The 107,421-nt window shown below is 55.4% G+C and carries 97 protein-coding genes and 3 pseudogenes (1 of these 100 running past the window's edge); 40 read left to right on the plus strand and 60 right to left on the minus strand.

Annotated elements, in window-relative coordinates:
• The 6 genes and pseudogenes from mtlD to AAH446_RS12650 form a co-directional block, all read left to right on the plus strand.
• Positions 1 to 175 carry the end of a mannitol-1-phosphate 5-dehydrogenase gene (mtlD, locus tag AAH446_RS12625; RefSeq protein WP_342907028.1) on the plus strand. 974 nt of this gene lie to the left of the window's left edge, so only the last 175 of its 1,149 coding nucleotides appear in the window; its start codon lies beyond the left edge, outside the window; it ends in the stop codon at positions 173 to 175.
• 89 nt (positions 176 to 264) lie between these two features.
• The gene (mtlR, locus tag AAH446_RS12630; protein ID WP_342907029.1) at positions 265 to 801 is read left to right on the plus strand and encodes a mannitol operon repressor MtlR; all 537 of its coding nucleotides are present in this window, start codon (positions 265 to 267) and stop codon (positions 799 to 801) included.
• Between the two features lie 72 nt (positions 802 to 873).
• Positions 874 to 1,236, plus strand: a complete 363-nt coding sequence (locus tag AAH446_RS12635) for a YibL family ribosome-associated protein (protein WP_342907030.1) — start codon at positions 874 to 876, stop codon at positions 1,234 to 1,236.
• A 271-nt stretch (positions 1,237 to 1,507) separates the two neighbouring features.
• A pseudogene (locus AAH446_RS12640) lies at positions 1,508 to 1,600 on the plus strand (recombinase family protein); the annotation flags it as partial.
• Between the two features lie 189 nt (positions 1,601 to 1,789).
• Positions 1,790 to 2,287, plus strand: a pseudogene (gene tssD, locus AAH446_RS12645) (type VI secretion system tube protein TssD).
• A gap of 273 nt (positions 2,288 to 2,560) precedes the next feature.
• Complete coding sequence (locus AAH446_RS12650) at positions 2,561 to 2,785, plus strand: hypothetical protein (protein WP_342907031.1); 225 nt, start codon at positions 2,561 to 2,563, stop codon at positions 2,783 to 2,785.
• A 343-nt stretch (positions 2,786 to 3,128) separates the two neighbouring features.
• On the opposite strand, the gene AAH446_RS12655 is transcribed toward AAH446_RS12650, so the two are convergent.
• From AAH446_RS12655 to fdhD, 7 genes are all read right to left on the minus strand, one after another.
• Complete coding sequence (locus AAH446_RS12655) at positions 3,129 to 3,572, minus strand: DUF943 family protein (RefSeq protein WP_342907032.1); 444 nt, start codon at positions 3,570 to 3,572, stop codon at positions 3,129 to 3,131.
• Positions 3,565 to 4,806: a PAAR domain-containing protein gene (locus tag AAH446_RS12660; RefSeq protein ID WP_342907033.1), complete on the minus strand. Its 1,242-nt coding sequence runs from the start codon at positions 4,804 to 4,806 to the stop codon at positions 3,565 to 3,567. The genes AAH446_RS12655 and AAH446_RS12660 overlap by 8 nt, the downstream gene beginning before the upstream one ends.
• A 382-nt stretch (positions 4,807 to 5,188) precedes the next feature.
• Complete coding sequence (locus tag AAH446_RS12665; protein WP_342907034.1) at positions 5,189 to 6,259, minus strand: sugar ABC transporter substrate-binding protein; 1,071 nt, start codon at positions 6,257 to 6,259, stop codon at positions 5,189 to 5,191.
• A 70-nt stretch (positions 6,260 to 6,329) separates the two neighbouring features.
• Entirely contained in the window at positions 6,330 to 7,328 is a 999-nt protein-coding gene (locus AAH446_RS12670; RefSeq protein ID WP_342907035.1) for an ABC transporter permease, read from the minus strand.
• A complete protein-coding gene (locus AAH446_RS12675; RefSeq protein ID WP_342907036.1) occupies positions 7,325 to 8,830 on the minus strand; it encodes a sugar ABC transporter ATP-binding protein in 1,506 nt (501 codons plus the stop codon). The genes AAH446_RS12670 and AAH446_RS12675 overlap by 4 nt, the downstream gene beginning before the upstream one ends.
• A gap of 383 nt (positions 8,831 to 9,213) precedes the next feature.
• Positions 9,214 to 9,831 carry a superoxide dismutase [Mn] gene (gene sodA, locus AAH446_RS12680; RefSeq protein ID WP_342907037.1) on the minus strand — a complete coding sequence of 206 codons (618 nt, stop codon included), beginning with the start codon at positions 9,829 to 9,831 and terminating at the stop codon, positions 9,214 to 9,216.
• A gap of 185 nt (positions 9,832 to 10,016) precedes the next feature.
• Entirely contained in the window at positions 10,017 to 10,838 is an 822-nt protein-coding gene (gene fdhD / locus AAH446_RS12685) for a formate dehydrogenase accessory sulfurtransferase FdhD (protein ID WP_342907038.1), read from the minus strand.
• Between the two features lie 315 nt (positions 10,839 to 11,153).
• Between fdhD and fdnG the strand changes: the two genes are divergently transcribed.
• The 5 genes from fdnG (at position 11,154) to AAH446_RS12710 (ending at position 17,383) form a co-directional block, all read left to right on the plus strand.
• Positions 11,154 to 14,204, plus strand: a complete 3,051-nt coding sequence (gene fdnG, locus AAH446_RS12690; RefSeq protein ID WP_342907133.1) for a formate dehydrogenase-N subunit alpha — start codon at positions 11,154 to 11,156, stop codon at positions 14,202 to 14,204.
• Between the two features lie 12 nt (positions 14,205 to 14,216).
• Positions 14,217 to 15,116, plus strand: a complete 900-nt coding sequence (fdxH, locus tag AAH446_RS12695; protein ID WP_342907039.1) for a formate dehydrogenase subunit beta — start codon at positions 14,217 to 14,219, stop codon at positions 15,114 to 15,116.
• Entirely contained in the window at positions 15,113 to 15,763 is a 651-nt protein-coding gene (fdoI, locus tag AAH446_RS12700) for a formate dehydrogenase cytochrome b556 subunit (protein ID WP_342907040.1), read from the plus strand. The genes fdxH and fdoI overlap by 4 nt, the downstream gene beginning before the upstream one ends.
• Complete coding sequence (fdhE, locus tag AAH446_RS12705; protein WP_342907041.1) at positions 15,763 to 16,689, plus strand: formate dehydrogenase accessory protein FdhE; 927 nt, start codon at positions 15,763 to 15,765, stop codon at positions 16,687 to 16,689. The genes fdoI and fdhE overlap by 1 nt, the downstream gene beginning before the upstream one ends.
• Positions 16,690 to 16,768: 79 nt before the next feature.
• Positions 16,769 to 17,383, plus strand: a complete 615-nt coding sequence (locus AAH446_RS12710) for a glutathione S-transferase (RefSeq protein ID WP_342907042.1) — start codon at positions 16,769 to 16,771, stop codon at positions 17,381 to 17,383.
• A gap of 121 nt (positions 17,384 to 17,504) precedes the next feature.
• Here AAH446_RS12710 and AAH446_RS12715 read toward each other — a convergent pair whose 3' ends face one another.
• The 3 genes from AAH446_RS12715 to AAH446_RS12725 are packed head-to-tail and all read right to left on the minus strand — an operon-like array spanning position 17,505 to position 18,914.
• Positions 17,505 to 17,984: an Hcp family type VI secretion system effector gene (locus AAH446_RS12715; RefSeq protein WP_342907043.1), complete on the minus strand. Its 480-nt coding sequence runs from the start codon at positions 17,982 to 17,984 to the stop codon at positions 17,505 to 17,507.
• A gap of 46 nt (positions 17,985 to 18,030) precedes the next feature.
• Positions 18,031 to 18,219, minus strand: a complete 189-nt coding sequence (locus AAH446_RS12720) for a hypothetical protein (RefSeq protein WP_342907044.1) — start codon at positions 18,217 to 18,219, stop codon at positions 18,031 to 18,033.
• A gap of 2 nt (positions 18,220 to 18,221) precedes the next feature.
• Positions 18,222 to 18,914, minus strand: a complete 693-nt coding sequence (locus AAH446_RS12725; protein WP_342907045.1) for a hypothetical protein — start codon at positions 18,912 to 18,914, stop codon at positions 18,222 to 18,224.
• A 537-nt stretch (positions 18,915 to 19,451) separates the two neighbouring features.
• Between AAH446_RS12725 and AAH446_RS12730 the strand changes: the two genes are divergently transcribed.
• Together AAH446_RS12730 and torA are read left to right on the plus strand one after the other, a co-directional pair.
• On the plus strand, positions 19,452 to 20,636 hold the full coding sequence (locus tag AAH446_RS12730) for a NapC/NirT family cytochrome c (RefSeq protein ID WP_342907046.1): 1,185 nt from the start codon (positions 19,452 to 19,454) through the stop codon (positions 20,634 to 20,636).
• The gene (gene torA / locus AAH446_RS12735; protein WP_342907047.1) at positions 20,626 to 23,103 is read left to right on the plus strand and encodes a trimethylamine-N-oxide reductase TorA; all 2,478 of its coding nucleotides are present in this window, start codon (positions 20,626 to 20,628) and stop codon (positions 23,101 to 23,103) included. Before AAH446_RS12730 ends, torA begins: the two co-directional genes overlap by 11 nt.
• Positions 23,104 to 23,195: 92 nt before the next feature.
• Here torA and AAH446_RS12740 read toward each other — a convergent pair whose 3' ends face one another.
• Positions 23,196 to 25,187: an autotransporter outer membrane beta-barrel domain-containing protein gene (locus AAH446_RS12740; RefSeq protein WP_342907048.1), complete on the minus strand. Its 1,992-nt coding sequence runs from the start codon at positions 25,185 to 25,187 to the stop codon at positions 23,196 to 23,198.
• A 141-nt stretch (positions 25,188 to 25,328) separates the two neighbouring features.
• On the opposite strand from AAH446_RS12740, the gene AAH446_RS12745 reads away from it, so the two are divergent.
• The 7 genes from AAH446_RS12745 to ghrB all read left to right on the plus strand — a co-directional run bounded on the left by AAH446_RS12745 (position 25,329) and on the right by ghrB (position 32,318).
• Positions 25,329 to 25,892, plus strand: coding sequence for a DNA-3-methyladenine glycosylase I (locus AAH446_RS12745; protein ID WP_342907134.1), 564 nt, complete (start codon positions 25,329 to 25,331; stop codon positions 25,890 to 25,892).
• A 110-nt stretch (positions 25,893 to 26,002) separates the two neighbouring features.
• Positions 26,003 to 26,662 carry an OmpA family lipoprotein gene (locus AAH446_RS12750; RefSeq protein WP_342907049.1) on the plus strand — a complete coding sequence of 220 codons (660 nt, stop codon included), beginning with the start codon at positions 26,003 to 26,005 and terminating at the stop codon, positions 26,660 to 26,662.
• 221 nt (positions 26,663 to 26,883) lie between these two features.
• The gene (locus AAH446_RS12755; RefSeq protein ID WP_342907050.1) at positions 26,884 to 27,909 is read left to right on the plus strand and encodes a LacI family DNA-binding transcriptional regulator; all 1,026 of its coding nucleotides are present in this window, start codon (positions 26,884 to 26,886) and stop codon (positions 27,907 to 27,909) included.
• Positions 27,910 to 28,177: 268 nt separating this feature from the next.
• Positions 28,178 to 28,927 carry a sugar phosphate isomerase/epimerase family protein gene (locus tag AAH446_RS12760; RefSeq protein ID WP_342907051.1) on the plus strand — a complete coding sequence of 250 codons (750 nt, stop codon included), beginning with the start codon at positions 28,178 to 28,180 and terminating at the stop codon, positions 28,925 to 28,927.
• Positions 28,928 to 28,930: 3 nt separating this feature from the next.
• A complete protein-coding gene (locus AAH446_RS12765) occupies positions 28,931 to 29,884 on the plus strand; it encodes a sugar kinase (RefSeq protein ID WP_342907052.1) in 954 nt (317 codons plus the stop codon).
• 112 nt (positions 29,885 to 29,996) lie between these two features.
• Positions 29,997 to 31,280 carry an MFS transporter gene (locus AAH446_RS12770; RefSeq protein ID WP_342907053.1) on the plus strand — a complete coding sequence of 428 codons (1,284 nt, stop codon included), beginning with the start codon at positions 29,997 to 29,999 and terminating at the stop codon, positions 31,278 to 31,280.
• 54 nt (positions 31,281 to 31,334) lie between these two features.
• Entirely contained in the window at positions 31,335 to 32,318 is a 984-nt protein-coding gene (gene ghrB / locus AAH446_RS12775; RefSeq protein ID WP_342907054.1) for a glyoxylate/hydroxypyruvate reductase GhrB, read from the plus strand.
• A 126-nt stretch (positions 32,319 to 32,444) separates the two neighbouring features.
• Here ghrB and kduD read toward each other — a convergent pair whose 3' ends face one another.
• The 4 genes from kduD to AAH446_RS12795 all read right to left on the minus strand — a co-directional run bounded on the left by kduD (position 32,445) and on the right by AAH446_RS12795 (position 35,704).
• Entirely contained in the window at positions 32,445 to 33,206 is a 762-nt protein-coding gene (gene kduD, locus AAH446_RS12780) for a 2-dehydro-3-deoxy-D-gluconate 5-dehydrogenase KduD (RefSeq protein WP_342907055.1), read from the minus strand.
• 20 nt (positions 33,207 to 33,226) lie between these two features.
• Entirely contained in the window at positions 33,227 to 34,063 is an 837-nt protein-coding gene (kduI, locus tag AAH446_RS12785) for a 5-dehydro-4-deoxy-D-glucuronate isomerase (RefSeq protein ID WP_342907056.1), read from the minus strand.
• A gap of 74 nt (positions 34,064 to 34,137) precedes the next feature.
• Positions 34,138 to 35,145: a 2-keto-3-deoxygluconate transporter gene (gene kdgT / locus AAH446_RS12790; protein ID WP_342907057.1), complete on the minus strand. Its 1,008-nt coding sequence runs from the start codon at positions 35,143 to 35,145 to the stop codon at positions 34,138 to 34,140.
• An 85-nt stretch (positions 35,146 to 35,230) separates the two neighbouring features.
• Positions 35,231 to 35,704 (minus strand): NanQ anomerase/TabA/YiaL family protein, encoded by a 474-nt coding sequence (locus AAH446_RS12795; protein WP_342907058.1) that lies wholly within the window; start codon positions 35,702 to 35,704, stop codon positions 35,231 to 35,233.
• Positions 35,705 to 36,123: 419 nt separating this feature from the next.
• On the opposite strand from AAH446_RS12795, the gene AAH446_RS12800 reads away from it, so the two are divergent.
• The gene (locus AAH446_RS12800; RefSeq protein ID WP_342907059.1) at positions 36,124 to 37,374 is read left to right on the plus strand and encodes a valine--pyruvate transaminase; all 1,251 of its coding nucleotides are present in this window, start codon (positions 36,124 to 36,126) and stop codon (positions 37,372 to 37,374) included.
• Positions 37,375 to 37,410: 36 nt separating this feature from the next.
• Here the strand turns inward: AAH446_RS12800 and ibpA are convergent, their stop codons facing one another.
• Entirely contained in the window at positions 37,411 to 37,830 is a 420-nt protein-coding gene (gene ibpA, locus AAH446_RS12805; protein ID WP_342907060.1) for a small heat shock chaperone IbpA, read from the minus strand.
• Positions 37,831 to 38,129: 299 nt separating this feature from the next.
• Between ibpA and AAH446_RS12810 the strand changes: the two genes are divergently transcribed.
• Complete coding sequence (locus AAH446_RS12810; RefSeq protein WP_342907061.1) at positions 38,130 to 38,519, plus strand: YceK/YidQ family lipoprotein; 390 nt, start codon at positions 38,130 to 38,132, stop codon at positions 38,517 to 38,519.
• On the opposite strand, the gene AAH446_RS12815 is transcribed toward AAH446_RS12810, so the two are convergent.
• From AAH446_RS12815 to yidA, 8 genes are all read right to left on the minus strand, one after another.
• Positions 38,494 to 39,765: a DUF3748 domain-containing protein gene (locus AAH446_RS12815; RefSeq protein ID WP_342907062.1), complete on the minus strand. Its 1,272-nt coding sequence runs from the start codon at positions 39,763 to 39,765 to the stop codon at positions 38,494 to 38,496. The two genes, AAH446_RS12810 and AAH446_RS12815, sit on opposite strands and share 26 nt — an antisense overlap.
• Before the next feature lie 43 nt (positions 39,766 to 39,808).
• Complete coding sequence (locus AAH446_RS12820; RefSeq protein ID WP_342907063.1) at positions 39,809 to 40,750, minus strand: 2-hydroxyacid dehydrogenase; 942 nt, start codon at positions 40,748 to 40,750, stop codon at positions 39,809 to 39,811.
• Between the two features lies 1 nt (position 40,751).
• The gene (locus AAH446_RS12825; protein WP_342907064.1) at positions 40,752 to 42,062 is read right to left on the minus strand and encodes an MFS transporter; all 1,311 of its coding nucleotides are present in this window, start codon (positions 42,060 to 42,062) and stop codon (positions 40,752 to 40,754) included.
• Between the two features lie 191 nt (positions 42,063 to 42,253).
• Positions 42,254 to 43,402 (minus strand): galactonate dehydratase, encoded by a 1,149-nt coding sequence (dgoD, locus tag AAH446_RS12830; protein ID WP_342907065.1) that lies wholly within the window; start codon positions 43,400 to 43,402, stop codon positions 42,254 to 42,256.
• A complete protein-coding gene (locus AAH446_RS12835; protein ID WP_342907066.1) occupies positions 43,399 to 44,016 on the minus strand; it encodes a 2-dehydro-3-deoxy-6-phosphogalactonate aldolase in 618 nt (205 codons plus the stop codon). Before AAH446_RS12835 ends, dgoD begins: the two co-directional genes overlap by 4 nt.
• Positions 44,000 to 44,881 carry a 2-dehydro-3-deoxygalactonokinase gene (locus AAH446_RS12840; protein WP_342907067.1) on the minus strand — a complete coding sequence of 294 codons (882 nt, stop codon included), beginning with the start codon at positions 44,879 to 44,881 and terminating at the stop codon, positions 44,000 to 44,002. The genes AAH446_RS12835 and AAH446_RS12840 overlap by 17 nt, the downstream gene beginning before the upstream one ends.
• Positions 44,878 to 45,573, minus strand: coding sequence for a FadR/GntR family transcriptional regulator (locus AAH446_RS12845; protein ID WP_342907068.1), 696 nt, complete (start codon positions 45,571 to 45,573; stop codon positions 44,878 to 44,880). The genes AAH446_RS12840 and AAH446_RS12845 overlap by 4 nt, the downstream gene beginning before the upstream one ends.
• 238 nt (positions 45,574 to 45,811) lie before the next feature.
• A complete protein-coding gene (yidA, locus tag AAH446_RS12850) occupies positions 45,812 to 46,621 on the minus strand; it encodes a sugar-phosphatase (protein WP_342907069.1) in 810 nt (269 codons plus the stop codon).
• A gap of 337 nt (positions 46,622 to 46,958) precedes the next feature.
• Here yidA and AAH446_RS12855 point away from each other — a divergent pair, with 337 nt between their 5' ends.
• On the plus strand, positions 46,959 to 47,540 hold the full coding sequence (locus AAH446_RS12855; RefSeq protein ID WP_342907070.1) for a helix-turn-helix transcriptional regulator: 582 nt from the start codon (positions 46,959 to 46,961) through the stop codon (positions 47,538 to 47,540).
• 185 nt (positions 47,541 to 47,725) lie between these two features.
• Here AAH446_RS12855 and gyrB read toward each other — a convergent pair whose 3' ends face one another.
• The 4 genes from gyrB to dnaA form a co-directional block, all read right to left on the minus strand.
• Complete coding sequence (gene gyrB / locus AAH446_RS12860) at positions 47,726 to 50,134, minus strand: DNA topoisomerase (ATP-hydrolyzing) subunit B (protein ID WP_342907071.1); 2,409 nt, start codon at positions 50,132 to 50,134, stop codon at positions 47,726 to 47,728.
• A 17-nt stretch (positions 50,135 to 50,151) separates the two neighbouring features.
• Positions 50,152 to 51,237 carry a DNA replication/repair protein RecF gene (gene recF / locus AAH446_RS12865; RefSeq protein ID WP_342907072.1) on the minus strand — a complete coding sequence of 362 codons (1,086 nt, stop codon included), beginning with the start codon at positions 51,235 to 51,237 and terminating at the stop codon, positions 50,152 to 50,154.
• A gap of 180 nt (positions 51,238 to 51,417) precedes the next feature.
• The gene (gene dnaN, locus AAH446_RS12870; RefSeq protein WP_342907073.1) at positions 51,418 to 52,518 is read right to left on the minus strand and encodes a DNA polymerase III subunit beta; all 1,101 of its coding nucleotides are present in this window, start codon (positions 52,516 to 52,518) and stop codon (positions 51,418 to 51,420) included.
• Positions 52,519 to 52,522: 4 nt separating this feature from the next.
• A complete protein-coding gene (gene dnaA, locus AAH446_RS12875; protein WP_342907074.1) occupies positions 52,523 to 53,914 on the minus strand; it encodes a chromosomal replication initiator protein DnaA in 1,392 nt (463 codons plus the stop codon).
• 601 nt (positions 53,915 to 54,515) lie between these two features.
• On the opposite strand from dnaA, the gene rpmH reads away from it, so the two are divergent.
• The 5 genes from rpmH (at position 54,516) to mnmE (ending at position 58,353) form a co-directional block, all read left to right on the plus strand.
• Positions 54,516 to 54,656, plus strand: coding sequence for a 50S ribosomal protein L34 (gene rpmH / locus AAH446_RS12880; protein WP_003849659.1), 141 nt, complete (start codon positions 54,516 to 54,518; stop codon positions 54,654 to 54,656).
• Positions 54,657 to 54,673: 17 nt separating this feature from the next.
• On the plus strand, positions 54,674 to 55,033 hold the full coding sequence (rnpA, locus tag AAH446_RS12885; protein ID WP_342907075.1) for a ribonuclease P protein component: 360 nt from the start codon (positions 54,674 to 54,676) through the stop codon (positions 55,031 to 55,033).
• Positions 54,997 to 55,254 carry a membrane protein insertion efficiency factor YidD gene (gene yidD / locus AAH446_RS12890; RefSeq protein ID WP_342907076.1) on the plus strand — a complete coding sequence of 86 codons (258 nt, stop codon included), beginning with the start codon at positions 54,997 to 54,999 and terminating at the stop codon, positions 55,252 to 55,254. The genes rnpA and yidD overlap by 37 nt, the downstream gene beginning before the upstream one ends.
• A 2-nt stretch (positions 55,255 to 55,256) precedes the next feature.
• Entirely contained in the window at positions 55,257 to 56,900 is a 1,644-nt protein-coding gene (yidC, locus tag AAH446_RS12895) for a membrane protein insertase YidC (protein WP_342907077.1), read from the plus strand.
• Positions 56,901 to 56,988: 88 nt separating this feature from the next.
• On the plus strand, positions 56,989 to 58,353 hold the full coding sequence (gene mnmE / locus AAH446_RS12900; protein ID WP_342907135.1) for a tRNA uridine-5-carboxymethylaminomethyl(34) synthesis GTPase MnmE: 1,365 nt from the start codon (positions 56,989 to 56,991) through the stop codon (positions 58,351 to 58,353).
• Positions 58,354 to 58,508: 155 nt separating this feature from the next.
• Here the strand turns inward: mnmE and AAH446_RS12905 are convergent, their stop codons facing one another.
• Complete coding sequence (locus AAH446_RS12905) at positions 58,509 to 59,516, minus strand: NAD(P)-dependent oxidoreductase (protein WP_342907078.1); 1,008 nt, start codon at positions 59,514 to 59,516, stop codon at positions 58,509 to 58,511.
• Positions 59,517 to 59,615: 99 nt separating this feature from the next.
• Between AAH446_RS12905 and AAH446_RS12910 the strand changes: the two genes are divergently transcribed.
• Both AAH446_RS12910 and AAH446_RS12915 read left to right on the plus strand, forming a co-directional pair.
• Entirely contained in the window at positions 59,616 to 60,284 is a 669-nt protein-coding gene (locus tag AAH446_RS12910; protein WP_342907079.1) for a TetR/AcrR family transcriptional regulator, read from the plus strand.
• Between the two features lie 675 nt (positions 60,285 to 60,959).
• Positions 60,960 to 61,685, plus strand: coding sequence for a 4'-phosphopantetheinyl transferase family protein (locus AAH446_RS12915; RefSeq protein WP_342907080.1), 726 nt, complete (start codon positions 60,960 to 60,962; stop codon positions 61,683 to 61,685).
• Positions 61,686 to 62,110: 425 nt separating this feature from the next.
• Here the strand turns inward: AAH446_RS12915 and AAH446_RS19775 are convergent, their stop codons facing one another.
• The 3 genes from AAH446_RS19775 to AAH446_RS12930 all read right to left on the minus strand — a co-directional run bounded on the left by AAH446_RS19775 (position 62,111) and on the right by AAH446_RS12930 (position 64,469).
• Entirely contained in the window at positions 62,111 to 62,419 is a 309-nt protein-coding gene (locus AAH446_RS19775; RefSeq protein WP_463322807.1) for a Tn3 family transposase, read from the minus strand.
• Between the two features lie 392 nt (positions 62,420 to 62,811).
• Positions 62,812 to 63,489, minus strand: coding sequence for a helix-turn-helix transcriptional regulator (locus AAH446_RS12925; RefSeq protein ID WP_342907081.1), 678 nt, complete (start codon positions 63,487 to 63,489; stop codon positions 62,812 to 62,814).
• A gap of 230 nt (positions 63,490 to 63,719) precedes the next feature.
• Positions 63,720 to 64,469: an SDR family NAD(P)-dependent oxidoreductase gene (locus tag AAH446_RS12930; protein ID WP_342907082.1), complete on the minus strand. Its 750-nt coding sequence runs from the start codon at positions 64,467 to 64,469 to the stop codon at positions 63,720 to 63,722.
• Positions 64,470 to 64,744: 275 nt separating this feature from the next.
• Here AAH446_RS12930 and AAH446_RS12935 point away from each other — a divergent pair.
• A pseudogene (locus tag AAH446_RS12935) lies at positions 64,745 to 64,935 on the plus strand (Tn3 family transposase); the annotation flags it as partial.
• Between the two features lie 548 nt (positions 64,936 to 65,483).
• On the opposite strand, the gene AAH446_RS12940 reads toward AAH446_RS12935, so the two are convergent.
• Positions 65,484 to 66,794, minus strand: a complete 1,311-nt coding sequence (locus AAH446_RS12940; RefSeq protein WP_342907083.1) for an NCS2 family permease — start codon at positions 66,792 to 66,794, stop codon at positions 65,484 to 65,486.
• A 206-nt stretch (positions 66,795 to 67,000) separates the two neighbouring features.
• Between AAH446_RS12940 and yieH the strand changes: the two genes are divergently transcribed.
• Positions 67,001 to 67,663 (plus strand): 6-phosphogluconate phosphatase, encoded by a 663-nt coding sequence (gene yieH / locus AAH446_RS12945; RefSeq protein ID WP_342907084.1) that lies wholly within the window; start codon positions 67,001 to 67,003, stop codon positions 67,661 to 67,663.
• Positions 67,664 to 67,747: 84 nt separating this feature from the next.
• Here the strand turns inward: yieH and AAH446_RS12950 are convergent, their stop codons facing one another.
• The 24 genes from AAH446_RS12950 to ravA form a co-directional block, all read right to left on the minus strand.
• On the minus strand, positions 67,748 to 68,983 hold the full coding sequence (locus AAH446_RS12950; RefSeq protein ID WP_342907085.1) for an MFS transporter: 1,236 nt from the start codon (positions 68,981 to 68,983) through the stop codon (positions 67,748 to 67,750).
• A gap of 115 nt (positions 68,984 to 69,098) precedes the next feature.
• Positions 69,099 to 69,833 (minus strand): phosphate signaling complex protein PhoU, encoded by a 735-nt coding sequence (phoU, locus tag AAH446_RS12955; protein WP_342907086.1) that lies wholly within the window; start codon positions 69,831 to 69,833, stop codon positions 69,099 to 69,101.
• Between the two features lie 20 nt (positions 69,834 to 69,853).
• Positions 69,854 to 70,624, minus strand: a complete 771-nt coding sequence (pstB, locus tag AAH446_RS12960; RefSeq protein WP_342907087.1) for a phosphate ABC transporter ATP-binding protein PstB — start codon at positions 70,622 to 70,624, stop codon at positions 69,854 to 69,856.
• Positions 70,625 to 70,667: 43 nt separating this feature from the next.
• Positions 70,668 to 71,555 carry a phosphate ABC transporter permease PstA gene (gene pstA / locus AAH446_RS12965; protein ID WP_342907088.1) on the minus strand — a complete coding sequence of 296 codons (888 nt, stop codon included), beginning with the start codon at positions 71,553 to 71,555 and terminating at the stop codon, positions 70,668 to 70,670.
• Positions 71,552 to 72,514 (minus strand): phosphate ABC transporter permease PstC, encoded by a 963-nt coding sequence (pstC, locus tag AAH446_RS12970; RefSeq protein ID WP_342907089.1) that lies wholly within the window; start codon positions 72,512 to 72,514, stop codon positions 71,552 to 71,554. Before pstC ends, pstA begins: the two co-directional genes overlap by 4 nt.
• An 83-nt stretch (positions 72,515 to 72,597) precedes the next feature.
• Entirely contained in the window at positions 72,598 to 73,638 is a 1,041-nt protein-coding gene (gene pstS, locus AAH446_RS12975; RefSeq protein ID WP_342907090.1) for a phosphate ABC transporter substrate-binding protein PstS, read from the minus strand.
• A gap of 428 nt (positions 73,639 to 74,066) precedes the next feature.
• A complete protein-coding gene (glmS, locus tag AAH446_RS12980) occupies positions 74,067 to 75,896 on the minus strand; it encodes a glutamine--fructose-6-phosphate transaminase (isomerizing) (RefSeq protein ID WP_342907091.1) in 1,830 nt (609 codons plus the stop codon).
• Between the two features lie 159 nt (positions 75,897 to 76,055).
• The gene (glmU, locus tag AAH446_RS12985; protein ID WP_342907092.1) at positions 76,056 to 77,426 is read right to left on the minus strand and encodes a bifunctional UDP-N-acetylglucosamine diphosphorylase/glucosamine-1-phosphate N-acetyltransferase GlmU; all 1,371 of its coding nucleotides are present in this window, start codon (positions 77,424 to 77,426) and stop codon (positions 76,056 to 76,058) included.
• Positions 77,427 to 77,584: 158 nt separating this feature from the next.
• Positions 77,585 to 78,004, minus strand: a complete 420-nt coding sequence (locus AAH446_RS12990; RefSeq protein ID WP_342907093.1) for a F0F1 ATP synthase subunit epsilon — start codon at positions 78,002 to 78,004, stop codon at positions 77,585 to 77,587.
• 88 nt (positions 78,005 to 78,092) lie between these two features.
• Positions 78,093 to 79,475, minus strand: coding sequence for a F0F1 ATP synthase subunit beta (atpD, locus tag AAH446_RS12995; RefSeq protein WP_342907094.1), 1,383 nt, complete (start codon positions 79,473 to 79,475; stop codon positions 78,093 to 78,095).
• A gap of 31 nt (positions 79,476 to 79,506) precedes the next feature.
• On the minus strand, positions 79,507 to 80,376 hold the full coding sequence (gene atpG, locus AAH446_RS13000) for a F0F1 ATP synthase subunit gamma (RefSeq protein WP_306209248.1): 870 nt from the start codon (positions 80,374 to 80,376) through the stop codon (positions 79,507 to 79,509).
• 54 nt (positions 80,377 to 80,430) lie between these two features.
• Positions 80,431 to 81,972, minus strand: a complete 1,542-nt coding sequence (atpA, locus tag AAH446_RS13005) for a F0F1 ATP synthase subunit alpha (protein WP_342907095.1) — start codon at positions 81,970 to 81,972, stop codon at positions 80,431 to 80,433.
• Between the two features lie 14 nt (positions 81,973 to 81,986).
• Complete coding sequence (atpH, locus tag AAH446_RS13010; RefSeq protein ID WP_342907096.1) at positions 81,987 to 82,520, minus strand: F0F1 ATP synthase subunit delta; 534 nt, start codon at positions 82,518 to 82,520, stop codon at positions 81,987 to 81,989.
• A gap of 14 nt (positions 82,521 to 82,534) precedes the next feature.
• On the minus strand, positions 82,535 to 83,005 hold the full coding sequence (gene atpF, locus AAH446_RS13015; RefSeq protein WP_024966268.1) for a F0F1 ATP synthase subunit B: 471 nt from the start codon (positions 83,003 to 83,005) through the stop codon (positions 82,535 to 82,537).
• Between the two features lie 102 nt (positions 83,006 to 83,107).
• On the minus strand, positions 83,108 to 83,347 hold the full coding sequence (gene atpE / locus AAH446_RS13020) for a F0F1 ATP synthase subunit C (RefSeq protein WP_003849523.1): 240 nt from the start codon (positions 83,345 to 83,347) through the stop codon (positions 83,108 to 83,110).
• A 50-nt stretch (positions 83,348 to 83,397) separates the two neighbouring features.
• Positions 83,398 to 84,216: a F0F1 ATP synthase subunit A gene (atpB, locus tag AAH446_RS13025; protein WP_342907097.1), complete on the minus strand. Its 819-nt coding sequence runs from the start codon at positions 84,214 to 84,216 to the stop codon at positions 83,398 to 83,400.
• A gap of 8 nt (positions 84,217 to 84,224) precedes the next feature.
• Positions 84,225 to 84,605: a F0F1 ATP synthase subunit I gene (atpI, locus tag AAH446_RS13030; protein ID WP_342907098.1), complete on the minus strand. Its 381-nt coding sequence runs from the start codon at positions 84,603 to 84,605 to the stop codon at positions 84,225 to 84,227.
• Positions 84,606 to 85,455: 850 nt separating this feature from the next.
• Positions 85,456 to 86,076 carry a 16S rRNA (guanine(527)-N(7))-methyltransferase RsmG gene (gene rsmG, locus AAH446_RS13035; RefSeq protein ID WP_342907099.1) on the minus strand — a complete coding sequence of 207 codons (621 nt, stop codon included), beginning with the start codon at positions 86,074 to 86,076 and terminating at the stop codon, positions 85,456 to 85,458.
• Between the two features lie 84 nt (positions 86,077 to 86,160).
• Complete coding sequence (mnmG, locus tag AAH446_RS13040) at positions 86,161 to 88,050, minus strand: tRNA uridine-5-carboxymethylaminomethyl(34) synthesis enzyme MnmG (RefSeq protein WP_342907100.1); 1,890 nt, start codon at positions 88,048 to 88,050, stop codon at positions 86,161 to 86,163.
• Positions 88,051 to 88,509: 459 nt separating this feature from the next.
• A complete protein-coding gene (mioC, locus tag AAH446_RS13045; RefSeq protein ID WP_342907101.1) occupies positions 88,510 to 88,953 on the minus strand; it encodes an FMN-binding protein MioC in 444 nt (147 codons plus the stop codon).
• Between the two features lie 258 nt (positions 88,954 to 89,211).
• The gene (gene asnC, locus AAH446_RS13050; RefSeq protein WP_342907102.1) at positions 89,212 to 89,673 is read right to left on the minus strand and encodes a transcriptional regulator AsnC; all 462 of its coding nucleotides are present in this window, start codon (positions 89,671 to 89,673) and stop codon (positions 89,212 to 89,214) included.
• A gap of 122 nt (positions 89,674 to 89,795) precedes the next feature.
• Entirely contained in the window at positions 89,796 to 91,889 is a 2,094-nt protein-coding gene (ovoA, locus tag AAH446_RS13055) for a 5-histidylcysteine sulfoxide synthase (protein ID WP_342907136.1), read from the minus strand.
• 125 nt (positions 91,890 to 92,014) lie between these two features.
• Positions 92,015 to 93,478: an ATPase RavA stimulator ViaA gene (gene viaA / locus AAH446_RS13060; protein WP_342907103.1), complete on the minus strand. Its 1,464-nt coding sequence runs from the start codon at positions 93,476 to 93,478 to the stop codon at positions 92,015 to 92,017.
• Positions 93,475 to 94,971 (minus strand): ATPase RavA, encoded by a 1,497-nt coding sequence (gene ravA, locus AAH446_RS13065; RefSeq protein WP_342907104.1) that lies wholly within the window; start codon positions 94,969 to 94,971, stop codon positions 93,475 to 93,477. Before ravA ends, viaA begins: the two co-directional genes overlap by 4 nt.
• Positions 94,972 to 95,226: 255 nt before the next feature.
• On the opposite strand from ravA, the gene kup reads away from it, so the two are divergent.
• Positions 95,227 to 97,095: a low affinity potassium transporter Kup gene (gene kup, locus AAH446_RS13070; protein ID WP_342907105.1), complete on the plus strand. Its 1,869-nt coding sequence runs from the start codon at positions 95,227 to 95,229 to the stop codon at positions 97,093 to 97,095.
• A 45-nt stretch (positions 97,096 to 97,140) separates the two neighbouring features.
• Here the strand turns inward: kup and qseC are convergent, their stop codons facing one another.
• Together qseC and qseB are read right to left on the minus strand one after the other, a co-directional pair.
• Complete coding sequence (gene qseC, locus AAH446_RS13075) at positions 97,141 to 98,487, minus strand: quorum sensing histidine kinase QseC (protein ID WP_342907106.1); 1,347 nt, start codon at positions 98,485 to 98,487, stop codon at positions 97,141 to 97,143.
• Positions 98,484 to 99,146 (minus strand): quorum sensing response regulator transcription factor QseB, encoded by a 663-nt coding sequence (qseB, locus tag AAH446_RS13080; protein ID WP_342907107.1) that lies wholly within the window; start codon positions 99,144 to 99,146, stop codon positions 98,484 to 98,486. The genes qseC and qseB overlap by 4 nt, the downstream gene beginning before the upstream one ends.
• A 219-nt stretch (positions 99,147 to 99,365) precedes the next feature.
• Between qseB and AAH446_RS13085 the strand changes: the two genes are divergently transcribed.
• The 7 genes from AAH446_RS13085 (at position 99,366) to rbsR (ending at position 105,828) form a co-directional block, all read left to right on the plus strand.
• Positions 99,366 to 99,764, plus strand: coding sequence for a YgiW/YdeI family stress tolerance OB fold protein (locus AAH446_RS13085; RefSeq protein ID WP_342907108.1), 399 nt, complete (start codon positions 99,366 to 99,368; stop codon positions 99,762 to 99,764).
• A gap of 257 nt (positions 99,765 to 100,021) precedes the next feature.
• Entirely contained in the window at positions 100,022 to 100,441 is a 420-nt protein-coding gene (gene rbsD, locus AAH446_RS13090; protein WP_342907109.1) for a D-ribose pyranase, read from the plus strand.
• A 6-nt stretch (positions 100,442 to 100,447) separates the two neighbouring features.
• Positions 100,448 to 101,956, plus strand: a complete 1,509-nt coding sequence (gene rbsA, locus AAH446_RS13095; RefSeq protein WP_342907110.1) for a ribose ABC transporter ATP-binding protein RbsA — start codon at positions 100,448 to 100,450, stop codon at positions 101,954 to 101,956.
• On the plus strand, positions 101,956 to 102,924 hold the full coding sequence (gene rbsC / locus AAH446_RS13100) for a ribose ABC transporter permease (protein ID WP_342907137.1): 969 nt from the start codon (positions 101,956 to 101,958) through the stop codon (positions 102,922 to 102,924). Before rbsA ends, rbsC begins: the two co-directional genes overlap by 1 nt.
• A 24-nt stretch (positions 102,925 to 102,948) precedes the next feature.
• Positions 102,949 to 103,830 carry a ribose ABC transporter substrate-binding protein RbsB gene (gene rbsB, locus AAH446_RS13105; protein ID WP_463322808.1) on the plus strand — a complete coding sequence of 294 codons (882 nt, stop codon included), beginning with the start codon at positions 102,949 to 102,951 and terminating at the stop codon, positions 103,828 to 103,830.
• A 63-nt stretch (positions 103,831 to 103,893) separates the two neighbouring features.
• Positions 103,894 to 104,823 (plus strand): ribokinase, encoded by a 930-nt coding sequence (gene rbsK, locus AAH446_RS13110; protein WP_342907111.1) that lies wholly within the window; start codon positions 103,894 to 103,896, stop codon positions 104,821 to 104,823.
• 3 nt (positions 104,824 to 104,826) lie between these two features.
• Entirely contained in the window at positions 104,827 to 105,828 is a 1,002-nt protein-coding gene (gene rbsR / locus AAH446_RS13115; RefSeq protein WP_463322809.1) for a ribose operon transcriptional repressor RbsR, read from the plus strand.
• On the opposite strand, the gene mdtD is transcribed toward rbsR, so the two are convergent.
• The gene (mdtD, locus tag AAH446_RS13120) at positions 105,825 to 107,228 is read right to left on the minus strand and encodes a multidrug transporter subunit MdtD (RefSeq protein WP_342907112.1); all 1,404 of its coding nucleotides are present in this window, start codon (positions 107,226 to 107,228) and stop codon (positions 105,825 to 105,827) included. The two genes, rbsR and mdtD, sit on opposite strands and share 4 nt — an antisense overlap.
• Between the last annotated feature and the right edge of the window lie 193 nt (positions 107,229 to 107,421).

Below are 107,421 nucleotides of genomic sequence, written 5' to 3' on the forward strand. Positions count from 1 at the left end.
GACCGGCATCGCCGCCGCGATGCGTTACCACAGCGATGAGGATCGGCAGGCGCAGGAGCTGGCTGAGCTGCTCTCCCGCCTCGGCGCGCAGGCGACCCTGGCACAGGTTTCCGGTCTGGATGCCGACAGTGAGGTCATCGCTGACGTGGTGAAGGCCTGGAATGCTATGGCATAATGCAGCCGCTTCCGACGTCAACGGATGAGCGGACAGGGCACGGCAACGCCGTGCCCATAAAGGCGGCGTGCCGTCTGGCAAAGAATGATATGCAGGCTCTCATGGAAAAACCACAGGCTTTTGAGAATCGGGTGCTGGAGCGCCTGAATGCCGGTCGTACGGTCAGAAGCTTCCTGATCGCCGCGGTCGAGCTGCTGAGCGAAGCGGTCAATATGCTGGTGATCCAGGTGTTTCGCAAGGATGACTATGCCGTGAAATATGCGGTTGAGCCTCTGCTGCTGGGCGACGGTCCGCTGGGTGAACTCTCGGTGCGGCTGAAGCTGATTTACGGGCTGGGCGTCATCAGCCGCAGTGAGTATGAGGACGCCGAACTCCTGATGGCGCTGCGCGAAGCGCTGAACGACGACGGCACCGAATACCGCTTTACCGACGATGCGCTGCTGGGGCCGTTTGGCGAGCTGCACTGCGTCGCTGCACTGCCGCCGCTTCCCGACCTTTCCGTTGAGGATGCCGAACTGCGCGCCATGCTCCAGCAGCGTTATCAGCAGGTGGTGCGATCAACAATGGTGCTTTCACTGACCGAGCTGATTTCCCGCATCAGCCTCAAGCAGGCTTTCAAAAAGTAGCCAATGCCCTTTCCCTCTTCACGTCGCTTTCGTGTATCCTTGCGGCAATGAATCACTTCACGGTTATTATCTATGAAAGAACAAGTCCAGGCAGAAATCAGAACCCTCAGCGATAAGCTGGATGCCCTGACGCACAAAGAGCCGCTGCTGCTGGAATCCGGCGATGCGGAAAAACTTGGCGAATTGCTGAAAGAGAAAGACAAGCTCATTGCTGAGATCGAACGCCTGCGCGGCGTGCGCGAAGAGAAGCTGAGCAAAGAAGCGCAGAAGCTGAAGCAGCTGCCGTTCAGCCGCGCCATCACCAAAAAAGAGCAGGCTAATCTGGGCGCGCTGAAAAAAAGCGTGCGCGGTATTGTGGTGGTGCACCCGATGACCGCGCTGGGCCGTGAAATGGGCCTGAACGAAATGACCGGCTTCGCTAAAGCGGCATTTTAACGCGCCGTTCTTCTGCGCAAGGGTACGGCTTTCGCACCCTTGCGCGGCTTTATTTTCCGCCAGCCGGAAACTGAAGCCGCTTTCCCTCTCCCGACTCTCCTCACGCTAAGAGCACCTCACAAGATCCGTGCTGTACGGCTTTGCGCCACCAGTCATGCCCACAGCCAAAACGATAAAGCCCGCGCTGGCGCTAAGGTATCTCCATGGATCAGCGCTAATAAATCAGCATCCTACTCCGCCAGGTTCTGGCGAGATGATTAATGATGGGCTCTACCGTCAGGTTAAAAAACTGAGCATCCGGGAAACAGCAGATGCGACAGGCTACAGCGCCTCCCCTATACGCCAAACTCAGGCGCCTGTTCGTTCGACTGAGCATCAAACCCCAACATTCCACACCATCAGAACCCAAACAGAACGGCCTGACGCTGGTCGCTCTGCCTCCGTCGCGTACCCACTACGGGGCATCAGATACCCTTTTGCCTGAGCGGTTGATTTTTCATCAATACAGCCATAATATCCACACTCCATGAAAGGAATTAAGAGGGGTTAGGTAATGGCTATACCTGTTTATCTCTGGCTTACCAACGATGCAGGAAACCTTGTAAAGGGAGCAGTAGATGTACACGGACGTGAAGGAAGCATAGAAGTAACTGCGCTGGCTCACTGCGTATCACTCCCAACAGACAATCTCTCCGGCAAGATAAGAGCTACCCGTGAAAATGTGCCATTTGTATTCACAAAGGCTGTGGATCCCTCAAGTCCTTATCTTTATCAATTTGCCTGTGCGGGAAAACAATTAAAATCAGCCGAATTAAAATTCTATCGCATTAATCACGCCGGACATGAAGAATAATATTTTAATATTTTTCTGGAAAATGCCCGAATTACTTCTGTCGTACCGTGGATGGAGGATGTGAAAGATATGGATTATGCGCATTACGATCACAAAGAATTGATCGAAATGTCGTATGAAAAAATCATCTGGAAATATCTGGAAGGGAATATTTTTCATTCTGATAGCTGGGAAACCGGCAGCGAAATGCCTGAATAACATGCGTGACACGATTGATGAAATCAGGCAAGAAGCGGTTAAAACACCAAAGCAGTAACCTAAAAAAGCCCTGCTGGGCTTTTTCCATTTGTGTCTGTTGGCTATCCGGATTAGACATGACATCCGGTTGTATTAACTTTCTTAGTTTCATTGTAAGTGTGAACGCAAACGAATAACCATAAAAATAGTAAGCCTTCATGTTGAAACGTAGTTCTATAATCCCATGTAAGAGTTACTGCACACAGTTGTGCAGTGACATGGAGAAAAACAGAAATGACAAAGAAACATGCTTACATAGAACATCGACCAAAAACTTCAAGTAAACACACCGCAACTGAGCATCATGTAGTGATTGTTGATAACAACGAAGTGAAAAAAACGAATACTCAAAAAGAAGCTGCAGATTGGGCTATTCAGATGGATTTCGTTGTACATGTTGCACGTGAGCGCCATCTTCAAGATCGCGACACACCGGCTCACTGGCGTAGTTATCCTTAAGGAAATTTTATGTTCTGCAATATAAAACCGGGCCCAAAACCTAAACGTGAAGATGGTCAGGATGACAGACGACGTCATGTTGACCCACCGAACAAAGAAAAACATCCGACACTGCCAGTGCACAATCCAAAGTGAATGGTATTTAAAAGCCCTGCGGGGCTTTTTTTACGCCTGTGACCCGTCCTGAATAGCGTTGACACGTTTTCGACTTAAATCTGGAGAATGTGATAATGGCTGAGTTTAAACGTACACAACGGGACTATCCTTTGTCTTTTAAAATCGCTGTTGTTAAGCAGATTGGAAAAGACAAAATAACCGACAAACAGGCTCAAATACAGATCCCTCAGCCAAACCTGGACCAAAAAAAACCAGAATAGAAATCATACCTAAGCCCCGTGTTTTTACTGTCGCTTATGCTCATTAGAGGAGCTTTATCAATGCACCTTGCTTCAGCGATCATATCGTCGAAACACAGAACATCTTCGGTATAAAACATCAAAGTATCGCCATAAGGCTCAGTACGGTAACCACTGCCAAAGTCTTGGATATACACGTCATAGAATTTATATCCCTCATAGACTTTGTACTTAGGCACGCCATATTTAGCTTTGATCATTCCTTTATTGGCTTCCCACCAGGCTATCTGACGACTTTTTAAATATGGAAAATGCCTGACTAAGACCGTATTACCATCATGAACCGCCACAATCTCAACGGGGGTCAGATACTGCCACAACATATACCCACAAGCCGCCGCCACAACACCCGCTATAAGTCGCTTATTCACCCCGCCTCCCGCTGATTTCCACGGTCACATTCATCTCTGTGATAAACGGCTTATATCCGTACAGATCCCAGCGCTGGAGAGCAAACCATAGTCGGAAAATACGAAATTCACGGTATACAGGGTTCAGCACATCATCATCATCGAGGCCAAAGTGATCCTGAATGCGGTAATGCACTTTTGCTCGATAGCTGTCACCGTTCACCTCCAGTGATTCCAGCGAGATATGTGTAGACCAGGTATCATGGACGGTAATAACCAGACCATTCGTGTTATCTATCAAGCCATTAAATTTCGGTAACACCACACCAAGATTCTTAATATCCTCTTTAAATGACGCCTCAAAGGCTAACGGGATAAATCCATAGTCATAATCTATCGTCTTGTTAAGTGTTTTTTTGATACTCAACAGTGAGCTTTTCTCTGAATGGTCATTCAGGATTTGCTCTTTCAGTGCCTGGTCCAGCAACGGGCTGCTGTACGGCGTGCCGGTGTTCTCCTGCATATGGTCAATCATCGCGGTGATGATGTTTTTATACGGGCCATGGAAGGAGAACAGCTTCGCCAGTTCCCGGAACTCATCAAACATCATGCATGCGCTTTCATCCCGGCTGACGGGGGGCATCTGCTGCTCAAGATCCTGCATGGCATAAGGTGAATACAGGGTTCCTGTTGCCGGTTCAGGTTTGCGTTTCAGCGTCCACGGGTTCACTCTGGCGGATACATTATCCACGTCGATGTGCACCGCATTACGCAGCGCCAGAACATCTATATCGCCATGATGCATGTCCCTGGCCTGATAGTCATCCATCTGGTTTTGGGTCTGGTAAATCAGCGCCGGGATGGGCATGGGCTCAAGCCCTTTCTCCTTAGCCTCACTCAGTTTTTTTTTACGGGCTGTCTCCTGCCGTTCAGCCACTCGCCCGGCATTGCAGGTGCTTTCGTAGGTGTGGGAAAACACGCCCGGAACGAACCTGGCGTGGCACGGGCAGGAACTGAAGCTGTCCAGTGAACCCGCCCACTCTTTCAGGGCACCGCCTACTTGATAGGTGTCGCCCATTCCGCCACAGACCCGGAACCGCCCTTCGTGTTTCCCGCAGGTCACCGGGTCGCCGACCCGGACCTGCTGGCGGACAATCCCGCCGATTTCGTAGGTGTCATCGGACGCGCCAGAAAGAATGCGCCCGCCGCAGGTGGTTTTATCCAGGTGATAGAGAAAAAAGCCCTCGGCTGGCATGTTAAATCCTTCTGATTCATCTGGTTAATATTCCGCCGATGATACGCCTTCCACATGTGGCCTCAAACACAACCGGCTACGGAATATGTCCGAAAAGCATCAGCGTCCCCGGATTTACCAGAACATATGTTGTCGGCACCGCCAGAACAAAACTGACGGCGTTTCCGGTGTCTCCTGAGTAAAAGAGCGACCTTAAAATCCGGAAAGGCATCGGAAACGCACCTGATAAATTTTACCCGGCTGCATAGCTATGCGGCCGGGTGAATGGCAGCCAGTGTTAAAAAATAGCAGTGTAAGCCCTGTTTCTGGCACTTTGGCGCTGATTTATGGGGATTCCTCAGCGCGCTGGCGGGCTTTATAACGTAGCTTTTTTCAGACGCCGTTACTTTTTCGCATATTTCTCATGCAGCGTGGCGAACCATGGCGCAACAAAGTCGGGCGACTCTCCCCAGCCGGGGATGATTTTATTCAGGCTGGCGACGTTGACCGCGCCCGCCTGGCTCGCCAGCTGCGCCTGAGAGATCGCCGAAGCCTTAAACTGATAGGTGGCAGGCGTGGCTTCCCCGCCAATTTTATTGGCGACCAGACGCATATTGATCGCGCCGATCAGCTTGCTGTCCACCGCCACGGTCTGTTTCCAGGGGCTCTCTTTCTGATGCATCAGCTGCAAATCCTGGTTGGAAACGTCGATGCTGTAGAGCTTGATTTCGGTACGGCCATTTTCCTCCAACGCTTTGTAAGCGCCCTGCGCAAAGGCATCCCACGATGCCCAGATCGCATCAATTTTGCCTTTCGGGTATTTCGCCAGGATCGCGCCAATTTTATTGGCCGTATCGCCCTGCACATCCGATGAGACTGCCCCTACCGACTCCAGCTGATGAATGCCTGGGTTAGCCTTCAGCACCTTTTCGTACACCACCTGGCGGCGCTCCATCGCCGGGAAACCGGCCACCCACAGCTTAACGATATTCGCCTTGCCGTTAGTGTCTTTCAGCAGCTGGTCGAGAGAGAGCTGCGCCAGAGAGGCATCATCCTGCGCCGTCACGGTAACGCCTTCAACAGACTGATTCACCGGCGTATCGAAGACGGCGACCTTGATGCCCGCCGCGGCGATGCGCTTCACCAGATCGGTGGAGTAAGGATCTTTGCCATGCGAAAGGATAATCCCGTCATATTTCTGACTGATCGCCTGGCTCACAAAATCCTGAAAGCGGGCATCGTCGCCGTTGCTCAGAAAGGTGCTGATCTTAAAGCCCAGCTTGCGGCCTTCCTGGATCGCGCCCGCCACAAACTGCGTGGTGTTGTCGTCCGATCCCAGATTGCGGATCACCGCGATGCGCACCGGGCCATCGTGATCCGCGATAGCCGCCGGAACGGCAGCAGCGGCGTCAGCAAAGGCCGGTACGGCGAAGAGCAGGCTGATAGCCAGCAGCGATGGTGTCATTTTTTTCATTGTTATGGTTACCCTGTCAACGTAGTAAGCGGCTCGCGCCGGTTGTCTGTACGGTTTTCTGGTCTGGGCCTTACCGGCGCTGGATATAGGTGATCGCCAGCGCCAGCGCCAGTACCAGGCCTTTAATGATATCCATGGCGTAATAGGGAACGGAGAGCATGACCAGTCCGTTTTGCAGTACTCCAAGAATGATCGCGCCCAGCAGCGTACCCAGCGCATTGGGTTTTCCTGCGCCGGCCAGCGAAAGCCCGATCCAGGCTGCCGCCACGGCATCCATCAGGTAGCCGCCGCCGGCGTTGACCTGGGAAGAGCCGATGCGGGAGGCGAGCAGTATGCCGCCCAGCCCGGCCAGCAGAGAGGCGAGCACATAGGCCAGCACGCGATAGCGGTTAGTGCGGATACCCGAGAGACGGGCCGCCTCCGGATTGCCGCCGATGGCGTACATACGGCGGCCATGTTTGGTCAGCGACAGCCCAAGCTGCGCCACCAGCGTGACCACCAGCATGATAATGACGATGGTCGGCACCTGGCCCAGCAGAGAGAAGCCCGCCGGGATCGCGCCTTCTGCCATATCTCCGCTCGGCAGCACCATATTTTGCGTGATCGAGCCGCCGTAGCTGTAGGTCATCGCCACGCCCTGCACCACAAACAGGCTGGCTAATGTGGCGAGCATGTCGGGAATTTTCAGGATAACGATCAGAAAAGCGTTGAAAAGCCCGACCAGTGTGCAGAGCAGCAGCGTAATCACAATCGCCTGAGTGGAGCCGAAGCCGTACCAGACGAACAGTGAGATCACCAGCGAGTTTGCCAGCGAAGCCGTCGAGCCGACCGAGAGATCGAACCCGCCCACCGTCAGCGAAATCGAGACGCCCACGGCAATGACCGTAACGATGGCGATAGAGCGCAGGATGTTAAGGATGTTGTTGGGATCGAGGAAACTGTCAGACGCCAGGCCGAACGCGGCAATCAGCGCCACTACCGTCAGCAACATCCCCCATTTATAGAGAAATTCAAACAGCTGGTGGCGCGCGGAAGGCGCCCCCTTCAGGGAAAGTTCTTTGCTGCTCACGCAGGGGTTCCTCCGGTGGAATAAAGTAAAAGCGTTTCTTCATCAACGTGCCGGGCGGCCATTTCCGCCACGATGCGCCCGTCCCAGAGCACACAAATGCGATCGCACAGGCCGACCAGTTCGGCAAATTCGCCGGAGGCGTAGATCACCCCTTTTCCCTGACGCGCCAGCCCGTCGATCAGGACAAACAGATCGGTTTTTGCCTTGATATCGACGCCTTTGGTCGGCTCATCAAAAATGAGCACGTCGGCATCGTTGCGCAGCCATTTGCCAATGGCGACCTTCTGCTGGTTCCCCCCCGACAGACGACGCAGCGTCTGCTGAGGACCGGTGGTACGTACGCCCAGCTTCTGAATAACATGCTCGGCCCAGCGCCAGGCCTGACGGTGGCCAAACAGGCTCCAGCGGGAAAAGCTGTTGTCCGCCGTCACGCTGAGGTTCATCGCCACCGACTCATCGATAAAGATGCCCTCTTTGCGGCGCTCCTCAGGGATCAGCGCCATGCGTTTTTCAACCGACGCGTGCGGCGAAGCCGGTTTCCACGCCTTACCGTGCAGCTCACCGCGCGCAATCTGGCTGGGGCTGGCGCCAAACAGCGCCTTGCACAGCTCCGTCTTTCCCGCTCCGGCCAGTCCGGCGATGCCGAGGATTTCACCTTTGTGCAGCGTTAATGAGATATTTTGCAGCAGGTGCTCATCATACAGCCCCTCCACCTCAAGCAGCTTTTCACTGCTGAAAGGCGGGCGGCGCGGCGGATAGATATCATCAAGCTGATGCCCCAGCATCTTCTCGACAATCTGTTCGCCGCTGAGCTGCGCCATCGGGCCGGTTTCAATCAGGCAGCCATCACGCAGTACCGTCAGCTGGTCGCAGATCTCCCGCAGTTCATGAATGCGGTGTGAGATAAATACCACGCCGATACCGCTGCGTTGCAGGCGGCGTACCACGGTAAACAGACGTTCGCTTTCGTGCTGATCCAGCGGCGCGGTCGGCTCATCCAGCACCAGAAAACGGCAATGGTGAGAGAGGGCGCGGGCCAGCAAGATCTGCTGTTTTTCCGCCAGCGAACACTGTTCGATGCGGCGACGCACGTCCAGCGTGACGTCCAGCTGTGCCAGTAGCGCCCTCGCCTGCTGACGCATTTCGCCCCAGCGGCAGATCTGACCGCCCTCCGCCAGACGATCGAGCATGATGTTTTCCGCCACGCTTAACCCTGGCACCAGCGCCACATCCACCTCCTGCTGTACCAGATGAATGCCAAGCCGCTTTACATCTCTGGGGGAGCGAATGGCGACCGGCTGGTCATCAAGCAGGATCTCGCCGCTGTAGTGATCGTACGCGCCAGAAAGCACCGCCATCAGCGTTGATTTACCCGCGCCGTTCGCGCCGGTCAGCGCATGAACTGAGCCACCCTCAAGGCGAAAATCCACGCCATTAAGCGCGGTAAAACCGCCAAAAGCGATGGAGATTTGACGCATGTCGAGGCGATTGATCGCGGTCATGGGTGAAACTCTCTGAACGGTGAAGGGCCGTATTGCCGCATTTATCAGCCGTCGGGACGGCGGACAACGAACGAAAGGCTATAAGCTACCACAGAACGACATTAGCCATCCAGACATCCAGACACTTAAGCGGTTATCGCTGCCTTGAAGACGCTACCCAGCAGAAACACCGGGAAGAAACAAAACGGACAGCATTTCATAGGGGTTGACGGGGAATAAGCCATGATAAAGCGGAGGGCGTGGCGTGGCAGCGAGTGGCACAACGGTGAGCGCGCGGCTAAGACAACAGCACAGAGAAAGCGCGCCAACTTGCGGCCTTGCGCTTCAGGCATAAAAAAACCGGCGAAATATCGCCGGCTTAGCATCGTGATATCACGCGGGGTTTATTTCGCTGCGGAGAAAAGCTCTGCTGCTTTATCCCAGTTAACCACTTCCCAGAACGCTTTGATGTAGTCAGGGCGTTTGTTCTGGTATTTCAGGTAGTAAGCGTGTTCCCACACGTCCAGGCCGATAATTGGCGTACCGGATGCGCCGGAGATCGCCTCGCCCATCAGCGGGCTGTCCTGGTTCGCGGTAGAGACCACGGCCAGCTTGTCGCCTTTTTTGACCAGCCACGCCCAGCCTGAGCCGAAACGGGTTGCCGCCGCTTTTTCAAATTCTGCCTTGAACGCGTCAACGCTGCCGAAATCTTTCTCGATAGCCGCTTTCAGATCGCCGCTCAGGGTGGTGCCGGTTTTCAGGCCTTCCCAGAAGAAGCTGTGGTTAGAGTGACCACCGGCGTTATTGCGCAGCACGGTTTTTTTGTCAGCAGGAACCTGATCCAGTTTAGCGATCAGCTCATCAACCGGCAGGTCGGCGAACTCGGTGCCTTCCAGCGCAGCGTTAGCGTTGTTGACGTAGGTCTGGTGGTGTTTGGTGTGATGGATTTCCATCGTCTGCTTGTCGAAATGGGGTTCCAGTGCGTCATATGCGTAAGGCAGGGATGGTAGTGAATAACTCATGTTCATCATCTCCATTTAATGTTGGGCGGCGCAATCTGTTAGCGCCACGTAAGCAGTCGGATCATTATAGTTAAATAAACGATCCGGAAAAGGGTTATCAATGCCCCGACCTTTATAAGGTTTTATTACAGACCCGCAGGGAAAAGGCAAAATGCTTTTTACCCGTGGGATGATGACTCAATGATTTACGAGGAGATCAGCCGCTGAGGATGCGTGTAAACCGTGGCGCGACCGGGTTTGCTGAACCCGACTAAAGTCAGATTACTGCGTCGGGCCACCTCGACCGCCAGCTGCGTGGCGGCGGAGACGGCAAACAGGATTTCCACGCCGCACATGGCGGATTTCTGCACCATCTCATAGCTCGCCCGGCTGGAGACCAGTACCGCGCCCTGCTGCCAGCCAGGCTGACCGCTTCTCAGGCCCAGCAGTTTATCCAGCGCCACATGCCGGCCCACATCCTCGCAGCCGCCAGCCAGCGTACCTTCAGGCGTTATCCATGCCGCGGCATGGGTGCAGCCGGTCATCTGCCCCACCGGCTGAAAGCTTTTTAACTGGTTAAGGGCAATATCCAGCGTTGCCAGATCGAAGGTCTGGGTAAAGGGCAGCGGCGCAATTGGCTTGCCGATTTCAGCAAGCTGCTCAACGCCGCAGACGCCGCAGCCGGTACGGCCGGCCATGGCGCGTCGCTGCTCCTTCAGGCCCATAAAGCGGCGGCTGGAAAGCTCCACCTGCACCTCAATGCCGCCGCAGGAGGGCTGAATGTCGATCCCGTAAATATCGGCTGGCGAAGCGATGATTCCTTCAGAGAGTGAAAAACCGATGGCAAACGCCTCCAGATCTTTCGGCGTCGCCATCATCACCACGTGGGAAATGCCGTTATAGACCAGGGCTATCGGCACCTCTTCCGCCAGCCAGTCATCCTGAAGTTCGTCCAGCGCCCCCCGCTGCGTCACCTGCGCCCGGCTTAACCCCTGGATTATCTCTCTGTTTTCATCACCGCTTTTCATTATTTGTAACCATCCGTTCACACCGCGCCGGGAAAATCTCAGATCGCTTTAACCCGGCCTGAATACATTGCCGCAATTCTGAACCTCTGTCCGGCTCACCGCAAAAGAAATTGTCCCTGCTCAGGCGTCGTCCGTTTTGCGCTGCTGCGGCACGCCGCTGCCGTTATGTAACGTCATGTCCGTTAAAGGCTACTCCGAAGTGGTTAAATTGTTAAAAAGTTGATGACTAAATCCCTGTTTATTGATGGCTGTCAAATCTGAGCGGCGGCAGGCTGCTATTTTGCGCGGTTCCAGGAACGGAATGTGAGCAAAACAATGCAAATGAACAGACGTGGTTTTTTTAAGATCTGTGCAGGCGGCATGGCCGGAACTTCTCTGGCCTTACTGGGTTTTACCCCCCTGACTGCTTCAGCATCGACCCGTGAATATAAATTATTACGCAGCAAAGAGACCCGCAATAACTGTACCTACTGCTCTGTCGGCTGCGGCATGTTGATTTACAGCCTCGGCGACGGCGCAAAAAATGTGACCTCCTCAATTTACCATATCGAAGGCGACCCGGACCATCCAGTGAGCCGGGGCTCCCTCTGCCCGAAAGGCGCAGGCGTGCTCGATTTTATCCACAGTGAGCAGCGGCTGAAGTATCCGGAATACCGCGCGCCCGGCTCGGATAAATGGCAGCGCATCAGCTGGGATGAGGCTTTTACCCGCATCGCCCGCCTGATGAAAGATGACCGCGATGCTCACTTTCAGCAGAAAAACGCCCAGGGCACTACGGTCAACCGCTGGTTAACGACCGGGATGCTCTGCTCCTCGGCGGCCAGCAACGAAACCGGCCTGCTCGATCAGAAATTTGCCCGCGCGCTGGGAATGCTGGCGCTCGAAAACCAGGCGAGACTCTGCCATGGCTCTACCGTGGCGGGTCTGGCACCCAGCTTTGGCCGCGGGGCGATGACCAATAACTGGACCGACATTAAAAACGCCAATGTGATCCTGATAATGGGCAGCAACCCGGCGGAAGCGCATCCGGTGGGCTTTAAGTGGGTAATGGAGGCGAAAAAGCACAACCGGGCAAAAATCCTGGTGGTCGATCCGCGCTTTAACCGCTCAGCCTCTACGGCGGATTTCTATGCGCCGATCCGTGCCGGCAGCGATGCCGCTTTTCTGATGGGCATAGTGAATTACCTGCTGGAACACGACCGTGTGCAGCATGAATATGTGAAGGCATACACCAACGCCACGCTGATCGTCGGCGAAGGGTACAGTTTCAGCGAAGGTCTGTTCAGCGGCTACGATAAGGAAACGCGCGCCTACGATAAAACAGGCTGGCAATATGAACGGGACGAACAGGGCTATGCGCGACGCGACGAAACGCTGATCCATCCCCGCTGCGTCTGGAATTTACTCAAGTCGCACGCCAGCCGCTATACGCCAGAGATGGTCAGCCGGATTTGCGGCACCGCGAAAGATGACTTCCTGAACGTTTGTCAGCACCTTGCTTCTACCAGCACGCCCGACCGGACAACATCTATTCTCTATGCGCTGGGCTGGACGCATCACACGAACGGCGCGCAGATTATCCGCACCGCCGCTATCGTACAGTTGCTTCTGGGTAACATCGGCATGATCGGTGGTGGCATCAATGCGCTGCGCGGTCACTCAAACGTGCAGGGCTTTACCGATCTGGGGCTGCTGTCGCAGAGCCTGCCGGGCTATCTGTCGCTGCCTTCAGAAAAGCAGACCACTCTTGAGACCTGGCTGCAACAGACCACGCCCGCCATGCTGCTGCCTGATCAGGTGAACTACTGGCAGAACACTTCTAAGTTTGCCGTCAGCCTGCTGAAAAGCTTCTATGGCGATAATGCGCAGAAGGAGAACAGCTGGGGCTTTGACTGGTTGCCCAAGTGGGACAAAATGTACGATTGTCTGACTCAGGCGGAAATGATGGTTGAGGGGAAATTTAACGGTTACCTCATCCAGGGTTTCAACCCGCTTGCCGCCTTCCCCGACAAGAATAAAGCGTTCCGCGCGTTTTCAAAACTGAAGTATATGGTGGTGATCGATCCGCTTAGTACTGAAACCGCCAGCTTCTGGCAGAATCATGGCGAATTCAACGATGTTGATCCGGCTACGATCCAGACCGAAGTATTCCGACTTCCTTCTTCCTGCTTCGCCGAAGAGGAAGGCTCGGTCGCCAACTCCGCCCGCTGTTTACAGTGGCACTGGGCCGCCGCCACGCCGCCCGGCGAGGCGATGCACGATGGTAAAATCCTGGGAAGCCTCTTCCTGCGCCTGCGCGAACTTTACCGTCAGGAAGGCGGCACCGCTCCGGAACCTTTACTGGCGATGCAGTGGAATTACAGCGATCCCGGCTCACCCGCGCCGGAAGAGGTCGCCCGCGAGAATAACGGCAGCGCGCTGACCGATATCTTTGACGAACAGGGCAAACTCCTGCTGAAAAAAGGCGAGCAGCTCAGCTCTTTCGCCCAGCTTCGCGATGATGGCAGCACCGCCAGCGCCTGCTGGATTTATGCCGGCAGCTGGACGGCGGCGGGTAACCAGATGGCGCGTCGTGATAATGCCGATCCGTCAGGATTAGGGGCGATCAATAACTGGGCGTGGGCCTGGCCGCTCAACCGCCGCATTATGTATAACCGCGCCTCCGCCGATCCGCAGGGCAAAGCCTGGGACGCGAAGCGCAAGCTGATTGAGTGGAACGGTCAGCGCTGGGAAGGGATCGACGTCCCCGATTATCCTGTGACCACGCCGCCGGAGAAACAGGTTGGCCCGTTTATTATGCTGCCTGACGGGCTGGGCCATCTTTACGTGCCGGACAAAATGGCCGATGGGCCTTTCCCGGAACATTACGAGCCTTCCGAAAGCCCGACTGGCACGAACCCGCTGCATCCGGAAACGGTCTACAGCCCGGCGGCGCGACTCTACAAGCGCGATGCTGCCGCCCTGGGCCGTGCCGACGATTTTCCGTATGTCGCTACCACTTACTCCATTACCGAGCTGTTCCGTCACTGGACCAAGCACGCCCTGCTGAACGCGATTGCCCAGCCGGAGCAGTTTGTCGAGATCGGCAGTCAGCTGGCCGAAGAGAAAGGCATTCAGGCAGGTGACAGCGTGAAGGTCAGCTCACAGCGTGGCTATATCAAAGCGAAGGCGGTGGTCACCAGGCGGCTGAAACGCCTCACCATTGATGGCAAAGCGGTGGATACCATCGGCATCCCCTGCCACTGGGGATTTGAAGGCGCAGCGCGTAAAGGCTTCCTGGCCAATACCCTCTCCCCGTCGGTAGGGGATGCCAATGCGCAGACGCCGGAGTTCAAGGCGTTTCTGGTTAACCTGGAAAAGGTGTAACGGAGAGCGATTATGACTTATCAATCACAAGACATTATCCGTCGCTCCGCGACAAACGGCTTCACGCCCGCCCCTCAGGCGCGGAACCATCAGCAGGAGGTGGCGAAGCTTATCGACGTGACCACCTGCATCGGCTGCAAAGGCTGCCAGGTGGCCTGTTCGGAGTGGAACGACATCAGGGATGAGGTGGGACACAACGTCGGGGTTTACGACAATCCGATCGATCTGACCGCTAAGTCCTGGACGGTAATGCGTTTCTCAGAGGTGGAAGAGAATGGCAGGCTGGAATGGCTTATCCGTAAGGATGGCTGTATGCACTGTGCCGACCCGGGCTGCCTGAAGGCCTGTCCGGCGGAGGGCGCTATCATCCAGTACGCCAACGGCATCGTCGATTTTCAGTCTGAGCACTGCATCGGCTGCGGCTACTGCATCGCGGGCTGTCCCTTCAACGTTCCCCGACTCAGCAAAGAGGATAACCGCGCCTACAAATGTACGCTCTGCGTGGATCGCGTTCGCGTCGGTCAGGAACCGGCCTGCGTTAAAACCTGCCCCACCGGCGCCATTCACTTTGGCAGCAAGGAGGATATGAAGCAGCTGGCGGCAGAACGCATTGGCGAACTGAAAAGCCGGGGTTATGACCATGCGGGGCTGTACGATCCGCAGGGCGTTGGCGGCACACACGTTATGTACGTTCTGCATCATGCGGACAAACCACAGCTCTATCACGGCCTGCCGGAAGATCCGGCTATCAGTCCGGCGGTGACCTTCTGGAAAGGGATCTGGAAACCGCTGGCCGCGGTGGGCTTTGCCGCGACCTTCGCCGCCAGCCTGTTCCATTACGTTGGGGTCGGGCCAAACCGCGTGGATGAGGAAGAGGAAAATGCGCAGCACGGAAAGGAGGAAGAGAAATGAAAAAGGGCGATCGTATTCAACGCTACAGCGCGCCTGAGCGCATCAACCACTGGATTGTGGCACTCTGCTTTACGTTTGCCGCCCTCAGCGGGCTGGGGTTTTTCTTCCCTTCACTGAACTGGCTGATGAACGTGCTGGGCACGCCGCAGCTGGCCCGCCTGCTTCATCCTTTCGTGGGCGTGGTCATGTTCGTCGCCTTTCTGCGGATGTTTTTCCGCTACTGGCAGCACAACCTGCCAGACCGCGAGGATCTCATCTGGGCAAAGAATATCCATAAAATTGCCCTGAACGAGGAAGTAGGCGACACCGGGCGCTATAATTTCGGACAGAAGTGCGTATTCTGGGCTGCTATCTTCAGCTTAGTGCTGTTGCTGGCTAGCGGCATTGTTATCTGGCGCCCCTGGTTTGCCGATGCTTTTGCCATCCCGGTTATTCGTTTTGCGCTGGTTGTGCACTCCGTTTCGGCGGTGGCCTTAATCATTGTCATCATGGTCCACATCTACGCAGCGCTGTGGGTGAAAGGAACCATTACCGCGATGGTGGAGGGCTGGGTGCCGGCCGCGTGGGCGAAAAAGCACCATCCGCGCTGGTATCGTGCCGTTCGCGAACAGCAGAGCCGCCCGACACAACAGGAAAAACGCCCCTGATGAGTATTCGCATAATCCCGCAGGAACAGCTGGAGAAAAGCGACAAAACAACGGCGGAGATGATTCCGCCGTTACTTTTCCCCAGACTGAAAAATTTATACAGTCGCCGCGCCGCCAGGCTGCGGCAGCTGGCCGACAAAAACCCGTTGGGTGACTACCTGCGCTTTGCCGCCGTGGTCGCCAGCGCCCAGGAGATCGTGCTCTACGATCACCCGTTGCAGATGGATCTCTACGCCCGTCTGGTGGAAACCGCCCGCCTCGGCAAGCCTCCGCTCGATATTCATACGCTACCGCGCGATCCGCACTGGCAGCGGCTACTGCACTCCCTGATAGCTGAAATGAAGCCGGAGATGTCCGGACAGGCGCTGGCGGTGCTGGAGAATCTGGAGAAGGCCTCGGCACCGGAGCTGGAGGCGATGGCAGAAGCGCTGTTTAACAACGACTTTGCCCAGGTCAGCAGCGATAAATCGCCCTTTATCTGGGCTGCGCTCTCGGTTTACTGGGCGCAAATGGCGGCGCTGATCCCCGGCAAGGCCCGCGCTGAATATGGCGAACAGCGTCAGTTCTGCCCGGTTTGCGGCAGCGTGCCGGTTTCCAGCGTGATCCACATGGGGATGGAGAATGGCGGCTTACGCTATCTGCACTGTAACCTGTGTGAAAGCGAGTGGCACGTCGTGCGGGCAAAGTGCAGTAACTGTGAACAGACCCGGGATTTACACTACTGGTCGCTGGATAGCGAAACCTCCCCCATCAAGGCGGAAAGCTGCGGCGACTGCGGCACCTACCTGAAAATGTTCTATCAGGAGAAGGACCCGGCGGTGGAGCCGGTCGCTGACGACCTGGCTTCGCTGGTGCTGGATGCCCGCATGGAGCAGGAGGGATTTTCCCGCAGCAGCCTGAATCCTTTCCTGTTTCCGGGCGAATAAACCCGTAACATGGCGGAGGCACTCCGCCTTACACGATTGCAGCAGGCCGGCGCTACCGGCCTGCAGGGGAGAAAGTGGCATGAAATTAGTCGGCAGCTATACCAGTCCCTTCGTACGTAAAATCTCGGTGATCCTGCTCGAAAAGGGCCAGGCGTTCGAGTTCATCAACGAATCGCCCTGGACCCACGACAGCCAGGTTCCCCACCATAACCCGCTGGGTAAAATCCCGGCGCTGGTGATGCCAGACGGCACCTGGTATGAATCCCATATCATTGCCGCCAGGCTTGAACTGGAGAACTGGGCGCCCGCCCTTCTACCGGAGGATAAGCTGACCGCGCTGAAAGTGCTTCAGCTTGAGGCGCTGGCTGACGGCATCGGCGACGCCGCTGTGATCCTGGTGCGTGAAAGCATGCGTCCGCCGGAGCTGCAGATGGAAGAGCAGATTATTCGCCAGCGCGAGAAAATTTTGCGCGGGCTGGACGCGCTGGAAAAAGAGGCGGCGCAGGGAACGGTGCTGAACAGCGACACCCTTAACCTGGCCGATATCGCCACCGCCTGCCTGATCGGCTTCCTGAACTTTCGTCGCGTCGTACCAAACTGGTGCGTGGAACGTCCGGCGCTGGTCAGGCTGGCGGAAAAGATGTTTGCCCGTGAAAGTTTTGCCCGGACCATGCCCCCGCAGCCTGAGTCCTGACCTCCGGCGATGAATGGCCGCTCCCCGCCTGTGGGCGGCCTGTCTGATTCACGTCTGTGACTCACCCTTTCCCGGCACTGACGGAAGGTTCAGAGGCTTTTGCCGCCGGTCAGAAAAGGCGTTATCCCGTCGCGCGATCGTTCCACGTATCGCGGTAGATAACGTTCCCTTCCGTGTACTTCCAGACGATCGCCTCATAACGCATTTCCAGCGTTTCCAGATGCGTGCTGCTCAAACCGCTGGGGGCAAGGTAGGGCGAAACCGTGGTGATTTTGACGTTTTCCAGCATGATATTGAAATATTCAGCCTCAATACCGGATTCAAGGATGCGATACATTTTGATCGTGGCCTTTTTCATTGTGCGACCTTCGCAAACGGCGCGATACAGAACGGGCGAGGTCTGGTCGAATTCTTTCACGATAACGACAGGACGGTGAATACGCGTGCCTGTGAGTTTCCCCCAGTTAGGGTCAACGGGAATGGTTACGCCGTGGGAAAAGGATTTTAATTCGACAGAACCTGAACGTAGCGGCATTAAGCAACCGCCAATAACCGGCGAGCCGTTTTCATCTTCAAGCCATAAATGTGCGGGTGTTGACATGGTATTTCCTTATAAATGAATTCCAGACAATATCAAGTGCAGACAGTTACCATTTCACGTAGCGACCAAAAATAACCAGCATGAATACGAGAAATACAGGCACAGGCCATAAAGGGCCATCAGGAAAAATTTGTACCAGGACGACTGCGAATAAAAGCGTTAGTAATGCGGGGCCGTACATCGAAAATAATGATTTGAACACTCTCTTAAAAAATCGTTTGATCAAATTTATCATGGTTATCGAATCATCCTGGCGATGATGTCTGCAATATCCCTCTCCGATGCCCACCCGGCTTTAAACGCCCTGGCCCGCTCAAACAGTGGCTCTACCAGGAAGTACATCATTTCCAGCTCTTGAGCGTATAACGCAGAGTAGTAAGCCGGGTAGGTGAAGTTAAGGCGATGTGCACTATCTGCCGCTTTCTGAACGACGCCATAGATGCCAGCCGTCGCGATTCCCCTTGAAGCCCATCCGCCTGCCAGTGCGCTGATTTCAAGATTCAGATTCATGCCGAGTGCAACGGACGATGCTGCTGCTAAAGTGAATCCAGCATTTGTGAGGTAGTTTGCGGCAATATGGATATTCACAGCCATAAGCATTTGTTTAATTTGCTCTATTTGATCGGATGTCTTGTATTTGAATATTTTTTCGAAATAAGTTTTAAGCATTTCAAACACAATATCTTCATGTCTTAAAACATGGTAAATGCTTTTAGCGAATCGAATGTCTTCGCTTTTTTGCTGCTGGCAAACGTCCTGATATTCATCGGTAAAGCAGGAGGTGTAATACAGCGCGCGTTTTGCACCTGCTTCTATTATAGAAATTTGATCCGATACGGCCTCTCCGACGCCCAACAAGGCGTGGTCGAGCTTTAGCGCGAGGATATTATTGGACTGGAAATAAGTTATGACTTCCCTGCTGTAGTACATAGCGGCTCCGTGCTAATGACTATTCCTTCACTCTCATCATATCTTCGTAACCTCAAACATAAAAGGCACATAATCCTGTTATTTTTCTAAATTTTAAAATTGATCGCATCATATTTACCCCCTTCCAGCACGAGCGCATAGTTAATTATCCGATACGTTAAAAGCAGGCATCGTAACTACTGGAAATATTTTGTATGCGTAACAGACAAAGCTCCTTTTACTCTTCATATTACGTCAGTTCCACGCGGCGTTTAACGTCTTCGCTTTAATAAACGCAGTAACTCGATTAGCGTAAATCTGTATGTGGAATATCCAGACGATAAAACTCATCTGAATATATCCTCAGCGTGCCTTTCCGCTCCACTAAGCGTTGCCCTCCCTTAGAACACTTGCCCGTCCGACGCGCTTCGCCTTTTTACTCCTTTGGTAGCAGCTATCACCCCCATATTGATTAACCACAAAAAAACCTTTCGCATTGTGTGGGATAAGGGGGTGCATTTTATAAGAAGAATGAAAAACGGGATTACAGGAGCAGTTATGGACTCACTTAAAAAAGGGGGCCGGTTCAGGTGGCTCCGGGGATGGCGCGGGATAGCACTGATATTACTGGGCATGACAATCGCTCTGCTTGTCGTGGCGGGTAGCGTTACCGCCCTGCATAAAACCAGTGACACCGCCTTCTGCGTCTCCTGCCACAGCATGGAAAGGCCAATGGCGGAGTATCAGGGCAGTATTCACTATCAGAATCATGCCGGTATCCGTGCCGAATGCGCAGACTGCCACATTCCCGGCCAGCCTCTTGACTACCTGGCAACCAAAATTGGCGCAGTAAAGGATATTTACGGCGAAGTTACCGGCAAAATCGCCACTGAAGAGCAATATAACGCGCACAAGCTGGCGATGGCGGAATCGGTCTGGAAAGGTATGAAGGCCAACGACTCGGCCACCTGCCGAAGCTGCCACAGCTTTGACGCGATGGATATTCTGGCCCAGCAGCCGGAAGCCCGTAAGGCCCATCCCGTCGCCATCAAGGCGGGTGATACCTGCATTGACTGCCACCGCGGCGTTGCGCATATCCTGCCGGATATGCGTGAGCATAACGCCTCCGGGGCCAGCCAGCTGGCGACAATTGCCGCGGCCACCAACGCCACCTCTGGCACGCTTTACGCGACCCACACTCAGTCTTTTACGCTGGGCACTGCGGCGGATGCGGCCGGCGGCACGCTGTTTCCCGCAACCGGGATCGCCATTCTTAACCACCAGCAGGAGAAGCTTGAAGCCCGCCTGGAGGGCTGGCAGCAGGATGGCGTACCGACCTTCATCTATGGGGCGCCCGGAAAGCGAATTATCAGCGCGATCCTGAGCGAGGAGGCCATCAGCCATATCCAGACGCTGGCGACGCAAACGGACAGCCAGACCGGCACGGTCTGGCACAAGGTTTCGCTTCAAATCTGGCTGCCCTCCGGCTCGCTGATTGCCGATCGCGAGAAAATCTGGCAGTACGCTTCCGGTCTGATGACCGCAAACTGCACCGGCTGCCACGGGCTGACCGCGCTTGATCACTTTACGGCTAATCAGTGGACGGGAGTGATGAAAGGGATGGCGCCACGCACCTCGCTTGATAAAGAACAGCTCCGCGTGCTGACGCAGTACGTCCAGCATCACGCCAGCGATATGACCTCTGGCCTCCCCGCTTCAGAAGGAAATGAAGATGAAAAATAGCGCCTTCTCAGCGCTGTCGCGCCGTCGTTTTTTACAGGCAGGGAGTGCCCTGCTGGCCGCCAGCACGCTCGATCTGCTTTATGCCAAATCGGCGATCGCCCAGGCCGTCAGCCAGGCGATGCCGCTCTTCAGTGCGCTCCGCCCGGCCCGGAGGGGGATCCTTACTGCGGCACACTGGGGCGCTTTTGAGGCCATTGTTGAACAGGGGCGCATGGTTGCCGTTCAGCCGGTGGCGGACGATCCTGCCCCTAATGAGCTGATTGAAATGGCGCCGTGGCAGGTTCATGCCGCTAACCGCATCCGCTATCCCATGGTGCGCAAAAGCTGGCTGGAGAACGGGCCTGGCAGCCGCACTGAGCTTCGCGGACGCGATGAGTGGATCAGGGTCAGCTGGGATGACGCGATCAAACTGGTCAGTCAGCAGATCGCGCGTTTACAGGCCGACTTCGGCCCAGCCTCAATTTATGCCGGCTCTTATGGCTGGAAGAGTACCGGCATGCTGCATAACTGCCGGGCGCTGCTGGGAAGGCTGATGAACCTGACCGGCGGCTACCTCAGCTACAGCGGCGACTACTCCACCGGTGCGGCGCAGGTCATCATGTCGCATGTGATGGGCTCCATGGAGGTTTACGAACAGCAAACCACCTGGCCTGACGTGATCGCTCATACCGAACTGGTGATTTTATGGGGATGTAATCCCCACACCACGCTTAAAAATAGCTGGAACGTGCCCGATCACGTTGGTCTGGCGGGCTTCGCGGCGCTGGCGGAAAAAGGAACGCGCGTTATCACTATCGACCCGGTCTGTAACCCGGGTGCAAAAGCACTCAAGGCTGAATGGATTGCGCCGAAAGCCTATACGGATGCCGCGATGATCCTGGGGATCGCCCACACCCTGTTGACCGAGAAGCTGCACGACGAAGCCTTTCTGAAGCGCTATACCACCGGCTTCGATAAGTTCCGCGATTACCTGCTCGGGAAAGATGACGGCACGGCGAAAACCGCCGACTGGGCCAGCGCGGTGTGCGGCGTGGAGGCGGAAACGCTGCGCAAACTTGCGCGCGATATGGCCGGGCAGAGGACGATGATTATGGCCGGCTGGGGGTTGCAGCGTCAGCACCACGGCGAGCAGCCGCACTGGCTGCTGGTGACGCTCGCCGCCATGATTGGGCAGATTGGGCTGCCGGGCGGCGGGTTTGGCTTCAGCTATCACTACTCCTCCGGCGGCAGTCCGGCGGCCCGGGGCGGGATCCTGTCCGGGATCAGCGCGGGAGAAGCGCCAGCGAACGCGCCTCAGCCGATCCCGGTGGCGCGCATTGCCGAGTGCCTGGCGAATCCTGGCAAAACCATCGCCTTTAACGGCAGGGAGATAACCTACCCTGACGTAAAAATGGTCTATGTGGCGGGCGGAAACCCGTTCCACCATCATCAGGACACCAATAATCTCCTCAAGGCCTGGCAACATCCTGAAACCATCGTCGTACAGGAGCCTTACTGGACCGCCACCGCGAAACACGCAGATATCGTCCTGCCCTGCACCACCAGCTATGAGCGGAACGATATGGATATGGGCGGCGACTATTCGCAGCGCTACGTTTTTCCCATGCATCAGTGCGTTGCGCCGCAGCATGAGGCACGCAACGATTATGATATTTTCCTGGCGATCGCGACCCGGCTGGGTGTGGCGCAGGGCTTCTCAGAGGGCCGGGATGAGATGCTGTGGCTGAAGTCGCTGTATGACAATATGAAATTGCAGGCCAGGCACGCTGGCATCCCTCTGCCCCCGTTCGATAAATTCTGGCAGTCCAATAACTACATCCGCTTCCCGGTGCCGCCAGAGAATCGTGACTGGGTACGCTTTGCCGATTTTCGTGCCGATCCGCTGCTGAATTCGCTGGGCACACCGAGCGGTAAAATTGAGATATTTTCGCAGCACGTGGCGAAGATGCATTATCAGGACTGTCCCGGCCTGCCGGGATGGTTGCCGCCCGTGGAGTGGCACGGCAGCGAAATTGCGAAAAAATACCCGCTTTCACTGAACACCGCGCATCCGGTTAACCGCCTGCATTCCCAGCTGGATAACACCCCGTTGCGGAAGAAATACGCGGTCAGCGATCGTGAGGCTATTTTAATTAACTCGCGTGATGCTGAGGCCAGAGGTATTCGCTCAGGCGATCTGGTCAGGGCCTTTAACGATCGGGGACAGATCCTGGTGGGCGCGGTGGTCACTGAGGATATCCGGCCCGGCGTGGTGCGCATCAGCGAAGGCGCATGGTACGACCCCTCCGACCCCGCCCAGCCCGGCACGCTGTGCAAAAATGGCAACGTTAACTGCCTGACCTTTGATATCGGCTCTTCGCAGCTGGCGCAGGGAAACTGTGGTCATATGGCTCAGCTCGATATTGAACGATACCGGGGAGAGGCACCGGCGAACAGCGCGCATGCCGTTCCGCCCGGCGCGGCCTGAACCCGCCGGGTAAACGCTCACGGTGTGCGTTGACGGCGGCATGGAAATGGAAAATGACGTTCATGCCGCCGGTTTTGCCTGACTAACGCCGGTCAGAACTGCGCGCTGATGCCCAGGTTATACATGAACTGCTCCCCGGAACTCAGACCGCCGGTTTGTGAGGCTGACGCAAAGGCCGCCACCGACTCTCCGAGGGGAACATGCGCGCCAACCGAGACGTTCATCCAGTCACTGTCCTGTCCGGCCACCTCCCGCGTGAAGGAGGTCTGCGTGGATTTCAGCCCGCCTCCTGCCCGCCAGACGTTATCACCAAACTGGTGGTTATAGCTGACTTCCGCCCAGGGGTTGACCCAGCCGAACCGGGAATCCACCCGCCAGCCCGCTGTACCAATCTGGGAATGGGCATTCTGATCGTCAAAGCGCATCGCGGTACTGCTGCTGCCCTGCTCCTGATAACCCTTTACCGAGCTGTAATCCAGCGCATACTGCACCACCGGCCCCGTTGTTAACCGCGACCCAAGCGGAATATCCCAGCCCGCAGCCATACGGCCGCCCACCTGAGTGCCTTCCGTGTCGCCATTCTCGGTACGGGTCGCCGGGCCCAGCACCACGCTGCGCCTGATGTCGTCATAGTTAACCGAGGCGAACTGGACGTCGGCGTTGATCCAGCCGTGATCGAAAATCGTCAGTTCGCTGTAGGCTGAGGCCAGCCAGCCGCGCATTTTATAGTCGTAGCGCGGCGTGGGATGCTGGCTGTCGTCAGAGCCGGAAATCAGCGCGCCCACCAGCCAGTCGTCGGTGAGCTGGTAATCCACGCCCAGCGTCAGATTGTGGGTGGTGGCGTTGCCCTCGCCCGCCGCCAGGTTATCCGCATAGTCATAGTGCTGCCCGGCGTAGCCTCCGTAAACGCTGAGCGAGCCCTGAGGGTTATCCCCATGGCGCTGCTGCTGGAGGCGGCTGTCGAGCGTCGCTCTCGCATCCCGCGACATCGCCAGCGTGGCCTGATTCAGCGCCACCGCCTGCGCGGGCGCGTCCAGCACTGACTGGATATAGTCGGCAATCAGCAAATGCGTCGCGGGCCCTGGATGCAGCCGATCGGCAAACAGATAGTCCTGACTGCTGGAGAAGCCGGGCATCGCCGAGGTGCAGTCGGCGGCAGAAACGCCGGGAGGACAAGCCATGCCCGCCGTGTTCGTCAGCCCGTAGCGGGCCGGATCGCTTAACACCTCGCTGAACAGCCCGTTGACGTCCACGCGCACGATATTGCCGCGGAGCTGCGCCAGCCCGTTTTCCTCCTGCTGGTTATAGCGATCGGTCAGCGCCGCCGCCTGCTCGCTGAGCACCTGCCAGGCCTGATAAAGCTGTGCAGTTGCCACCTGCCGCAGCGCTTCCACGCTGGTGAGTTCGCCCGCAGCGGCGTACAGCGCTTCACGGATAGCGCTGTTCCTGGCCTCTGGCGTGAACGTAGTCTGCCCGCTCAGGGACCGGAACGCGGCGGCCAGCGCCGGAGTGGCAACCGGCGCCAGCCCAATCTGTATTACCGCCTCAAGCAGCGCTGGCGTCGCCCCCACGTTCGGTACAGTCGGCACAATGACCGTATTCGCGCCCGCCGACAGCAGCGCCCTGACCTGGCTGGCGGCGGCAAAAGCGCTGCCGCTCACTATCCGATCCGCGTTCAGCGGATTAAGCGCGGCGGCGGCCAGATCGTTACCGCCAATCCAGTGGATATAAAGCCCGTCGGCCTCGGCCTTTCCGCCGTTCGCCCTGAGCCAGGCGGCAACCTGATCGGCACTGTTATCGACAGGATTAAGCTGCGGAACGGCCACCGCATTCCCCGCCGCATAATTGGTGCCGCCAGCCTCTGACGGGCGAAGCGACTGATTGATTCTGGCGGCCAGCACCTCGTCGTAAAGCGGATTCCTGTTACTATCCCAGGTGTAGCGGCCGTTATTGCCGCTGTCGCTCAGGCTGTCGCCAAATACGTAGAGTCGCTCCCAGCCAGCGGCGGGGGCGACGGCACAAAGCGAGCAGGCGATCCACGCCGCCCCAAAGGCCACACGGCGCGTTATGCGTTTCTTTGACATGGAGAACTCCGGAAAAGAGCGCAAGTAAGACTTAATATTTGTATTGTTAATTTCAGCAACAGATTAACTATTGCCTGGCCGGAGATAACGTCAAGCGCCACCCGGTGGTTTTTTACACAAATTTGATGGAGATACATTATGGTGCAGCGCTGCGGCTGGGTAACGCAGGATCCAATCTATCTGGCTTATCATGATGAAGAGTGGGGCGTTCCGGTCACTGATACTCGTACGCTTTTTGAAATGCTCTGCCTGGAAGGCCAGATGGCAGGGCTGTCATGGCTCACGGTGCTGAAGAAGCGGGAAAACTATCGTCGCGCCTTTCATCAGTTTGATCCGCAGACTGTGGCGAAAATGGGCGAGACCGACGTGGAGCGACTGATGCTGGACAGCGGTATTATTCGCCACCGGGGGAAAATCGCCGCCGTTATTGCCAATGCGCAGGCACTGCTGGCGATGGAGGCCGGGGGTGAGTCCTTCAGCGCCTTTCTCTGGGCATTTGTCGACCATACGCCCCAGCGCCACCGCTTTGCGGATTACCGGACCGCGCCGACCTTCAGCCCCGTTTCCGACGCCCTTTCAAAGGCGCTGAAGAAGCGCGGTTTTAAATTTGTTGGTACGACCACCTGTTACTCATTTATGCAGGCATGCGGTCTGATTATTGACCATACGACCGGCTGTTTTTGCCATGCTGACAATATAAAGTAGCTTATCTTTACAATTTCAGACTTTTAGAACGTTATTTCCTCACAATGCACGGGCATAATTCACCTTTATGCGGCATGTATGCCCACTGTTTTATTTGAGAGAAATAACCCATGAAAATGAGCTCCGTTGCCCTCGCTCTGGTTCTGAGCGGTACTGTTGCCCTGGCAGGCTGTACGACTAATCCTTACACTGGCGAACGTGAAGCTGGAAAATCTGGCATCGGTGCAGGCCTTGGCGCCGCGCTGGGCGCTGGCGTTGGCGTGCTTTCCTCCTCGAAAAAAGATCGCGGTAAAGGCGCGCTGATTGGCGCCGCGGCTGGTGCTGCGCTCGGCGGCAGTGCGGGCTATTATATGGACGTTCAGGAAGCGAAGCTGCGCGATAAAATGCGCGGGACCGGCGTCAGCGTTACCCGTCAGGGCGATAACATCATTCTGAATATGCCAAGCAATGTGACCTTCGACAGCAGCAGCAGCACGCTCAAGGCTGCCGGCGCGAACACGCTGACCGGCGTGGCCATGGTCCTGAAAGAGTATCCGAAAACCGCGGTGAATATCACCGGCTATACCGACAGCACCGGGACGCGCCAGCTGAATATGAATCTCTCCCAGCAGCGTGCCGACAGCGTGGGCAGCGCGCTGATCGCCCAGGGCGTCGCCGCTAACCGCATCCGTACCGGCGGCATGGGCCCGGATAATCCGATTGCCACTAACAGCACGGAAGCCGGTAAAGCGCAGAACCGCCGCGTGGAAATTACCCTCAGCCCGCTGTAACCTGCTTTTCTGCCGGGTCACCTGCTGGCCCGGCAGCCTCTCTCCGCCCGCTTAGCTTGTTAACTGCCTGCCAGATAGTCGCCCGGGTAAGAGAGATGGGCGCGACGCCACTTATGTTTTATGATGACCCCCTCCGGTTCCTGAATCCGGGTTACGCTCAGAAACAGGACCAGCGATAGCTGAGGCTACGCTTTCTCTTCCGTTAATGTTCAAGGATCGCTATGAACCGCAAGGCCACACGCGCCACCATCAGCGATGTCGCTAAAGCTGCAAACACCGGGAAAACCAGCGTATCGCGCTTTCTGAACGGTGAGCAGCACGTCCTTTCCGCAAGCCTCAGGCAGCGGATTGAGACGGCCATTGCCGAGCTGGACTATCGCCCCAGCCAGATGGCGCGGGGGCTGAAGCGTGGCCGCACCCGGCTGATAGGGCTGATTATCGCCGATATCACTAATCCCTATTCGGTTGAAGTGATGAGCGGTATTGAGGCTGCCTGCCGGGCCAGGGGCTTTACCCTGCTGATGTGCAATACCAATAACGAAGTGGATCAGGAGCAGCATTATCTGAATCTGCTGAGCAGTTATCAGGTCGAGGGGATCGTGGTGAACGCGGTCGGCATGCGTGAAGAGGCGCTGAGCCATCTCCAGCAGTCGCTGCTGCCGATGGTGCTGATTGATCGTAAAATTCCTGACTTCAGCTGTGACGTCGTGGGGCTGAATAACCGGGAAGCGGCCGTTCAGGTGACGCAGCACCTTATTGAGCAGGCGTTTCACGCCATCCTGTTTGTGACCGAACCGCTGGGGCTGGTGAATACGCGTCATGAAAGACTGGACGCCTTTTACTCCATTATGGCGCAGCACCCCGGACATGTGGCGGAGCAGGCTGAAGTGGCGATTAACGATCCGGCCAGGCTTGATGCGGTTTTAAAAGATTACGTGCAGCGCAATGCCGGCCAGCGCTGCGCGGTTCTGGTGGTTAACGGCGCACTGACGCTACAGGTGGCGCGTTCACTGCGGCGTCTGGGGCTGAGCTGGGGAGGCGATCTCGGCCTACTGGGCTTTGACGAACTCGCCTGGTCAGAACTGGCGGGCGTTGGCATCACCACGCTGAAACAGCCCACCTGGCAAATTGGTTATTCTGCGCTGGAACAGGTCATTAAACGCATTGAGGGTGACGACACGCCGCCCCAGGAACAGGTCTATTCCGGCGAGCTGATCGTCAGAAAATCGACGATATTTGGGCAGTAGGGAGAATAGCGCAGGCCTGCGTAACGGCTGTTCCCGGCCTGACAAGAAGCGGGCCACCCTTACACGTTATATCCTTTCACAATCATTCTTCCCGCACTTCACCACCCTTTTAAGCCCGTCTGGCCGCCATCATTTTTCAGAACTCCCCTTGCCACTAATTGTTTACATCGTGAGCGCGATCATAAAACCAGACTCTGCTCCTTTGCTTTGGAACCGGTTCCATCTACCGTTTTTAGCACGCAGTGGCGGGTAACGCCGGGAGAAGCAGATGAAAAGAGATGTGATTGTGGTAACGGCGGCCTATGGTCGCGATCGGATTAAGGCCCTGGGCGGCCAGCAGGCCGTTGTGCCGGTGATCGCCGCTGCCGGTGCTGAAGGGGTGGAAATACGCCGTGAGCTGTTCAGCGATGAGGAGTTGCAAAGCCTCTCCGGGCTGGGCCAGGCCATCACCGCCGCAAATCTGGTGGCGTACTACTCCGTACCGGAAGCCTTGTTTAACGAGCAGGGCCTGGTCAACCCGGCGCTGTCGCGCCATCTGGCAGAAGCGACGCAACTCAACGCCCAGCGTCTAAAATATGCGTTGGGTAACTATCGTCGCGGCTTCGATTTCACCAGCCTGCGTAACAGTCTGGCTTCCCACGCCGTTCAACTCGTGGTGGAAAACGACCAGACGGCGTCAGGCAGGCTGTCCGTGATGAAGGCCTATCTTGAGGAAGGTGGCGAAGCGCAGAGCGGCTGCGGCGTGACCTTCGATATGGGTAACTGGCTCTGGGTGGGTGATAACCCTCTCGATGCCGCTGAACAACTTAGCCCTGCCGTCAGCTATATCCACGTTAAGGCCGCTGTGTCACAGGGTGACAGCTGGCGGGCCGTCGCGCTGGATGAGGCTGACAGCCTGTGGCGTGAAACCTTAGATCTTCTTCCCCCGGACGTGCCGCGCGGCATTGAGTTTCCGCTGGAAGGTGACGATCTGGTCGCTGTCACACGCCATTACGTTGACCTGTTGCGGGAGGAGTAAACCATGACCATCAAGGAAAACGGAACGCTGGATGCGGTCACGATTGGCGAGGCGATGGCGATGTTTGTCGCCAGCGAGACGGGCGATCTTGCCGCCGCCGAACACTTTGTTAAACGCATCGCCGGTGCCGAGCTGAACGTCGCTATCGGTCTCGCCAGGCTCGGCCTGAAGGTGGGTTGGGTCAGCCGCGTGGGAGACGATTCGTTTGGCCGCTTTACCTGCCAGCAGCTGGAAAAAGAGGGCGTCGATCATCAGCAGGTGATCGTGGATGACCGTTACCCGACCGGCTTTCAGCTCAAGTCGAAGGTGGAAGATGGTTCCGATCCGCTGGTGGAGTATTTCCGCAAAGGATCGGCAGCCAGCCATCTGTCGCCCGACGATTTTAACCGCGACTATTTCGGCACGGCCAGACACCTTCATCTGAGCGGCGTCTCAGCGGCGATCTCCGCTTCTTCGCTGGCGCTGTCAAAGCACGCGGCGCAGGAAATGAAGCAGATGGGAAAAAGCATCTCTTTCGATCCCAATCTGCGCCCGGTGCTCTGGCCCAGCGAGCGCGAGATGGCGAAGCAGCTCAATTTACTGGCGGGCTATGCCGACTGGGTGCTGCCCGGCATCAGCGAGGGAAAAATCCTGACCGGCTACGACCAGCCGGAGGCCATTGCTGATTTCTACCTGGATAAGGGCGTGAAAGCCGTCATCATAAAAACGGGCTGCGACGGCGCCTGGTACAAGACATCCGGCGGTGAGAAGGGCCAGGTTGCGGCGATCAAAACCGAGAATGTGGTCGATACCGTTGGCGCTGGCGACGGCTTTGCTGTTGGCGTGATCAGTGCGCTACTGGAAGGCAAAACGCTGCCGCAGGCGATTAAGCGCGGCAACAAAATTGGCTCACTGGCCATTCAGGTCATCGGCGACAGCGAAGGGCTTCCGACGCGCGCTGAGCTGGGCGATGAATAAAAGCGATCTCAACACGTACCCTTAAAATAAACCTCACTGCGCGTGAGGCGCCTCGCTGTTACAGCCGGGTGCTCAGCGCAGCCTGCGGTGCCCTCAAAACAGAGGATCGACTATGAAAAAGCATACAATCGCGCCAAAACGCTGGTGGTACATCATGCCCATCGTGTTTATCACTTACAGCCTGGCGTATCTGGACAGGGCGAATTTCAGCTTCGCCTCGGCGGCCGGAATCAATGAAGATTTGGGGATCACCAGAGGCATGTCCTCGCTGTTGGGCGCCCTGTTCTTTCTTGGCTACTTCTTTTTTCAGATCCCCGGCGCGATTTACGCCGAACGCCGCAGCGTTAAAAAACTGGTATTTGTCTGTCTGATCCTCTGGGGGATATGCGCCTCGCTGACCGGCATGGTTTCCAACATCCCGATGCTGGCCGCGATCCGCTTCGTACTCGGCGTGGTCGAAGCTGCCGTGATGCCGGCGATGCTGATCTACATCAGCAACTGGTTTACCAAATCCGAACGCTCGCGGGCGAACACCTTCCTGATCCTCGGTAATCCGGTGACAGTATTGTGGATGTCAGTTGTCTCGGGCTACCTGATCGAGGCCTACGGCTGGCGTGAAATGTTTATCATCGAAGGGTTCCCGGCGGTGATCTGGGCGGTAGCCTGGTGGTTCCTGGTGCAGGATAAGCCGTCCCAGGCCAAATGGCTCAGCAATCAGGAGAAAGCGGACCTGCAGGCGCAGCTACAGAAAGAGCAAGAAGGCATTAAAGCCGTACGTAACTATGGCGAGGCCTTTAAATCCCGCAATGTGATCCTGCTGTGTATGCAATATTTCACCTGGAGCATCGGGGTCTACGGCTTCGTGCTCTGGCTGCCCTCTATTCTGCGTAACGGGATGGAGATGGGTATGGTGCAGGCGGGCTGGCTCTCTGCGGTGCCTTATCTGGCGGCTACCATCGCTATGCTCGTGGTCTCCTGGGCTTCCGATAAGCTCCAGAATCGCAAACTCTTTGTCTGGCCGCTGCTGCTGGTAGGCGCGCTGGCCTTCCTGGGTTCCTGGCTGGTGGGCGCCGATAATTTCTGGCTTTCGTTCACCCTGCTGGTGATTGCCGGTGCAGCCATGTACGCGCCATATGGTCCGTTCTTCGCCATCATCCCGGAAATGCTGCCCCGCAATGTGGCCGGCGGCGCGATGGCGTTAATCAACTCGATGGGGGCGCTGGGTTCATTCCTCGGCTCATGGGTGGTAGGTTATCTGAACGGTGCCACCGGCAGCCCTTCCGCTTCCTATATTTTTATGGCCGCCTCGCTGCTGATTTCCGTCTGCCTGACGCTGATCGTCAAGCCGGCCGATAACAAACAGCCTCCGGTGCCGCATGGCGCTAAGCACGCCTGACTTTGCATAAACGGGCCAGCGGGCCCGTTTCCTCATTTTCAAAGGGAGAGATGAATGAAACCCTCAGTAGTGCTCTATAAGTCGTTACCGGACGATCTCCGCTCAACGCTGGATGACCATTTTAACGTGACGGAAATTGCCGGGCTGTCGCCGGAAACGGTCGCTCAGCATGCCGACGCCTTCCGTCAGGCGGAAGGGATCCTCGGCTCCGGTGGCAAAGTGGATGCGGAGTTTCTGGAAAAAGCGCCAAACTTGCGCGCGGCCTCCACCGTTTCCGTCGGCTACGATAACTTTGACGTGGAGGCGCTGAACGCGCGCGGCGTGGTGCTGATGCATACGCCAACCGTTCTGACCGAAACGGTGGCCGATACCATGATGGCGCTGGTGCTTTCATCCGCCCGGCGCGTGGTTGAAGTGGCCGGACGCGTGAAGCAGGGGGAATGGCAGGGCAGCATTGGCCCCGACTGGTTCGGTATTGACGTCCACCATAAAAAGCTGGGGATCCTCGGCATGGGCCGCATCGGGCTGGCGCTCGCCCAGCGTGCGCATCTCGGCTTCAGCATGCCCATTCTCTATAACGCCCGTAAGCATCATGATGAGGCGGAAGAGCGTTTTGACGCGCAGTATTGCGATCTGGATACGCTGCTCAGAGAGTCAGATTTTCTCTGCATCAGCCTGCCGCTGACCGAACAGACCCACCACATGATCGGTCGTGAGCAGCTGGCGAAAATGAAGCCCAGCGCGGTGCTGATAAATGCCGGACGCGGGCCGGTGATCGATGAGCAGGCGCTGATTGAGGCGCTTAACGACGGAACGATTTATGCGGCAGGCCTCGACGTTTTCGAGCAGGAGCCGTTACCGGTCGATTCACCGCTGCTGGGCATGGCGAATGTCGTGGCACTTCCGCATATTGGCTCCGCCACGCATGAAACCCGCTACGGTATGGCAAAAGATGCGGTGGATAACCTGATTGCGGCCCTGACCGGCAAGATTGAGAAAAACTGCGTCAACCCGCAGATAGCGAAGTCGCAGCGCTGACCGATCCATAAAAAAGCCACGGGGTGACAAAGCACCCCGTTATAGGATCCACTTTATCGCCCCGTGGCTTAATCCTGCCTGGGCCCGCAACTGATGCGGGCTCAGGCTTTTTCGTTTATGGCCGGGCTAGCGCGCCAGCCAGCCGCCATCCACCGCCAGCGTATAGCCATTGATGTAATCTGCGGCGGGCGAAGCCAGAAAGACCGCCGGGCCTTTCAGATCTTCCGGTAATCCCCAGCGCCCCGCCGGGATGCGTTCCAGGATCGCCGCGCTGCGCGCTTCATCCGCCCGTATCTGCTGGGTGTTATTGGTCGCCATATAGCCTGGCGCAATGGCGTTAACGTTAATGCCGTGCTGCGCCCATTCGTTCGCCAGCAGGCGGGTGACGCCCATCACCGCACTTTTCGAGGCGGTGTAGGAAGGGACGCGGATGCCGCCCTGATAAGAGAGCATCGAGGCAATATTGATGATTTTGCCGCCCGTTCCCTGCTTCAGAAACTGCTTTGCTACCGTCTGTGACATAAAGAAGACCGACTTGATGTTCAGGTTCATCACGTCGTCCCAGTCTTTTTCACTGAATGAAATCGCATCTTCGCGACGAATGATGCCGGCGTTATTGACCAGGATATCGATCTTGCCATATTCCGCGACGGCCCGCTCCAGCAGACCGGCAAAGCCGCTGATATCGCTCATATCGGCGGTCAGACTGAGAAAGCGGCGGCCCAGCGCGGTCACGCGCTCAATGGTGTCCGTCGGCTCAACGATGTTAATACCAACGATATCGCAGCCCGCTTCCGCCAGACCTACGGCCATTCCCTGCCCCAGCCCGGTATCACAGCCGGTCACCAGCGCGATCTTACCTTCCAAATTGAAAGCTTGTGAAATCATGGAATTCCTCCTGAAATGTCTTAGCGAAGGTCGCTGACTTTGACATGATCCATATCATCAAAGACCTGGTTTTCACCCACCATGCCCCAGATAAAGGTATAGTTTTTAGTCCCCACGCCGCAGTGAATTGACCAGCTTGGTGAAATCACCGCCTGCTCGTTATGCACCAGCAGATGGCGGGTTTCCTGCGGCTGGCCCATCATATGGAATACGGCCGTTTCGTCATCCATATTGAAGTAGAAGTAAACTTCCATGCGCCGATCGTGCGTATGGCACGGCATGGTGTTCCACAGATTGCCTTCTGCCAGCTCGGTCAGGCCCATCGTCAGCTGGCAGGTAGTCAGCACGTCCGGCACCAGATATTTATTAATGGTGCGCAGGTTACTGGTTTCGGCGCTGCCTAACGTCTGTGGCGAAACCTGATCCTTAGTGACCAGGGTCGTCGGATAGGTAGTGTGGGCAGGCGCGCTGTTGTAGTAGAACTTCGCCGGTTTCTGCGCATCGCTGCTGGCGAACACCACTTCTCTGGCTCCCTTACCGACATAAAGCGCTTCTTTATTCCCCACTTCATAACACTGACCATCAACGGTGATGGTGCCAGGCCCACCGATATTGATAACGCCCAGTTCACGACGCTCAAGGAAGTAGCTGACGCCGAAGGCTTTCCCCACATCGCCTGCCAGGGCAACCGTCTGGCTGACCGGCATCACACCGCCGATCACAATGCGATCGATATGGCTGTAGGTCATGGTGTAGCGGTCAGCTTCAAAAATCGTTTCGATCAGGAACTCGCGGCGCAGGCCTGCGGTATCGAGCTGTTTTGCGTGGTCGCTATGAATACTTTGACGAACTTGCATGGGATTACCTTTTGTTTATAGGCGACGGCAGAAACACGTCGCCAGGTGAACGGTTAACCGGCAGTACAGCCGCTTCAGGACGGTTTCACGTTGCCAAGAATGACAGGTTTTTCTTTTACTTCTTCAACAGGGGCGTGAGGAGAAAAACGTTTTGCCCACATTGCGGTCAGGATCGGCACCACTATAGAGGTGACAATCACCGCCGTAGCGACCAGCGCCGTTGCTGCCGGTGCCATTGGTTTGAACGCCGGTACCATTTCAGCAATCAGCACCGGGGTCGCAACCGCCGCGCCGGCTGAACTTGATGCCGCAATCCCGGCGGTACCATTGCCGCCACCGATCAGTTTATCAGCGATGATCAGCGGGATACCCGTTATCACGATAACGCTGACGCCCAGCAGGCAGCCCAGCAGGCCGGTTTCCAGAATGACATTAAGGTTGATGGTGTTGCCCAGGGCAAAGCCAAAGAACGGGATCAGTGTATGGACAGCTTTGCTGAAAAACTCGCGCAAGTCGGGGTCAAGATTACCCAGCGCAAAGCCCACCAGGAACGGCAGTATCGCGCCAAGGAAAACGTGCGGCTCAAAGGAGGCGATACCGGCCGTACCGAGGATCACCATAGTCATCAGCGGGCCAGACTCCACGGACATCAGCACAAACGCGCCCGCTTCTTCCTTGCTGCCGTACTGCTGCATCAGGGAAGCATAGAGCCCGCCGTTGGTCATATCCATCGCAGCGACCAGCGCCAGGGTTGAGAGTCCGGCGAAAAAGCCCACCTCCACGCCGTGTTCCGGGATAATCCGGGAGGCAATAGCGGCCACAATCCATGCAGTAGCAATTTTCGTGACAACCAGCGTCCCGGATTTTCGCAGCACGGTGCCGGTCGCTTTCAGCTGGATTGAGGCACCCATGCAGAGGAACCAGACCGCCAGAATCGGCACGGTGCCGGTCATCAGGCCGTTGGTGAATGAACCAAAATATTTTCCTGCGCCGGGTGACAACGTATGGACAATTGCCCCGATAAAAAGCGGAACCAGCATCATCCCACCCGGGATTTTTTCAATAGCCTGTTTGATTTTCATAATAATAATCACTCATGTTAGTTTCAGGCGCGAGCGCGTCGTGCCGAAAGCGGAATAGTTACGAATAAATAACGTTACCAGGAGGTTAATTAAGAAAATCCATTCTCACTTTTAGTACCGCTTTTTTAATTTGCTGAGGGGTGTCCTTTACCGCGCACAAGGGCCGGTGTAATTCTTTTGGGAAAAAGATGACGAAGTTACCCGGCTGAAAATGCAGAAACTGTTCATTCGGAATAGCGTTGAAGAAAGCGATATCTTTTTCTTTAAGCTGATCGTTCTCCGGCGTGGCATGGCACTGCATAAGGCCATACCCCAGCACTTCCTCTCCCTCCAGCAAAATCTGCACATCAAGATAGCGATGATGCAGCTCCGCGGGACGCTGCGCATGGGGTTCCGTCAGCGGGCGTGAGATGAGCACAAAGGCGGCGTCACCTTCAATATCATAACGGCCTTCATCCGGCTGACGCTCGATAATGCTCAGCGCCTGTCCAATCAACGATTTAAGCTGGGGTGATACTCCCTGCACCTGCTGATAATCCTGAATAGTGGAAGCAATCATCTTTTATTCCATCAATATTAAGTTTTATTTGCAGCGGGTAGCCCGCTGCGGATGGCCTATCATAGCGGAACTCAAATGCGCATAACTGTGATCCCAGTCTAAATAAAAATACTTTTGAACTCTTTTTCCCATAAAAACGAAACGATGTTTCATTTTTAATATTTCAATTTTGTTAATTGAAAGTCGCTTTGTTGTTTTTTCTGTTTCTAATAAACGGGGTTAGCGTTAATGCGGTATATTAAGCAGATTATTCCTAACTTCCGGCGGGGTCTTTATTCTCTGGCCGTCTGGCTTGTCGTCTGTTCAACGCGGTACGCCGTCATGCGTTCAGGGCGAGCCGGATGGGAGGAAGATTGCATCGCTCACGGGGTGGCGTTAAGGTGAGGTTTCACTGGCCTCAGATAAGCAGTTAACACGCTATGAACTTTTCCGCCTTCGGAGAGAAATTTACGCGCCATTCAGGTATTGCGCGCCTGATGGAAGATATGGGTGAAGGATTACGCACGCCGGGTGCCGTCATGCTGGGCGGCGGCAATCCCGCCCAGATCCCCGCCATGAATGATTACTTTGTTCAGCTTTTGCAGCAGATGCACAGCGAGGGCAAGCTGGCTGAAGCGCTCTGTAATTACGATGGGCCACGGGGTAAGACCACACTGCTGGAATCGCTCTCCGCCCTGCTGCGTGACCAGCTGGGCTGGCAGATCGGCCCGGAGAATATCGCCCTGACCAACGGCAGCCAGAGCGCGTTCTTCTATCTTTTTAACCTTTACGCGGGACGGCGGGCCGACGGCAGCAAAAAGCATGTGCTTTTTCCGCTGGCACCGGAATATCTGGGTTATGCCGACGCTGGACTGGATGAGGACCTGTTTGTCTCCGCCCGTCCAGACATTGAAATGCTCCCGGAAGGTCAGTTCAAATATCATGTCGATTTTGAGCATTTATCTGTTACCGACGATACGGGGCTGATCTGTGTATCGCGCCCGACCAACCCGACCGGCAACGTCATTACCGATGAAGAGCTGATGAAGCTGGACGTGCTGGCGCAACAGCATGATATCCCGCTGCTGATCGATAATGCCTATGGCGTTCCTTTCCCCGGCATTATCTTCAGCGAGGCGCGTCCGCTGTGGAATCCCAACATTATCCTCTGTATGAGTCTCTCCAAGCTGGGGCTGCCTGGCGCGCGCTGCGGCATTATTATTGCCGATGAGAACATTATCTCTGCCATCAGCAATATGAACGGCATTATCAGCCTGGCGCCTGGCAGTATCGGCCCGGCGATCGCCAACGAAATGATCCAGCGTGGCGACCTGCTGCGGCTGTCGCAGGAGGTGATCAGGCCGTTCTATCTGGAGCGGGTTAAACAGACCATCGCCATTATTCGCCGCTATTTGCCAGAGGATCGCTGCCTGATTCATAAGCCTGAAGGGGCGATTTTTCTCTGGCTATGGTTCAAAGACCTGCCGGTTTCAACCGAAGTGCTCTATCAGCGCCTGAAGCTTCGCGGCGTACTGATGGTGCCCGGTCACTTCTTTTTTCCCGGCCTTGAACACGAATGGCCGCATACTCATCAGTGTATGCGCATGAACTATGTGCCGGAGAGTGACGTTATTGAGAAGGGGATTGTGATTCTGGCTGAGGAAGTTGAGCGGGCGCACCGGGAAGGATAAAAAAAGGGCCGCAGATTGCGGCCCTCATTTCGCTTATTACTTGAGAATTTCAATACGGCGCGGCTTGTTCTCTTCGGGGACAATGCGCTCCAGATCAATAGAGAGCAGGCCATTTTCCAGACGCGCGTCACGCACGTTAACGTGATCGGCCAGCTGGAATTTACGCTCAAAATTGCGCTCGGCGATCCCCTGGTAAAGATAGGTGCGTTCCTGCTGCTCCTCAGGATGGGAACCGCGGACGGTAAGCAGGTTGTCATGGGCGGTGATGTCCAGTTCGTTCTGGGCAAATCCGGCCACGGCAATGGTAATCCGGTACTGGTTTTCCGCTACCAGCTCAACGTTGTACGGAGGATATCCGCCGTTGCTCTGGCCCTGGCTGGTTGATTCCAGCAGGTTGATCAGACGGTCAAAACCGATAGAAGAACGGTATAAAGGTGCGAGGTCGAAATTACGCATGTTACGACTCCTGATTATCAGCGAGATAGTTTCAAACCCTCCACAATGGACGGGTCGCCGGTCACTCCACGCTGCCCTGTCGGCGCAGGCTTTGTGAACCTGATAATAAAATGGTGACGGGCACGAAAGTTTCAAGGGACCAAAACGCAAATTTTTTAACCATTGAGCTATGAATGGCATAAACTCAGGGAAGAATTCGTTGTACCAGTGCATGAGTCGCCACAGAGTGACCGGGACCTTCCCTGCATATCAACGATCGTAATCAGGGCGGCCCCGCCGCGACTGAAGGGATGATGAATATGATTGTACTTAAGACGTGCCGTTTCGCCGGCCTGCTGGCCTGCCTTTCCGTAGCCAGCACTACCGGATGTTCCAGCCTGATGTCTCACACAGGACCCGATCAGGGCTACTATCCCGGCACACGCGCCAGCTACGAGACCGTTACCAACGCGGACAGCGGGTGGGTGATGCGTCCTCTGGCCGCCGTTGATTTACCTTTTTCCGCCGTGATGGATACGCTGCTGCTGCCCTGGGATTATTACCGTTCCGGGAGTGATAAGGCGGCCGATTCCCCGCGTGAAAGGATACTGCGCAGCGAAAAACAGAACGGAACGGCCGCCAGCCTCGCCAATGCTGCGCCGCTGCGACCCTCCCATTCACTGCCTACTGCCGTCCCGTCCCGGCAATAAAGATCTGCTGATAGCCTCCGACGTTGCGCATATAGGCCACATGCCTGCCATCAGGTGAGCAGACGACCGCCTCCGCACAGGGCGCCTCAGGCGTCCGGGCGGTCAGACGCTGCATTTTCCCGGATGGCATCCCGCACAGCATCACGCTGTTGTCCTGAACCAGCGCTACCGCATCGCCATCGGGATGCCAGCTAAAGGCTGACTGAATATCGCTCTTCACCCGCGTTATCTGCCGGGACTCTCCGCCGTTTGGCGAGATGCACCACAGCTGCACCACGCCCGCGTCATCCTTCATCAGAAAGGCGATGTCACTGCCCGGGGGCGAACTGCGCAACCAGTGACGCGGTGCAGTAGCCAGGCCGGGAAAGGCGCGGTTGTGGGTAAACGTCAGCCTGCGCTGCTTCACCCCACGTGGCGGTGCGGGCAGGCGGGTATCCGTCCCCTCCAGCGGCGTATCGCCGGCCAGCGCATAGTCCGCCATCTTTTCCGGTAAATCGACGATAAAAACTTCCGGCACCGTGGCGCCGCTGGCGGCTTTGGTATCGCCAATAAACGCCAGCGCCCAGCGCTGACGCTGGCCGTCGGGCCGCAGGTAGCCCGCCGTGCCTGTCCATCCTTCTTCGTAAGCGCGGTTAATCTCATCGCTTCCCGGCAGTGGGGCGGAGGTTGTCTGCGTGACCAGCACGCAAAAGTGGCTGCCGTCATATTCGCGGGGATGCTGCTTTGGCGGGCAGACAGGATGCAAAGGTACCGCCACGCCGACGTTGCGCAGATCTTCCTTGCTGTCCAGTTCGTGCATCACATGATCGTTGTAGGTAAAGCTCAGCCGCGAGCCATCCGGGCTGAACACATGAACATGTGAACCGCCACGCAGCGCGCCGGGCGTATAGGGAGAAGTGATATCGCAGGCATCCAGATTTTCAGCATGACCATGCTGGATAATCACCCCACGACGGTGGTGGAAATCATATTTCCAGCTGGCGTCAGGGTGCTCTGGTCCGTGAATGCAGACATAGCGCGGCGGCAGATCGGGGCTGACGGTGACCACGCCTACATGCGCGCCATCCCTGGCCTGCCAGAGAATCTCCGCTTGTCCATTCAGGTTTACCCGCTCAATGGTCAGGCTGGTAAACGAGGCGCCGGACGGACGCACATCGTAGGCCAGCCACTGGCTGTCTGCGGTCCAGACATTGATATTTGTAAGCTGATGGTTCCGGTCATCAAAAGTCAGCTGTTTTTCACTCATTGTTGCTCACCCTTAGCCTTATCTGCTGCTAAGGGTAATGCATTCAGCGGCTTTCCGGTACTGGCGTGACCAGCGGCTGGCCGGCGAAAAAGGCGTTCACGTTCTCCATCACCCGCTGCGACATCGCTTTACGCGTTGACCAGGTGGCGCTCGCCATATGGGGCGTAATGACCACGTTTGCCCGATGCTGGAGCGCTTCCGGAACCTGCGGCTCCCGGCTGAACACATCCAGACCGGCGCCGCCCAGCGTTCCCGCTTCCAGAGCCGCAATCAGCGCTTCTTCATCCACGACGCTGCCCCGTCCTACATTGATCAGGATCCCTTCACTGCCTAACGCATCCATCACCTCACGGCTAATCAGGTGCCGGTTACCGGCCGTGCCCGGCACGCAGATCAGCAGATAATCGCTTTCCTGCGCCAGCGTAAGCAGATCGGGTTGATAAGCGTAACTGACATCTGGTAACGGCGAACGGTTGCAGTAGGCAATCGACATATCAAATGCCTGGGCGCGCTTCGCTACGGCCAGCCCAATGCGCCCCAGCCCGACGATACCCAGGCGTGCCCGTGACATTTTTCGCGTCCAGGGGTAGCTACCCTGCGACCACTTTCCCTGCTGGATAAACGTCTGAGCAGCCACGATCTGCCGCGATGTCGCCAGCATCAGGCCGAGCGCCAGATCGGCGACATCTTCCGTCAGCACGTCAGGCGTGTGCGTTACCGCCACCTTTTGCCGTTGCGCTGCCGGCATATCCACGCCGTCATAGCCGACGCCGAATACCGCCACCAGCGCCAGATTGGGTAACGATGCCATAAACTCAGCCGTTACCACGGCTTCACCGTTGGTCAGCACTACCTGAAATTCACCGGCCAGCCCGGCAAAATCGTCGCCGGTCAGCGCAGCGTATTCCACCACCTCATAGCGCGCCTGGAGCGCGGCCATCAGGGGTTCAGGCAGCGTCGCCTGCTTCAGTACTTTTGGTTTCATCTCAGCTCTCCGCAGCAGGGTGAGGGGCATTTTTCAGCGGGCGCGCCGGGCGGGAGACAATGATGCCAATCACGCCGCCCACGATCAGCGCTATCGCCACAATCAGTAAGCCGTAGTGATAGCTGTTAGTGACATCTTTGATTTTGCCGAGGATTGGCGGCAGGCCCAGCCCGACAAAATTGGCGACGGTATTGATAAAGGCGATCGAGGCCGCCGCCGCTACGCCCGCCAGTTTCTCGGTGGTCACCGCCCAGAAGATGGGCGTCAGCGCAAAGTTAAAGCCCACCGTCAGCACCAGCAACAGGTAAGACACCATGAGATTACCGGCATAAATCGCCACGGCCAGACAGAGGCCGGAGAGGATCAGCGGCAGGCCAAGGTGCCAGGAACGCTCGTTGGTCCGGTCAGAGTGACGGCCATTCAGATACATAAACAGACAGGCCATCACAAAAGGAACCGCCGAGAGCAGGCCTATCGCCAGGTTACTCTGTTCGGCCGCCATGCTTTTCACAATGAGCGGCATAAATAACGTAATGCCGATAGAGCCAAACGCCTGTAAAAACCACACCAGGCTCAGCAGCAGGACGGTTTTATCCTTCAGCGCGCGCAGCCAGCCGTGATTTTTGCCAATCTCGACGCCGACGTTGTCCTGCTGGAGCCGCTGGCGCAGCCAGGACTTCTGTTCACTGCTCAGCCACGCAGCCTGTTCCGGCGTATCAGGCAGACGCCACAGGACCAGACAACCGAGGATCACCGCGGGCAATCCTTCAAGCGCAAACAGCCAGCGCCAGCCGGCCACATCCGCGATACCGTGCAGATTCAGGAGCGCACCGGAGACAGGCAGGCCAATAATGGAAGCCGCCACCGATCCCATGTAAAAGAAGGACATCGCCCGTGCGCGGTTACTTTTTGGAAACCAGCAGGAGAGGTAATAAATGATCCCCGGCGCGAAGCCCGCCTCAGCCATACCGAGCAGAAAACGCATAACGTAAAGCTGGTTTGCGCTATGCACGAAAGCCATACCGGTACTGACAATTCCCCAGGTGATCATGATGCGCGCAATCCAGCGGCGGGCACCGACTTTCGTCATGATGATATTACTGGGGATCTCAAAAAGGATATAAGAGACGTAAAACATGCCGACACCCAGGCCGTACATGCTGGCCGACAGGCCAAGATCGGCGTTCATTTGCAGCGCGGCGATAGAAATATTGGTTTTATCGAGATTCGCCACAAAATAACAAATCATGATAAACGGGATAATTTTGGCATTGAGCTGCTGGAGCGTGGAGGAGTACAGGTCAGTGTTCATGATAACAACCTCGGTAGCGCCGTCGTTGAATGCGGGCAGCAGGAAGCCAGCCCGCGACGAACAGCAGGTGTTTATGAATGTATTTTTGTTTTACTTGTGGATTAAGGGAAATGCTGGCCGGGCAGCAAGTGAGCGCTTCCCGCTGCGCTTACCTCAGTAAGTGAGTGGGATGAGCTCTGGCCCGATGCGATTTACCATTCGGCGACAGCGCCATCCGGGAAGCGCCAGAGTGGATTGCGCCAGTCTGCCGTCTGCCGGCTGCGCTCGATCACCAGCTGTTCATCGATTTCAACACCAAGACCGGGTTTGGTCAGCGGAGCGAAGTGGCCGCCTCTGATGCTGAAGTCCTCTTTATTAACGACGTAGTCCAGCAGCTCAGCGCCCTGATTGTAGTGAATGCCCATACTCTGCTCCTGAAAGACGGCGTTGCGTGAAATAAAATCCACATGCAGGCAGGAGGCCAGCGCAATCGGGCCAAGCGGGCAGTGCGGGGCCAGCGCCACGTCATAAGCTTCTGCCATCGCCGCGATTTTATGACACTCGGTGATGCCGCCCGCATGGGAAAGGTCCGGCTGAAGAATGGCAAGTCCGCCCGCTTCCAGCACGCGTTTAAACTCAAAACGGGAATACATACGCTCGCCGGCCGCAATCGGCAAATGCGTCTGGGCGGCCAGTTTCGGATAATATTCCGCCTGTTCGGCCAGTACCGGCTCTTCGATAAACAGCGGACGGTACGGCTCCAGCTCTTTAATCAGCACTTTTGCCATTGGCGCACTGACGCGACCGTGAAAATCCAGGCCAAATTCAATATCCCTGCCGAAGACTTCACGGATCTGCGCAACGGTGTTTACCGCCGCATCGATTTTCAGCGAGCTGTCGATAATGCCCATCTCCGCACAGCCGTTCAGCTTAAAGGTGTCAAAGCCAATTGCCCGCAATTTTTCTATGCCGTTAATCACTTCCGCCGGGCGATCGCCCCCTACCCAGCTGTAAGCTTTTATCGTATCGCGCACCAGGCCGCCCAGCAGCTGCCAGACCGGCACGCCCAACACCTTGCCTTTAATGTCCCACAGCGCCTGATCGATGCCCGCAATGGCGCTCATCAGAATCGGGCCGCCACGGTAAAATCCGCCGCGATACATCACCTGCCATAAATCGTTAATGCGTGCCGGATCCTGCCCCACCAGCGAGTCCGAAAGCTCATGCACTGCCGCCTCCACGCTGCGGGCCCGTCCCTCAATGACCGGTTCACCCCAGCCCGTGACCCCCTCATCGGTTTCAATTTTGAGGAACATCCAGCGCGGCGGCAGGCGATACGTTGTCAGTTTCGTGATTTTCATTGAACGGCTTCCTTCCAGGCATTAACGAATGCGCGCGCCTGCTCACGGGTGCGGGAAACGGGCTGGCCGGCGCGATAGAGATCGCTGCCAAGCCCGGCACCTGCACAGCCTGCGGCCAGGAACGCGGAGAGATTGTCAGGCGTGACCCCACCGACGGCGAACACCGGTATGTCTGCGGGCAGCACCGCTTTCAGCGCGCTGATATAACCCGGGCCAAACGCCGATGCAGGGAAAATCTTCAGCGCCTGTGCGCCCGCTTTGAGCGCGGTGAAGGCCTCAGAGGCGGTTGCGCATCCTGCCGCAACGGTCATTCCTCTGGCAACGGCATGCCGGATAACCGCCACATCAACGTTTGGCGTGACCACCAGCTTGCTGTTTATTGCAGCCAGCCGGTCAACCTGTTCCGGCTCCAGTACCGTACCGGCACCAATCAGCGCCCTGTCGCTGAACTGGGTTACCATGCTGGCGATACTGAGATGCCAGTCCGGCGAATTGAGCGGAATTTCGATGGCGTCGAAACCCTCATCAATCAGCGTGGCGACATGCGCTTCGGCTTCTTCCGGTCGAATACCGCGTAAAATGGCGATCAGCGGTAGCTTAGTATTCCAGTTCATCTGCGATGCTCCTTATTCCATGCTGGAAAGCGCTATCACCCTCCAGCAACTCTGCCGTGAGGCCAGCAAAACGCAGCGCGCTCAGATAGCGTCCCGCCAGCGAACTACCGGCAATCACCGTAAGCGGCCCGGTGTTACCTGCCAGAAATGTTTTTGTCATCAGGGCCGCCTCATGACCAATCAGCACGCCTGAAAGGAAATCGCTGACCGATTCACGGCGACGGACGCCAAGCAGGTGCGCGGCACGTATTTCGAATAAGCGGGCAAGCAGGATGCTGTCGTTTGCACCCGTTTCAAGCCCCTGTTGAAATGCCTCTTCGTCATCTTGTTGGGCGGGCAACCCCATCCCGACCAGCGAATGATTCATCAGGATATGATGGAGTTCTCCGGTCATCAGGGTACGAAAATCCACGACTATGTCGCCTTCCGCCCTGACCCACTTACAGTGGGTGCCTGGCATCACGTAATGGCCCGCTGGCGCAAGCTGGATCGCGCCCATTAGCTGGGTTTCTTCGCCACGCATGACATTATGGTTATCCGCGCGTTCAAGGCTCAACCCGGGAACTATCCAGGCTTTTCCCTCCACCCTGACCAGCCGGGAAGGGATATCCTTCAGCGAGACGGGGCAGGCGAGATAAGGCGCGTTCTGCCAGCCTGCATTACTGCCTACCATGCCCGCCATCACCACCGGCAGGTCATTGACCGGCCAGCCCTGAGTAACGCTGGCGAAAACTTCCGCCGGCGTTTTCCCCTGTAGCCTCGTTACGCCCGCTTCAGAGCGTCGCGTTTCCTGGCACTCTCCGTTGGCGTAATACCAGGCGCGCAGGTTGGTGGAACCCCAGTCGATGGCGATGTAGCTGGTCACGTAATGTCCTTCATGCGTCGGGTTGAGCTGGCGATCATCGTTAAGGCTGCCTGTTCTGCGTCATCCGGCTTCTGGTGGCGAATCGCGTCAAACAGCGCCTTATGTTCCTGTAGCGTTTGGGGCATATTTTCGTTATCCGGCATATAAGTCCGTTCAAAAATAGCCTTCTGTAGCGAACTGATCGCCACGCCAAGCTGTTGCAGCACCGGATTGTGCACCGATTCAAGCACCGCTTTGTGATACTCAATGTCTGCCTGATTAAACGCATCCCTGTTGTCATGGTTTGCGATCATGGCATTCAGCGCAGTTTCAATATTTGCCAGATCGCCCGAGGTGGCCCGCCCGGCTGACCATCGCGCAATCTGCGGCTCAACAAGGTTACGCACTTCGCTCATGGCGGCAATTAGCCCTGGATCCCCATCGTGCTTCAGCGACCACTGCAAAACGTCGCTGTCGAGAAAATTCCACTCGCTGCGCTGGGTAACAAATGCGCCGCGATAGCGCTTCATTTCCACCAGCCGCTTCGCCATCAGCGAGCGAAACACCTCGCGGATAATATTGCGGGAGGTGCTGAAATGTTCACAAAGTTCAGCTTCGGCCGGTAGCGAGGCGCCGGGCGCATATTTGCCCGATACAATCTCTTCACCAAGCGTCAGAATAAGGCGATCCGTTTTACTGAGTTCGTCTTTCATGTTGCTCCTTGCCTTCCGGGATATTCCTGCTCACTTTACCGCTGTTCCCGGGGAACCCGCACGATTTACGTCTGGAAATGCGTTCTGCTTGATGGGGATATTGTAGTACCATGATAATAGATTGTACTACAATGCAGATCACAAAACGGACAATTCAGGTTTTTGCGACATTTGCGGCTGACCGGGAAAAGGCATGATGGCAGGTAAAAAAGCCCCGGCGCGACCGGGACTGGAGGGGTTAAAGCACAAACTTCTCAATGGCATGGGCCACGCCATCTTCCATATTGGTTTTGGTAATATACTGCGCAACAGCCTGCACCGATGCTATTGCATTACCCATCGCCACGCCGGTTCCGGCATATTCCAGCATAGCGATATCGTTTTCCTGATCGCCGAGAGTCATCACCTGCTCGCGTGAGAGACCTAAGCGTTCAGCAAGCGCCTTTACGCCGGCGCCTTTGTTGACGCGCTTATCCATAATCTCCAGGTAATAAGGCGAGCTTTTCATTATGGTGTAGCGCTCGCGGGCTTCCTGCGGGAGGCGGGCGATCGCCTCATCCAGCTTCTCGGGAGAATCGATCATCATAACTTTCGGAAAGGTGGTAGCGGGGTCCATCTCTTCCACGGCGCGATAGCGAAGCGGAATACCCGTCATGGCCGATTCGTGAACCGTATATTCACTGATGTCTTTGTTCGCGGTATAGAGCAGAGATTTCGTCAGGGCCTGAAAATGGACGCCAAGCTCGCGCGCCAGTTTTTCAAAATAGAGGTAATCATCAAAGTTCAGGGCAACTTCAGCGACGCACTCACCGGTTGCCGCATGCTGAACCAGCGCACCGTTATTGGTAATGCAGTACTGCCCCTCCTGCTGTAAATCCAGCTCCATCAGGTAGTTTTTTACGCCCACAAATGGCCTTCCGGTAGCCAGCACTATTGCCACCCCCTTGTCGCGAGCGGCCTGGATAGCCTGCTTCACGCGCGGCGTGATCTCATGCTGCGGATTAAGCAAGGTCCCATCCATATCAATCGCAATCAGTTTTATTGCCATAACGTCCTCGTCAGCTAACGGATTTATGCCCATGCTAGCGCGGTTCAGCGCAAAAAGACCAGCCCGCTACGGACAATAAACCGGGCGGAAAGAGTAGCCTTAACCGCAACTTTGCGCGTAAAGTACCAACAGTTATTATCACATCAGGGAATGACACAGGCGTAGCGCATTTCCGGTAAGTTGCTTACGGATAAGACAGCTTGTTTTGCAGGTGTAGCGAAGCACTGCCAGAGAGTAATAACCCGCTGCACTGTATTCCAGCTGCTGGCAGCCGTTAGCGGACAGGATCCCACCCTCCCGGACGGGTCAGGGGAAGCAGTTTCAAGGAGGAAAAATAATGAATATTCTGATCGTCAGCAGAGATAATTTCTTTATTTCTGGCACCATCTGTCTGATTACACGCGTCTGGCCCCGCAGCAGAGATGATAACCCCGTTTTTATCATTTCTCAGCCCGATGCGTCTCCGCTCACGCCGGATCTGATTATCAGCGATGTTAACCGGTTGATGCCTGGCATTTCTCATCCCCGCCTGACCAACCGTGTTCCCCGGCGACACGTAACGGTATACCTCGCCGCACAGTGTGAGTGTGGTCCTGGCAGTATCTGCCCGCTACACAATTTCCGCATTGAAAAACACAACGCGGGAGAAGCATTGATGATGCTGTTCTGTCACCATCTTAATGGCGTATTTGTGCAAAGCCATCAACCCTGCCGGCAGGCGAAACACAGCCTCAGCAAGCAGCAGGCGATGGTGGTGAAATATACCCGTCAGGGTATGTCGCTGACCGATATCTCCCGTCTGACCCACCTGAGCGTTAAAACGATCAGCACCCACAAGCGGGCGGTCATGCGTAAGCTGGGAATGAAAAATAACAGTGAGTTTTATCAGTATGCGCTGGAGGACCCCAGGCACGTTTAGCGTGGCGGGCGGAGCCTGTAAAAAAGGCAGATCGGACGATCTGCCTGAGCGTGTTGCCAGATGCCTGTTGCCGCCATCCGGCCCGATCGTAACGCCATGAATGGCGTCATCCTGACAGCCTCCATGCCGATCGTGGCGCAGAGCGCCTGAAGGCTCTCGCCCGGCGCCCTGCGTTTTACCCGCCGTCAGATATCGATATTGGCGGCTTTCAGCGCATTTTCTTCAATGAAGGCGCGGCGTGGCTCAACCGCATCGCCCATCAGCGTGGTAAACAGCTGATCGGCGGCGATCGCGTCCTTCACCGTCACGCGCAGCATGCGGCGGCTGTCAGGATCCATGGTGGTTTCCCACAGCTGCTCCGGATTCATCTCGCCCAGCCCTTTATAGCGCTGTACGGAAAGTCCCCGGCGCGACTCTTTCACCAGCCATTCCATCGCCTGTTCAAAGCTGTCAATCGGCTGACGGCGCTCGCCGCGCTCGATAAACGCATCTTCTTCAAGCAGGCCGCGCAGTTTTTCACCCAGCGTACTGATTTTACGGTATTCACCGCCCGTCACGAACTCGTTATCCAGCGGATGATCGGTGTCCACGCCGTGGGTACGGATACGTAAAACCGGCTCGAAAATACCCAGCTCCAGGTTTTCACGTACCAGACCGCTGTAGGTGCTGCCGTGCTGTTCGTTGTCATTCAGACGCGTGACCAGGCTCTCCAGCCAGTTCTGTACCCCAGCTTCAGTAGAGAGATCGCTCAGCGTGGCATGGTAGATCAGCGCGTTCAGCAGCGCCGTTGGATAGCGGCGTTCCATACGCTTGATCATTTTGCGCGTGCTGTTGAACTCGGCCACCAGGCTCTCCAGCGGCGCGCCGCCCAGCGCAGGCGCGCTGCCGTTGGTGTGCAGCGTGGCACCGTCGAGCGCGATCGAAATCTGGTATTGGTCCATCGCTTCATCATCCTTGATGTACTGCTCCTGCTTGCCTTTCTTCACTTTATAGAGCGGCGGCTGGGCAATATAGACATGGCCACGCTCAATGATTTCCGGCATCTGACGGTAGAAGAAGGTCAGCAGCAGCGTACGGATGTGCGAGCCATCGACGTCCGCATCGGTCATGATGATAATGCTGTGATAGCGCAGCTTGTCGGGATTGTACTCGTCACGGCCAATGCCGCAGCCCAGCGCGGTGATAAGCGTTGCCACTTCCTGCGACGCCAGCATTTTGTCGAAGCGCGCCTTCTCCACGTTAAGGATCTTGCCTTTCAGCGGCAGAATAGCCTGGTTTTTACGGTTGCGGCCCTGCTTGGCTGAACCGCCCGCCGAGTCCCCTTCCACCAGGTAGATTTCAGAGAGCGCCGGGTCGCGCTCCTGGCAATCCGCCAGCTTGCCCGGCAGTCCGGCCAGATCCAGCGCGCCTTTACGACGCGTCATTTCACGGGCGCGGCGTGCCGCTTCGCGCGCGCGCGCAGCGTCAATGATTTTGCCGACAACGATTTTCGCATCGCCGGGATGCTCCAGCAGGTATTCCGCCAGCAGTTCATTCATCTGCTGCTCAACCGCTGATTTCACCTCAGAGGAGACCAGCTTATCTTTGGTCTGTGAGGAAAACTTAGGATCCGGCACCTTCACGGAGACGACGGCAATCAGGCCTTCACGCGCGTCGTCACCGGTCGCGCTGACTTTGGCTTTTTTGCTGTAGCCTTCTTTGTCCATGTAGGCGTTCAGGGTACGGGTCATCGCGGCGCGGAAGCCAGCCAGGTGCGTACCGCCGTCACGCTGCGGAATGTTGTTGGTAAAGCAGTAAATGTTTTCCTGGAACCCGTCGTTCCACTGCAGCGCGACTTCCACGCCAATGCCATCTTTCTCAGTAGAGAAATAGAACACATTCGGGTGAATAGGCGTTTTGTTTTTGTTCAGGTACTCAACGAAAGCTTTGATGCCGCCTTCATAGTGATAATGATCCTGTTTGCCGTCACGCTTGTCTTCCAGCTTGATGGAAACGCCGGAGTTCAGGAAGGAGAGCTCGCGCAGACGCTTCGCCAGAATTTCATATTCGAAATCGGTGACGTTGGTAAAGGTTTGATGGCTTGGCCAGAAGCGCACATGGGTCCCGGTCAGATCCGTTTCACCCGACACGCTCAGCGGGGCCTGTGGCACGCCGTGAACGTAAACCTGCTGGTGAACTTTGCCTTCACGACGGATGGTCAGCTCAAGCTTTTCGGACAGGGCGTTAACCACCGAGACGCCAACACCGTGCAGACCGCCGGAAACTTTATAAGAGTTATCATCAAATTTACCGCCTGCGTGCAGCACGGTCATGATCACTTCCGCAGCAGAAACGCCCTCTTCCTCGTGGATTCCGGTAGGAATACCACGTCCATCATCCTGAACGGAGACGGAGTTGTCCGCGTGAATAGTGACAAGGATATCTTTACAGTGACCGGCGAGTGCTTCGTCAATGGCGTTATCCACAACCTCGAATACCATGTGATGCAGACCGGTGCCGTCATCCGTATCGCCGATATACATACCCGGGCGCTTGCGTACCGCATCCAGCCCTTTTAGAACTTTGATACTTGAGGAGTCATAAGAATTCGACATCGACGTTTCTCGCTCATTTAATCTTCAGGTTGAACCGTTATTTTACCTTGTTCCACGTGGAACATCTTGCCCTTTTCGTCAGCCATGTCGAACACGTGCTCGGCACCAATGGCGCTGACAAAAACCTGGGCATGCGTGGCCTTCAGGCGCGACGCCAGCAGGTGGCGACGCGTCTCGTCCAGCTCGGAGGCAAAATCGTCTATCAGATACAGGCAACGTCGCCCGCTCTGTCGGGTGAGAAACTCACCCTGCGCCAGTCTCAGGGCGCACATCAGCAGCTTTAACTGGCCGCGTGACAGTAAATCTTCGACCGGCGTACCGTCGGCGCGAATGCGGAAATCGGCCTTATGCGGCCCGCTGGCGGTGTAGGTCAGCGCCCGATCGCGCTCAAACTGGCGCTCAAGCAGCTCGAAGTAATCCGTTTCTTTATCCCAGCCGCGCTGAAAGGAGAAGCTGAGCTGGAACTCCGGTAAAAACTGGGCGCAGGTGGCGCTGATATCTTCAGCAATGGCCTCGCTGTAGGCGGCCCGCCAGCGGCTAATCTGCTCGGCCAGCGGGGCCAGCTCCTGATCCCATGCCCGGATTTGCTGGTAGCGGGATACCTGGCGAAGCGCGGCGTTACGCTGCTTAAGCAGGCGGCGCAGATTGCTCCAGGCGGTAAAAAAGCCCGGCTCGTTGTGGAAACATCCCCAGTCTACGTAGGCGCGGCGATATTTCGGACCGCCGTTAAGCAGCGTAAAGCCTTCGGGCGTGATCAGCTGCATCGGCAACATCTGGGCAAGCTCGGCCACTTTGTGTCCGTCGCTGCCGTCGATGCGCACCTTGCTCTCGCCCGCCCTGTTTTTGGTGAGGCCGATAGCGGTCTCCCGCTCGCCGCCGTCAAGGCGGCCGTGCAGCACAAAGGCATCCTGTTCATGGCGGATGACGCGTCCTGCCTGAAGGCTGCGAAACGCGCGCCCGTGGCCCAGCGTATAGATAGCCTCAAGCACGCTGGTTTTTCCGCTGCCGTTCGCCCCAACCAGAAAGTTGAAGCCGGGCGCCAGCGCCAGATCCGCGTTTTCAATATTACGAAAGTCTTTGATAAGCAGGCGGGTTAAAGCCATGAATCAGTCCAGCGTGAAGGGCGGAAAGAGTTATTTCGCCTGACCCTGCGATCCAGGGCGTCAACGGCGAAGCTGGTTCGCGCACGACCAGCGCGCAGACCCTGGGAGCATACTGAAGTATGTGACCAGGGGCGAGCACTGCCCGGGCGCGAACCAGCGAGTAAGTTAGCCCGATATATTTTACAAGCGCATTGGCATCACAACATAGGCCGCCGACTGGCTTGCCGCGTCTTCAATCTGAACGCTGGAAACGGAGTCCGTCAGCAGCAGCCGCACGTTTTCACACTTCAGCGCATTGAGCACGTCCAGCACGTAGCTTACGTTAAAGCCAATTTCGAGGTCGGTGCCGCCGTAATTGACGTCAAGGATCTCTTCCGCCTCTTCCTGCTCTGGGTTATTTGCGGTGATTTTTAGCTGATTTTCGCTGATATAGAGGCGCACGCCGCGGAACTTCTCGTTAGAGAGAATGGCCGCACGGGCAAAGGCCTGCTTCAGCAGATCGCAGCCCGCATCCAGCGTTTTATCGGGGCTTTTCGGCAGCACGCGGCGGTAGTCCGGGAAGCGGCCATCCACCAGCTTGGAGGTGAAGATAAAGTCGCCGACGTGCGCGCGGATATTGTTACTGCCGATCTGCACCTGCATCGGCGTCTCGCCGCCATCCAGCAGGCGAACCAGTTCGATCACGCCTTTGCGCGGCACAATGACCGAATGGTCCGGCAGAGACTGCCCTACTGGCATGGAACAGACCGCCAGACGGTGACCATCTGTGGCCACCGTGCGCAGCTCTTCGCCTTCGGTCTCAAACAGCATCCCGTTGAGATAGTAGCGAACATCCTGATGCGCCATGGAGAACTGCGTCGCCTCAATCAGGCGTTTCATGGTGGCCTGCGGCAGGGTGAATTCAACCTCGCTCTGCCAGTCATCCAGATTGGGGAAGTCGCTGGCCGGCAGCGTGGAGAGGGAAAAACGGCTGCGTCCGGAACGCACCAGCATCCTTTCCCCGTCCAGGCTTACCGTTATTTCCGCCCCTTCGGGCAGGCCACGGCAGATATCAAAAAACTTGCGCGCCGGTACGGTGGTCGCGCCCGGCTCATGGGCCTGCGTCAGCGCGACGCGGGCGACCATTTCCATCTCTAAATCGGTACCGGTCAGCAGCAGCGTGCCTTCATTCACCTGCAGCAGCAAATTGCCGAGGATAGGTAACGTTGGCCGGCCGCCAAGAGGGCTGCTGACCTGCTGTAATGGCTTGAGTAAATGCTCGCGTTCTATAATAAATTTCATAGCGTCAGGAAGATAATGTTCTGATTAAATTGGAGAAATCTTCTTTAATATCGTGACTCTCTTCACGCAGCTGCTCGATTTTACGACAGGCATGCAGCACCGTAGTGTGGTCACGACCCCCGAAAGCATCACCGATTTCCGGCAAACTGTGGTTGGTCAGCTCCTTCGCCATCGCCATCGCCATCTGGCGCGGGCGGGCCACGGAGCGGGAGCGGCGCTTGGAAAGCAAGTCGGCCACTTTGATTTTATAGTACTCGGCCACCGTCTTCTGGATATTGTCGATGGTGACCAGCTTCTCCTGAAGCGCCAGCAGGTCGCGCAGCGCCTCGCGGACAAAGTCGATGGTGATCGCGCGCCCGGTAAAGTTGGCGTTGGCGATCACGCGGTTCAGCGCCCCTTCCAGCTCACGCACGTTAGAACGCAGGCGTTTGGCAATAAAGAACGCGACTTCGCCCGGCAGCCGGATGTCATTTTCATCCGCCTTTTTCATCAGGATCGCCACGCGCGTTTCCAGCTCAGGCGGCTCGATCGCCACCGTCAGGCCCCAGCCAAAGCGCGACTTAAGACGATCTTCCACCCCGTTGATCTCTTTCGGGTAGCGATCCGAGGTCAGAATGATCTGCTGATTGCCTTCCAGCAGCGCGTTAAAGGTATGGAAAAACTCTTCCTGCGAGCGCTCTTTATTGGCAAAGAACTGAATGTCATCGATAAGGAGCGCGTCAACCGAACGGTAATAGCGCTTAAACTCTTCAATAGCGTTGTTTTGCAGGGCCTTAACCATGTCCTGCACAAAACGCTCGGAGTGCATGTAAACCACTTTCGCATTTGGCTTGCGCGCCATAATGCCGTTGCCTACCGCGTGCAGAAGGTGCGTTTTACCCAGACCCGTCCCGCCATACAGAAAGAGAGGGTTGTAGGCGCCGCCCGGATTATCCGCAACCTGACGGGCGGCCGCACGGGCCAGCTGGTTTGATTTACCTTCCACGAAGTTATCGAAATTATGCTTGGTATTGACGTTTGAGCGGTAGGAGAGCTCTGCCGGTGCCGGCATGCTGTCCCAGCTCGGGCGCATGGGTGCCGGACGGGCACCTGCCGGCGGCGCACTGGACTGCGCGCTCGCCATGACCGGCTGACTGATCTGACGGGTGACAGGTTTACTGCCCACCTCGAAACGCAGCAGAGGCACGTCACTGCCGCAAAAATCATTCAACAACGCGTTGATATTATTGAGGTATTTATCCCTAACCCAGTCGAGCACAAAGCGATTTGGTGCATACAAGGCCAGCGTATTGTCGTTTAATTCGGCCTGCAATGGACGTATCCACATGCTGAATTCAGTGGCAGGTAGTTCGTCCTGCAAACGGGCAAGGCACTGTTGCCAAAGCGTAAGTGACACGGCGGACTCCACTCGAAAAAATTCGATAAGAAAAAAGGCGCTGAAGCGATAAATTCATCATTGTTGACGCATGCAGATGACGCACATACGAACCGCTATCCGCGGTTGCTCCGCCGCTGACTGACCCGGAGGATCGCAAGCGGAAGGGCGGATCATAGCGTAAAGCGCGGCAGAGATCTTCACTTTCTACACAGTTTTGATCCAATTTATCCACAGGCCTGCGCAGCGAGGATAAGTTTACGCTACCTGCCTTAAAAGGCATTGCGGATCCTCCGCAATGGTTAAAATTTAACGGTGCCGTCACGTTATTATCGCAACGGCACTGTAACGGGATCGGCGGAAGATCCCCAACGATCCTTGCGCTTTATTTTAGAGACCGTATAATTCTTGCCCCGGCGTGTTGCGCTCTGGCCCGAACCGGCTGGTTTTGCGGTCGAACGGGATATCCAGACGCGACTTTAGCGCGAAGTGAATTGACTCCGGACTGTACAATTATTACAATCCCGCCTCTTTATTAAAGACACACTGAGGCGTCGGTCGGTTTTCTGACCATAAAAGCGCGTCACCAAGTGAAATTTTCCAAGTTTAGGTAGAAATCGCCATGAAACGCACTTTTCAACCGTCCGTACTGAAGCGCAACCGTTCACACGGTTTCCGTGCTCGTATGGCAACAAAAAATGGTCGTCAGGTTCTGGCACGTCGTCGTGCTAAAGGCCGTTCACGTCTGACCGTTTCTAAGTAATAAAAGCTAACCGCTGAGTGGTTAAGCTCGCATTTCCCAGGGAGTTACGTTTGTTAACTCCCACTCATTTCACTTTCGTCTTCCAGCAGCCACAAAGAGCTGGCACGCCGCAAATTACTATTCTCGGCCGCCTGAACTCGCTGGGGCATCCCCGCATCGGTCTTACTGTCGCCAAAAAACACGTTAAGCGTGCGCATGAACGCAACCGGATCAAGCGATTGACCCGTGAGAGTTTTCGCCTGCGTCAACACGAACTCCCCGCAATGGATTTCGTCGTGGTGGCAAAAAAGGGCGTTGCCGATCTGGATAACCAGGCACTGGTGGAAGCGTTGGAGAAGATATGGCGTCGTCACTGTCGCCTGGCTCGCGGCTCCTGATTGCGCTGATTCGCGTCTATCAACGCGCAATCAGCCCACTCTTAGGACCCCACTGTCGTTTTCATCCAACCTGTTCTCAATACGGTATTGAGGCATTGCGCAGGTTTGGCGTGATAAAAGGCAGTTGGTTGACAATGAAACGCGTATTAAAATGCCACCCCTTAAACCCGGGTGGCGACGATCCAGTGCCGCCGAAAACCGAAGATAACAGAGAACATTAACGATGGATTCGCAACGCAATCTTTTTCTCATCGCTTTTCTGTTCGTGTCTTTTTTGATCTGGCAATCCTGGCAGACGGACCACGCTCCGCAGCCATTGCAGACCCAGACCACGCAAAACACGACAGTATCCGGTGATGCCGCCAACCAGGATGTACCTGCCAGCGGCCAGGGCAAAACGATCACCGTTAAGACTGACGTTCTGTCTTTACATATCAACACCCGCGGTGGTGATATTGAGCAGGCGCAGCTGCTGACCTACCCGGATAAGCTGGGTTCCTCACAGCCTTTCCAGCTGCTGGAAACAACCCCTGGTTTTCTGTATCAGGCACAGAGCGGCCTGACCGGCCGTAACGGCCCGGATAACCCGGCGAACGGCAGTCGTCCTCTGTTTACCACCTCTCAGGACGCTTTTGAGCTGGCTGACGGGCAGAGTGAATTACGGATCCCGCTGACCTTTACGGCGGAAAACGGCGCGACCTTCACCAAGACGTTTGTACTGAAGCGCGGTGAGTATGCGATCAACGTGGATTATCAGGTCAACAACACCACCCAGCAGCCGCTGGAAGTGGCGATGTTCGGCCAGCTGAAGCAGACTATCGATCTGCCCAAGCACCGCGATACCGGCAGCAATAACTTTGCGTTGCACACCTTCCGTGGTGCGGCTTACTCCAGCAGTGAGACCAACTACGAGAAGTACAAATTCGACACCATCAGCGAAAACGAAAACCTGAGCACCACCACCGCTAACGGTTGGGTGGCGATGCTGCAGCAATATTTTGCTACCGCATGGGTTCCACGCACCGCCGGTACGAATACGCTCTATACCAGCAATCTGGGTAACGGTATTGCGGCGGTTGGCTATAAGTCTTCACCGGTGACCATTGCTCCTGGCTCGCAGCAGAATCTGGCTGCCACGCTCTGGGTTGGCCCGGAAATTCAGGACAAGATGGCCGCAGTCGCGCCGCATCTGGACCTGACCGTCGACTATGGCTGGCTGTGGTTTATCTCTCAGCCGCTGTTTAAGCTGCTGAAGTTCCTGCACAGCTTTATCGGTAACTGGGGCTTCTCGATCATTGTTATCACCTTTATCGTTCGTGGCATCATGTACCCGCTGACCAAAGCGCAGTACACCTCCATGGCGAAAATGCGCATGCTGCAGCCTAAAATTCAGGCTATGCGTGAACGTATGGGCGATGACAAGCAGCGTATGAGCCAGGAGATGATGGCGCTCTATAAGGCAGAGAAAGTGAACCCGCTGGGTGGCTGTCTCCCGCTGGTTATCCAGATGCCTATCTTCCTTGCGCTCTATTATATGCTGATGGGCTCGGTGGAGCTGCGCCATGCGCCGTTCGCCCTCTGGATCCATGACCTGTCAGCACAGGACCCGTACTACATCCTGCCGATCCTGATGGGCATAACGATGTTCTTCATTCAGAAGATGTCGCCGACCACCGTGACCGACCCGATGCAGCAGAAGATCATGACCTTTATGCCGGTCATCTTCACGGTGTTCTTCCTGTGGTTCCCATCAGGTCTGGTGCTGTACTACATCGTCAGTAACCTGGTCACCATTATCCAGCAGCAGTTGATCTACCGCGGTCTGGAAAAGCGTGGCCTGCATAGCCGCGATAAAAAGAAAGCATAACAATCCCTCCTCCAGCCAGTATGGCGAAGGGTGTATGATAAGGCGGTCAGTTGACCGCCTTATTTTTTTGCGTAAAAGAGAGTGAATGATGAGCCATAGCGAGACTATCGTCGCCCAGGCAACGCCGCCAGGGCGTGGTGGCGTGGGTATCCTGCGTATTTCCGGTCACAAAGCCGCGGAGGTGGCGCAGGCCCTGCTTGGCAAACTGCCAAAGCCACGCTACGCCGATTATCTGCCCTTCCGTGATGCGGACGGCAGCGCGCTGGATCAGGGGATTGCCCTCTGGTTTCCTGGTCCGAACTCCTTTACCGGCGAAGATGTGCTGGAACTCCAGGGTCACGGCGGCCCGGTCATTCTTGACCTGTTGCTGAAGCGGATTGTGGCGATGCCTGGCGTACGCATCGCCCGCCCCGGCGAATTCTCCGAGCGGGCTTTTCTTAACGACAAGCTCGATCTGGCTCAGGCTGAGGCGATTGCCGATCTGATTGATGCCAGCTCCGAACAGGCGGCACGCTCCGCGCTTAACTCGCTACAGGGCGCCTTTTCCCTGCGCGTTAACAATTTAGTGGAAGCACTCACTCACCTGCGGATCTATGTGGAAGCCGCTATCGACTTTCCGGATGAGGAGATCGATTTTCTCTCCGATGGCAGAATTGAGGCGATGCTGAATCAGGTGATCGGCGATCTGGATGACGTCCGGGCGGAAGCACGTCAGGGCAGTCTGCTGCGTGAAGGGATGAAGGTGGTCATTGCCGGACGGCCTAACGCCGGAAAATCGAGCCTGCTGAATGCGCTGGCCGGGCGCGAGGCGGCGATTGTGACCGATATTGCGGGCACCACGCGCGATGTGCTGCGCGAACATATTCATATCGACGGTATGCCGCTGCATATTATCGATACCGCCGGGCTGCGTGAAGCCAGCGACGAAGTGGAACGGATCGGCATTGAACGCGCCTGGAATGAGATTGAGCAGGCTGACCGCGTGCTGTTTATGGTCGATGGCACCACCACGGGCGCCACGGAACCGGCGGACATCTGGCCGGACTTTATTGCCCGCCTGCCCGTAAAGCTGCCGATCACCGTGGTGCGCAATAAAGCGGATATTACCGGCGAGGGGCTGGGCCTTACAGAAGTAAACGGTCACTCACTTATTCGCCTTTCCGCCCGTACCGGTGAAGGGATCGAGGTGCTGCGCGATCATCTTAAGGCCAGCATGGGGTTTGCCGGGAATACGGAGGGCGGTTTTCTGGCACGGCGTCGTCATCTTCAGGCTCTGGAGTTAGCGGCTACTTACTTACAGCAGGGCAAGGCGCAGCTGCTGGGTGCCTGGGCTGGCGAATTGTTGGCAGAAGAGCTGCGTATGGCGCAGCAGAGCCTGAGTGAAATCACCGGTGAATTCACCTCAGACGATCTCTTAGGGCGCATTTTCTCCAGCTTTTGTATCGGGAAATAAACCCAGCGGGCCGCGACTGAGAAGATTAGTTATCGTGTGAATGCAAAAACCAGCGGCAAAAATAATCTCAGACCGGGCCCTGTGACGCCGGCATACAGAAGTGCCAGGTTAACCGGTGAGGTATATCCCACCGGTTATTAAGGGGCATGAGACTCTTAAGAGAGCGGCAGTTCCAGCACCTGCCCGCCCTCCTGTGCCAGCCGCGCCAGGTAGTGCGAGGCATCCAGAATCTGGTATGGGAAGTACAGGCCTGGCGCAACCGGCGGCAGGCCATCCAGCCCGACCAGTCGCTCAAGAAGCAGGGCTATTCCCATTCCTGTCAGCGGCGCAGCCCCGCCCGGATGGACTACCGCATGCCGGGTGCTAAGTGGCTGACCCTTAAGGTCCACGCCGGACATCTCCAGGATGATCTCTGTTGAAAATGTTCCGCCTTTGCGTCTGTCAGAACTGACGCCCATGCCCAGATTAAACTGGACGCTGTGCGCGCCCGTGGCCGTTGCCAGCCCGACCACATCTATCGAGGAGAAGCCGGAGGCTTCTATTTCGGTTCCATCAAGCGCTGAGAACACAGCTTTCGCATCATTACCCTCACGCCAGAGATAGACACCATCCCGGCGCGTGAGTGCCGCAGGCAGCAGGTGATTCAGATGTTCAAAATCAGCGGCAACCGCCGGACCACCGGCATCTTCTTCATCGACCAGCGCACCAATGCGGATTTCATGCACCTGGCTAAAAGAGCTGGCCAGTTCGAGCGCAGGAACCGTTGTGCCGCCGACCAGCCACTCATAACCAAGCACCACCGCCGCGGCACCCGGAGCCTGCATAAAGCTTGCGATTTCTGGGGCGATCTCGAACACGCCTGAGGAGATACTCAGATGCGGCACGCCGCGCGACTGAGCAAAGCGAAGCCCGGCAAGCGAGTGGTCCTTATAGAGCACGACCACAGCACTGATTTTTCGCTCGCCGAGACCCAGATCGGCAGAGGCCGGGTCGATCACCACCCCTTCCGCTCCTCCCATTTCTGCCGCAGCGTTCTGCGCCTTGATCAAATCACGACCTCCGATCAGCAGAGGGAGATCGGGATAGCTGGCGCGTAATGCGCGCGCAGTCTGGTGACCGATGGCGCCAGAACCGCCCAGAAGTAATACAGGATCAAATGACATAAGTGTGTTTCCTTATTGACGTGATAAGCTACCATTAGTAGGAATAGTAGCACCGCCCACAGGAAAAGCTACTTTTAGTAGGTTAAATGGAGTAGTCATATGAAAAAAAAACCTGTCCCGGAATCCGCCTCCCCCTCACGAAGATTATCGAAGGCAGAACGACGACGGCAGCTTCTCACCACCGCGCTGCTAATCGTGCGGGAGGAAAATGCGGATCGACTGACTCTGGGACACCTGGCCGAGCGCGCCGGCGTATCCAAACCTGTGGTTTACGATCATTTCGCTACCCGCTCGGCGTTGCTGATCGAGCTTTACAGATGGATCGATACCGAGCGCGTCAGGACGTTTACTGAGGCGATGACCACTTATTCAAGAAGTACGCAAGAGACCGTAGAGACGCTGGCAAGTGCCTACATCCATTGCGCGGCGGACAAGACAGACGAGTTCCACTCGGTAGGTGCAGCGCTGGCGGGAAGTGAAGAGAAGGTGGCGGTCCTCCAGGAACTTCTGGACAACTGCGTCGCGATGTTCGTATCAGTGCTTACGCCGCATGTCAGTATGTCGCCTCAGGCGCTGCTAAGATGCTGCATTGGTCTGGTCGGCGCTGGAGAAGCCCTCTCCATTGCGCTTGTCCGGGGACGGCTGGAGGAGGCTGAAGCGGTTACTGCCTTCAGGTCGCTAATCTGGGGCGCGGTGCAGTCGGGAGATAAACCGGCAAACGATGGTAGGCGGGATGAACCGGTCCGGGCTGGCGCAGACCAAAGATAATATCGCTGGCCCTGGCGTGGCAAAGCGAAAGTCATCGGCTGAAGCTACTTCCCCAAAACCCCAGCACGTAGTGATGGGGTTTTGGGGACATGGTCGCGTAGCCCAAATAAAACCCGATTTCTTCGCTTGATTCATATCAATAAAGTTTAGAATGGTTTTTCTTTCACACAGGAATACGAGGCAATAATTATACTCTTTATCATGAATGAGTGAGTTGAATGGCCAGGTTTTTATCTTACTGACTCTGACTGACCTGATACATATAGCTCAGGCCATATGTAGCCACCTGGCCACAGGTATATATACCACAGACCCTATGACCGGCAGCCTTATGCAGATAAGCCTCTTTCTGGTAAAAACACCGGCTTTATCGTTTAACTTTGAAAATTCTCAGATAAGACAAGAGAGCAGCCTGAGCTTTGTTGTCTCGCAGTACACAAGGGAAAATTAAAGATAAGCAATCATTATAATTTATTAAAAACCCAGACAGTAAACTAAACCCGCTCCTTATATCAATTGACCCCCACTTCTCTTATTTATAAATACCACCTGCCTGCCTGGGCGATACGCCATCATTCTGAAAAAACCCATATTGATGTAAAGGTGGGTGAAAGTTGCTAAGAAAATTCTTACAATAATCGGGCTAATTTCCCGACCATTATCATGGAGTGACAGATGGCCAGTCATTTTGCACGGTGGACCCTGAACCACACTCTGGTACCCGCGCGACACCTTCCCGACCCGGTGGTTAATCTCGCCAGCAGCCTGCCTGAAAAGCGCCGGGCTCGCTATCTTGCCTCACGGGTTGTACTGGCAGCGCTGATGCAGCAGATCTATGGCATAGCCGTCCTGCCTGAAATTACCATGAGCAGCAATGGACGCCCCTGCTTTGCTGACCCTGAGCTACCCGACTTCAGCATCGCCTATGCGGGCAATATTGTGGGTGTTCTGCTGGCAGACGAGGAGGGTCACGGCGGCCTGGGGATGGAGTTTGTGCGCGCTCACAGCCGGCAGGCGATTGAGCAGCTGGCCAGTGGGCTTTCCTCAGGCGAAAAGGCCTGGATTCGGGCGCAGGCCGATCCTTACGAAGCTGCCACCCAGCTCTGGGCTATCCGGCAAAGCGTGCTGAAATTATCGGATAAAGCAGACCACGGTACGCATACGCTGCGGCTGCTACCGGCATCTGGCCGTCTGCGGTCGCAGGCCTTTCCTGATACTCAGGCCATTTCTGACGTGGAAGATCTGCTGGTCTGGTCCTGCGCATTTTCTCGCGGCAGCGATCGGCTGCACCTTTGGGATTATGATGGCAGGGTGCTGGAAAGACGGTATGAACTGCTGACCGCCTCGCAGCATGTGGGACCACAAGTGCTGCGGCTGACCAGTCTGCCGCTGGAAAAATGAACATCCTTCCTGGGTATGAACCGTTTTTTGCGACCTCCCCCTGCCAGATGAATATTCCCGCTTTTCTGCACGTACTGGCCACGGCATTCCAGCGTCAGCCTGACCACGAGCCACGCTTTTGTTAAAATTAACGCTCACGTCTGGATACGATAAAGGGGCAGTCTGGAGATCTAAAATTATTGTACGTTACGGCTATTTTTTGCAATTTTTGATTTTAGCTGGCCTCAGCCGGCGAAACTTACCGGTGGCCGGTTACTTTTCCAGTTATAATCGCCAGTCAGTTTATTATGCTCCCAGCTAACCGCGACAAATGCGACAAATGCGACAGTAACTGCTCGTTGATCTGTAGCCCCTTACGCTTCAGGGCATCAACTGCTTTTTCCATATACAGGTATTCCAGAGGGAGATCGCAGCCTTCAGCTGCGTCAATCCGCTGGCGCGACAGCTCTGATTCCCGGTTTCCGGTCCTTTATTTCTCGCAGCCGGTGCATGAATACCGCACGCGCCAGCGCGTTACGGGCTTTGTCTTTATTCAGTCCTGCCTGAACCGGCCGACACAGTGCCAGATCGCCGAACCCGCCGGGCATGCACAGAGTTCGCTCTATGCGGTCAATTCTCTCAGTGCTTTGGCAAGTCCCTTCTGCCTGGGGTAGCTGGCAAGCTTTTTCAGCATCAGGGTTTCCCTGCTTTATCGACGTCGCTAATAGAGGCAGAAAAAGCGGATTACGCCTCACTGGCCTACCAGGGTGTAGCAACTTCAATACCCAGAAAAAATACTCTCAGGGGAAACCGGAGCGGTTGAGAATATAGCATTAGCCTTGCTGCATAAAAAAACGCTGAATACTATGGCATTCGAACCAGATTAGCATTCAGCGTGCAATATCATTACAGATATAAAATCAACAAAACCGAAAGATGTGTTAATAAACGACACATAATTAAAATTACAGACTCTCATAAATTATTTATTATTTTTTTATATTCCCCTGGTATTGCGTTTGCTTCGATGAAGAGACATTACTTACCTCAGTTCTTCAACATGCTCAGGGTAATATTAATAAACGGAACAATCAAACACCAAAAAATAGAAACCTATGAGTTCTCATAGGTCATGAAACTTAACACATCACATAACCATTTGAAAAGGAAAGTTTTCATGATAGCCGCGCTCAATGCAAACCTCTATAAGATTAGCTGTTGAGTCAGAGTGGAATTTTAATTTAATATTCCGTAAATAATAATCATAGTTTGCAAGTGACATATTCATGATGTCTGCAATTCTTTTCCTTCTCATCCCCTTAAGGATAAAAAACAGCACTCTGGCCTCATTAGCAGTAAGATTTACCCCCCGGTATGCGGACACTTTCAGATACTTTGATTTTCCGGTAACGTTAGAAAAATCAAAAGCGCCTTTCATAATAACAGCAGTAGCCAGCGTTCCTGCAGGATGCCCATTTTTATTATAAATAATCTCTTTGGATGTGTGCAAATAGGCCTTAACCACCCCAGGCAACGGTTCAAGGACATTATAATTTTCGCCGGATAGAATAGCACTCTCATGATTGATATAAATATCACCTCTTTCAGCCCAGGGCATATCCGAATCATTTAATCCCTGTAGCTTATAAGGGTGCACCCCTGAGAAACGGCTAAACACTGTGTTAGAGGCCACAAAGCGGTGGTTCAAATCCTTCACAAGGATAATCCCGCCCCCGGCATTGATTAAGGGGTTGTCCATATAGGATTCAATCGTTGGCGCAGGAATTTGCTCCTCACGGGTGAAAGATCGTTTTCCCTTTTCCATAAAAAAGCCCCTCCAGTGGGATTTTGTTGCTTTGTCACCTTTGTGGGTATCAGCCTCCTGCTCTACCACCGTTGTAGAAAACCTTGCAGACAACTGAAAGGCAGATCAACCCGACATCGGTTTACTCTGCCTCAATCCAGACGATGAGAGATATCGACAATGTGGATTCCACGGCGATGGTTGCTTTAAAGTCCGCTTCATGCAGCGGACTCACAGCATCAGAATTCGTTCTAACCAACCGAGTACCCGCCATCAACTGTAATAATTTGTCCTATGATGGATCGAGCGGCATCAGAAGCGAGGAATAAAGCCGTGGCGGCAATCTCCCCAGTTGTGGCTATCCGCCCGGTAGGCATTCTGCTGAGAAATTCTGCTTTCGCTTCCTCATTCCGACCCACAAAGCGATCAAACATATCAGTCTCTACAGGGCCAGGCGCAATTGCATTCACCCTGACGCCTTTAGCTGCAACTTCAAGTGCTGCAGAGCGTGTAAGCCCATTGACCGCATGTTTACTGGCAGCATATACGCTTGCTCCAGGGATCCCAACCAATCCTGCCTGGGAGGAAATATTGATTAAGCTACCGGCTCCCTGCTTGCTCATAACCGGCAAAGCATGCTTCATTACAAGCTGTGTCCCCAGGACGTTTGTATCAAATACCTGGTGAAAGTCTTCGACGGTAGTTCGATCATGTGGCGCAGGCTGGCCTTCTGTTCCCGCACTGTTAATTAATGTGTCAATCCTTCCGTATATTTGACAGGCTTTTTCTATTAAAGCGGCGACTTGCTCTTCAATCACAATATCAGCGAGTACAAAGTGGCTCTGGGAATGAATGTTTCTCAACGCCTCTTGTAGTTTTTCGCCTCTTTTGGCATTTCTACCGGAAAATATTACGTTATAACCGTTATTCGCAAACTGACGACAGCACTCTTCGCCAATTCCGGAAAGGGCTCCTGTTATTACAACTGTTTTTGCTGACATTTGGAAATCCTCAAGATAGTTTGTAAACACCTGCCTGTAGCGGATTGCTACTCATATCGTAAGTGGGGAATTACAGCTGAAAAGACTACACCCTCTTAATTATAAAAGGCAACCGGGAAAAACAGCGTTGTCATAATGTCTCATCGCTGAGGCCTGTACTGCATGAATATTCTGTCATTCATTCGCCAGTTTTAATGGTCATCCTCCCTGGTAATGCCTGGGGTATACAATATTCTGCGCCGCTCATTATTAAGCAAGGCTGGTACGGCGATTCTGCATTGCGTCGCAGAGTTCAGGCCGGACTGAACAAAGCAGCAGTCCGGAATACACTTGCCCAGGCTATCTTCATGCATCGCCCTACGAAATAAGGCTTCGCGATCTGGGAATTACTCAGATTTATCGCGCCAGCGGATTGTCATTGATTACCGTCGCGATCGCATTATGGAATAATGTATACAGAAAACGCCTGTAACTTCTAAAAAATGCTGTATCTCAATAAAAAATTATTGTCCCACCAGGAGCACATTAATTTAATGGGAATCTGTATCTGGAGAAAAAATAAAAAACCGGCTGGGGGAGAGGAATATAACAATGTCATGGCCATGGACAGTGAAAGGATGACTTGTAATCCAAACCCAGCTCTGCGCTTAGTTTTTCAAATGTTGTTTCCCATGATTGTTCATCGTTTGATGACAGTGCGCTGGCAATATCGATTACAGTTTTTTATTTCATTTTTCATTTCAAGCCACCATTACCCGGTATCTTAACGCCTGGAATTTTCCACAGCGTAGGAACTACAACTTGCTCTGTCCCACTATAATATGATGAGAAAGCAAACGTTCAGGCAAAGAAAGCCTGGTGCCCCATGGTGGGTAAGATCGAAAAACGACCAGCGACGTCTGAAGAGGCTTGAGGGAAAGAGAAGGATTGCGCATCAGAGAGGCCGTACAGCGGCTGAAGCAAGCGGGAAAGAACTTCCCGCTTCAGGAAAAGTCCGGCAGTAACCGGGAACGGTTATGCGTCGATAAAGGCGATCTTCGCCACAAACAGCAGCGCTACCACAACCACGCAGCCACTAATCTCACGCCAGCGGCCTGTGCCTGCCTTCATCACACAATAGGAGATAAAGCCCAGCGCAATCCCTTCCGTGATAGAAAAGCTGAAGGGCATCATGGCGGCAGTGACAAACGCCGGTACCGCTTCGGTCAGGTCGTCCCATTTCACGCGCGCCAGGCTTGAGGTCATCAGGACGCCGACGTAAATCAGCGCGCCTGCCGCCGCATAGGGTGGCACCATGCCCGCCAGCGGGGAAAGGAACATCACCAGCAGGAACAAAACCCCCGTAACCACGGCAACCAGACCAGTACGGCCGCCGACGGAAACGCCGGAAGAGCTCTCAATGTAGGCAGTGACGGAAGAAGTCCCGATGTAGGAGCCGGCAACGGAGCTGATGCTGTCCACATACAGCGCCTGCTTCATTCGTGGGAAAGTGCCTTTTTCATCCGCCAGCCCGGCCTTATCCGTCACGCCAATCAGCGTCCCCGAAGAGTCAAACAGGTTAACCAGCATAAAGGAGAAGATGATTCCGGCCATGCCGAGATTCAGTGAACCCGCCAGATCGACCTCTCCCACCACGGATGTGATACCTGTCGGTATGGAGAAGACCCCGCCGAACTGCACGTCACCAATCGCCAGCGCGATCAGCGTGGTCACCACAATCGATACCAGTACGGCGATATGAATATTGCGTGAAGCAAGAATCGCGATAATAAAGAAGCCCAGCGCCCCCAGCAGTACGCTGTGAGAGGAAAGATCGCCGACGGCCACCAGCGTATCTTTATTAGCTACCACGATGCCGGCATTTTTCAGGCCGATCATCGCAATCAGCAGGCCGATACCCGCAGAGATCCCCACCCGCAGGCTGACCGGAATATTGGCAATCATCCAGTAGCGCACGCGGAAGATCGTCAGCAGCAGCAGCCCGACGGCACCCCAGAAGATGGCGCCCATACCCACCTGCCAGGAAATGCCCATGGCACCAACCACCACAAAAGCGAAGAAGGCGTTCAGCCCCATCGCCGGTGCCAGCGCGACCGGCAGATTTGCGACCAGCCCCATCAGGATACTGCCGAAAGCGGCGATCAGGCAGGTAGTAACAAACACCGCCTGGGTGTTCATGCCCGCCACACCGAGAATTTGCGGGTTCACAAAGACGATGTAGACCATCGTCAGAAAAGTAGTGAAGCCCGCGACCACTTCTGTTCGGGCCGTCGTGCCGTGTTCATGCAGTTTAAAGACCCGTTGCAACAGACCAGTGTTATTCATTGTGTGTATCCAAAACGGAGAAAAGTTAACGACCGCTATCCTAACCTAAAAATTTGTTTTTGCCAGACGGCGTTATTAATTTTCGCAACCGATTGCCTGCTTTTGTCGTTCAGTCGCGACCGCTAAGGGTAATTGACATTTCCTCATCGCAATTCAGCGGTAAAGCAGTAAAGTGGGAGAACACGGCAAAAATGGAGAAGCGCTGCATGACGGTTGAATGTGTCTTTTTTGATTGTGACGGAACGCTGGTAGACAGCGAGTTGCTCTGTACCCAGGCCTATGTAAACACCTTTGCGCGGTTTGGCGCTGAGCTCTCACTTCAGGAGATGTTTGAAAAATATAAGGGCGTTAAGCTTTATGACATTATCGCCGACGTTTGCGCACGCCATCAGCTGACTGTCCCGGTCGAGGTTTTGGAACCGGCCTACCGTAAGGAAGTCGCTCGCCTGTTCGATCTTGAACTGAAGCCGATCGCCGGCGCCCGCGAGCTGCTTGACCAGATGAATGTGCCTGTTTGCGTGGTGTCCAACGGCACCGTGGGCAAAATGCAGCACTCGCTGGGTCTGACCGGTATGCTGGGCTTTTTTGATGACCGGTTGTACAGCGGCTACGATATTAACAGCTGGAAGCCGGAGCCTGAGCTGATGCACCATGCGGCCAGTCAGATGGGCGTTCCTCTTGAAAACTGCATTCTGGTCGATGATTCCGAAGCTGGCGCGAAAGCGGGTATTGCTGCGGGAATCCCGGTTTTTTACTACTGTGCCGATGCGCACAATAAGCCTCTTGAGCATCCTCTGGTGACCGTATTCGATGATATGGCCCAGTTGCCTGCGCTGTGGCGGGAAAAAGGCTGGATGCTAACCCGCTAGTCCTTTCAGCGCGGCGAAAAAGCGAAGAGAGATCGGCGGCGGCAGGTATCAAACCCTGTACCTGCCGCCGCAAAGGCTACACAGTCAGCCGATTGCGCCCAGCCGATCCTCATCACCTTCTGTTTTTGGCAGAAGAAACAGCGTGGCGAAAATATCCAGCAGGTAAATCAGCGCCAGCAGCGTAATGGCCGCCGCAAACGAGATTTTCGCAGCCAGCAGGCCAATGACCAGCGGACCGAAGCCCCCCACGCCACGCCCCAGATTAAACAGGACATTTTGCGCGGTGGCGCGGACCTGGACGGGATAGGTATCAGAAATCAGGGCGCCATAGCCGCCAATCATCCCGTTCACAAACATACCCATCAGCGCGCCGGTAAAGAGCATCACGGTGGGATCGCGTAGCTGGGCGTAAACGATCACCATCACCACCGCCCCGAACTGATAAAACAGAAAAATTTTCCAGCGGGCGAACCGATCCGCCAGCACGCCAAACAGCCAGATGCCAAAGGTCATACCGACCACCGTTACCGCCGTCCACAGGCCAGATTTGGTCAGCGAAAAACCGAAATTGGCGGAGAGGTAGCTGGGCATCCAGATCATCAGGCCGTAATAGCCGAAGTTCTGCACGGAGCAGAGGATAAAGATGCCCAGGCTGGCTTTCGCCGTTGCGGCATCATGGAAGAGCAGTTTGATCCTCGCAGTAAAAGCGAGGCGCTGCTGTTTTTCGCTCTGTCGGGTAAAGGCTTCCGGCTCACCCAGCCCCCGGCGGATAGCAAAGGAAACCAGTGCAGGCAGCAGCCCCACCAGAAACATACCGCGCCAGCCGATCACGTTCAGCAGCAGCGGCGTAATCAGTGCCGCCAGCAGCACGCCCAGCTGCCAGCCCATACCGACCCATGCCGAGGCGCGGTTGCGTTTGTTAGCAGGCCAGGACTCGGCAATCAGCGCCATACCGATCCCGAACTCGCCCCCCAGCCCCACGCCTGCCAGCGTGCGGTAGATCAGCAAATCCCAGTATCCCTGCGCGATGGCGCAAAGCCCGGTAAACACGGAAAACATCAGGATGGTGAACGTCAGCACGCGGATGCGTCCGAAACGGTCGCTGAGATGACCAAAGATAATGCCGCCGATCACCGCGCCGATCAGCGTCCAGGTCACCAGCGAACCCGCCTGAGAAGAGTCCAGCGCCAGCGAGACGCTGATGGCCGGCAGCATGAAGCCAAGAATGAGCAGATCGAAACCATCCATGGCGTAACCGCTGACGGCCGCCAGCATCGCCTTGCCCGGCGTGGCGCCCTTTTGCGGCGTCTTGAGAGTCATGCGCGTTTCCTGTCGAAAAAAAATGTGCGCCAAGTATAAATTTGCGGAGAGTCACATTCCAACGGAAAAACGCGGGCGGGAAAAAGCAGGCCGGGATCTCCCGGCCAGGCAGGGATCAGGCAGGATTACTGCCGTCCGTATCGCCGGTCAGCAGCTTATCTAACTGGTCGCCGCCAACATGGCGGAAGTCCTGACCCTTCACGAAATAGAAGATAATTTCGCAGATATTCTGGCAGCGATCGCCAATGCGCTCAATGGCGCGCGCGCAGAAGAGCGCGGTCAGCACGCTGGGAATGGTTCGCGGATCTTCCATCATATGAGTCATCAGCTGGCGCACGATGCCTTCATATTCCTGGTCGACTTTTTTATCTTCCCGGTAAATTTCAATGGCGGCGTTCAGGTCCATACGCGCAAACGCATCCAGCACGTCATGCAGCATCTGAATGGTATGGTGACCCAGAGACTCCAGGCTTACCAGCAGCGGCTGATGATGCTGCCCAAATTTTTCCAGCGCGGTGCGGCTGATTTTCTCCGCCACGTCGCCGATACGCTCCAGCTCCGAGATGGTCTTGATGATCGCCATCACCAGACGTAAATCGCTGGCGGCTGGCTGGCGCTTGGCGATGATGCGCACACAGGCTTCATCGATCGACACCTCCATCATATTGACCTTCTGGTCACCGTCGATCACCAGTTTTGCCAGTTCGCCATCCCGGTTATGCATGGCGGTAATGGCGTCGGTCAGCTGCTGTTCAACCATTCCCCCCATCGTCATCACCTGGGTACGGATATGCTCCAGCTCGGCGTTGAACTGCCCGGAGATATGTTTATTCAGATTCAGGTTATCCATGATGTTCTCTCCCGGTCAGATCAACCGTAGCGGCCAGTAATATAGTCTTCGGTCTGTTTCTGGTGCGGCTTGGTAAACAGCGTGTCAGTATCGCTGAATTCGATCAGCTCGCCCAGATACATAAAGGCCGTGTGATCGGAGCAGCGCGCGGCCTGCTGCATATTATGCGTAACGATCACGACGGTGTAATCCTGTTTCAGCTCGGTGATCAGCTCTTCAATGCGGCCGGTTGAGATTGGATCCAGCGCCGAACAAGGTTCATCCAGCAGCAACACCTCCGGGCGAATCGCAATGCCGCGGGCAATACAGAGACGCTGCTGCTGTCCGCCAGAAAGGCTGTAGCCGCTCTGGTGAAGTTTATCTTTGGTTTCGTTCCACAGCGCCGCTTTCGTCAGCGCCCACTGTACCCGCTCGTCCATATCGGCCCGGGAGAGCTTTTCAAACAGGCGCACGCCGAAGGCGATGTTGTCATAAATCGACATCGGGAACGGCGTGGGCTTCTGAAACACCATGCCAACACGGGCGCGCAGCAGGGCAATATCCTGGCTGTCGGTGAGAATATTTTCACCGTCGAGCAGAATTTCACCCTCGGCGCGCTGCTCCGGATAAAGAGAAAACATCTTATTAAACGTACGCAGCAGGGTGGACTTCCCGCAGCCCGACGGGCCGATGAACGCCGTCACCTGATTCTTGTTAATATTCAGGTTAATGTTCTTCAGCGCATGGAACTTGCCATAGTAGAAGTTCAAATCACGAACCTGAATCATATTACTGGACGTGTTGTCAGCCATTCTCGTTCTCGCTTATTCGCGCCGCCGCAGCCGCGCTTCTCAATTAATGTTTACTCTTGGCAAAAATCACGCGCGCCAGAATATTCAGCAGCAACACGCAGACGGTAATCAGCAGCACGCCCGCCCAGGCCAGGCTTTGCCATTCGGCAAACGGGCTCATGGCGAATTTGAAGATGGTTACCGGCAGGTTTGCCAGCGGCTGCATCATGTCGGTACTCCAGAACTGATTGGAGAGCGAAGTAAACAGCAGCGGGGCGGTTTCACCCGCGATACGCGCAATCGCCAGCAGCACACCCGTCAGGATGCCCGATATCGACGCTTTTAAGGTGATTGCCGAAATCATTTTCCACTGCGGCGTACCCAGCGCATAGGCCGCTTCACGCAGGCTGTCCGGCACCAGTTTCAGCATATTCTCCGTGGTCCGGATAACGATCGGGATCTGCAACAGCGCCAGCGCAACCACGCCAGCCAGTCCCGAGAAGTGCTTCATCTGGGCAACAACAATTGTGTAAACAAACAGCCCGACCACAATGGAAGGGGCGGAGAGCAGAATGTCGTTAATAAAGCGAATCACTTCGGCCAGCCAGGATTTACGGCCATACTCGGCCAGATAAATACCCGCCATGATCCCCAGAGGTGTCCCCACGGCCGTTGACCAGAGGATCAGCAGCCCGCTCCCGGCAATGGCGTTGGCAAGGCCGCCACCCGCCGTGTTCGGCGGCGGCGTGTTCTCCGTAAACAGCGACAGCGTCATACCGTCAATGCCACGGGTCACGGTAGTAAACAGGATCCAGACCAGCCAGAAGAGGCCAAAGGCCATGGTCAGCAGGGAAAGCGTCAGCGCGATACGGTTTTTGGTACGGCGCCACGCCTGCATTTTCCGGCGGGAGGCGTCCAGCTCGGCACGGGATTGCAGCTCTATCGCGGTCATGTGCGGGCTCCTTCGCTTTTCGCCAGCTTCATCACCATCAGCTTTGAGCAGGCCAGTACGATAAAGGTAATCACAAACAGGATCAGTCCCAGCTCCATCAGGGCGGCGGTATGCACACCTGATTCAGCTTCGGCAAATTCGTTAGCCAGCGCGGACGTAATACTGTTACCCGGCATAAACAGCGAAGGGCTGTCGAGCTGGTACGTGTTGCCGATGATAAAGGTGACGGCCATGGTTTCCCCCAGCGCACGCCCCAGGCCCAGCATCACCCCACCGATCACGCCGTTTTTGGTGAACGGCAGCACGATGCGCCAGATCACTTCCCAGGTGGTACAGCCGATGCCGTAAGCAGATTCTTTCATCATGACCGGCGTCTGTTCGAAGACGTCACGCATGACGGAGGCGATATAAGGAATAATCATAATCGCCAGGATAATCCCGGCAGCCAGAATACCGATACCAAACGCCGGGCCAGAGAACAGCGCACCGACGATGGGAATATTCGACATCAGGTCTCCCAGCGGAGCCTGGAACCAGGTCGCAAACAGCGGCGCGAAAACAAACAGCCCCCACATGCCGTAAACAATGCTGGGGATAGCCGCCAGCAGTTCAATCGCCACCCCAAGCGGGCGACGCAGCCAGTTGGGTGCCAGTTCAGTCAGAAACAGGGCGATACCAAAGCTGACGGGAACGGCGATAACCAGGGCGATAATGGAGGTGACGATGGTGCCGTAGATCGGTACCAGCGCACCAAATTGTTCGTTGGGCGCATCCCAGGTTTTGGTCCACAGAAAGGAGAAGCCAAACTTCTGAATGCTGGGCCATGAGGAGACGATGAGCGAGACGATAATGCCGCCGAGCAGCAACAGCACAATCAGCGCAGCCAGTTTAACCAGCGCGCCGAAAATGAGATCACCTTGCTTACCGGGAGCCTTAAAAGTCGGCTTGGTTGCAGCCATAGAATTCTCGTTGTCGAAAGTGTTAAGGCGGCACGTCGGCCGCCTCATGGCACGGAGCGAATCACTTCACTCCCGTGAACTGCTTAGTACAGCGCTTTACCGGAACTGTCTTTCACATTGGTTTTCCAGGCTGCGCGAATCTGCTCAACCACGGAGTCTGGCAGTGAAGCGTAATCCAGGCTGTTGGTGGTTTCGCCACCGTTTTTGTAAGCCCAGTCAAAGAATTCCAGCACGGCAGCGCCTTTTTCCGGGTTAGCCTGATCTTTATGCAGCAGGATGAAGGTGGTGGAGGCGATTGGCCACGCGTTATCACCTTTCTGATAAGTCAGATCCTGAGCAAAGGATTCGCTCCAGTTGGCGCCTTTAGCGGCATCGCTAAAGCTCTGCTCGCTTGGCTCAACCGCTTTGCCATCGGCATCAATCAGTTTGGTGTAGGCCAGGTTATTCTGCTTGGCGTAGGCATATTCCACATAGCCGATTGACCCGGGCAGACGCTGAACAAACGCGGCGACGCCGTCATTGCCCTTGCCGCCCAGACCGGTTGGCCAGTTAACGGTATTGCCTTTACCGACCTTGCTGCTCCAGTCGCTGCTGACCTTAGAGAGGTAGCTGGTGAAGACGAAAGAGGTGCCGGAACCGTCAGCGCGGCGTACCACGTTGATGTTGCTGTCAGGCAGTTTCACGTCCGGGTTCAGCTTAACGATGGCCGGGTCGTTCCATTTTTTGATATTGCCCAGGTAGATATCGCCCACGGTTTTGCCGTCCAGCGTCAGCTGACCTGATTTAACGCCAGGGATATTGACTGCCAGCACCACGCCACCGATCACGGTAGGGAACTGGAACAGGCCATTTTTATCCAGGTCTTCCTGTTTCATCGGCGCATCGGATGCACCAAAGTCGACGGTTTTAGCAATGATTTGCTTCACGCCGCCGGAAGAGCCGATCCCCTGATAGTTAACCTGAGCGCCTGTTGCTTTGTTGTATTCTGCTGCCCATTTGTTATAGACCGGTGCCGGGAATGTTCCACCAGCGCCCGTCAGATTGGTCGCGGCGAAGGCAGAAACGGCGCTCAATGAAAGAGTAACTGCTACACATTGAGCCAGAGTTTTTTGCATCAGAGTCATGTTCCCTCCAGGGGAGTTGAGGTCAGGCTTAGCGCCTTTTTAGTCTGAGTTATGATTGCTGCTGGAGGCAAAATAGGACAGTTTCGTGACAGTAAAATGTCTTCTATATTACAGTTTTATTACAGTGGTCAACAAATAACCAGCACTGATGCGCGGGGCCGTCATGGGCTAAAAGAGGAAGGCGGTTTGTATTCGGGTCGCCCAGCGATATACCGGATATATTATTGCCGGCATCTTTTGGGGAAAAACTTCTGCTTCAGCCTGCTCAGGCGCAGGTCACACCGCAGCGTCAGGCTTCTGAACGGATGCCAAAGATCTTATTGCGCTTTAATAAAAGCGGCGGGGAAGCATGCTGATATACAGAGGAGTTCAGTCGCTGATTAACTGCCCAGCTCAGAAAGCAGAAACGCCCCCGAAGGGGCGCTTTTTTATTCCACGGTTACTGACTTCGCCAGGTTACGCGGCTGATCGACGTCTGTGCCTTTGATCAGCGCAACGTGATAGGAGAGCAGCTGGAGCGGCACGGTATAGAAGATTGGCGCAATCACCTCTTCCACATGCGGCAGTGAAATGATCTTCATGCCTTCGCTGTCGCTAAAGCCGGCATCCTGATCGGCAAACACATAGAGCAGGCCTCCCCGCGCGCGCACTTCCTCAATATTCGACTTCAGCTTTTCCAGCAGATCGTTATTCGGCGCGACCACGATAACCGGCATATCGGCATCGATCAGCGCCAGCGGTCCGTGCTTCAGTTCACCGGCAGCATAAGCTTCAGCATGAATATAGGAGATCTCTTTCAGCTTCAGCGCGCCTTCCATCGCAATCGGATACTGATTGCCACGGCCAAGGAACAGCGCATGATGCTTGTCGGAAAACTCCTCGGCCAGCGCCTCAATCAGCGTGTCCTGCGAGAGCATCTGTTCAATGCGGCTTGGCAGCGCCTGCAATCCATGCACGATGTCATGCTCAATTTGCGCGTCCACGCCCTTCAGGCGGCCAATTTTCGCCACCAGCATCAGCAGAACGGTCAGCTGGGTGGTAAAGGCTTTCGTTGAGGCGACGCCAATCTCCGTGCCTGCTTTGGTCATCAGGGCCAGATCGGATTCACGCACCAGCGAAGAGCCCGCCACGTTACAAATAGCCAGCGAACCGAGGTAGCCCAGCTCTTTAGAAAGGCGAAGCGCAGCCAGCGTGTCCGCCGTCTCACCGGACTGGGAGAGGGTGATCAGCAGGCTGTTTTTCCGCACCGCGGATTTACGGTAACGGAACTCCGAAGCAATCTCCACGTCGCACGGCACGTTAGCGAGTGCTTCAAACCAGTAGCGCGAAACCATCCCTGAGTTGTAAGAAGTCCCGCAGGCAACAATCTGAATATGCTCAACCTGGCTCAGCAGATCGTTCGCCGTTGGCCCCAGCTCGGTCAGATCGACCTCGCCGTGACTGAAACGTCCGCTCAGGGTGTTTTTGATCGCCATCGGCTGCTCATAGATCTCTTTCTGCATATAGTGACGATAGAGGCCTTTATCACCCGCATCGTACTGTACGTTAGATTCGATCTCGCTGCGCTGCACGGTTTCACCGCTGCGATCGACAATGGTCACATCGCGGCGGGTAATTTCGGCAATATCGCCCTCTTCAAGGTAGATAAAGCGGCGGGTAACCGGCAGCAGCGCCAGCTGATCGGAAGCGATGAAGTTTTCACCCACGCCGCGACCAATCACCAGCGGACTACCGGAACGCGCAGCCACCAGCAGCGAGGGGTCGCGGCTGTCCATAATAACCATGCCATAGGCGCCGCGCAGCTGCGGGATAACCCTCAGCACCACTTCACGCAGCGTACCGCCCTGCTTCTGCTCCCAGTGAACCAGGTGAGCGACCACTTCGGTATCGGTTTCTGAGGCAAAGCGATAGCCACGGGCCTGCAGCTGCTCGCGCAGCGGCTCATGGTTTTCAATGATGCCGTTATGGACGACGATAACATGCTCAGAGATATGAGGATGCGCATTGGCTTCAGACGGCTCGCCGTGCGTTGCCCAGCGCGTATGGGCGATACCGGTGCCGCCCTCCAGTGAGGTGGTTTCCGCCGCTTCCGCCAGCTTCTGAACTTTGCCCAGCCGGCGAAGGCGGGTCACTTCTCCTTTTGCCGTCACCACAGCCAGTCCGGCTGAGTCATACCCCCGGTACTCAAGGCGGCGTAATCCTTCCAGCAGGATCTCGGCGATATCACGTTGCGCTACTGCACCTACAATTCCACACATAGTGTTTTTCCTGACGTCATGGCGCGATGGCCATTAGCTTTGCCTACCGATCTGATTAATCCGGTCTATTCCGGTACCCCGAGCCTTGTAGAGAGTGGGGTTTATTTTTGTATGACTGCCTGACTGAGGGCGGAATTGCTCCCACCCTGAAAAAATAAGTTATGACTTCTTCACCGGCCGCTGCCAGCCGGTTTTCAGGTTCTGATCTTTGCGGTTATAGACCAGGCCTTCGGCAGTGACATCCTGCATCACCGTCGTGCCAGCGGCGATGGTAACGCCCGCCGCAATGGAAACAGGCGCAACCAGCTGCGTATCCGAGCCAACAAAGACGTTATCACCAATGGTGGTTCTGGATTTGTTCACGCCGTCATAGTTGCAGGTAATAGTGCCGGCACCGATATTAACGCCAGCACCGATCTCGGCGTCACCGAGGTAGCTCAGGTGGCCCGCCTTGGAGCCTTTGCCCAGCGTGGCCTTCTTCATCTCGACGAAGTTCCCCACGTGCGCGCCTTCCGCCAGCTTACTCCCAGGACGCAGTCGGGCAAAGGGCCCTACCGTGCTGGCAGCAGCCAGCTCCGCGTCTTCCAGCACGCTGTAGGCGCTGATTTCGCAATCGTCGCCAATGATGCAGTTTTTCAGATGGCAGCCGCTGCCGATTTTAACGCGGTTACCCAGCGTCACCCGCCCTTCGATAATGACGTTTGTATCGATCACCACGTCCCGTCCATGCTTCAGCTCGCCCCGTAAATCAAAACGGGCGGGGTCATTGAGCATGACGCCGGCCAGCAGCAGCCTTTCCGCCTGCTCCGCCTGGTAGATACGCTCAAGCGTTGCCAGCTGAAGCCGGTTGTTAACGCCGTCGGTCTCCGTAGCACGGTCCGGGTGCACCGCCTCGGTGACGCGTCCTTCCTGATGCGCCAGGGCGATGATATCGGTAATGTAGTACTCACCCTGGGCATTGTTATTGGTCAGCTTGCTGAGCCAGCGCTTCATATCGGCCCCGTTAGCCATCAGGATGCCGGTATTGACCTCATTAATGGCCAGCTGCGCCGGTGAAGCATCTTTCTGTTCAACAATGCCGACAACCGAGCCGTTGCTGCGAAGAATACGTCCGTAGCCAGTTGGGTTCTCCAGCATCACGGTCAGCAGGGCGATCCCGCCTTCAGGTTTAGCGCGCTGTAGCCGCTGCAAGGTCGGTACTGAAATCAGCGGGACGTCGCCGTACAGCATCAGGATGTCTTCATCATCGGCAAAGTGCGGGGCAGCCTGCTGCATCGCGTGCCCCGTACCCAGCTGCTCCGCCTGCAAAACCCAGTTCAGGGCAGGATCGGTCAGCGTGGACTGTAAAAGGTCACCACCGTGCCCGTAGACCAGATGTACCTTTCTGGCACCGAGGCCGTTTGCGGCATCAATAACGTGTTGCACCATCGGTTTTCCGGCAAGCAAATGCAGCACCTTTGGCAGATCGGAGTACATGCGGGTTCCCTTGCCAGCAGCAAGGATCACCACACTCATCGGGCTGTTAGACATAGTCATCCTGAACATTCTGTAATTAGACGGAAGTAAAACGGTTTGGCGCCGAAATTACTACATTTTTCTCGGTCCAAAATTAGGCGCGCGGCCGCCGGAGCGCAAGCAAAAAAAAATGCCAGTCAGTTTCCTGACTGGCATTCTTGCTTAAACCTGGGCTACATCGCTTTTTTGGTCAACTCGATCACGCGCAGTTTGGCGATCGCTTTAGCCAGTTCAGCCGACGCGGTAGCAAAATCCACATCGCCGTGAGAGCTGTTCATATGCTCTTCGGCTTTGCGCTTCGCTTCAATCGCGCGGGCTTCGTCGAGGTCGGTGCCGCGAATCGCCGTATCAGCCAGCACGGTAACCGCGCCGGGCTGAACTTCCAGCAGGCCGCCGGAGAGATAGATATACTCTTCGTCACCCTGCTGCTTAACGATACGCACCATACCCGGTTTAATGGCGGTCAGCAGCGGTGCGTGTCCGGGGAAAATCCCCAGCTCGCCTTCGCTACCTGACACCTGAATTTTCTGTACCAGGCCTTCGAACATCTTCTGTTCAGCGCTGACGACGTCCAGGTGATAAGTCATAGCCATAATTAACCTCCAGAGAAACTTCCCGTAATACTTCAGGCTGCACTGGCATTTATCCTGCCGCTACAGCCCGAAATAATCCGGGATATGATTACAGTTTCTTCGCTTTTTCCACGGCTTCTTCGATAGAACCGACCATGTAGAAAGCCTGCTCAGGCATGTGGTCGAATTCACCGTCCATAATGCCTTTAAAGCCACGGATGGTATCTTTCAGCGTCACATACTTGCCTGGAGAACCGGTAAAGACTTCCGCCACGAAGAATGGCTGGGAGAGGAAGCGCTGCATTTTACGAGAGCGCGCAACCACCAGCTTGTCTTCTTCTGACAGTTCGTCCATACCCAGGATGGCGATGATGTCTTTCAGTTCCTGATAACGTTGCAGCAGTGACTGTACGCCACGCGCTACGTCGTAGTGCTCCTGACCCACAACCAGCGGATCCAGCTGACGGCTGGTGGAATCCAGCGGGTCAACGGCCGGGTAGATACCCAGAGACGCGATCTGACGGCTCAGTACCACAGTTGCATCAAGGTGAGCAAAGGTGGTGGCTGGAGATGGGTCAGTCAGGTCATCCGCAGGCACGTATACGGCCTGTACGGAGGTGATAGAACCGGTCTTGGTTGAGGTGATACGTTCCTGCAGAACACCCATCTCTTCCGCCAGCGTTGGCTGGTAGCCTACCGCTGAAGGCATACGACCCAGCAGTGCGGAAACTTCCGTACCGGCCAGGGTATAACGATAGATGTTATCGATGAACAGCAGTACGTCACGCCCTTCGTCACGGAATTTCTCAGCCATGGTCAGGCCGGTCAGCGCAACGCGCAGACGGTTTCCTGGTGGCTCGTTCATCTGGCCATAGACCAGAGAAACTTTATCGATAACGTTGGAGTCGGTCATTTCGTGGTAGAAGTCGTTACCCTCACGAGTACGCTCGCCCACACCGGCAAACACGGAGAAACCTGAGTGCTCAGCCGCAATGTTACGGATAAGCTCCATCATGTTTACGGTTTTACCTACACCCGCGCCGCCGAACAGACCGACTTTACCGCCCTTCGCAAACGGACACATCAGGTCGATTACCTTGATACCGGTTTCCAGCAGCTCCTGAGAGTTGGACTGGTCTTCGTATGAAGGTGCAGAACGGTGGATCGCCCAACGCTCTTCTTCGCCGATGTCGCCTTTCATGTCGATTGGCTCACCCAGCACGTTCATGATACGACCGAGCGTTGCAGTGCCGACCGGCACTTCAATTGGGTGCTCAAGGTCAACCACGTCCAGGTTGCGCTTCAGGCCGTCTGAAGAACCCATGGCGATGGTACGTACCACGCCGCCGCCCAGCTGCTGCTGTACTTCCAGCACCAGACGAGTATCACCATTTTTGACCTCAAGCGCGCTGTACACTTGCGGTACGGCGTCCTGAGGGAACTCGACGTCCACCACGGCGCCGATTACCTGGACAATCTTTCCAGTAGCCATCTTGAATCCTCTACCTAATCATTTAACCTGGTTAAACCGCGGAGGCCCCACCGACAATCTCGGTAAGTTCCTGGGTGATGCTGGCCTGACGAGCTTTGTTGTATACCAACTGCAACTCTTTGATCAGGTTTCCGCCGTTGTCGGTCGCTGCCTTCATCGCCACCATACGCGCGGCCTGTTCGCTGGCCAGGTTTTCGACAACACCCTGGTAAACCTGAGACTCGACGTAGCGGCGCAGCAGGGTGTCCAGCAGCGCTTTCGGGTCCGGTTCGTACAGGTAATCCCAGGTACTTTTCTTCACAACGCCTTCGTCTTCATCCGCTGGCGGTAATGGCAGCAGCTGAACGATTTGTGGAGACTGAGACATGGTGTTGATAAATTTGTTGCTGACGATAAACAGCTTGTCGAGACGGCCTTCATCATAGGCCTGCAACATCACTTTCACCGGGCCAATCAGATCGGACAGTGAAGGTTTGTCGCCCATGCCGGTGACCTGCGCCACCACGTTGCCGCCAACGGAGCTGAAGAATGAGAGACCTTTGGAACCGATAATCGCCAGATCGCTCTCAACGCCTTTATCGGACCAGCCTTTCATATCCGCCAGCAATTTTTTGAACAGGTTAATGTTCAAACCACCACAAAGCCCGCGGTCGGTAGATACGACCAGGTAGCCGACGCGCTTAACGTCACGCTCTTCCAGGTAAGGGTGCTTGTACTCCAGATTCCCTAACGCAATGTGACCAATCACTTTGCGCATGGTCTCTGCATAAGGACGGCTGGCCGCCATGCGTTCCTGCGATTTACGCATCTTGGAGGCGGCGACCATTTCCATCGCTTTGGTGATCTTCTGCGTATTCTGAACGCTTCCGATCTTACTACGTATCTCTTTTGCGCCGGCCATAAGCTTCTCCTCAAAGCCTTGCGGCCTGCCCGTTAAGGGGCAAGCCGCCAGACATTACCAGGACTGGGTTTTCTTGAACGTTTCGAGGAGGCCTTTCAGCTTCTCTTCGATATCGCCGTTGTAATTACCAGACTGGTTGATATCAGCCATCAGCTCGGCATGTTCGCGATCGGCAAAGGCCAGCAGTGCGGCTTCGAAGTCACCGATTTTCGCCAGTTCGACGTCATTCAGGTAGCCACGCTCGGCCGCGAACAGCACCAGACCCTGCTGCGCAACGGACATCGGCGCATACTGTTTCTGCTTCAGAAGCTCGGTCACTTTCTGACCGTGGCTCAGCTGTTTGCGGGTTGCTTCATCCAGATCGGAAGCGAACTGAGAGAACGCTGCCAGTTCACGATACTGCGCCAGCGCGGTACGAATACCACCGGACAGTTTCTTGATGATCTTGGTCTGAGCAGCACCACCTACACGAGATACCGAAATACCTGGGTTAACGGCCGGACGAATACCGGAGTTAAACAGGTTAGTTTCCAGGAAGATCTGACCATCAGTAATCGAGATTACGTTGGTTGGAACGAACGCGGAAACGTCACCCGCCTGGGTTTCGATAATCGGCAGCGCGGTCAGGGAGCCGGTTTTACCTTTCACTTCACCGTTGGTGAAACGCTCAACGTACTCAGCGCTTACGCGGGAAGCACGCTCCAGCAGACGGGAGTGGAGGTAGAACACGTCACCAGGGAATGCTTCACGACCCGGTGGACGGCGCAGCAGCAGAGAAACCTGACGGTATGCAACGGCCTGTTTGGACAGGTCATCATAAACGATCAGCGCATCTTCACCGCGGTCACGGAAGTATTCGCCCATTGCGCAACCGGCATACGGCGCCAGGTATTGCAGCGCAGCGGATTCGGAAGCGGTAGCCACAACAACGATGGTGTTAGCCAGCGCGTTATGCTCTTCCAGCTTACGAACCACGTTCGCGATGGTAGACGCTTTCTGACCGATAGCGACGTACACACACTTGATGCCGGAGTCGCGCTGGTTGATGATCGCATCGATCGCCATCGCGGTTTTACCGGTCTGACGGTCACCGATGATCAGCTCACGCTGGCCACGGCCGATTGGAATCATCGCATCGACTGACTTGTAGCCAGTCTGTACGGGCTGGTCAACGGACTGACGGTCGATAACGCCAGGTGCGATAACTTCGATCGGCGAGAAGCCGTCGTTGTCGATTGCGCCTTTACCGTCAATAGGTGCACCCAGAGTGTTCACCACGCGGCCCAGCAGGCCACGGCCAACCGGTACTTCAAGAATACGGCCAGTACACTTAACCTTCATGCCTTCGGCAAGGTCAGCGTAAGGACCCATCACAACAGCACCTACGGAGTCGCGCTCCAGGTTCAGTGCGATGGCAAAACGGTTGCCCGGCAGTGCGATCATCTCACCCTGCATAACATCGGCCAGGCCGTTTACGCGGATGATACCGTCACTGACGGATACGATAGTACCTTCATTGTGAGCTTCGCTCACTACATTGAACTGAGCAATGCGCTGCTTGATCAGTTCGCTGATTTCGGTGGAATTCAGTTGCATAAGCTCCAGTCCCCTTAAGACTGCAAGACGTCTGCAAGACGCTCAAGACGGCCGCGTACGCTGCCGTCAATGACCATATCACCCGCACGGATGATTACGCCTGCCATTACAGACTTATCAATTTTGCAATTCAGCTTAACTTTGCGTGACAGACGTTTTTCCATTGCGGCGCTGATTTTGGTCAGCTGTTCGTCACTCAGTGTAGTGGAAGAGATTACCTCAACATCGGCGGTCGCATCGTGTGCGGCACGCAGCTGGATAAACTGTGCCAATACAGCAGGTAGCGCTGGTAAACGTTTGTTTTCAGCCATTACCTTAATCAGGTTCTGACCGGCTTCGTCCAGTTGATCACCGCAGATAGCGATGAACCGTGCAGACAACGCTTCCGGCGCAAGCGCGCCGGAAAGAAGTTCTGCTACCTGTTCATTGCTGGCTACCTCGGTAGCGAACGCCAGCATCTGCTGCCAGCGATCGACACTTTGATGCTCAACAGCAAAGTCAAAAGCTGCTTTGGCGTAGGGGCGAGCTACAGTAGTAAATTCAGACATCAGCCCCTCCCTCCTTACAGTTCAGCGACCAGTTTATCAACGATGTCGCTGTTAGCAGCTTCATCCACGGAACGTTCAATAATTCTCTCGGCGCCGGCAACAGCCAGCATCGCGACTTGCTTACGCAACTCTTCACGTGCACGTTTGCGTTCGGCGTCAATTTCAGCCTGCGCCTGGGCGACGATCTTGTTACGTTCCTGCTCAGCCTCAGCTTTCGCTTCGTCCAGGATCTGCGAACGACGCTTATTAGCTTGTTCGATGATTACCTGAGCCTCTTCTTTCGCTTTCTTCAGCTGATCGGACGCATTACTCTGCGCGAGATCCAAATCTTTCCTGGCACGTTCAGCAGAAGCAAGGCCTTCGGCAACTTCTTTCTGGCGCTTTTCGATAGCAGCCATCAGCGGCGGCCATACGTACTTCATGCAGAACGCGACAAACAGGATGAACGCGATAGCCTGGCCGAGGATTGTTGCGTTAATGTTCACAGCACAATGCCTCTTGTTAAGTTAACTTTTTTCTGCGGCTGCCGGAGCAGTTGCAGAAGCCGTTCATCGCCAAACGTATACGCTCAGCGATGAACAATCGGTTTACGCTACAGCAAACATCACGTACAGACCCAGACCTACAGCGATCATCGGGATTGCATCCACCAGACCCATTACAACAAAGAACTGCGTACGCAGCAGAGGGATCAGATCCGGTTGACGCGCGGCGCCTTCCAGGAATTTACCTCCGAGGATGCCGATACCGATCGCAGCACCGATTGCCGCTAAGCCCATCATCACAGCGGCAGCCATGTACAGCAGATCCATATTCAGGTTTTCCATGACAGTCTCCAGTTTGTTTCAGTTAAAACGCAGTTGTGTTGAGAAAAATATCAATGTTCTTCAGATGCCATCGACAGATAGACAATCGTTAAGACCATGAAAATGAAAGCCTGCAACGAAATGATCAGGATGTGGAAAATGGCCCATGGCACATTCAGAACCCACTGTGACCACCACGGCAACAGGCCGGCAATCAGGATAAAAATCAATTCACCCGCGTACATGTTGCCGAACAGTCGCAGACCGAGAGAAACCGGTTTGGACAGCAGGCTCACACCTTCAAGGATCAGGTTGATCGGGATGAAAATGGGGTGATTGAAGGGTTGCAGAGTCAGCTCTTTAGTAAAGCCCCCAATGCCTTTCATCTTGATGCTGTAGAACAGAATCAAAATAAATACGCCAAGTGCCATTGAGAGCGTGATGTTCACGTCTGCAGAAGGCACCACACGCAACGCTGGCAGCCCAAACACATGCTCACCGATAAACGGCAGCAGGTCGATAGGCAGCAGGTCCATGAAGTTCATCAGGAAGACCCAGACGAAAATCGTCAGGGCCAGCGGTGCAATGACTTTGCTTTTGCCGTGATACATGTCGCGCACGTTGCTATCGACAAAACCGACAACCAGCTCAATCGCGGCCTGAAGCTTGCCTGGTACGCCACTGGTCGCTGATTTCGCTACTTTGCGAAACAGCACCAGGAACGCCAGTCCCAGCACCACAGAGAAAAACATGGAGTCGATATTTAATAACCAGAACGTCGCCGGAGCGTCGTGCGGATTCACTAGCTCGAAGGTACGCAGGTCGATCTGAAGATGCGTCAGATGGTGACCTATGTATTCCTGCGGCGTAGAGATTTCTCCTGCAGCCATGATGCCTCTTACCCTTTGTTGTTAATTACAGCCGGGGCGACAATTTGCACAATCACCACCGATAACCAGGCCAGTCCGAGCGGCATAAAAACCGCTTTAAACACCGCCAGCGCCATGATAAGCAGGAGAATGGTGGTCAGAACCTTCAGCACTTCACCCAGTGCGAAACTCCATGCCACGCGGCCCTTAACCGGGTCTCCTGCCTGATGGCGCCAGGCAAAAATCATAAACAATACATTTGGCAGCCAGGCTGCCATTCCACCCGCAAGCGCGGACAAGCCCCAGGTCAACTCTTTCAAGGCAAACAGCGCACCGATTACGACAAAGGTCACCAGCTGAAGAAGCAGCACGGTTCGGGCAAATTTCACTCTGTAAAGGGACACTGACATGACGCTGAAACTCTCCTGCCCCGATAGGGGTATGTCGCGTGTCGTATAAAACTGCCTTTGCTCTTTTGAGTCAAGCAGCAAAAAACGAGCAAATTATACGGTGCGCCCCTGCAATTTCAATGGATAAGTAGCGAAAAGGTGAACAATTATTTAAATTTCTTTCCGCTGCGCGCTTTTTCATATTTGTCAGGAAGGGTAAAGCACACCAAATGTCCCTTTATTGGGGGTAAAGCTTGTTCATAAAGCGTGCGGAAGATCACAATTTAGTAATGTCGGCCGACGTATAACGCTAAGAATTATCTTAGATAATATAAATAAACTCAACTATTTATGATAACTATCAGTCAGTTAATTAATATAATTTACCGAAGCGCTCTTTCCTGCAATAAAAAACGCTTATTGACTTTATGATCCACTATTTCTTTTTATCGCTGATGCATTCCGGTCACGCGATAAAGACCCTATATTTTCCACAGTAATGAATTCTTTCGGCACCCGGCGGAAATTACGTGATATTTATGATGCCGTTTTGTGAAATTAACGTTAAATGTAACAGGGAATTTCCACCGGTTTCAGCCTGCTTTTTTAACCTTAACGAAACAACCTGCCCACTAAAAATTTGTGAAGAAAGTCACTCGAAAGCCTGGTTTTCAGACAATCTCCTTCGCCTCATTCCTGCTCCCCGGCAAGCCAGATCAAAATAGTCATCTGACTTAACTAAAATCCAGTCCCGAAAAGTACTTAGTAAGTGCAGGGCCTTTCGACTATTCCATGATTTTGCCTGGCAACACAGCATAAATCCTCGCCATTATGTCTCGCTATAAGAGGAGGCCTGGAGTGACTATTGCCCTTATTTTGCTCCCTTAAGGATAACCAGATGCCGCTCGCCTTCCAGTTGAGGAACGGATAAACGTACCACCCGATCCAGGCTGAAACCCGCCGGTAAAGCAGCGATTTCCGCCTCTGGTACTACTCCTTTAAGAGCATAAAACCGCCCTTCCCCACCGGGCAGATGGTGACACCAGTTCAGCATATCATTCAGAGAAGCGAAAGCACGGCTGATTACGCCATCAAACGGCGGCTCGGCAGGCCAGTCTTCCACGCGGCTCTGTACCGGTTCAATATTGCCCAGCTTCAGCTCATGCTGTACCTGCTTCAGGAAGCGGACACGCTTGCCCAGGCTGTCCAGCAGTGTGAAATGAGCATCCGGGCGGACAATTGCCAGCGGCACGCCAGGAAGGCCAGGCCCGGTGCCGACGTCAATGAAACGGCTTCCGTGCAGATGAGGTTCAACAACGATACTGTCCATTATATGGCGAACCAGCATTTGCTCTGGCTCGCGTACGGAAGTCAGGTTATAGGCCTTGTTCCATTTATGCAGCATCTCCACGTAACCAACCAGCTGCTGTTTTTGCTGATCGGACAGGGTAATCTGGGCGGCGTTGAGCAGCGATGAGAGTTTATTTATCACTAGGCGGTCCACAAAATGAGGGTGAACGATTCACCCCGGTTTAACGCAACAGGTTTGCCGGGTGGGAAGGCCCCACCCGGTGCATCAGGCACTTTTACGCAGTAAACCCTGTTTTTTCAGATAGATCAACAGAATGGATATCGCCGCCGGGGTGATCCCGGAAATGCGCGAAGCCTGACCAATCGATCCCGGCTTATGGTCGTTCAGCTTGGCGATGGCCTCATTGGAAAGACCGCTGACCTGCTGATAATCCAGACCGGCAGGCAGAAGCGTATTCTCATTACGCAGCTGGCGATCGATCTCCTCCTGTTGACGGGCAATGTAACCTTCGTATTTTACCTGAATCTCAACCTGCTCGGCAGCCTGCGGATCGCTCAGCGCCGGGGCAAAGGTGCTTAACGTCATCAGCTGGGCATAAGTCATCTCAGGACGACGCAGCAGATCTTCCCCGCTGGCTTCTTTGGTCAGGGCGGCGCTCAGCACGCCGTTCACTTCCCCGACCTTTTCAGATTTCGGATGAACCCAGATATCCCGGAGGCGCTGGCGCTCCTGCTCAATGCTTTCCAGCTTCTCGTTAAAGCGCGCCCAGCGGGCGTCATCCACAAGACCAAGCTCACGGCCCGCTTCCGTCAGGCGCAGATCGGCATTGTCTTCACGCAGCATCAGGCGGTATTCCGCACGAGAGGTGAACATCCGGTAGGGTTCTTTGGTACCCAGCGTGCAGAGGTCATCGACCAGCACGCCCAGGTAGGCCTGATCGCGACGCGGCGCCCAGCTCTCTTTGTCCGCCGCCAGCCGCCCGGCATTGAGGCCAGCCAGCAGCCCCTGAGCAGCCGCTTCTTCATAGCCGGTAGTGCCGTTGATCTGTCCCGCAAAGAACAGCCCCTGAATAAATTTGCTTTCGAGCGTTGGCTTCAGGTCGCGGGGATCGAAGAAATCATACTCAATAGCGTAACCCGGCCGCACGATCTTCGCGTTTTCCAGACCTTTCATGGAACGCACGATCTGCATCTGTACGTCAAACGGCAGGCTGGTTGAAATACCGTTAGGGTAGATTTCATTGCTGGTCAGCCCTTCAGGCTCCAGGAAGATCTGGTGAGCGTTACGATCGGCAAACCGCATCACCTTATCTTCGATCGACGGGCAGTAGCGAGGGCCGATCCCTTCGATCACGCCGGCATACATCGGGCTGCGATCCAGATTTTCGCGGATCACCTGATGGGTCTGCTCGTTAGTGTAGGTGATGTAGCAAGGCACCTGCTGAGGATGCTGTGAAGCATTGCCCATAAACGAGAAAACCGGTGCCGGCGTGTCACCGTGCTGCGGCGCGAGCACGCTGAAATCGATGCTTCTGGCATCGATACGCGGAGGTGTTCCGGTTTTCAGGCGGCTGACGCGTAGTGGCAATTCCCGCAGACGCCGGGCAAGCGGTATGGAAGGGGGATCGCCAGCACGTCCGCCGCTGTAGTTGTCCATGCCGATATGAATTTTGCCATCGAGGAATGTTCCGACGGTCAGCACGACAGCTTTTGCCCGGAACTTGAGTCCCATCTGCGTAACTGCCCCAACGACGCGATCGTTTTCCACAATCAGATCCTCAACCGCCTGCTGGAAGATCATCAGGTTAGGCTGATTCTCCAGTACGGTACGGACTGCTTGTCGGTAAAGCACGCGATCTGCCTGAGCACGGGTTGCCCGTACTGCCGGCCCTTTGCTGGCGTTTAGTATCCTAAACTGGATACCCGCCTGGTCGATCGCATGCGCCATCAGCCCACCCAGTGCGTCCACTTCCTTAACCAGATGTCCTTTTCCGATACCACCGATCGCTGGATTACATGACATTTGTCCAAGCGTATCAATGTTATGGGTTAATAACAGGGTTTGCTGACCCATTCGGGCAGCCGCCAGCGCGGCTTCGGTACCCGCATGACCACCACCAATTACGATGACGTCAAAAGGATCTGGATAAAACATGGTACTGCACCTCGCGGTTTGGCGAATTGAGGAATTGCTGTTCGGGCCGTGGATTCTACTCAACTTTTCATCGAGTGGGAAACCTCAGGTCCCGGTACGTTATTAAAAAGAAGATCTTTTTATTTAGAGATCTCTTTACTAGATCTTCTATTAGGATCGACGATCTCTGTGGATAAGCCTTTTTTACTGATAATGATCATCAGCTTATCAGGGATCGTTTGCTGTGAAAGATCGGTGATCCTGTGGCGTATAAGCTGGGATCAAAATGGCATGTTATGCACAGGCTATGGTCGGTACTCGAGTTGTTCTTGGGATAACAACCGGTTATCACCGGGTATTGAGCTTAGTTATCCACAGTTGATCGCTAAAAAAACGCACGATTTGGGTCTTTATTTACAAAACTCCGCACGTTTTTTTGATCGCTGGGGGTCTTTTGACTGAGATCCGCAGGCAGGATCGTCAGTTCAGTAACTTTTTCCAGCTCAGGATCCACTCTTCCGCGGGATCTTCAGGGATCTCATGTTCGAGGATATCGATATCCAGACGATCGCCAAGCCGTTTTGCTCCGCAGGCGGTCAGCAGCACATCCATTTTTTCAATGGCACCGCAGAAAAGATCGTACTCACGATTACCGATACCGACTGCGCCATAGCGAACCTGACTCAAATCAGGCCGGGTTTCCGTTAACTGATCGAACAGCGGCTGTAGATTATCTGGCAGATCGCCCGCGCCATGCGTGGAGGTGACCACCAGCCAGGTACCCACCAGCGGCAGCGCTTCCAGCTCCGGCCCGTGCAGTATCTCAGCGGAGAGGCCCTCTTCTTCTAACTTCTCAGCCAGATGTTCAGCAACATACTCCGCGCTGCCTAAGGTACTGCCGGTAATAAAGGTTACATCAGCCATAGAGGGATCCCTGTCGTGCAAAGGCGGTTATTGTACGCTGTGATCAGGCTGGGATCTACCTGTGGAAAAATGGGGTTTTTATGCAGAACCTCAGGCGGGCTTGCTTCTGTTACTTCTGGCAGCGCCCGTGCCACACAGCGGTTAAAGCGGCGTATGGCCGCTATATGCAGGTCGGGTCAGGGATGACAGCGGCGCTTACAGTGCGTTTAGTCACGGAATTAAACAGGGAAACTGGCTGTGGATAATTTTGTGCACAGATCAGGGCTTGATCGTACGCATGATCGGGTTCTGGAGGGAGATCAGCGTTTCCGTTGACTGTATTTCATCAATGGTCTGGATCTTGTTGATCAATACTTGTTGAAGCGCATCTATAGAGCGGCACATCACCTTAATAAAGATGCTGTAGTGACCCGTGGTGTACCAGGCTTCCACCACTTCATCAAGCGCATCCAGTTTTGCCAGCGCGGCAGGATAATCCCGGGCGCTTTTGAGGATAATCCCGATAAAGCAGCAGACATCGTAGCCAAGCTGTCGTGGGTCCACCTCCACGCGGGTCCCTTTGATGATCCCCGCCTGCTTCATCTTCTCCACCCTGACGTGGATAGTGCCAGGGCTGACGTTAAACTGCTTGGCCAGCTCGGCATAGGCCGTACGGGCGTTCTCCATCAGGGCATTCAGGATACCGCGATCCAGGTTATCAATTTGCTGGTTATCTGCCACAGTGGCTCCAGGGTTAACGATTTAACAGAATATGGGTGATTAATGTGGGGGAAATGAAGGGAAGTGGCAATAATCTTGTGGAATAAACAACGGGCACTCGCGTGCCCGCTGGAGATCGGACACTAACGCTTACGCCAGACCGTCAGCTGGGCGACGGTGTGCTGGAATTTACGGGCCGTTTCACGGATAACAAAAGGCACATCCTGCGGCGGGGCGGCCTCTTCGAATTCGGCTGACAGAAGGCGCTGCAGGGCCTGATAAGTCGTCAGCGCTTCGCCATTCTCGCGAATGCCGCCCAGCCAGTTCTCCTTGGGCGTATACTCTTCCAGCCAGGTGTAGGGGGAAGAGAGCAGCAGAATACCGCCCGGCCGCAGCATTTTTGTTACGTCCCGCAGGAAGCGCTCAGGCAGCCGCAGGCGATCGATAAGGTTCGACGCCAGCACCAGATCATAGCGTTCCGGCTGAGGTTTTAGATTACAGGCATCACCCTGTAAAAACTGGATACGGCTCGCCTGCGCTGGCAGAAGATCGAACTCCTTCAGGCGGACCTGATGATATTCAACCAAATCGCCCTCTTCCTGAGTGACGTAACGGAAATCTTCACCCCGGGTGAGCTGGAGCGCGACGTCAATAAAGCGGGCGGAGTAATCCATACCTACCACCTCATCAAAATGGCGTGCCAGTTCAAAACTGGCTCGTCCCGTCGCACAGCCGATATCCAGCGCCCTGCCGCGTTCAGTGGTCATCCCGCAGGCAATATCCACCAGCGTTTTGGCATAGTTCTGCGTGCCGAAATAGCTGGGGCCATACTGAAAATCCAGATACTGCGACACCATGCTGTCGGTTTCATAAGGGTTGGCCTGCATCTTCTCTTTATGGCTGGAGACCACATAGCGAAAGCCGGCATGCTGGAAAAAGTGGCGGCGGAAGGCATAGCGGGCGGACTTCAGCGCCTCATTGCCGGTTGAGATCCAGCTACCGCCTTTTATCAGGGCGTGTTTTCCGTCAAAGGTAGGCGTGGAAAAATCGTCATAGAGCGGATGAACTTTAAACCCTTCCAGTCCGTTAACCGGTGTGGTTGTCCACTGCCAGACGTTGCCAATCAGATCGAAAAAATCGCCATGGGCAAAGCGATCCACCGGACAGGAGGAGGCCCACCAGGCAAGGTTTATGTTACCCGGTGCCACATCCCACTCCGGCTGATCGCCTTCGACCTGTTCGCGCAGCAGAAGCCATTCCGCTTCGCTGGGAAGCTGCACGGACTTGCCGGTACTCTCCGCCTTCCAGCGACAGAACGCGGCGGCTTCGAGCTGATTAACTTCCACCGGCCAGTCCCACGGCATCGCCACTTCTTCAGTCATCAGGCGCAGCTTCAGCTCCTCCGGCCTGTCAGCGGAACCTCGCCAGAACGTCGGCATAGTGGCGGCGGCAAAGTTACGCCAGCCGAGCCCTTCCTCATCCCACCAGCGCTTATCGTGATAGCCGCCTGCCGCGACAAATTCAAAAAATTCCGCATTGCTGGCCAGCATCTGGCTCGCTTCGAACGGGCCAACGTCCAGGCTCAGCGTACCGTATTCGTTATCCCAGCCGTAGGTGTCATCGGTTTTGCCCTGCTTCAGGCGCGCACCAGCAACGGAAAGCAGCTTGTTTGGCGGGACGGTCGAACGGTCGCGCCGCGCGTCCGGACAGACAGGCCACTGCGGTTGCGGCTTAACCCACTCTATCGGCAGCTGACGGATCAGCACGCTGGAGGTTTCCAGATGGATACGTTCGTGTTCGATCCCCATCAGGATCACCCAGGCCGGGCTGTCCCACTGGATCGGCAGCGAAAGCGGCATCTCTTTAATAAAGTTCTCGACCAGCAAACGGACGCTGCCGCGATAGTCGCGCACTGCCGCCAGGCTGGGCCACGGGTAATGGCTGTTATCGAGATCGTCCCAGCTCATCTCATCCACGCCGATTGCCATCATCGCTTCGAGATCGTCATTAACCCGCTCTGCTATCAGGCCACCAGCCATCAGCTTGTTGATATAAAACGTGGCGGTATGACCAAAGTAGAAAATAAGCGGGTGGCGTAGCGGGATCGCTTTTGTGTAATAAGCCTGTTCGTCGGTCAGACAGTCGAACAACCTTTCGTAAAGCGTCCATGTCTTAGTGAAGTAATCGAGAATTTCCTGGCGTTTTTGCTCTGCGCTGCCGCTGCTTAATAGCGGCATGCGGGTTGGTGTGGGAAGCCCTGATGTCGGAGTCTGTTTTTGTGATGTCACGTGATGTTCCCAATCTGCCTGTTGGTTAAAGCGTAAACGTGACTATAGCAAATGCCTGTTACCGCAATGAGCGATTAGCGCTGCCAGCGCCGGAGCAGACGGCTTTTCAGCCCGGTATCGAAGCGCCAGATAAGATCAAAGATGCGCATGATGCCCGGTTTTCCATGGTCGGATAGCGCAACCGCATGAAATCGCTGGTTTTGCTGCTGCTGATGCTGTTTGACGCGCTTTACCAGCTCTTCAGGCAGCCGCTGCGCGATAAAATCAGAAATGATTACCGCATCGGCTTCCTTCCAGACCGGGGTGGTGAGCTTGATCAGCACGGCATCCAGGCAGGCGGCCAGATCGGTACCGCCGCGAAAGCGCTGGCTGAGAAAACGGATAGCCTGAGCTATGCCGTCTCCCGCCGTCAGCTCATAGCTGATGACTTCGTGAGCAAACAGCATGATATGGCAGCGACGATTCTCTGCGAGCGCAACCTTTAACAGGGCGAGGCAGAACGCTTTGGCACAGCGTTCGTTGAACCCACCCATGGAGCCGGACGTATCCACGCAGACGATAAAGGGCCCCCGGGGCTGCTGGTCGTGCTGCTGGTGGGCGACAGGACGCTGCGTGATTTTTTCATGCCAGGCATCGCCCTGAAGGCGGTAAGTGAGCAGCCGCTTTTCGACCAGCCGCCGGTAAAACTCCAGCTCCAGTTCGCTGATGCCGAGCATGACCAGCTCCGGTGGCAGAAGGCGAAGAATATCGTCGCTCTGATGCAGCCCGCTGACCTCTTCCGGCACACCGGAGGGTTCCCTGACCTGATGATGGAATACCTCAAGCGGCGCCTCCTCCGCAGGAACAGCCTTAGCTTCACGGCTGCGTCCAAGCTGCTCTGCCAGCTTCATCAGCGAAGGCTGCCCGGCCAGAAAGTCGCCATACTCGACGATCAGCTGATAATCACCGCGCTGGAGAGGGGTGCGGGTGAGATCCCACAGGCGTCCTGCGGCGGCCTCATCGCTGTCGGAGAGAACCGGCGCCAGCTGCCCGCTCATCGCCATACGCTGCTGCAATTCTGCCAGCAGTTTTTCCCGCTCCTCATCCAGGAGCTGCTGATTCAGCGTCAGGGTTTGCAGCGTCAGGCTGAGACGCCAGCGCTGAAGAAAAAGCGTTTGCTGCGGCTGGCTCAGTAAATCCGCTGCCCCGGCGTGAGCGACCAGCGTGCGGGCTTTCTCTGCGAAGGGGGAAGTATGTTGCTCAAGCCAGTCGAGTAGTTCGGGCAACTGCTGGCAAAAATGCGCGTGGCTGAGCAGCTGGAAACGCTGGAAGCGGGAGAACTCCTCCGCCAGCTTCCCCGGCACGGCCGTGTTCTTCATCTGCTCCATCACACCCGCTTTCCATTTGGGCAGATCGCGCATCATGGCCTTTTTCAGGCCGGGAAACTTTTCAAAAAAAAGCGCCAGCTGCGGGCTGGCTAGCAGGGCTATAGCCAGTTCCTCGATCAGATCGTTTTCGCTGATGGCAAGGAACATGCTGAGCGTTTCAAGCGAAATCACCGCCGCGCCTGCTGCAGTCCATCAGCAACCTGCTGCAAGCTTTCCTCGATTCTGGCCAGCCAGTCGTCGCTGATAAACAGGCAGCGCTGATGCTGACTGAACACCATGCGCTGGGCGCGAAGCTGGGTTTCGACCTCGTCGAGCGCCTGGACAATCTCTTCCGGCAGACCGCTGATTTCCTGCTTCCCCGGGAGCATCAGCCGTGAGGTTTGCAGGCTGGCATCGCGCAGCGTCAGGCAGTCATTGCCGTCCACATGCAGATCCAGCGTCTGGGCAAAGCCGATACCGTTGAGCTTGCCGCGCACGTCACCCCCTTTTTGCAACCAGTGTTGTACATCATCGCGTATAACAACCACGTGGGTAACCTGCATATCATGCAGCATCAGCGGTTTTTGCAGCATCAGCGTCAGGGCATCATCCGCCAGCGTTTCTGGCAGTTCATAATGCGGCTTACGGCTGAACATGCCGCCGTGCTTTTCCAGCCTGATGGCCAGCTCAACGCTTTTCTCCTGCTGGAGGGCCAGGCGGCGCGATGCTATCTGCTGAAGTTTGATCAGCATCGGCTGCTGCTGCCATGCCTGCTGGGTAATCAGGTTTTCGATTTCACGATCGAGCATCGACATTGAGGCGAGATCGTGCCACAGGCAGTCTTTCAACAGGATAAGATCAACGGGGGCGATGGTGTTGCGTCCACTGTAGAACGCGCAGGCCTGTAACAGATGAAGCGCTTTTTTCCAGCGGCGATCGGAGATGTAGGGTGCTTCCGGATGGTTTTCCAGCTGCTGTCGCAGCAGGAAGATAAGTTCAAACACCTCATCCGGCAGCGCAACTTGGGTAATTCCTTCCTGCCAGGCGCTATACTCTTCATCAGTGATGCACAGGTTATCCGCTACCGGATTGCTGTTCTCATCCTGCTGGTGGACCAGCATGCTGCGGAAGTTTTGTTTCTCATGAACATTATCGAGCCACAGGCGGATCAGCATACGGTCGTAGAGGGCCTCCAGCCCGCTATCGGCTTCGGGCAGTTCGTTAGAGGCGGCGATCAGCAGCCGCATCGGGATTTTCTCTTCGCTGTCGCCGTTACGGAAGCGGCGTTCATTAATCGCGGTAAGCAGCGTATTTAAAATAGCCGGGCCGGCTTTCCAGATCTCATCCAGAAAGACGATTTCAGCATCGGGCAGATACCCTTTGGTCAGCCGCTGATAGCGCCCTTCATCTTTTAACGCCTGGATAGAAAGCGGGCCGAAGACCTCTTCCGGGGTGGAGAAGCGGGTCATCAGATATTCGAAGGCGCGGGCGTGCTGAAAGGCGTATTTGAGGCGGCGGGCAATCAGGCTTTTTGCAATACCGGGCGGCCCGAGTAAAAAGACGCTCTCCCCGCTCAGCGCGGCCAGCAGGCAGAGACGGATCGCATGATGCCGCTCGTAAAGGCCTTTCTCCAGCGCATTGCTGAGGCGGGCGATCCTTTCCGCGATTAAATGGGGCTGGGGCATAATAAGGTCTCTTCCTCTTCTACGGTCAGGCCAGAGGGTAACTGGCGAGCGCAAACACTACTGGCTATGATGCTTGAAAGAGTTGATTAACGTCAGCTTTTTTCGTGTCAAAGGTTGACCTGGATCCTTGTCCTCCTTCCCCCAGACTAATTAAGGGTAGGCATCAGCAATGAATCATGCATACTGTGCGCTTTTTGATGGCCAGAGAGCCGGTACGCCATTCTGTACCAGCGGCCCCCAGCAAAAGACAAATCTATGAGTTCTGATAAGAAGCAGTCGCTCGGTACGGTAACCCTGGCGGCAATCGGCGTGGTGTATGGCGATATCGGTACCAGCCCGCTTTACACCCTGCGGGAATGCCTCTCCGGGCAGTTCGGCTTCGGCGTTGAACGCGATGCGGTTTACGGTTTTCTTTCGCTAATCTTCTGGCTGCTGATTCTGGTCGTTTCTCTTAAGTACATCAGCTACGTGATGCGCGCCGACAACGCCGGAGAAGGGGGAATTCTGACCCTGATGTCGCTGGCCGGTCGCCATACGGGATCGAGAGCCACGGCAATTCTGGTGATCATGGGGCTGACAGGCGGCAGCTTCTTTTACGGCGAGGTGGTCATCACGCCGGCCGTCTCGGTACTTTCGGCCATTGAAGGGCTGGAGATCGCCGCGCCCCATCTCGACGCCTGGATCGTCCCCCTTGCGATTGCCGTTTTGACGCTGCTGTTTATTATTCAGAAACACGGCACCGGCATTGTCGGCAAGCTGTTTGCGCCGGTTATGCTGCTGTGGTTTCTGGTACTGGCAGTGCTGGGCGCCCGCAGTATCCTGGCGAATCCCGACATATTGCATGCTCTTAATCCTTACTGGGCGATGCATTTTTTCATGGAATATAAGGAAGTCTCTTTCTTTGCGCTGGGGGCTGTGGTGCTGGCGATTACGGGCGTGGAAGCGCTCTATGCGGATATGGGGCACTTCGGTAAGATCCCGATCCGTCTGGCCTGGTTTGTGGTGGTCCTGCCTTCCCTGATTCTGAACTACTTCGGGCAGGGCGCGCTGCTGCTCAGACATCCCGAAGCGATTAAAAATCCGTTCTTCCTGCTGGCCCCCGAGTGGGCGCTAATCCCGATGCTGATGCTGGCAACGCTGGCCACCGTTATCGCCTCACAGGCCGTTATTTCAGGCGTCTTTTCGCTGACCCGCCAGGCGGTTCGCCTGGGTTATCTGCCGCCGATGCGCATCGTTCACACCTCAGAAGAGGAGTCCGGTCAGATTTATATTCCGGTGGTTAACTGGCTGCTCTATCTTTCCGTGGTGGTGGTTATTATCGCCTTCCAGCACTCCAGCAACCTGGCCGCCGCCTACGGCATTGCGGTTACCGGTACGATGGTGCTGACGGCGATCCTCTGTACCACCGTGGCGATAAAAAACTGGCACTGGAACCGCTATCTGGTATTGGGGATCCTGGCGGTAATGCTGTGTATCGACGTGTCGCTGTTCTCCGCGAACCTGGTCAAAGTGTTCTCCGGCGGCTGGCTGCCGCTCTGCCTTGCGCTGATGATGTTTATCGTGATGACGACCTGGAAAAGCGAGCGCTTCCGCCTGCTGCGTCGTATGCATGAACACGGTAATTCGCTTGACGCGATGATCGTCTCGCTGGAGAAATCTCCGCCAGTTCGCGTTCCCGGTACCGCCGTTTATATGTCGCGGGCGCTTAACGTTATTCCTTTTGCAATGCTGCATAATCTGAAGCATAACAAGGTGCTGCATGAGCGCGTCGTGCTGCTGACGCTGCGTAACGAAGATGCGCCCTACGTGCATAACATCCGGCGTGTGACGATTGAGCAACTCTCGCCGACCTTCTGGCGGGTAGTGGCGAGTTACGGCTGGCGGGAGACGCCCAATATGGAAGAGATCTTCCATCGCTGCGGGCTGGAAGGACTGAACTGCCGGATGATGGAAACCTCTTTCTTTATGTCCCATGAGTCGCTGATCATCGGCAAGCGTCCCTGGTATTTGCGGCTGCGCGGCAAGCTTTTCGTCACGCTGCAAAAGAACGCCCTGCGGGCGCCGGACCAGTTTGAAATTCCGCCTAACCGGGTGATTGAACTGGGTACCCAGGTTGAAATCTGACAAATTAAAGGGCCTGTGGCCCTTTAATTTACGCAGGCAGCGGGTTTACCAGCTTACCCTGACCACAAACCCGCCCTGCGCCGGCGCTTCAAAACTAACCTCCATAGCGTGCAGCCGGGCTATCTGGCTGACGATAGAGAGGCCAAGCCCGCTTCCCGACTTCTCCTGCCCCGGCGGGCGGTAGAAGCGTTCGCCGATACGTTCCAGCGCCTCCCGGCGCAGCCCATCACAAGAATTGATCACCTGAAACTGCCCTGGCCCAAGCGTTAGCTGCACCTCACCACCTGGCGGGCTGTAGCGAATGGCGTTATCCACCAGATTGCGTACCATCAGGGCCAGCAGTGTAGGTTGTCCCTGTCTGATCACGGGCTTATCAGGCGCATCAAGAGTGATATTTACCCCGTCGGCCTGCGCCTTTCCGTAATGATCGACCACCGATTGCTGGAGAAGCTGTTGCACATCGACGGGCTGCATCTCCAGGGATTTCTCCGCATCCAGCCTTGAGAGCGTCAGTAACTGATCCACCAGCCGGGTAGCGCGATCGATGCCGGTATCGAGATTGCTCAGCGCATGGCTTCGCATCGCTTCATCGTCATGCGCCAGCTGAGCCACCTCTGTCTGCACTTTCAGCGCGGCGAGCGGGCTTCGCAGTTCGTGGGCGGCATCAGAAGTAAATCGCCTTTCCCGGCTGAGCATCTCACCGATACGGGCGAACAGCGCGTTCAGTTCGTCCACCAGCGGACGCACCTCCTGAGGCAGACGACGCGTCGTCAGCGGCGTGCCATCCTCTGGCGAGCGTGCCCGGAGCTGGTGCGCAATTCGCTTCAGCGGCGCGAGTTCATGGGTGACGAGCCAGAGCAGCAGCAGCAGCATTAGCGGCAGCGCTATCAGCCAGGGAAACTGACTGGTTTGCACAATATCGCGGGTCATATCATCACGGTATTCCCACTCCTGACCTACGACGATAACGAACCTTTTATCCGGCGTGCTGAGCCAGACCATGCGCCACAGATCGTCATCGCCTCTTAACATGCCGTCGGTAAAGCCGTTACCCGTAGAGTCGAAAATGAAATCTTTCCCATTATCACCATCGTTCATCACCATTTTGCCGTCATGGGTGAAGACGGCGAAGGCCAGCGCGTCATCCTCCTGTTCGCCCCGATGGTGTCTGAGCAGCTGTTTTGTTTTGGGCAGCGTAAGCGGGTCGCGGCTTAACTGCTCCGGATTCATCGTCACCAGGCGTTTGGCAAAAAGCATCTGCTGCGTATCAAACAGTTCATTAATTTTGTGCTTTGTCTGCCACCAGGAACTCACGCTGGCGGTTCCCCAGCCGATCAGCGTCAGCAGAAGAAAACCCAGCATCAGGCGCAGCCGTAAACTCTGATGATTCAACTTGCCTCTCCCAGCGTATAGCCCACGCCATGCACCGTCCGGATAAACAGACTGCCCAGTTTTTTACGCAGATGATGGATATGCACTTCCACGGCGTTGCTGGAGACATCTTCCTCCCAGCCGTAAAGCTTCTCCTCAAGCTGCGCCCGGGTCAGCACGCGGCCGGGATTCATTAAAAACAGCGTCAGCAGCGCCAGCTCACGGGCTTTCAGCGCGACAATTTCGCCCTCCAGGGTGACCGTTTGCGATGCGGTTTCCATGACCAGCTTGCCGTGACGGAGGGTGGGCTGAAGCTGACCGTGACGGCGGCGGATCAGCGCCTGAAGGCGGGCAGCCACTTCGCTCAGGGCGAAAGGTTTACAGAGATAGTCGTCGGCCCCCAGCTGAAGGCCCGTTACCCGCTGCTCCAGCGCATCTCTTGCCGTCAGGATCAGCACAGGGATATCCTGCCCCTGCTGCCGCCAGTGACGTAATATATCCAGCCCGTCGATTTCAGGCAGACTCAGATCCAGCACCACGGCGTCATAGGCGGCTGCAGGCAAGGCGTGCATACCTTCATTGCCCTGCGTAAACCAGTCCACGCTGAATCCCATCTTATTCAGGCCGGCCCTGATGCCGTCACCGATCAGCCTGTCGTCCTCAATGACTAAAATGCGCATTGTATTTTCCTTATGTGGTTACTGGCTTTATACGAAACAGAACGCGGCGTTGTACAGCCTGGCGTGTTGGTTTTCTGGCATTTTCGACAATTCAGAGAAAAGGGATGCCGGGGCGGGTGCCTTTAAGATCCTCTTAAGATATTTATGCTGTAATTAAGGCTGAAAACCCCGAACTGCGCGGCATAGAGTGCCGCCTCTCCAGGAAAAAAGGTGAATGCGATGAAAAAGTATGCTGCTTTGTTAGCTGTTACTGCCCTGGTTTCCACACCGGTTCTCGCGGCTCAGAATGGAGGCTTTGTTGACCCGAACGCTCCAGCGGCCCAGGCACAGCAAGGTGGATTCAGTGGCCCTAACGGCACTGTAGCGACCATCAAGCAGGCACAGGATATGAAAGATGATGCCTGGGTTACGATGCGCGGGAGTATTGAAAAGCGTGTGGGGGATGAAGAATATATGTTCCGTGATGCGACCGGCACAATGACCGTCGAAATTGATGATAAGCGCTGGGACGGCCAGAAAATCTCTCCCTCCGACAGCGTGGAGCTTCAGGGCAAGCTGGATAAAGATTTTAACTCGATCGAACTTGATGTGAAGCAGATCAGAAAAGTACAGAAGTAAGCCTGACTGGCGGTAACAGGGTTGCCGCTAAAGAAAGCGCCACGGTATCGAGCAAGCCTCCTGCCGTGGCGTTTTTATGTCGCTTTCAGCCACGATAATCCTTTCCCACATGGCGTTACCTCTTCCCTAAGTCAAACCAGCGTCACCGGCAAGCGAAACGTTTCGATAACGATCACACTTCCATCAACAACTCATTGTTTTCACCTTAGCCGCAGATACACTCCCCGCTAGCGAAACGTTTCGCTCTGGAGTGAAAGATGAAAAAAGGCAGCTTACTGAATTCAGAAATTTCGGCCCTGGTTTCCCGCCTTGGGCATACCGACAATCTGGTGATTGGCGATGCAGGTTTGCCTGTTCCCGCCGGACCGCAGCGCATCGATCTGGCGCTGACTCAGGGTATCCCCACCTTTATGCAGGTGGTGAAAACGGTAACGGAAGAGATGCAGGTAGAAAGCGCCATCATCGCGGAAGAGATTAAGTCACACAATCCACAACTCCATAGCGAGCTGTTAGCCCTGCTCGATTTATTGCAACAGCACCAGGGAAACACCATTTCGATTCAGTACGTCAGCCACAGCGAATTCAAACAGCAAACCCAGCGCAGTCAGGGCGTGATCCGCAGCGGAGAATGCTCTCCCTACGCGAACGTTATCCTCTCCGCTGGCGTGACCTTTTGAGGCTCTATGCAACCTTTACTGCAACTGCAAGGCATTGAGAAATCCTTTCCCGGCGTAAAGGCGCTTTCAGGCGCCGCGCTGAACGTTTATCCCGGCCGCGTGATGGCGCTGGTGGGCGAAAACGGCGCCGGGAAATCCACCATGATGAAGGTGATGACGGGCATTTATGCGCGTGATGCCGGCTCGGTGAAATGGCTCGGGAATGAAACCTCATTCAGCGGACCAAAAGCGTCACAGGAAGCCGGTATCGGCATCATTCATCAGGAACTGAACCTGATCCCGCAGCTCACTATTGCGGAAAATATCTTTCTTGGCCGGGAATTTGTGAATGCGTTTGGCCGCATTCAGTGGAAGAAAATGCATGCCGAAGCTGACGTGTTGCTTAAACGGCTAAACCTGCGTTTCAACAGCCACAAGCTGGTGGGCGACCTCTCTATTGGCGATCAGCAGATGGTCGAAATCGCCAAAGTACTCAGCTATCAGTCCAAAGTGATTGTGATGGATGAGCCGACCGATGCGCTGACCGATACTGAAACGGCGTCGCTGTTTCGCGTGATCCGGGAACTGAAAGCGCAGGGATGCGGCATTGTCTACATCTCTCACCGTATGAAAGAAATATTTGAGATCTGCGATGACGTTACTATCTTCCGCGACGGTCAGTTTATTGCCGAGCGTGAGGTGGTCAGCCTCAGCGAGGACTCGCTGATTGAAATGATGGTGGGTCGTAAGCTGGAAGAGCAGTATCCGCGACTGGATAAAGCGCCTGGCGAGGTCCGCCTTCAGATCGAAAATCTCAGCGGTCCGGGCGTGGATAACGTCAGTTTTTCCCTGCGTAAAGGCGAAATCCTCGGCGTAGCCGGGCTGATGGGCGCTGGCCGCACCGAGTTGATGAAAGTCATCTACGGCGCCCTGCCGCGCAGCGCCGGACAGGTCCGCCTTGAGGGAAACGAACTCACTAACCGATCCCCTGAAGAAGGGCTGATGAACGGCATCGTCTATATCTCAGAGGACCGCAAGCGCGACGGGCTGGTGCTGGGGATGTCAGTGAAGGAGAACATGTCACTGACCGCGCTGGTCTATTTCAGCCACGGCGGCGGCAGGCTTAAGCACGCCGAAGAGCAGCTCGCCGTCAGCGACTTTATCAAACTGTTCAACGTCAAAACGCCCTCAATGGATCAGCCTATCGGGCTTCTCTCCGGTGGAAATCAGCAGAAGGTGGCCATCGCGCGCGGACTGATGACAAGACCCAAAGTGCTGATACTGGATGAGCCGACCCGCGGCGTGGACGTCGGCGCGAAAAAAGAAATTTATCAGTTAATCAATCAGTTTAAAGAAGAGGGGCTGAGCATCATTCTCGTCTCCTCGGAAATGCCGGAAGTGCTCGGCATGAGCGATCGCGTGCTGGTGATGCACGAAGGCCGCCTGAGTGGCGATTTCCCGATTGAACAGGCCACGCAGGAAGTATTGATGGCGGCGGCAGTAGGTAAGCAACATAGCGTGGAGCTGGCATCATGATGAACACCCCTTCCCTTCAGGCCAACCGTATTTTCAGTAAGGCCTGGCTGCTGGAGCAAAAATCGCTGATTGCACTGATCGTGCTTATCGCGATCGTCTCCAGCCTGAGTCCAAACTTTTTCACCCTGAACAATATGTTCAATATTCTCCAGCAGACTTCGGTTAACGCCATTATGGCGGTGGGCATGACGCTGGTCATTCTGACTTCCGGAATCGATCTTTCCGTCGGTTCCCTGCTGGCGCTGACCGGTGCGGTGGGCGCTTCGCTGGTTGGGATGGAAGTCAATGCGCTGGTGGCGGTGGCTGGATCGCTGGCGCTGGGCAGCCTGATCGGGGCACTTACCGGAACCATCGTGGCGATAGGAAAGGTTCAGGCCTTTATCGCCACGCTGGTGATGATGCTGCTCCTGCGCGGCGTGACTATGGTCTATACCGACGGCAGCCCGATAAGTACCGGCTTCAGTGATAACGCCGATCTGTTTGGCTGGTTTGGTATTGGCCGTCCGCTGGGTATCCCGACGCCAATCTGGCTGATGGGCTTCGTTTTCCTGCTGGCCTGGTACATGCTGCATCATACCCGCCTGGGGCGCTACATCTACGCGCTGGGCGGCAATGAAGCCGCAACCCGCCTCTCCGGCATCAGCGTTAACCGGGTAAAAATTATCGTTTACGCCCTCAGCGGCATGCTGGCCGCACTGGCCGGTACCATTGAGGTGGCGCGTCTTTCTTCAGCGCAGCCAACGGCAGGCACGGGCTATGAGCTTGATGCTATTGCCGCCGTGGTGCTGGGTGGTACCAGCCTGGCGGGTGGCAAAGGCAGAATTATGGGGACGCTGATTGGTGCGTTGATCCTCGGCTTTCTGAATAACGGCCTCAACCTGCTTGGTGTATCGTCTTACTACCAGATGATCGTGAAAGCTGCCGTCATTTTGCTGGCGGTGCTGGTAGATAACAAAAGCAGTAAATAACTCTCTCCCTACAGGAATAAGAAGATGAAAATGACAAAACTGACTGCACTTGCTGTTCTGCTCGGCGCAACCCTCAGCACCAACGCGCTGGCGAAAGAGACCATCGCGCTGGTGGTATCGACGCTGAATAACCCGTTCTTCGTTTCGTTAAAAGATGGCGCGCAGAAAGAAGCGGATAAGCTGGGCTACAACCTGGTGGTGCTGGATTCGCAGAATAACCCGGCGAAAGAGCTGGCTAACGTACAGGACCTGACCGTACGCGGCACCAAGCTGCTGCTGATCAATCCGACCGATTCCGATGCGGTAGGCAACGCAGTGAAAATGGCGAATCAGGCCGATATTCCTGTTATCACGCTCGACCGCGTTGCGGCTCAGGGAAAAGTGGTCAGCCATGTCGCCTCCGATAACCGCTTCGGTGGCAAAATGGCCGGTGACTTTATCGCGAAAAAAGTGGGCGATAACGCAAAAATCATTGAGCTTTCCGGCATTGCGGGAACGTCCGCTGCACGTGAGCGCGGCGAAGGTTTCAAATCTGCAGCGGATGCCCACAAATTCGCGATCCTCGCCAGCCAGCCTGCTGATTTCGACCGCACCAAAGGTCTGAATGTGATGCAGAACCTGCTGACTGCGCATCCTGACGTGCAGGCTGTCTTTGCACAGAACGACGAAATGGCGCTGGGCGCAATGCGCGCATTGCAAACTGCCGGCAAATCTGATGTGGTTGTCGTTGGCTTCGACGGTACCGCAGACGGCACCAAAGCCGTACAGGGTGGCAAACTGGCCGCTACTGTAGCGCAGCAGCCGGAGCAAATCGGCGTTATCGGCGTGCAAACGGCTGATAAAGTGCTGAAGGGCCAGAAAGTTCAGGCGATCAATCCGGTTGATCTGAAGCTGGTCACGCAATAACTCAAAGAAAAGCATGGCACGCGCCACCCTCTCCGGGTGGCGCCTTTTTCTGGACGATCCCCTATGAAGAAAACCGGTAAGCTGGCCGTTCTTGGCAGTATCAACGCAGACCATATCCTCAACCTGGCGCAGTTTCCCCGTCCGGGTGAAACGGTGATCGGTAAGCAGTATCAGGTCGCGTTTGGCGGCAAAGGCGCGAATCAGGCGGTGGCTGCCGGACGCAGCGGCGCGGATATCGCTTTTATAGCCTGTGTGGGTGAGGATGATATCGGGCAGCGTATTCGTCACCAGCTGGTGGAAGATCGCATCGACGTCACGTCAGTAGAGGTTGTTGCGGGCGAAACCACCGGCGTCGCGTTGATCTTTGTTAATGGCGAAGGTGAAAACTGTATTGCTATCCATGCTGGTGCCAACGCGGCGTTAACGCCTGCGCGGGTAGAGAAATATCAGCAGACCATTGCTGAAGCGGACGCCTTGCTGATGCAGCTGGAATCCCCGCTGGAAAGCGTGCTGGCGGCGGCAAAAATCGCACATCGTCATCAAACCCGCGTCATCCTTAATCCTGCACCAGCGCTGGCGCTCTCTGACGAGCTACTGGCGCTGGTTGATACGATCACCCCGAACGAAACGGAAGCCGAAATACTGACCGGCGTGCCGGTTGCCAGCGATGAGGATGCAGCCCGCGCGGCCGCCGTTCTGCACGCTAAAGGGATTGGCTGCGTGATGATCACGCTTGGCAGCCGGGGAGTCTGGCTTAGCGAGGAGGGGAAAGGTGAGCGCATAGCTGGTTTTCGCGTGGAGGCCGTTGATACCATCGCGGCGGGCGATACCTTTAACGGAGCGCTTATTACTGCGCTGCTTGAAGATAAACCTATGCCGGAAGCCATTCGCTTTGCCCATGCGGCTGCGGCGATTGCAGTGACGCGATATGGCGCTCAGCCTTCCGTGCCCTGGCGTGAAGAGATCGATCGTTTCTTGCAGCAGCAGGGGTAGCGCTTGGCCACTATGAAAGATGTCGCCCGTCTCGCGGGCGTATCGACCTCTACCGTTTCCCACGTCATCAATAACAATCGTTTTGTCAGCGAAGCGGTAAAAGAAAAAATCAATGCGGCGATCGCCGAGCTGAATTATGCGCCTTCAGCGCTGGCGCGCAGTCTGAAGCTCAATCAGACACGCACCATCGGAATGCTGCTGACGGCCAGCAGCAACCCATTCTATTCAGAAGTGGTGCGGGGCGTTGAGCGCTGCTGTTACGAACGAGGCTACAGCCTGATTTTATGCAATACCGAAGGTGACGAGCATCGCATGAACCGCAGTCTGGAAACGCTGCTTCAGAAGCGGGTCGATGGTCTTCTGATCATGTGTACGGAAAGTCACATCCCCTCTGCGGAAATCCTTAACCGCTATCCGACCATCCCTTCCGTCATGATGGACTGGTCGCCTTTTGAAGGTGATAGCGACATCATTCAGGATAACTCGCTGTTGGGCGGCGAAATGGCTACGCGTTATCTGATTGAACGCGGCTACCGGCGCATCGCCTGCATTGCCGGGCCGCAGGACAAAACGCCTGCCCGCCTGCGCCTTGAGGGGTTTCAGCAGGCAATGGCCCAGGCAAAGTTAGCGGTGCCGGCTCACTATATTGTGAGCGGCGACTTTGAGTTTCAGGGAGGCTATAACGCAATGAACCAGCTGCTGACGCTGAAGCCCCTTCCTGAGGCCGTCTTTACCAGCAATGATGCGATGGCCGTAGGCGTCTATCATGCGCTCTATCAGGCTGGCCTGTCCGTGCCGCAGGATATCGCCGTCGTGGGTTATGATGACATTGAGCTGGCGCGCTATATGACCCCGCCGCTGACCACCGTTCATCAGCCAAAGCATGAACTGGGCGAACTGGCGATTGATACGCTGATCCGCCGTCTGGCGAACCCCGGCGGCAGTCAGCAGCTGTTGGTGCTGACGCCTGAGCTGATTGAGCGCGGCTCCGTGAGCGGAAACTAGGCGCGTTTCTGACGCTTCTCTCTGTCGGTAATCAGATGACGTCCGTCCCCGGGCTTCAGCAACAGGAAGACCAGTCCTGAAATAACAGTGACCACACCCATGGTCAGGAAGGTGGCATGGAAGTGCTCAACTGTGGTGCCATCGAAATTATTGTAGAACCGCAGAACTGCCGCACTGACGGCCACGCCAAAGCTAATGGCTAACTGCTGCGTAACGGCCAGCATACTGTTCCCGCTGCTGGCATTTGCGTCATTCAGGTCGGCCAGCGTGATGGTATTCATGGCGGTAAACTGTGTGGACATCGCCATACCGAGAATAAACAGCGGCAATATCAGCAGCGCTAAGCCCATCGACGGCGACTGCAAAGCAAAGGAAGCGATCAGAACGCCAATAATGGCGCTTATGCCTACCAGCGTTTTCCGGTAGCCGAACCAGCGCAATACCTGCGTGACCGTCGACTTCGCGAGCAGCGATCCCATTGCGGTAGGTGCCATCATGCAGCCAGCCAGAATAGCGGAATAGCCGAATCCGACCTGGAGCATCAGTGGCATCAGAAAAGGGACGCAGCCGGTGCCAAGGCGCGAGGCGACGTTACCCAGGATACCGACGGAAAAGGTGCGGGTTTTAAACATCGGTAGCGGGATAAGCGGGGTGGAAGCACGGCGGGCATGCGCTATATAAAGAAGCAGCAGCAGGATCCCTCCGAGCGTGACGGCCAGCGCAAGGCTGCTCGTGACAATCCTTTCGCCGAAAAGCTCAATCCCGCTTGAAAGAAAAACCAGCCCAAACCCAAACAGTATAAAGCCCAGCAGATCGAAGCGGCGTTTAGGCGTGGTGAAGTCAGGCATATACTTTCTGGCGTAGAAGATGCCCAGAATCCCCATTGGAATATTTATCAGGAAGATCCAGTGCCAGGTTGCATAGGTCACCAGCACACCGCCCAGCATAGGACCCAGTATTGGCCCAACCAGGCCCGGCATGGTCACGAAGTTCAGCACGGGTAACAGTTCACTTCGCGGGTAGGCTCTCAGAAGGGCAAGCCTGGCGACAGGCATCATCATTGCGCCGCCAACCCCCTGTACGATTCTGAACACGACCAACATCGTCAGCGTGCCCGAGAGCGCACAGGCCAGCGAACCTAATGTGAAAAGGGAAACGGCGACAATGAACACCTTGCGTGTTCCGAAGCGATCCGCGAGCCAGCCACTGACTGGGATAAGTAAAGCCACGGTTAAGGTATAGCTGATGACGGCCGACTGCATAGCTAACGGGGAGCGGTTAAGGCTTTGTGCAATAGCGGGAAGAGCGGTGTTAAGTATGGTGGCATCCAGTGCCTGCATAAAGAAAGCCATAGCCGCAATCCACGGAAGTCCGGCCATACTGCGCGCGGATTTTATCATTGTGCATCCTTTTCTATAGAGAGTTGCTGTCGGCAAACGCTGCGATGGATACAGAATAGCATCCGGTATCAGCGTTTCGTGACAGGAAAAGCACGCTTTAATAGGGTTTCTGCCTGAAAACCAGGCGCATACTGCGCTCTTTTTCATCAATTGGTGAAAAAAGGAACGGTCGGTTATTTTTTTCTAAGAAAAG

It is taken from the genome of Erwinia psychrophila (assembly GCF_039023475.1).
Taxonomy (GTDB): Bacteria; Pseudomonadota; Gammaproteobacteria; order Enterobacterales; family Enterobacteriaceae; genus Erwinia.

Coding starts and splice junctions, on each gene's coding strand:
- mtlR (WP_342907029.1), top strand. CDS start 265: ATGCAGGCTCTCATGGAAAAACCACAGGCTTTTGAGAATCGGGTGCTG.
- AAH446_RS12635 (WP_342907030.1), top strand. CDS start 874: ATGAAAGAACAAGTCCAGGCAGAAATCAGAACCCTCAGCGATAAGCTG.
- AAH446_RS12650 (WP_342907031.1), top strand. CDS start 2,561: ATGACAAAGAAACATGCTTACATAGAACATCGACCAAAAACTTCAAGT.
- AAH446_RS12660 (WP_342907033.1), bottom strand. CDS start 4,806: ATGCCAGCCGAGGGCTTTTTTCTCTATCACCTGGATAAAACCACCTGC.
- AAH446_RS12665 (WP_342907034.1), bottom strand. CDS start 6,259: ATGAAAAAAATGACACCATCGCTGCTGGCTATCAGCCTGCTCTTCGCC.
- AAH446_RS12675 (WP_342907036.1), bottom strand. CDS start 8,830: ATGACCGCGATCAATCGCCTCGACATGCGTCAAATCTCCATCGCTTTT.
- sodA (WP_342907037.1), bottom strand. CDS start 9,831: ATGAGTTATTCACTACCATCCCTGCCTTACGCATATGACGCACTGGAA.
- fdhD (WP_342907038.1), bottom strand. CDS start 10,838: ATGAAAAGCGGTGATGAAAACAGAGAGATAATCCAGGGGTTAAGCCGG.
- fdnG (WP_342907133.1), top strand. CDS start 11,154: ATGCAAATGAACAGACGTGGTTTTTTTAAGATCTGTGCAGGCGGCATG.
- fdxH (WP_342907039.1), top strand. CDS start 14,217: ATGACTTATCAATCACAAGACATTATCCGTCGCTCCGCGACAAACGGC.
- fdoI (WP_342907040.1), top strand. CDS start 15,113: ATGAAAAAGGGCGATCGTATTCAACGCTACAGCGCGCCTGAGCGCATC.
- fdhE (WP_342907041.1), top strand. CDS start 15,763: ATGAGTATTCGCATAATCCCGCAGGAACAGCTGGAGAAAAGCGACAAA.
- AAH446_RS12710 (WP_342907042.1), top strand. CDS start 16,769: ATGAAATTAGTCGGCAGCTATACCAGTCCCTTCGTACGTAAAATCTCG.
- AAH446_RS12715 (WP_342907043.1), bottom strand. CDS start 17,984: ATGTCAACACCCGCACATTTATGGCTTGAAGATGAAAACGGCTCGCCG.
- AAH446_RS12720 (WP_342907044.1), bottom strand. CDS start 18,219: ATGATAAATTTGATCAAACGATTTTTTAAGAGAGTGTTCAAATCATTA.
- AAH446_RS12725 (WP_342907045.1), bottom strand. CDS start 18,914: ATGTACTACAGCAGGGAAGTCATAACTTATTTCCAGTCCAATAATATC.
- AAH446_RS12730 (WP_342907046.1), top strand. CDS start 19,452: ATGGACTCACTTAAAAAAGGGGGCCGGTTCAGGTGGCTCCGGGGATGG.
- torA (WP_342907047.1), top strand. CDS start 20,626: ATGAAAAATAGCGCCTTCTCAGCGCTGTCGCGCCGTCGTTTTTTACAG.
- AAH446_RS12740 (WP_342907048.1), bottom strand. CDS start 25,187: ATGTCAAAGAAACGCATAACGCGCCGTGTGGCCTTTGGGGCGGCGTGG.
- AAH446_RS12750 (WP_342907049.1), top strand. CDS start 26,003: ATGAAAATGAGCTCCGTTGCCCTCGCTCTGGTTCTGAGCGGTACTGTT.
- AAH446_RS12755 (WP_342907050.1), top strand. CDS start 26,884: ATGAACCGCAAGGCCACACGCGCCACCATCAGCGATGTCGCTAAAGCT.
- AAH446_RS12760 (WP_342907051.1), top strand. CDS start 28,178: ATGAAAAGAGATGTGATTGTGGTAACGGCGGCCTATGGTCGCGATCGG.
- AAH446_RS12765 (WP_342907052.1), top strand. CDS start 28,931: ATGACCATCAAGGAAAACGGAACGCTGGATGCGGTCACGATTGGCGAG.
- AAH446_RS12770 (WP_342907053.1), top strand. CDS start 29,997: ATGAAAAAGCATACAATCGCGCCAAAACGCTGGTGGTACATCATGCCC.
- ghrB (WP_342907054.1), top strand. CDS start 31,335: ATGAAACCCTCAGTAGTGCTCTATAAGTCGTTACCGGACGATCTCCGC.
- kduD (WP_342907055.1), bottom strand. CDS start 33,206: ATGATTTCACAAGCTTTCAATTTGGAAGGTAAGATCGCGCTGGTGACC.
- kduI (WP_342907056.1), bottom strand. CDS start 34,063: ATGCAAGTTCGTCAAAGTATTCATAGCGACCACGCAAAACAGCTCGAT.
- kdgT (WP_342907057.1), bottom strand. CDS start 35,145: ATGAAAATCAAACAGGCTATTGAAAAAATCCCGGGTGGGATGATGCTG.
- AAH446_RS12795 (WP_342907058.1), bottom strand. CDS start 35,704: ATGATTGCTTCCACTATTCAGGATTATCAGCAGGTGCAGGGAGTATCA.
- AAH446_RS12800 (WP_342907059.1), top strand. CDS start 36,124: ATGAACTTTTCCGCCTTCGGAGAGAAATTTACGCGCCATTCAGGTATT.
- ibpA (WP_342907060.1), bottom strand. CDS start 37,830: ATGCGTAATTTCGACCTCGCACCTTTATACCGTTCTTCTATCGGTTTT.
- AAH446_RS12810 (WP_342907061.1), top strand. CDS start 38,130: ATGATTGTACTTAAGACGTGCCGTTTCGCCGGCCTGCTGGCCTGCCTT.
- AAH446_RS12815 (WP_342907062.1), bottom strand. CDS start 39,765: ATGAGTGAAAAACAGCTGACTTTTGATGACCGGAACCATCAGCTTACA.
- AAH446_RS12820 (WP_342907063.1), bottom strand. CDS start 40,750: ATGAAACCAAAAGTACTGAAGCAGGCGACGCTGCCTGAACCCCTGATG.
- AAH446_RS12825 (WP_342907064.1), bottom strand. CDS start 42,062: ATGAACACTGACCTGTACTCCTCCACGCTCCAGCAGCTCAATGCCAAA.
- dgoD (WP_342907065.1), bottom strand. CDS start 43,402: ATGAAAATCACGAAACTGACAACGTATCGCCTGCCGCCGCGCTGGATG.
- AAH446_RS12835 (WP_342907066.1), bottom strand. CDS start 44,016: ATGAACTGGAATACTAAGCTACCGCTGATCGCCATTTTACGCGGTATT.
- AAH446_RS12845 (WP_342907068.1), bottom strand. CDS start 45,573: ATGAAAGACGAACTCAGTAAAACGGATCGCCTTATTCTGACGCTTGGT.
- yidA (WP_342907069.1), bottom strand. CDS start 46,621: ATGGCAATAAAACTGATTGCGATTGATATGGATGGGACCTTGCTTAAT.
- AAH446_RS12855 (WP_342907070.1), top strand. CDS start 46,959: ATGAATATTCTGATCGTCAGCAGAGATAATTTCTTTATTTCTGGCACC.
- gyrB (WP_342907071.1), bottom strand. CDS start 50,134: ATGTCGAATTCTTATGACTCCTCAAGTATCAAAGTTCTAAAAGGGCTG.
- recF (WP_342907072.1), bottom strand. CDS start 51,237: ATGGCTTTAACCCGCCTGCTTATCAAAGACTTTCGTAATATTGAAAAC.
- dnaN (WP_342907073.1), bottom strand. CDS start 52,518: ATGAAATTTATTATAGAACGCGAGCATTTACTCAAGCCATTACAGCAG.
- rpmH (WP_003849659.1), top strand. CDS start 54,516: ATGAAACGCACTTTTCAACCGTCCGTACTGAAGCGCAACCGTTCACAC.
- yidD (WP_342907076.1), top strand. CDS start 54,997: ATGGCGTCGTCACTGTCGCCTGGCTCGCGGCTCCTGATTGCGCTGATT.
- yidC (WP_342907077.1), top strand. CDS start 55,257: ATGGATTCGCAACGCAATCTTTTTCTCATCGCTTTTCTGTTCGTGTCT.
- mnmE (WP_342907135.1), top strand. CDS start 56,989: ATGAGCCATAGCGAGACTATCGTCGCCCAGGCAACGCCGCCAGGGCGT.
- AAH446_RS12905 (WP_342907078.1), bottom strand. CDS start 59,516: ATGTCATTTGATCCTGTATTACTTCTGGGCGGTTCTGGCGCCATCGGT.
- AAH446_RS12910 (WP_342907079.1), top strand. CDS start 59,616: ATGAAAAAAAAACCTGTCCCGGAATCCGCCTCCCCCTCACGAAGATTA.
- AAH446_RS12915 (WP_342907080.1), top strand. CDS start 60,960: ATGGCCAGTCATTTTGCACGGTGGACCCTGAACCACACTCTGGTACCC.
- AAH446_RS12925 (WP_342907081.1), bottom strand. CDS start 63,489: ATGGAAAAGGGAAAACGATCTTTCACCCGTGAGGAGCAAATTCCTGCG.
- AAH446_RS12930 (WP_342907082.1), bottom strand. CDS start 64,469: ATGTCAGCAAAAACAGTTGTAATAACAGGAGCCCTTTCCGGAATTGGC.
- AAH446_RS12940 (WP_342907083.1), bottom strand. CDS start 66,794: ATGAATAACACTGGTCTGTTGCAACGGGTCTTTAAACTGCATGAACAC.
- yieH (WP_342907084.1), top strand. CDS start 67,001: ATGACGGTTGAATGTGTCTTTTTTGATTGTGACGGAACGCTGGTAGAC.
- AAH446_RS12950 (WP_342907085.1), bottom strand. CDS start 68,983: ATGACTCTCAAGACGCCGCAAAAGGGCGCCACGCCGGGCAAGGCGATG.
- phoU (WP_342907086.1), bottom strand. CDS start 69,833: ATGGATAACCTGAATCTGAATAAACATATCTCCGGGCAGTTCAACGCC.
- pstB (WP_342907087.1), bottom strand. CDS start 70,624: ATGGCTGACAACACGTCCAGTAATATGATTCAGGTTCGTGATTTGAAC.
- pstA (WP_342907088.1), bottom strand. CDS start 71,555: ATGACCGCGATAGAGCTGCAATCCCGTGCCGAGCTGGACGCCTCCCGC.
- pstC (WP_342907089.1), bottom strand. CDS start 72,514: ATGGCTGCAACCAAGCCGACTTTTAAGGCTCCCGGTAAGCAAGGTGAT.
- pstS (WP_342907090.1), bottom strand. CDS start 73,638: ATGACTCTGATGCAAAAAACTCTGGCTCAATGTGTAGCAGTTACTCTT.
- glmS (WP_342907091.1), bottom strand. CDS start 75,896: ATGTGTGGAATTGTAGGTGCAGTAGCGCAACGTGATATCGCCGAGATC.
- glmU (WP_342907092.1), bottom strand. CDS start 77,426: ATGTCTAACAGCCCGATGAGTGTGGTGATCCTTGCTGCTGGCAAGGGA.
- AAH446_RS12990 (WP_342907093.1), bottom strand. CDS start 78,004: ATGGCTATGACTTATCACCTGGACGTCGTCAGCGCTGAACAGAAGATG.
- atpD (WP_342907094.1), bottom strand. CDS start 79,475: ATGGCTACTGGAAAGATTGTCCAGGTAATCGGCGCCGTGGTGGACGTC.
- atpG (WP_306209248.1), bottom strand. CDS start 80,376: ATGGCCGGCGCAAAAGAGATACGTAGTAAGATCGGAAGCGTTCAGAAT.
- atpA (WP_342907095.1), bottom strand. CDS start 81,972: ATGCAACTGAATTCCACCGAAATCAGCGAACTGATCAAGCAGCGCATT.
- atpH (WP_342907096.1), bottom strand. CDS start 82,520: ATGTCTGAATTTACTACTGTAGCTCGCCCCTACGCCAAAGCAGCTTTT.
- atpE (WP_003849523.1), bottom strand. CDS start 83,347: ATGGAAAACCTGAATATGGATCTGCTGTACATGGCTGCCGCTGTGATG.
- atpB (WP_342907097.1), bottom strand. CDS start 84,216: ATGGCTGCAGGAGAAATCTCTACGCCGCAGGAATACATAGGTCACCAT.
- atpI (WP_342907098.1), bottom strand. CDS start 84,605: ATGTCAGTGTCCCTTTACAGAGTGAAATTTGCCCGAACCGTGCTGCTT.
- mnmG (WP_342907100.1), bottom strand. CDS start 88,050: ATGTTTTATCCAGATCCTTTTGACGTCATCGTAATTGGTGGTGGTCAT.
- mioC (WP_342907101.1), bottom strand. CDS start 88,953: ATGGCTGATGTAACCTTTATTACCGGCAGTACCTTAGGCAGCGCGGAG.
- ovoA (WP_342907136.1), bottom strand. CDS start 91,889: ATGCCGCTATTAAGCAGCGGCAGCGCAGAGCAAAAACGCCAGGAAATT.
- ravA (WP_342907104.1), bottom strand. CDS start 94,971: ATGCCCCAGCCCCATTTAATCGCGGAAAGGATCGCCCGCCTCAGCAAT.
- kup (WP_342907105.1), top strand. CDS start 95,227: ATGAGTTCTGATAAGAAGCAGTCGCTCGGTACGGTAACCCTGGCGGCA.
- qseB (WP_342907107.1), bottom strand. CDS start 99,146: ATGCGCATTTTAGTCATTGAGGACGACAGGCTGATCGGTGACGGCATC.
- AAH446_RS13085 (WP_342907108.1), top strand. CDS start 99,366: ATGAAAAAGTATGCTGCTTTGTTAGCTGTTACTGCCCTGGTTTCCACA.
- rbsD (WP_342907109.1), top strand. CDS start 100,022: ATGAAAAAAGGCAGCTTACTGAATTCAGAAATTTCGGCCCTGGTTTCC.
- rbsA (WP_342907110.1), top strand. CDS start 100,448: ATGCAACCTTTACTGCAACTGCAAGGCATTGAGAAATCCTTTCCCGGC.
- rbsC (WP_342907137.1), top strand. CDS start 101,956: ATGAACACCCCTTCCCTTCAGGCCAACCGTATTTTCAGTAAGGCCTGG.
- rbsB (WP_463322808.1), top strand. CDS start 102,949: ATGAAAATGACAAAACTGACTGCACTTGCTGTTCTGCTCGGCGCAACC.
- rbsK (WP_342907111.1), top strand. CDS start 103,894: ATGAAGAAAACCGGTAAGCTGGCCGTTCTTGGCAGTATCAACGCAGAC.
- mdtD (WP_342907112.1), bottom strand. CDS start 107,228: ATGATAAAATCCGCGCGCAGTATGGCCGGACTTCCGTGGATTGCGGCT.